We start from the raw sequence: 115,343 nt of genomic DNA on the forward strand, positions 1-115,343 counted from the left end.
GGTGACCGTCTGCTCTCATTCCTTCTCACTTTATAATGCAAATCTATTTGCTTATATTTTGACAACAAACATAGGAGGGTGGCGGGCGGAGCCTCGCCAGGTGAGTCTTCTACGTTACGCACAATTCCTCAGCCCGTAACAAACATACAGCCAAATACCTTAAACATTTGGTTACCGGTTACAATAGCCTTCAATTGTAACAATCATCAAGGCAAAGCGTACTTAACATATTTTAACTATAATTCGTTTGGTGGTTTGTGTTTGCATTCCTTAATTTAGAAGCTTAATGTTAGCATTGTTATACCCATCCAAAATTCAAAAGCTGTTATATATCGGCTTGTTATTTTTCTTCCTTCCGCGGGTGTCATCGGCACAAAATCTCTTTTTACAAAAAATTGAGATTTGCGACACCGCAACCTTTTGTGTTGACTGTGGTAGCCCTAAAGCAACCTGCGATCCGTTTACGCTCGACCAGATTTCTGACCGCATCAATCGTAAATATATTTTAAAGGACGCCAATGGCACATTAAACTTCCAGGTGTTGGTTGAACCTTCGGGCTTTAGCTGCGTATTGAGTTATGACGATGCTACCAACAGCCCGCTAACCGCCGATTTAATCAGGTACCTTAACGGCTGTATCTGGAAACCGGCAATAGTTGATGGCCGGGAGGTATCGTCATCGGTAAATGTGGCTTTTAAATTCGCGCATGGTGCTATATCGGGCAGAATGGCAAGGCTTGATCTGAGCCAGATGAAACCGGCCGGCGCGCCTGTTATTTACAATACCACCAGCACTTACACCAATCCATCTTTAAAAAATTACGATTTTAAGGTGTGGACCAAATACAATTCGCCACTCCCCGATAATATTAGCCAAACCAGCGCTATTGATAAACTGGATGTGCTATGGTACGCCACATCAAAAGGGCTTACCCGCTTTAACGGCCGTACATTTAACCCGGTTAATGAGTACAACTCCCCTTTTAATGCCGAAACAGCGGTACAGGATATTGCCGTAGATAAGGAGAACGACAAATGGATTTATATTAATAACCGCATCTACAAATTCCACGATGAATCGGGCTGGCAAATTTTCGACTTTAAAAAGTTCCTGGCACCGGGCGTTACCCATATTTTAAACAGCCGCAACGGCGAACTTTTATTTACCACCAAAAGCGGCCTGGTGGTTGTGCGTAAAGAAAAGGTTGTGGTGCTTAATAAAAAGAATCTGCCCGAACTACCATCCGGTGATATCATTTACGCGTTTGACGATAGCCAGAAACGAATTTGGATAGGTACTACTAAAGGCACTATCGTGATTGATAAAAACGCCAGGGTAACCACATTTAATACATCCGAAACACCTTTAAAAAACTTATGTATCTCCGGCTCGGCCGAGGATGAGAATGGCAATATCTATTTCTCGTTACAGGATTATGGGAATAAAACCTTAGCCGACGATGAAAAGGAAGGCATAGCCGTACTTAGGCCCGATGGTAGCTGGGTGCATTATAACGATAAAAACTCGGGTATGCCGTCGAACAACGTAACCAACATGCTTTATGATAAGTTTGACCATGTTTTATGGATGGGAACAGATCAATCGGGCCTGGTGAGGTTTGATTTAAAAGATGGCTGGGAAAATTACCATAACACCAATTCGCCGATGCCCGGTCATAAAATATTTCAGTTGATGCAGGATTCAAAAGGTACCATTTACGCCACCACTGCCAACGGTTTACTGCAAATGACCAGGAAATAACAGGCAAGCCCTTTAAACAGATTAGTTATAGAAAGCTAAGCGCATATTACTTTACGGGTAAATAATTACCCGCTATTTAATTATTACATAAAATTAAAAGCGTCCCTATTCCCCAAAACATACACGCCTACAGCGGATTATAGTTTGGTGTAGATTTTGATTTGCGCTAAACATGTATAAATTTAACCTGGCTTGTATAGTTGACGACGATAGCATTGTGCGCCTTACGTCGGAAGTGATGATCTTTAACTATAAGATCGCTAAAAAAACCATCACTTTTGAACACGGCAAAGCCGCGCTTGACTATTTTAAGCAATTTAAAAACCAACCTGAAATGTTGCCCGAACTCATTCTGCTGGATATTAACATGCCAGTGATGAATGGCTGGGGTTTTATACAGCGTTTTGCCAAATTGCAGCCAACACTTTCAAGAAAAGTAGTTATTTACCTGGTAAGCTCATCAATAGATCCGGCAGACCATAGTCGTGCTACTGAATTAGAATTGATATCGGGTTTTGTTATAAAACCGGTTTCAAAAAAGGCCCTTGAAGAAATGGTAAGGGTTAATATCGATAGCATGGATGACATCACCATGAAAAACTAAAGCAACAAAATCCCCTTTAATGCTTTGGGAAAATAAAAGTATACTCCTATTTAAGCAGCAAGCCTATTCCCCACTTTTTGCACCAGGGTGTTAATATCAAATGGTTTATGGATAAATCCATCGGGAGCTCCTAAACCCTCATCGGGCAGGTTGAGCTCATGCGAACCGGAAATAAGGATTACCGGGATGTGATTGGTATCGGCGCTTTCCTTTAGCTTTCTGCAAAGTTCGCGCCCGTCCAAATCGGCCAGCATTACGTCCATCAATATCAGGTCGGGTTTAAAGGTTTGCATGGTTTTTTCAATTACCTCACCACTGGTTAAAGTCCAGGTATTGTAACCTTCTTCTTCCAATATCAGGCAAATTAACTCTACCATATCAGAGTCATCGTCAACAATTAGTATATTTTTATTCATTTTCATGGGTTGTTGTTAGGTATAATATCAAAATCATGCCAATTTACTATAACTCGATACAATGACTCAATTTGCCTTACCCTGTACTTTTTCCCTGAATTTTTTGTCCTCTTTGTCCTTATTTTTCTTCGCTTTTTTCATCGCTTTATCCTGTTCTTTTTGCTCCTTTGGAGTTATGGGCTGGCCGGGCTGTTTTTCATCGGCTTTGCCAACCCCCACTCCTGCTTTTAAACCACTCAACAGCGTAAACCACACCGTTTTAAAGAAAGGAAAATTAGCCGGGCGAATAAACGCCACATCAGCTATCCGCGGCAGCGCTTTGCCATTATCGGGGTTATCTTTTTTAAGGATAAAGGTATTTGCCAATAGTGAGATAAGTCCTTTTTTGGAGTACCCTTTTTCATCATCACGCTTTAACACATCCACTTTTAAATTGTTATATAAAAAGGTTACTTTCCCTTTTGATATTTTTTGCGTGCTGTTGATATTAAAATCCAGGCTTTTCAACTGCCCGGATGTTATTTTAACCATACCTAAAGGCATCACAGCGGAATTAACATCAACTAAATTTATTGGCCCTAAATGTCCTTTATAACTATAGCTGTAAGCCTTATCAACAAGGTTAAACGTAAAGCCAAGCTCCAATTTGGCTTCCCCCATGAAACGGGTGTTTAGGTTTACCCGGCACAAAGGATTCTTTGCCAGGAGTTCTTTTTTATTGCTGATGTTAAAAAACCGGCCGCTTGTATGCATAAACTTTACGGTGCCTGTTTTACCCGATTCCTCCTTATGCTCGCTGTAATTAACATCTAAATCTTTAATATCCAGGGTATCAATTTCCAGGTCGGTTTTTAACTGGCGGATTGCCCAGTTGGGGAAGGTTACCAGCCTATCGGCAGTTTTTAGTTTACCGTGAGGATTGGTAAAAATATTGAAAAAGCCTTTTCCTAAAGTAATTTTTGCCGCATTGATCCCCTGCCGGCGGCGAAAAGTGCGGTAGTCAAAATGATCGGCTATTATATCATCAAAATGCAGTGTAAACCTATCGTCCTGGCTTTTCTCAAAATAGGTAGCCGCGTTCAAGGGCATGATATCAACACCTGTTACCGTTAACCGTTCGGTTTTTGTACTTAGTTTGATAGACCTTATTTTATATGTATAAAGCCCACCGGCAGATTTACCGGTGTAATTCATCAGCTGGGTAACAATATCACGGCAATATAAAGTGCGGGAGGTATCTGCCTGCGTGGCCGAATCAATAAGCAGGTCATTGGCCTGCACATCCATCTGCTTTAAAACGGAAACCGTTGGTTTTGAGGTAGATTTATTACGATAGGTAAAGCTAATGCCATCCAACCTAATATCCTTTACATGTACAAACTTAAAACTTTTAGAGATTTTTTGATAAAGCGTTCGTTTATCTTTCGGGGCAGATTTATGCGGCTTGTTGCCATACCTGCTGATATAGATTTCGGGATCTTTAAGCGATACCAGATCAACCTCCATTTCTTTTTTGAGCCAGATATCCAACGCGTGTACGCCCGATACTTCCAGCCGTTTTACCCTTAATTCGTATAAGCTATTTGGTGCTTTATCATCCTTTTGCAACTGATGATAAACAGCGGTATCGGGCATGTAACTGATATTGTATAAAACTACCGTACCGCTAAAAACATGTAATTCGGCATTGCTAAAATTTACGTGATACAGGCTGTCAGTACCTTTAAGCACCGCCTCTTTAAGTTTTACCGAAAGTTTGCCGGTTAAAAAACTATCCAAAAATAACGCGACGGCAACTACCAAAATGGCAAGTACCGCGATTACCCACAACACAATCTTTTGCCACCGATGCTTAAGAAATGAAACCACCATACTGTTACCGTTTTGCTTTTAAGCAACCAACGCGGCAGCTTGTGTACAGGTAACAACAACGCGTTTAAATTGTTAAGCTTTTTGAGTAACAAAAAAGGGACAGGGTGAAAATAATGGCGACGTAATTACCGACTTATAACTTGCCATGGGTTTGAACGCTGGCGACGGCTCACCCCGGCTGAAGCCCAATGTCATTAGGTTAAGCTTTTTTCTCCGTAGGGGATGAAGCTTTGTAGAAAAAACAAGAAATAGCGCTCCGTGCCGTAGGTACGGAACCTGAGTAGCGTACCTACGGCACGCAAAAAATCTTAATTCCCGTGTACTACAAAGCTTTTGCTCCCATGGAGCAACTTGTCAATCTCTTAACTAAATGACATTGGGCTAAAGCCACATAGAGGGTGAACCCTATTTTATTTTATTTCCCACCCCTCTATGCGACGCAGTCGGAGAGAGGGGAAGACGGGCGTAGCCTCGTCGGGGTGAGTCGTCTGCGCCATGCAATTTCTGAGGCCCTCGGTTTTATAACAACCTCTTAGCCTCAAATAAATGCTTTTATAGCGTCAATCACTTCCCTGGGCGCGCTAATGTGTGGAAAATGCCCGGTAGCGTTTAAAAATTTCAATTTACTGTGCTTAATATGCTGGTGCAGGTAATCGGCTACAACGCCGGGTACGGCAATATCATGTTTGGCTTGCAGCAGCAATACTTCTTTATCAAGCTTAGCCAATTCGCAGCGCACGTCCGATTCAAAAATTACCCGGGCCACAGCCAAGGCAATATCGGGCCTGATGGCCGATAACGTGTAGGCAAAATGTTCACTTAGTTCGGGCCTTTCTATATTCTCCATAGCGTAGGTTGAAAAACCATCTACCCAGGCGTTGTAATTGCCCGTCATGGCCTCGTACATGCTATCTAACGCCGGCTGGGTAAAGCCGCCTGTATAATTCGCGCTTTCGTCATTAAGGTACCTGGGCGATGCGCCGATAAAAACCATTTTATTGAAATACCGGGGGGCTTTATTGGCCGCCAGCATAGCAATCATTGAACTTACCGAGTGGGCAATAATTGTGGCATCATCAAGTTGCAGATGGACCAATATATCCAGCATGTCATCGGCATAGGTGTTAAGTTGGCTATATCTTTCGGGATTGTATACTTCGGGGTCGGCACCGCCCGCGCCAACGTTATCATATAATACCAGGCGGTAATCGACTTTAAAGGCATCTTTTACCCAGTTCCAGGCGGTTTGGTCGGTTCCGAAACCATGAGCAAAAACTAAAGCACGCGGCGATTGCAGGTTTCCTTCGATAGAAACATTGTTCTTTTGTTTAATAGCGGTAGTCATATCAGGTTTAAACAGAAAAAGTGTTAGGGCACTTAATACGCAGTAAATGTAATGCCTGATTTTAAGCATAGCAAGAGTAATTGCTATTCATTTTATGACCGCATATGAACAGCCTGTGTATCAATAATGAACGGGCGAACAGTTAGACACAAAACAAACAACTGATAATCAATACAATACAACAATGGCATTTACTTTGCGCTGTACTTTTTATTAAGGGGGATAGCACCATGAAGCACCGAAAACAGCTGGAACGGCGTACTTTTTTACAAGACCGTTTTGATATTTTAATTAAACGCCAAAGAAACGGCACTGCCTCCTTTAACGAGCTTACCGAACTGGACGATATTGTAAACCGCGACCCCGCCATACGCGAGAGTATCCTTGTAGAAATGCAGGAAGGCGATAACCCAAAAGATGATCAACTAACCGAGGAAGTAACCGTAATAGCACCTGTCAAACAACCCAACTGGCTGGAAGGGATTAAAGGTTTTATAGGGAGATGGTTTATGGAGATGAATGCTGCGCCCCATGTTATTGCACAGTGATATACCGGGGCTTTTAAGCATCTTCTCCACCCTGTCATCCTGAGGAACGAAGGATCTTCTTCGCCCTGTATGTAGCCTACTTTTCTAATGAAGAAGATCCTTCACTGCGTTCAGGATGACAACGTTTTTTTATAACACCCCATGGGCAACTTGTTTCAGCCTCCATATGCCCGATATACAGCACGCAGGCCGCCCGTCCCGTGGGGTGCCGAAATAAATCCGACATGACTGTTTTTTATCCGGCGTTCATCATCCACATACCACCAATGAACTACTGAACAAATGAACCAATCACTCGCTCCTCAAACTTTTTACTGGGTTTGTGAGCGCCGCTTTAACCGCCTGGAAACTGATAGTAGCAAAAGCAATAAACATCGCTAATAAACCCGCAAGCGCAAACACCTGCCAGCTTACGTTTATCTTGTAGGCAAAATCCTGCAGCCATTTGTACATGGCATACCAGGCTAACGGCGACGCGATCAGGATGGCGATGAATACCAGTTTTATAAAATCTTTAGCTAATAAACCAACAATACCGCTTACGCTGGCCCCTAATACTTTGCGTACGCCAATTTCGCGGGTACGTACCTGGGCAGTGTAGGCTGCCAGGCCCAACAAACCAAGGCAGGATATAAAAATAGCTATGCTTGCAAAATAGGTAAACAGTTTACCTTGCTGCTGCTCATTTTGATACATGTTGTTAAACACTTCATCTAAAAAACTATAGGTAAAAGGATACTCGCCATTATATTGTTTAAACAGTTTTTGAGCTGCGGCAATAGCTTTTTGCGCGTCGCGCCCGGTTGTTTTAATGTAGATGGTGCCAAAATTTTGAGGCGAATACCAAAACATGGCAGGGGCTATTTTCTCCTTCATGGAGGCATAATGAAAATCCTTTACCACGCCCGATATTACGCCCTTATTGCCCTGCATCCTGAAGCGTTTGCCTATTGGATTGGTGATACCCATTTCTTTAATAGCCGCCTCGTTCAAAATGAAATGAGCGGTATCAGATGTTGAGCTGGTGAATGGCCCACCCTCTTTAAACTTCATCTTGAAAAACGAGGGCAAATCTTTATCGGCCACTATGGTGTGGATCATCATGTTTTGCTTAGGGTCTTTACCGTCCCAATCCAGATCGCCGCTAAAACCCCGGAACCTGATCACGTTTTGATTGGATCGGGTTACATCCAGCACACCCGGCTGTTTCAATAGTTCAGCCTTTACGGCATCGTAATGGGAAGCCATATCGCGCATCCAAAAACTGAGTATGTTGGTTTTATCGTACCCTAAATCTTTCTGGCGGATGTAGTTAAGCTGCGCTGTGATAATCATGGTACCAATAATCAGCACTATAGAAAACACAAACTGCGTAACCACCAATATTTTGCGGAACAATACATCGCCAATCCCTGCGGAGATTTTTCCTTTTAAAGCCTTCAATGGCTCAAATGATGATAGCAACAAGGCGGGGTATATGCTCGACGCGGCGAGTGTACCCATTATGGCACCCAGCAATATCAACCAGATATGATAATCGCCCAGGTTTAAATTCATTTCTTTATTTACCAGGTGATTAAAAGCTGGCATCAACAAAAACACCAACCCAATAGCCAGCAAGGCGGCTAATGAAAACAGCAAAGCAGTTTCTACAATAAACTGCATAAACAGTTGAATTTTGGCCGCGCCAATAATTTTACGCATGCTGATCTCTTTTGAGCGCAACATCGATCGAGCGGTGGATAAATTTACGTAATTGATACAGGCTATCACCAAAATCAATACTGCGATGATGATAAAAATGCGCACTGTGCCAATGCCATTATCCGTCATATCTGCATTGTACAAACGCATTTTGCTGAGCGGTAACAGCAGGTATTCGGCATCGGTATCATCAGCTTTGTGGTTAAGGTGAATCTGCCTTATTTTGGTGGTAAGCCCTGTGATAGAAGCACCCGGCTTCATTTGCAAAAAGGTGATGTAGTTTAAAACGCTAAAGTTGGCGTTAACATCATTTTTATCGGCCAGCATTCTTTTTACATGCAAACTAAAAGGCATCAGCATATCAAAATTAAGACTGGAATTTTTAGGAAAATCAGCAATTACGCCGCTCACCACGAAGCTGGCCTTGTTAACATCGGCAACAATCACTTTGCCTATCGGGTCTTGGTCGCCAAAGAATTTCCGCGCCGTTTTTTGCGTGATGACCACCGAATGATCGTCGGTAAACGGTCGCGCCTGGTTACCACGGATCAAATGAAAATCAAACATCGAAAAAAACGCGGGGTCGGTGTAGGCATTCTGCTGATCGGCAAACACCTTATCCTGGTATTTGTATAACGAAAAATCATAATTGCCGGTAATGCGCACCGCTTCCTTTACCTCGGGCAGCTGTTGTTTGGCCATCACTCCTATCGGCGCTACTCCCCAGCTATAAATTTGCCGGCTATTGCCCGTGCCGCCAAATAGCTCTAACCGGTAGATATCTTTGGCATTTTTATGGAAGCCATCAAAACTCAATTCATCCTGTACCCAAACCAATATCAGGATACCAATGGCCAAACCCACGGTTAAGCCAAAAATGTTGATCACCGAATAAAACTTATTCTTGACCAGGTTGCGCCAGGCAGTTTTTATGTAGTTTTTAAACATGATGTTTTGGATGTGCAGATATGCAGATTTCAGATGTGCAGATTATATTTCTGAACCCCGATTAAGCGGACTCATCAGATTTTTTGGATTTTTACTTGCAATTCAAATCCTTTTAATCCAATAAATCTGCTTAATCCTGGTTCAGACTGTTATTTCGCCTTCCTGATGTAAACTCCGCCAAAGGTAGTTTTCATCATAATTTCGGGGCCGCCGCCGGCTATTTTGCCGTAAACCCAGTCGTCAATTTTTAGGCTGTGCATGCCGTTTTCGTTGGTGCGGGTTACGGTTGGCTTATGCGCATCGGTTACCACGTCAAAATCGGTAAAAATATCACCACGATCCGATTTTAGCTTTACGTTGGCTTTTAAACCTGCCGGGAAGGTTACATCAATTTTTCCATTGAGGGTCGAAAAAGCCATCGGCGCCTTTGGGTCGATAGATTTGAAAACTACAATAACAGGTCCGTTCACCGTATTGGCCACCACCGATCCGGATATATCGGTTAGTTTAATGCTGCCATTTACGTTTGATACCTCCAGTTCGCCATCCAAATTGCTGCCGTTGATATCGCCTCCATTTACGGTTGATATTTTATAGCTGCCACCAGATTTTGGCACTTTAATAATGAGGTTAATTGGGCGGCCCATACTGCTGTGAATAGTTACCTGGTTATCCTTTTCATCGGCATTAATATCCATGCCGCCGCTATTCAAACGGTGCATGCCGGTTTGTTTTTCTTTGTCCTTTTCCTTTTCTTTTCTTCTTTCGTCCTGTTGTCCTTCTACCAAAATGGTTTTACCCTCGTAACCACTTATGGTAATGGAGCCATCTATTAAACCAACATTAAGTTTATAGGGCTTACCCGGGTCACTTAGGGGAACAGCCAATTGCTCCTGCGCCAGCAAGCGGCCGGTAAGTAATAGTACTATAGTGAATACACCTAAAATTTTCATCGCTTTCATTTTATCGTTCTGTTATTGTTGTTTTTTGATATAGATATTCCCGTTAAGGGTTTCAAATTTAAAGAGTTTACCACCCGAGCCGATGCGCACATCAGAGTTTGAGCTAAGCTTATACGTGGTACCAGCGCCGCTTTTAGCTTCTGTTTTTACTATTTTGCTTGGCATAATTTCAGCATCGTCAAAATCGGTGAAAAACTTTCCGTTCATGCTTTTAAATGATAGATCGGCCGATAGACTTGCCGGGTAAGTAATATTCATTTGCCCGTTGATGGTGTGATAGGATGATTCGCCGGGAGGCGTTGAAAGATAGTTTACAGTAACCGGGCCGTTCACGGTATGCGCAATGGTAGTGCCTTTGGCATTAACAATTTCGATAGCGCCATTCACGTTATTAACTTTTAGCGAGCCATAAACATCTTTAACGCTGATATGCCCATCGTTAACGGTGGATACCGCGATACTCATGTTAGCAGGCACCTTAATTGTGTACTCTAATTTTACCGTATAATCCCGGTGATGGTCTTCATCGCGGTGGTTCCAGTTGTGGGGTTTGGTGCTGTAGGGCTCGGCGGTGTAGGCTATCAGGCTGTCGGCATTTTGATCAAAGCCTAATTTAAATTCCTTTTTGGCCAAATCCACATCGGCATCTGTTTTGCCTTTAATGGTTTCACCAATTTCTACCAAAACTTTATCGCCGGCGTAGCCTTCCACATTAATGCTGCCCCAAATGTTGTATACCGCTACCACGCCCTGCCCCATGGTAAATTGTTTGGTAACGTGCTCTTTATATTCCTGCGCATTGGCAAGGTTTTGGGCAAAGCAAAGGCCCAACGCCGCGAAAACGGTGAGTAATGTTGTTTTCATAAAATTGTTTCGTGTTGTTAAATGAGTTGTGTTATGGTTTGCCTGATCTTGTCTTTTACGCCCGGATTCAGGTTCTTTTGTTTCAATAATTGTTTAAACGAGTTAACTGATCGTTTTTCCTGCAGCTTCAACATCACATCTGCAATGGCCGATTGCATCAATGGCGAATCCTGCTGAACGATTGACTGGATGAGTCCCTGCCTTACTTCGGGGTGAGATGCCAGGTGGGTTAATGCATCCAGTGTGCTTAAGCGTACGTTTACATTCGGGTCGTTATTCAGCGTTGCAAATAAGGCATCAATCACCTCCTTATCGGCGTGCTTAATCTCGCTGGTGTAACTTACCCCCCTTATTCTTTCAGATGCGCTGGGGTTCTCTAACAGGGCCAGCATCATGGTTTGCTTTAGCTCATGTACCTGCGCGCTCAAGGCCTTCATCTGTTCGTCCTGTTTACCGCCGCTACCGGTACGGAAAGCAAAATAGCCGCAGGTAAAACTAATTAACACAATAACCAGGCTGTAAGCCAGCGGCCACCGTGGCTGCCACTGCCAAAGGCGGGCAAGCTGCTCTTTTAATGACGTCCCCTTCTTTTCCGCTTCCGATTCCTTAAAGGTTTCAAGCATGGCATTAAACTTTACCTGCACATTGGCCGATGGCTGCGGTGTTTCCATCTCCCCCATCAAATCCCAAACCTGTTGCATAGCGGTAAACTCCTGCATACAGCCCTCGCAGCCGGCCAGGTGTTTTTCAAATTCGGCGCGTTCGCTGGGGCCAAGTTCATTATTTACCCATGCGCTAAATTTTTCCTCGTATTGTCCGCAATTCATCTTCATCCTTTTAACGTTCCATTTTGGCATAAATATCTTTCAGTTCCTGCATCGCCCTAAAGGCGCGTACTTTAACAGCCCCCTCGCTGATGCCCAGAATCTGGCCTATCTCCTGGTACTTCAACTCCTGGAACCGGCTTAACGTCAGGATTTCCCGATTATCATCACTTAGTTTAGCCATAGCACGGTGCAGGCCCGCGTTTGCCTGTTTTTTTTCAAACCCCTCATCGGCACTGGTGCCTCCCGGCAGCCTGTCGGCTATTTCGCCGGCATCGTAATATGTATTGCCTGGCTTGTTCTTTTTAACATTGTCCTTAATCACGTTGCGGGCTATCTGGTACATCCAGGCAACAAACTCACCATCGCCGGTAAAGCTATTACGGTAACGCAGCATTTTGTAAAACACGGTTTGTACCATATCCTCGCTGGCCTCACGCTGATAGGTCATGTGGAACAAAAAGCCATACAACGCCCGGTAGTGCCGTTCAAACAGCAAGCCCATCCTATCCAAATCCCCGGCTTTTACCCGGAGCATGATCGTATTATCACTAAGTGCGTTCAAAAAGGCTCGGTTGTTTGTTAATTTATATACTGGAGACTGCCGTAAATTTAAATGGTTACAAAAAAATCAAAGATTTTTTGGATGAAGGATTTTTGGAGCAAGGAACAAGGATTTTTGGAATAATGATTTTCAGAACAAAGAATAAGGACGGGTAGAAGATTAAACTCGCCCGATGTTATTTTAAATAAACCCTTACCTCAAAAATCCTTGTTCCTTACTCCAAAAATCTTTACTCTATAAAAAATCCTTGTTCCTTGCTCCAAAAATCCTTACTCTTACCAAATGCAAATTCACCAACAAGCCATTCGCCTTAGGGAACGTAAACGCGGGTTTCATTTAATTACTGCCGAGGTGTTGCAGGCTATTCCTCAAATTGCGGGGATACGGGTTGGGATGATGCAGGTTTTTATTCAGCATACCTCGGCATCGCTCACCATTAATGAAAATGCCGACCCTACCGTACGGATGGATTTTGAGATGTATTTTAACAAGGCTGTACCCGAGAATGACCCGGATTACCGCCACGATGATGAAGGCAGCGATGATATGCCGGCGCATTTAAAAGCCGCTATGCTGGGAAATTCGGTAACGGTACCTATCCGCAATGGTCGCCCGGCTTTTGGTACCTGGCAGGGCATTTACCTTTGCGAACACCGTAACTATGGCGGCAACCGCGATCTGGTGATTACCATTTGGGGCGAATAAGGGTTTAGCAAAATTGCGCTTCCTGTCACAATCATAACACTATAAGCGCTTTAATTATCAGTTTCACAAATTAAATGCCTTTATTTGCGCCTTTATTATTGACTGATCAATGCGCTATTTAAAACTGAACTACATTTTATGTGCTGTGGGATTGCTTGCACTGGCAAATCCATCATCGGCACAAAACGATTCGATCAAATATGATCACCAGGACCTTTTTGGCCCTATCACCTGGCCGGTTACCGGGCAGGGCACCCGCTCAAACGCCGGCAAACCTTCGCCAACCTACTGGCAAAACCGTGCCGACTACCAGATTAAAGCGGCCCTTAACGAAGGTAAAGATACCACCATTACCGGTGAGGTAAACATTACTTATACCAACAACAGCCCCGATCAATTAGATTACCTTTGGTTACAGCTGGATCAAAACCTTTTTCGCCCCGATTCACGCGGAGCTGCGGTTACCCCTTACAGCGGTGATCGTTTTGATGTTCGTGGCTTTAGCCGTGGTGGTTACCATATTGGTTCGGTTGAGGTTACTTACAAAGGCGAAACTTATAAAGTTACCCCGGTAATTACCGATGCCCGCATGCAATTGCGCCTTAACACGCCCATGGATGGCAAAGGCGAAAAGATATCTGTAAAGATCAACTACGATTTCGCGATTCCTTTTTATGGTGCCGACCGTATGGGGCGTAAAAAATTTAAACAAGGTTACGTATATGAAATTGCCCAGTGGTACCCCCGCATGTGCGTTTATGACGATGTAGAAGGCTGGAACACCCTACCCTACATGGGCCTTGGTGAGTTTTATTGCGAGTATGGCGATTTTGATTACTACATAACCGCCCCTGCCAACATGATTGTGGTAGGCAGTGGTGATTTACAAAACCCCGAAGAGGTTTTAACCCCTGCCCAGCTTGCCCGCCTGGCCGAAGCAAAAGCCAGCGATAAAACCGTTACCATTATTACAGAACGCGAAGTTGGCAAAGCTGCTACCCGTCCGTTTAAAGGTACTTTAACCTGGCACTACAAAATGCAAAACACCCGCGATATTGCCTGGGGCGCTTCAAACGCGTTTATTTGGGATGCCGCTAAGGTAAACTTCCCATCGGGCCGTAAAGGCATCGCTATGTCGGCTTACCCGGTTGAAAGTTCGGGCGTTGATAGCTGGGGCCGCTCAACCGAGTATCTGAAAAACAGCATGGAAATTTACTCTAAAGCTTATTTTGAATACCCATGGAACTCGGCGGTAAACGTATCTGGTGTGGCTTTGGGTATGGAATATCCTGGTGCTATATTCTGCTTAAACAACCTTAAAAAAGGTCAGCTTTGGGGCGATGTAACGCATGAGATTGGCCACAACTGGTTCCCGATGATTGTTGGCTCAAACGAGCGTAAATACATGTGGATGGATGAAGGTTTCAATACATTTATCAATGAATACGCGTCGCAACAGTTTAATAATGGTGAGTACAGCGATACCGCCAAACACGCGCAACGCATTTTAGGCAGCTACCGCCATAGTAAAGACCCTTTGATGACAGCGCCGGAAGCTATCGGCCTGAATGATTACGGTCAGTATTATGATAAAACCGCTCTGGGCATGAACATGCTGCGCAATGTAGTTTTAGGCCCCGAGCGTTTTGATTACGCTTTTCACGAGTACATCAAAAACTGGGCATTTAAACACCCATTGCCTTATGATTTGTTCCGCGCCATGAACGATGCCAGTGGCGAAGACCTTAACTGGTTTTGGAAAGCATGGTTCACCACCACCTGGAAACTTGACCAGGGCATTACCAACGTAAAATACATTGATGATAATGCAGCCCATGGCTCATTGATAACCATTACCAATTACGAAAAAATGGCTATGCCTGTTGATATGAAAATAACCCAGGCCAACGGCAAAACCGAAGTGCTGCACCTGCCGGTTAACGTATGGCAACGCGGCGGCATCTGGACGTTTAAATACCCATCAACAGCAACCATCAAATCAATAGTGATTGATCCGGAGCATGAGCTACCGGATGTTAATCTGAAAAACAACGTTTACTACGGAGAGTAGGTTTAATTAGTGAATTACTGATTTAGTGAATTAGTGATTTCTCTTCTCGTATTATAATTCAAAGCGATGAGTTTAGGCTCGTCGCTTTTTTTAGTTTATAGTCAGGGAAATCGCTTTTAACATTTGGGTATAAGGTAACATCATTCAATGAGCACAATAGGTAGCCGCGACGCGGCATTGAACAATTTAACAAGTCAAAGAATGCTGCATAGCGGCTACCTGTTTGTAGAAGAAAGATATATGCTTTTTTGCTCCATAGGAGCTACCTTGTGCTATACAAATCTTTAAAAGCGATTTCCCTGGTTTTATGCCCCCTTAGATTGCCAATTGTTTACAAAAGCTTATCATTTAAATAACAAACTCAAACTCGTTTTGCCCGACATTGGTGCCATGATGATTGAAATTACCAATCCGGCTTTTAACTATGATGAGTTTGGGCAGGAATACTCAGGCCAAAGAAAAACCGATCCAAGGATAGCGGCCTATGTTTATGAAGCACTTGCATCTGCTAAAACCATATTAAACGTAGGTGCCGGTGCCGGCTCTTACGAACCTGTCGATAAATATGTTGTTGCTGTTGAACCATCAGTTGCTATGCGTTTGCAACGGTTGGCTACCGGCAAAACTCCGGCTATTATAGGCAAAGCCGATGCTTTGCCCTTTGATGATGATTCGTTTGATGCCGTTATGGCTATGGTTACGGTACACCATTGGCCCGATATAAAAAAAGGCTTGCAGGAACTAAAGCGCGTGAGCAGTAACCAGGTGCTGATTATGACATTTGATCCCGAAGCTTTGGACAACTTCTGGAACGCCGGCTATTTCCCCGAATTGATAGCGGTTGAAAAAGCGCGTTACCCTACTGTAGATTTTATTACAGAAGCCCTGGGTGGAATTTCTGAAGTGATAGAAATTCCCATCCCGCTTGATTGTGTTGATGGTTTCCAGGAGGCTTTTTATGGCAGACCGGAAGCATTTTTACGCAAAGAAGTACGCCAGGCACAATCGGCATGGGGCTTTCTGCCTGCCGGGATGGAAGATGAATTGGTTAAACGCCTGGCCGATGACCTGCAATCGGGCGAGTGGGACAAACAATATGCCCATTACAGGCAACAACCCACTTTTAACTGTGCTTTAAGGCTTATTGTAAATAAACCGGGAAATTAAGCTGTACTATTTATTTAGCTAAAACGCAAAAGGCCTGCATGAATTTACACGCAGGCCTTTTGTATTTAATATTGGTACTATTTAAAAAGTATATCCTAAAGTTAAGAAAGCATTGTTATTGGTTTTCTGAAGCGCTGCAGATGGACTCGCGGCACCTATTTCGTAAGGGTAAACGGTTTGATTGCCGCTAATGTGCGCATAAGTGGCATCAACATAATAGCTGCCAAATCTTACACCTATACCACCGGTAACGGTTTTAATATCGCTGCCATTCTCTTTGAGCGGGCTGCCTTGCAAGCTATAACCACCGCGCAGATAAAACATATTGGTTACACGGGCTTCGGCACCTACGTGCGCGTTTATAGTTGAGCGGTACAGCGCTTTGATATTGTTGTTATCAAAAGTAGCGTCGTAGCTATCGTTTGTACTCAGGTGTGTTGTTTTATAATCTATGTAATCAATATCGCCAGATATAAAACCGTATTTACCTATAAATATGGCCGCGCCTCCTGTTAATTTTAAAGGTGTACGCAGGTTGTATGATAACTGGTAATCTTGCGGACCGTTGGCGTAATTGCTGCCATTGTTAAATTTGGTACCCAGGCTTTCCTGGTACAAATCATCTATACTATAAAAAGTTGGCGAAGTAAAGGTAAAGCCTAAACGAACCGCGTTAACCGGTTTGTAAATTACGCCTAACTTAATGTTACCGCCCGAACCTTTGGTAACCTGGTTTTGAATATAGCCCGAGTTGAAGCCCACATTAGCATCATTGTTATTAACCAAAATACTTGCAGTACCTGTTTCGTTGAATACGCTGTAGGAGTTGTAACGAAGATCGGACAGGGAAACGCCCACGCCGATGTATAATTTATTGCTATAGTTAGCACCAAAGGCCAGGTTAACTTCCGATTGGCCACCGGTACGTATAGCGTTGCTCTGCTGATCTACCGTGCCAAAAGCGTTTCGGCGGTATTCTGATCCGCCACCGGTTGTGGAGTAGCTGTCTATCAAATTATGCTGATAGGCCCATGATTCAAGGCTACCATCGGGAATAGTGCCACCATCGCCATTGGCAAGCTTGGCATAATAATCACCTATGGAGTTTGAAGCGTTTTTGCCGCCGTAATTAATATTTTCATAAAAATTATTGGTGCGGGCGTAAGCCGCGCCGTAGTTTATACTTAACCATCCTTTACTTTTATCACGACCTTTTGCAGTGCTGAGCTGCTGGTAAATAACTACCCCGGCATTATTAAAGTTGATGTTGTTTTTGCTGGCCGTACCAAACTGCCCAAGGTAAGTTGAGTTTACTTTTGAGCCATCGTACTCGGGCGTAATACTTATCTCCGAGTGGGTAAAAAAGCCCAGTCCTGCCGGGTTACCACTTATTGAACTCAGGTCGCCGCCAACGGCTGTACCCGCATTACCAATGCCTTTTATGCGCGATGTAGATCCGGTTTGAAAAGTACTGAAGCGGATAGCATCCTGCGAATATTGCGCAAAACTATCTTTGGTAATTGCTACTATAGCAATTACGGTTAGTAAATATTTAATCTTCATAGATTTAGATTTAAGCTTAGATAAAATTATGGTCTAACTGGTCGGCCGCCACCACCGCCTCCGCTGCTTGAGCCACCGCCGCCTCCCGAACTTGATGAAGAACTTGGTGCGGGTGATGAAGATTGCGTACGTTCAACAGGTTGAAATACTGGCCTGGTATCGGCTTGCCTAACCGGACGGTTATCACGCGAGTAGCTTGCGTTGTTGTTATTGTTGCCACGTGTTATATTATCCGTATTGGTGCGGTTTCCGCGACCGCCCGGCACATAGCCAATGCCTGTTCTGGCAGGTGTACCGGTGGCTACCCCAGGCCTTACCGAGCGGGTGTAAGCCGCTGCCTGGCCAGTGCCGCTAAACGGACTGCCTGTACCACGCACCGGGCGAGGCGTACCAACAGTTACATAGCCTACACGGCCACCGCCACCATAGTATCCGCCACCATAATAACCACCGTAGCCATAGCCAGAACCCCAGCCGTTATAATAGCCTAAGCCCCAGCCGCCGTAGCCATAACCAAGCCCCCAGCTGCCTAAACCCCAGCCGCCGTAACCGTATGGCGAATAACCATATCCGTAAGGGCCGTAATTAAAATCTAAACCAAAACCACTGTTGTAGTATGGATTGCTATAGCCGTAATATAAATTATCGTAATAACTAAAGGGCGAGTAGTAGCTGAAACGGTTTATGCGCGAGGCATAATCATCATAATAAAAATAGTCGTCATCATCTTCTTCCTGCTGCGCCGCGTAGTTTGCATCACTTTGGTTGTAAACGGGTTGCGTAGCGTAAACCGGCTCATCACCAGCTTTGGCGTTTGAAAAATAAACGTCATCGTTACTGGCAACGGTGGCAAGCTTTTGGGTTGAGCAGGAACTCATGGCGAGGGCGCCGACGAGAAAAATTCCTATTGTGATAGTCCGTTTCATATGCAGGTTATATAAAAGTTCAGATACGATTAAGTTTTAAATTTATAAATTTGGGCGCAATATACAATAATTGCAGGGTCATAAATTCTATTCCAATCAATATGAGCAAAGGTGTTATTAGTAAAGACGAAGATTATTCGCAATGGTTTAACGACTTAGTAATTAAATCTGACATGGCCGAATATTCGCCGGTTAGGGGCTGTATGATCATCAAACCGTACGGCTATTCTATATGGGAAAAGATACAGGCTGTGCTTGATGGCATGTTTAAAGATACAGGCCACAGCAACGCTTATTTTCCGCTTTTAATACCCAAAAGCTTTTTTAGTAAAGAAGCCAGCCACGTTGATGGTTTTGCCAAGGAGTGCGCTGTGGTTACCCACTATCGCCTAAAAAACGATGGCGATGGTAATATCATTGTTGATGAGGAAGCTAAGTTAGAAGAAGAACTCATCATTCGCCCTACATCAGAAACCATTATCTGGAACACTTACAAAGGCTGGATACAATCATACCGCGATTTGCCTATTTTGGTTAACCAATGGGCCAACGTAATGCGCTGGGAAATGCGTACCCGTTTATTTTTACGTACCAGCGAGTTTTTATGGCAAGAGGGGCACACAGCCCACGCTACGTCTGACGAGGCCATTGCCGAAACTGAGCAAATGCTGAATGTATATGCCGATTTTGCCGAAAACTGGATGGCGTTGCCGGTAGTTAAAGGCCGTAAAACCGCCAATGAGCGCTTTGCAGGTGCTTTGGATACCTACTGCATTGAGGCGTTAATGCAGGATGGTAAAGCCTTACAGGCAGGTACATCGCACTTCCTGGGCCAAAACTTTGCAAAGGCTTTCGATGTAAAATTTACCACCCGCGATAACAAACAGGATTTTGTTTGGGCTACCTCTTGGGGCGTATCAACCCGTTTAATCGGTGCCTTAATTATGGCGCACAGCGATGACGCAGGCCTGGTGTTGCCACCCAAACTGGCCCCTATACAGGTTGTTGTTGTGCCGATATACAAGCACCAGGAAGAACTGGATAACATAACCGCCTATGTAGACGGCTTGAAAAAAGAACTGAAAGCCAAAGGCATTTCGGTTAAGTTTGACAACCGCGATACTCACCGCCCGGGAGCAAAGTTTGCTGAGTACGAATTGAAAGGCGTACCATTGCGCGTTGCCATTGGCAGCCGCGATATGACCAACGGAACTGTTGAACTGGCCCGCCGCGATACCAAAACCAAAGAAACCGTTAACCAGGAAGGTTTAGCCCAGCATATTGAAGCCTTGTTAGAAGAAATTCAAAACAACATCTACAAAAAGGCCTTTGATTTCCGTGCCGAAAACACCACCGAGGTAGACACTTACGATGAGTTTAAACGCATGCTGGATGAGCAGCCAGGCTTCCTGAGCGCCCATTGGGACGGCACACCAGAAACTGAACAAAAAATAAAAGAGGAAACTAAAGCGACAATCCGTTGCATACCTTTGGATAACAAACAGGAAGAAGGTAAATGTATTTTGACAGGAGCACCTTCTAAACAAAGGGTGTTATTTGCGCGAGCTTATTAGATTTGGTGAGTGGTTGACTAGGTTGATTAAATTAATATGCATTTAACTGTAGATAATCATTACATTATCAGCCTCGATTTTAAATTTTACCAGTTATACATTGTTTGGATCGGAGATGAAACAGATTGTGTATTGGTTGATGATAATTGTAAAATAATTGCATTTAAAACGGAGGCTGCTTTATTAAGATATTGGCATCTGCACATAAAAGAATCAATTACAGAGGTTACCATTTATCATGTAAATAAGGCACAACAATGGATAGGTAACCCAGATACTGAGTTTGATTGTAATGAGTTTTTGAATTTATGGAACTTGTTTACTGATATATCAACATCAACAAAAATCCCGTTTACCGGGGACGTAAAAGACGATATTAGAAATACAGTATATGACAAGTTGTTTAACGCGAGCGACGGTTATTGGGCAGACGAACTTAATCCGATTTTTAACGCGCCTGAACTTGATATGCTAAAGATGGTAATGCAAAATGGTATCGAGATTTTGTTAAATAATATTTCTGTTATAGAAAATGAAATAATCCTTCCCTAAAGGATAATAAAGCAAACGGCTTCCTTTTAGGGAATGAAGCCAATCAAAAATTCCTCCGTTGGCTAACGGAGATTAGGGGGCTTATGAAATTCGCAACTAAAGCAATACACGCCGGGCAGGAGCCCGATCCAACTACAGGCGCTATCATGACGCCGATATACCAGACATCTACTTACTGGCAAAAATCGCCGGGTGATAATAAGGGTTATGAGTACTCGCGTGGCACCAACCCTACCCGTAAGGCGCTGGAGGATTGTTTAGCAGCTTTGGAAAACGCCAAATTCGGACTGGCATTTTCAAGCGGCATGGGTGCGACTGATGCCGTAATGAAATTGCTTGCCCCTGGCGACGAAGTGATTACCGGCAATGACCTATACGGTGGCTCCTACCGTATTTTCACTAAGATCTACGCTAATTACGGTATCAAGTTTCATTTTTTGGATCTTTCAAACCCCGAGATCATCCGTGAGTATACCAACGATAAAACCAAACTGGTTTGGATAGAAACGCCTACCAATCCCACCATGCAAATTGTGGATATTGAAGCCATTGGTAAAATAGCTAAAGAGAAAAATTTACTTTTTGTGGTTGATAATACTTTTGCTTCGCCATACCTGCAAAACCCAATTGATTTGGGTGCGGATGTAGTGATGCATTCGGTAACCAAATACATTGGCGGCCATAGCGACGTAGTGATGGGCGCGCTGATGTTAAATGACGAAGAGCTGTACAAAAGGCTTTGGTTTATTTACAATGCCTGTGGTGCCACACCCGGCCCTATGGATAGCTTTTTGGTATTAAGAGGCATAAAAACCCTGCACTTGCGCATGAAAGCCCATTGCGAGAATGGCAGGCAGATAGCGGAGTTTTTAAAAACTCACCCCAAGGTTGAAAAAATTTACTGGCCGGGTTTTACAGATCACCCTAATCACGACGTTGCCAAAAAGCAAATGCTTGATTTTGGTGGCATGATCAGTATCGTGTTAAAAGGCGCTGATTTGCAGGAAACATTCCGCATCGCGTCATCTTTCAAAGTATTTGCCCTGGCCGAATCATTGGGCGGTGTAGAATCATTGATCAATCATCCCGTAAGCATGACCCACGGATCGATCCCCAAAGCCGAGCGCGAAAAAGCCGGTGTAGTTGATAACCTGCTGCGTTTAAGTGTTGGTGTAGAAGACATTGAGGATTTGTTGGAAGACCTTCGTCAGGCTTTAAGCTAAAAAAATATCCGTCATTGCGAGGAACGAAGCAATCCCTAACTATACAGGGCGAATTTGCAAATTGCTCTGCCTATCGGGGATTGCTTCGTTCCTCGCAATGACGTTTTTTATATGTAATGGTAGAGAACATAAAAGCCTTCCTCGACGCTAAAGTTGCCCAATACAATCGTCCAGAATTTATTGAGAATGATCCTGTTGTAATTCCGCATTTGTTTAGCAAAAAGCAGGATATCGAGATTATGGGCTTTTGGGCGGCCACACTGGCCTGGGGGCAAAGGGTTACCATTATTAAAAAATGTAAGGAACTCATAACCCTGATGGACGGCGCGCCTTATGATTTTATCATCAACCACCAGGAGCCCGATCTTAAAAAACTCCTCAATTTTAAACACCGCACTTTTAATGATATTGACACGCTGTACTTCATCAGCTTTTTCAGGTATCATTATGAGAGTTTCGACTCTTTGGAGGACGCGTTTTTACCTACCACCCTTTTAAAGACACACCAGTCAATTAACGCCGAAATCGCGCTGAATCATTTCCGATCTTATTTCTTTTCGTTGCCTGATTATCCGCATCGCACCAAAAAACACGTGTCCTCTCCCTCACAAAAATCTACCTGTAAACGGTTAAATATGTTTTTGCGCTGGATGGTGCGCAAGGATGACGCAGGGGTTGACTTTGGCATCTGGAACCGTATTAAACCTGCCGATCTGATTTGCCCGTTGGATTTACATGTAGATCGGGTTTCACGTAAACTACTCCTCATCAACCGTAAACAAACTGATTGGCAAACCGCGGTTGAACTTACCGAACGCCTGCGCCAGTTTGATCCGCTCGATCCTGTTAAATATGATTTCGCCTTGTTTGGGTTGGGGATTGAAGAGCGTTGGGGCGTGCAGTTTTAATCGTCATTAATTAAAATTCTCTTGCAGATTCCCAGACTTGCGAAGTTTTAAAAACTCCGTAAGTATTTCGCCTTACTCCCTTCTTCGTGTACAACAAATTACTTCGTTATGCTTATTTACGCCCGATTGGAAGGGATATATGCGCGTCCCAATTTTACTATCATTATGATAAAACCTATCAAAATGATAGGTTTTTGAATATCTGAAAAAAGCAAACGAATAAATACAAATGTTTAATAAACAACGCATTAAATAATAAATTTCGTTTTTGGAGCATGTTTTGCCTACAGCGTTTCGTTATTAAAATTAGTTTATGTTGATACTATTTCCTGTTGCCGCAGCTCAAAATTCAATAAAGCTGTTAAACACCTCCGGAGCAACGCTACCAGCACCTACTAATCCCCTAATTTTTTTTAAATAATCAATGACTCACTCTAAGCAACTCACTTTTGCGGGTATAATTGTTACCCTAGGTATCATTTTTGGCGATATCGGTACTTCCCCTCTTTATGTTTTTCAAACCCTGCTTGTTGAAGGCGGTAAGGTTAACACCGCTTTGGTGCTGGGTTCCATATCCTGCATCTTTTGGACACTTACCCTGCAAACCACTTTCAAGTACATTGTAATTACCCTGCAAGCCGATAACAAGGGCGAGGGCGGTATCTTTTCCCTTTATGCCCTGGTAAGGCGTTACGGCAAATGGCTGGCCATCCCGGCTATTATTGGCGCGGGTACGCTACTGGCCGATGGGATCATCACTCCTCCTATTTCGGTAACCTCGGCTATTGAGGGCTTAAACCTGGTGCCTTATTTTTCAAACATCATTATTCCGGGCAATAACCTTATCCTCCTTATTGTAATCCTCATTATTATTTTGCTGTTCTTTTTTCAGCAATTTGGCACCAAGGTGGTTGGCGCGGCATTTGGGCCGGTAATGTTAATGTGGTTTATTATGCTGGGCATTTTGGGTACTATGCAAGTGATGCATTATCCGGCCATTTTTAAAGCGCTGAACCCATACTACGGCGCGCGCTTATTGATGGATCACCCTAAAGGTTTCTGGCTGTTAGGCGCAGTATTTTTGTGTACCACGGGGGCCGAAGCGTTATACTCAGACCTGGGTCATTGCGGACGTAAAAACATACAGATAAGCTGGATTTTTGTTAAAACCACTTTAGTATTAAATTACCTGGGACAAGGCGCATGGGTGTTATCTCAATCGCCATCAAAAAACTTTACCGGCGTTAACCCGTTTTTTGAAATAGTACCTCATCAATTTTTAGTGCCGAGTGTGGCTTTGGCTACCCTGGCCACCATTATTGCCAGCCAGGCCTTAATCAGCGGATCATTTACTTTGATCAGCGAGGCCGTGAGCATGAACTTTTGGCCACGCATCACCATTAAATACCCATCAAACATTCGCGGGCAAATCTATATCCCCAGCATTAACTGGATTCTTTGCATAGGCTGCATCCTGGTATCGTTATACTTCCGCACCTCAAGCGCTATGACGGCTGCGTACGGCTTTAGTATCACCATAGCCATGCTAAGTACCACCATTTTAATGTATTACTTTATGCGTTACGTAAAGCACTGGCCGGTGTGGTTGGTTACCATTATTCTTTGCGTGTTTTTAACAGTCGAGTTTTCGTTTTTTGTAGCCAACGCTGTTAAAATCCTGAAAAGGTTATTCTTTGTAGGGTTTGAGGTTGGTTTGATATTTACCATGTATATCTGGTTCAGGGCCAGGAAAATCAACAACCGTTTCCTGCATTTTATTGATATCAAAGACAAACTGCCACTGCTTAATGCCATCAGCGCCGATACCACGGTAAATAAATACGCCACACACCTGATTTATTTAACCAAAGCCAACAACAGCAGGCAAATTGAGGAAAAGATCATGTATTCTATCATGAGCCGCAGACCCAAACGTGCCGATACCTATTGGTTTGTACACATCGAAACCACGGCCGAGCCTTATACTATGGAGTACAGTGTCGACCAGATAGAACCTGGCAAGGTAATCCGCATTGAATACCGCTTAGGCTTCAGGATACAACCGAGAGTGAACATATTGTTCCGCAATGTGGTGGAAGATATGGTAAAACGCGGGGAGATAGATATCACCAGCAAATACCCATCGCTACAGGAACACAACGTACCTGCCGACTTCCGTTTTGTGATTATGGAAAAATTCCTGAGTTACAACAACTCATTTAGCGTAAGCGAAGGTTTTATTTTGAACAGCTACTTCGCCATCAAAAAACTGGCCCAGTCAGAAGCCAAAGCCTTCGGCCTGGATACCAGCGAAACCCGGATAGAAAAAATACCACTGGTGGTTAAGCCGGTAAATAATATGCACCTGAAACGGGTTGAAGCGGTTTAGATTTTAGTCATTGGGTCATTTGCTTCGCGTCATTAGGTCATTGATTTGCAGGTTGAGCATGCAAATCAATGACTTAATGACCAAATGACTCAATGATTTTAACCTACGCCTCCTCCTTGAAATATACCTTATAAAAATTCATAGCCTTACCATCGTCAAAGCCTTTTTCAATCAGCTCTTTATCGCCATGGATATAGATGTGAAAGTTTTTATCAAGCTTTAATACACTCTTATAATCGCGGGCCTGTTTTTTCACGGCGTTGCCGGATATTTCGAAAGTGTTGGCAATGGGGGTGTCAAATTCCTCCTCGTATTGGTTTTTGAAGTTTTTGAACGATTCTATTGCCTCGGGATTACCAATTACCTCATCTGCAAATTCATCCATATCAAAAGTTTCCTTTTCTTTAAAGTACTTCATTGATCGGTTTAGCAGATCTATCTTATCTGCCTTGCTCATTTCAAACTGATCGTCCAGCTTTTCGGTTACAAAGTTTTTGTAGATGCCCAGGGTATTACTGGTTTGGTTATAACTATCGTTACGAATTTTTAATTGCAAAAACTGATCTTTCCAGTAAACAGCCGCTTCCTGGCCGCCATTGGTTTTATCAACCACAACCACTTTATAGCCGTTTTCCTTTTCGATGTTAAATATCAATACGCCTTTATCCAGTTTATTGATATTGATGGCATCCTGCTCATAATCAACCTGGAAACCGCCCTGATCCGGGTAAACCTTTAAATAAGTCTCTTTATTTTCCGACTTAAATATGCCAATAGCATCCAGCGGATTACCCTCAATTTGTACCTTATCAAAATACACCACATATAGCTCGCCGCCCTTAATATTGGGGTGGGTAGTAACCTTAAACAGGTGCTTGGCTATCTTTTCAGATGCCTCGTGAAATTTCTCGGGATCATCAAAAGCCATAGTAGCAAAATGATGGATTTCATTGAGCGCCAGATCGCTGCTGTGCATCAGGTGGTAAACCTCGTTCACTTTTTCAAAGGGCTTTAAAAAATACTGCATCAACAGGTTGGGGATGATCTCATCCTTCAATTCCAGCGGAGCGTCAGACAAAGCATACATTTCATCCTGCAGCGGATTGCCCACATGATGTACCGAAATAGTGTTAAGCGAGGCTTCAAAAAAACTTACCATAATTACTGCAAAGGTAATTTTTTTAGTCATTGGTCACCGGTCATTAGTCATTTGTTGCAATCGTCATTAGTCATCAAAAAGTAGTTCATAGTTGCTATTGGGTGTTGTTAATCGTATTTGTGCTACTTTTGCCTTTAGATCATTGAGCCGACATAAAACCAATGACTAATGACCAATGACTAATGACCATGATACCATCGTCGCCCTTGCTACTCCTAACGGGATTGGCGCTATAGCCGTGATCCGCCTTTCGGGATTGGATGCTATTGCCATTGCCAACAGTGTTTGGCGGGGAAAAGATTTAAGCAAACAGGCTTCACATACCATCCACTTCGGTCATATAGTAGATGGCGACCTGGTGCTCGATGAAGTGTTGGCGTCATTATTTGTTGCCCCGCGGTCATACACCCGCGAAAACGTGGTAGAGATCTCCTGTCACGCGTCGGGCTACATTATTGAGTCGATTATTAAGCTGTTTATCAAAAAAGGCGCCAGGAGCGCCAAACCGGGTGAATTTACCCTACGCGCGTTCCTCAACGGCCAGCTCGACTTGTCGCAAGCCGAAGCCGTTGCCGATTTGATAGCCTCCAACTCCAAAGCATCGCAACAAGTTGCCTTACAGCAGCTGCGCGGCGGTTTTAGCACCCAGTTGCAGTTACTGCGCGAACAACTGGTAAACTTTGCCTCGTTAATTGAGTTGGAACTCGACTTTGCCGAAGAGGATGTAGAGTTTGCCAACCGCGATCAGCTGAAAAACCTCATCCATGAGATCACCAAAATAGTAGGCCGGTTGATCCAGTCGTTCGAGTTGGGTAACGCCATCAAAAATGGTGTCAACACCGTAATAGCCGGCCGGCCCAATGCCGGTAAATCAACGCTGCTGAACGCCCTGCTGAATGAAGAGCGTGCCATTGTAAGCCACATACCCGGCACCACCCGCGATACCATTGAAGAAGTATTAAACATACAAGGCATTAACTTCAGGCTGATAGATACCGCCGGCATCCGCGAAGCTACCGATGCTATTGAGCAGATAGGCGTGCAGCGCACGATGGAAAAGATTAGCCAGTCGGCATTGTTGGTTTATGTGTTTGATGCAGCTACGATTAGCCTTGAAGAATTAAAAAGTGACATAGAAAGCTTAGAAAAACCTGGACTTACTATGCTGCTGGTAGCCAATAAAATAGATCTGTTGAAGTCCGGAAGCCCGGAAGTTGGAAAGTCGGAAAGTTTAGAGGCCGGCAAACTACAAAATATAAAAGATTTCTTCCGGTCTTCCGGTCTTCCGGCCTTCCGGACAATTTCTATCTCTGCCAAAGAAAAACAATATATAGACGAACTCAAACAAAACATCTACACCTCGGCCATTAAAGATCAGCTCAGCGGCGACGAAACCCTGGTAACCAACATCCGCCATCTGGAAGCCCTCCAAAAAACAGAGGAAGCATTGATCAGGGTATTAGGCGGCATAGATGGAAGCATTACGTCTGATTTTCTGTCGATGGATATTAAACAATCGCTTCACTATCTTGGCGAGATTACCGGGGTGGTTACTACGGATGATTTGCTGGAGAATATATTTAGTAAGTTTTGCATTGGAAAATAGCCAATATAATTAATTGACAATTAATTATTAAATAAAACAGAAAGTAAAAATCTTCATTTTAATTTCTTAAATTTTATATTATCAAGGAATTATATATAAAGCCAGTCGGTATATTTTTGCTTTTTGTTACTATTAGAAAGTAATTTCGGTGCTTTTTTGGTTCCCAAAGTACCTTTTGTTCCTCATTTTTCAGTGTCATGTAAATCGCTGTAACTATCGATCCGCAAAATTGCGGAGAAAAACATTTTCCCCGCAATTTTCGACAACATGCATATTTATTTATCGATAGTTTTACCCTAATTCTGTGCCAAATACAATTGAATATTACCCTAATTTTGTGCCATAAAATTAAAATATTTACCCTAATTTTGTGACATGTTCAAAAGAAGTATCGTAGCAGAATTAGAAAAATGGTTGACTAAACATGACCGTAAGCCGCTGATAATTAGAGGTGCAAGGCAAGTTGGTAAAACAACAATGATTAATCAATTCGCAAAGCGATTTGAGCAATACATTTATCTCAACTTGGAACTAGCTAACGATAGGTTACCCTTTGAGCATTTCAATAACATCGAGGTGTTAGTACAAACCTTATTTTTTATAAAAGATAAAGCGCTATCAAAAAAGGGAAAAACCCTTATTTTTATTGATGAGATACAAGAGGTGCCGGAAGCATTGAATATTTTACGCTATTTCTATGAGTCGGAACCTGGTATAGCAATAATCGCTGCTGGTAGTATGCTCGAAACTTTATTCAACAAAAACATAAGTTTTCCTGTTGGACGGGTGGAATACAAAGTATTGCGACCTGCCTCATTTCCTGAATTTTTGGATGCCATTGGTGAAAGTGCTGCGTTGGAGTATTTAGAAACTACGCCAGCCCCGCAATTTACACATACTAAATTGTTGCAGCTTTTTCACACTTATGCATTGATTGGTGGAATGCCCGAAATCGTGAATAATTATAGCTTAAGCAAGGATTTAACTGCATTACAAACTATTTACGAATCTCTCATTGTAGCTTATATAGATGATGTAGAGAAGTATGCAGCAACAAGTTCGCAGGTACAATACATTCGGCATTCTATCAAAGCATCGTTTTCACAAGCTGGAAAACGTATAAAGTTTGAAGGTTTCGGTAACTCTTATTACCGTTCCCGGGATATGAGCGAAGCTTTGCGCACTTTGGAGAATGCGTTGCTTATACAGTTGCTTTACCCATCTACTGATACAAAACTCCCATTACTACCCGATCATAAAAAATCACCACGATTACAAATTCTGGATACTGGGATGCTCAATTACTTTGCAGGTATTCAAAAAGAGATATTAGGTACCACTGATTTAAATAAAGTATATCAGGGTACAATGATCGAACATCTGGTTGGACAAGAGCTGCTGGCTTCACAATACAACGCTTTAAGCAGTCTTAACTTTTGGGTAAGGGAAAAAGCGACTTCTTCTGCTGAAGTGGATTTTATTTGGCCGTTTGAAGGCAAACTCATTCCAATTGAAGTAAAATCCGGGGCTGAGGGAAAACTTAAATCCCTGCATTTATACATGGATTTAGTTTCGCATCAAATGGCTGTACGGTTCTACGCCGGGGAAATATTGATTACAGAAGCTATAACTCCTGAGGGAAAAAAATATCATTTGCTTAATTTGCCCTACTATCTGGCTTCTCAGACAGAACGCTATCTACATTGGTTTCAAAACAAAATTGAGAATAGTTAAATATTTTAAACCCATCATTCTGCCTTAGCCATTTTTTTGAAAAAAATTACAAGTGTCAAAAAGTAATGCTTACTTTCACAAAGTTATCCACCCTATCGGGTAACAAGACAGTATCAAAAACGACCTAAACTTAGGTCAAAATGTTTATTTCTAAGATGGCGCTGAAATTCCGTAACTTATTTATAATCAACGACTAATAGCTTTCTGTATCGGCAAATAATCCCAACATTTCTGTCACTACCTAATTATTCACACAACCTGGGTTTCGTACAAATATATCTGTACATCGTTGCTGGTGGGTGCCAGTATTTTCCGGTCGGCGGCACATTGTTGGCCAATTTCGCTGGCAAAGGCTTGTTTTAGGGTGTCCATACTTTCAAAATAAAGATTGCCTATCAGATAGACGTCGTTGTGGCCTGTGGTTGATATCAACGGTCCTTGACTTACTTCATATTTGATAAGCCCGGGCAATTGCTTAGCCAACGGAATGTGTACATTCCAATAATGCTGGTCAAATAATGCAGGGTTGGACGGGGTTTGGTAAATGACGGTCATTTTTGTCATGATGGAGTGATTTAAGCTGCGTCTTTATTATATCGGTTTCGGTACTCTAACGGCGATAGGCCGGTAACCCGGCGAAAAACTTCGCGGAAAGCTTTCTGATCGGCGTAACCAACCTCGTACATCACCTCACTAATAGACTTCCGACTGCTTTCAAAAGATCGTTTAGCAGCCTCTATTTTTACGCGCTGCGCGTATTCGGTTGGTGTATTGCCGGTGGCCTTTATAAAACGACGATCGAAGTTACGGCGGCCTATAGCCAGGCTGGCGGCCAGGTGTTCGGTAGCAATCTTTTCGTCCAACCGGCTTTCAATGTAATCCTGCGCTTTTTTAACCAGATCATCATTATGCATACGCTGGCCTTTAAAAATGATAAAATCGGCCTGGCTGTGCCGGTCAATCTCAATCTGAAAAACCTTGGCGCAAAAGATAGCCGTTTCCCGCCCGTAATATTTTTCTACCAGGTACAGGATAAGGTTCAAAAATGAATAAGCACCGCCGTTGGTATATATGCCGTTTTCATCGGTGATCAACAAATCGGTTTTGATGTTTACTTTAGGATAAAGCTGTTTAAGCTCATCAGCTGCCGACCAATGTGTTGAACAGCTTTTGCCATCTAACAAACCTGCTGCTGCCAGTAAATACGCACCGGTACAAATACTGGCAACTTCGGCCCCTTGCCTGTATTGCCAGCCAATCCAGTCAATCAGTTCGGCATTATCGGCAGTACTTTGATGGTAATTATGATTTAGCGAAGGAACGATGATAAGATCGCTATGTTTAATTTCCGAGATGTTTTTATGCGGTTTGGCGGTAAATAAACCGCCATGAAAGCTTACCTCCTCAGCAATACCGGCAAGCTCTATCTTAAATAACTCTTTACGGTAACCATTAGCCCTACTAAGAATTTTATAGGCGCCTACAATGCTGCTGAGGTTGTTTTCGCCATTGGGCACCAGGATGGTTAAATGTTTCATGCTATAAAGATAAGGTATTTAACATGTCTAAATCAACCCGTCACAATGTCTAAATTACACCTCATAATGTATAAATATTGCGGTAGCTTTGTTTTATGACTTCTTATGAAACATTCTATCAGCTACACCAACGGCCGGGATCGTTTTTGTTAGCTAATGCATGGAACGCCAAGAGTGCCAGGCTAATACAAGCAGCCGGCTTCGCTGCCATAGGCACTTCAAGCGGTGCAATTGCCGATTCATTAGGGTATGCAGATGGGGAGCAAATTCCCTTTAAAGAGCTTTTTTATATTGTTCAAAGAATAAAGGCGTCAACAACTATTCCCTTGTCGGTTGATTTTGAACGAGGGTATAGTAGTAACCTATCTGTTATCAATGATCATGTACAACAACTGCTTGATATTGGTGTGGCAGGCATCAATTTGGAGGATGTCGAGGGGGAGACAGTTTATTTACAAAAACTGGAAAGCGTTAAAAATTATCTCGTTAAAACCAACCAGCGGCTTTTCATTAATGCCCGTACCGATGTTTTTTTGCAAAAATTGCCCTCACCATTGGTAACAGTCATCAGCAGAGCAAAGCGTTACCGCGAAGCCGGCGCAGACGGCCTTTTTGTTACCGGACTCGGCGATCCGGCTACAATCAAAGAAATTACCTCGGGCGTTTCGTTGCCCGTCAATATAGTAGGTAATGCCGGTCTTGCATCGGTAGCTGCATTGGAAAATATAGGTATAAAACGAATCAGTATGGCAGTACTACCGTACCGCTCCACCTATAACCACCTTGATCGGCTTGTTAATAACCTAATCACAACACAATCACTATCACCCTTATTTTGACAAAGTTTTATGAAATTAATTATCATCCTGGCATTCTCTATCTTAACTGTATATCAATGCCCAGCACAACAAAAAACAACTCATGGGATTACTCCTCAAGAACGTGAAAAAGAGTTCCAATTATTAAAGCAAACCGAGGCCGGTGTTTTTGCTGCTGTTAAAGGCTTAAGCGACGCACAATTGAACTTTAAGCCGGCGGCTGATAAATGGAGCATAGCCGAGTGTATTAAACACATTGCCGCGGCAGAAAAAGAGCTTTGGGCAATGGCTACGCCGACCCTGTCACAGCCGCCCAACCCCGAAAAAAAAGTTGATATCAAATTTAACGACGATGAACTTGTAAAGGCGGTTGAAGACAGGGCGCATAAATCCAAAACCTTTGCCGCATTGGAGCCGGCCAATTCTCCGTACAGCACTGTACCCGAAGCGCTGGCTGCTTTCAAAGCCGATCGTGAAAAACTGATAGCTTTTGTAAAAAGTACCGACACCGACTTGCGCAATCATATAGTGGTACTACCTGTTGGTACTTATGATACTTACCAGTACATTTTGCTCATAGCAGCACATAGCAACCGGCATACCCAACAGATTGAAGAAGTAAAAACGAACGCTAATTTTCCTAAATAGTATGCAAAGCCTTACAATTTCTTTCAACTGCAGCCAAACACCAATGGCCCTGTACGAGGCAATCAATAATGTAGCAGCCTGGTGGGGCCCCGTAAACGGCGCTTCAGAAAAAGTTGGCGATGAGTTTATTTACCGTCATGCCGATATACATTACAGTAAACACAGAGTAACCGAAATGGTACCAGGTAAAAAAGTGGTTTGGCTTACCGTAGATAGTCAATTGAATTTTGTGGAGCAAAAGGATGAATGGACCGGAAACACAATTACTTTCAACATCGACGAACAAAACGGCTTCACTACACTAACCTTTACTCAGCAAAATTTAACCCCGGCAATGGAGTGTTATGAAGCCTGCTCGGGCGCGTGGAATTTTTACGTGGGCGAAAGCCTTCGTAACCTGGCAGCATTGGGCCAGGGCAGCCCGGATAAATGATAATTTACAAACCGGAATTATAATAAAACAAGGCCCTTTACCGGCCTTGTTTTATTGGCGCATCTCTATTAAAATGGTCTTGCTGACTTGTACTACCTTTAAATCCCTTAACCATGAGCACAAAAAGCGCCCCTACCCCTTAACATAAAAGTTAAACGTCCCCGAATCCGATATATTCCCATTTGAATCAATCGTAACTACCCGCCAGTAATAAGTGGTATTTGCGCCTACGGTTACGTTGTTCACAAAACTATCGGTGGTGTGGTTTCTAAAAAGGGCCGGATTGGCCGATGGACCAAAATATACATCATAAGCCACAATGTTTGAACTTACCGAGCTTCCTTTCCAGGCAAGGTTTACCGTTGTAGTGCCCGATGGCAGGATGGTTCCAAATGCAGGCCCGGTAATTTCGGCAGGGAAAGGGGCATAAGTTACCACACCCGGACCGGCATTATAAAATTTCCACACATCGCTTTTGGTCGTTGTACTTACTTTACTTGATTTTGAGGTTACATACCAGGAGTATGGCGTATTACGCAGCAGTTTAACTGTAGCCGTGTTGGTGCTTACCGTTTGTGTAGCATCGGTTTGGGTTAACAGGTTGCGTACGGTAATATCATAACTTGTTGTATTTTGTGCCGCGCTCCAGTTAAAAACTACCGAACTTTCTGTAGCTGATAGCACCGTACCGGTAAGGCAGGGCTGATCCTTTAAAGGAGCCAAAAGGTCTGCTTTATCGGGAACAGCGGGCGCGTTCTTTTTGCCACCGCAGGCGGTGATGAACAGGATAACTATCAAACCTAAAATTCGCTTGCTCATTTCTTTATTATTTTATACCCCGATTTATTGTTATCCAGGTTTAAGTTAAGGTAATAAACGCCACCGGGCAATGCCGACATATCAAACTGCATTACGCCCGATTGATTGGTGTACTTGTTATTATATACCGTTTTACCGCTTAGCGTATTGATAATGTTTACGCTTATGTTGTTTACATTCTGGTTCCCGATGTTTACATTCAATACGTTTTGGAATGGGTTAGGGAACGGGGTAATATCATCATTGGTAACAATCACTTTTTCTACAAGGCCCTGGCATAGGTTATCGGTAGTTACCAAAAGTTTGTTATATCCTTTGGCTAATGGAATAGTTACTGATTGCTCAGTAGTATTCATGGTAACATTGTTCAGCGTAATTTTATAGGAGGTGCCACCATCTAACTGTAAATTCAAATTATTCAAATCTTTGTTGATGGTTGAATACACCGAAAGGTCTTTAGGCTCGGTAACATTTACCTGGAAGCATTGGTTAAATATTTCGCCATCAACAGAAAAACATAAAGTATAATTGCCTGGCGATAAACCGCCCTTGGTGAGTGTATCTGTAAACGCGTAAGAATCATTTAAGCCATTGCCAGAAAATGTAAGTGTATATTTTAACTTCTGTTTGGTTGTAACGTGAATAGAGCCGTTATTGCTACCCTTGCAGGTTGCGCTGGTAACTTGCAGGTTGAAATTATCGGGAGGCAATTGAAGCTGTGCTAATACACTTGTATATAATGAATATGAAGTGTAATCATTCGCGGTAATAGCCACGGTGTAGCCCCCTGTTTTAGTGGCTGTATAAGTATTGCTGGTGGCCCCCGGAATAACATTACCATCAACCGACCATTGATAGGCATACCCTGTAGCAGGCGTTGCAGAAAGCAACACACTACCGCCGGCGACGATAGTAGTTGAACCTGTCGCGGCAATAACCGGCACCGGGAATACGGTTAATTTACCTGCTACGTAATTAAATGAATAGTTTTTGGCAACAGCCCCGGTAGCTGTAATGGGATATGTACCAACAGCAGAACTGGTAACCGCCGTTGTACTACCCACTGCCCTTGTGGTCACTACGGTAGTATCCTCTTTATTTACAAAACCTTTATAAGTAACCGTAAAGGGTGGGTTATCTTTTAATACTAATCTGGTTTTATCATCGGCGGTAACCGTTAATACTGCTTTGTTTACTGTTAACAGCTGGCTTACCGGCAAGGCCGCGGTATAATTTGCATTACCTGCCTGGCTGGCGGTTATGGTAGTGGTACCGGCACCTACAACCACAATACTATCCTTAACAATTTTAGCAACAGTTAAATCGCTGCTGGTATAATGAATTTTAATAACGGTATCCGTACTGGTAGCCAGCGGATCAAACTTAATAGCCCCATAGGTAACCGCAGGTAACTTTTTAAAAGTAATGGTTTGCGAGCCAATACCTACCGCGATATTAACTTTGGCACTTGATGATCCTGTATTGTTGTAAGCCGTAACCGTATAATCTGCAGCGGGCGCTACCACTAAAGGTAAACCGCCAATAACGCCGGTACTATCAATGCTTAAGCCCAGTGGTAAACGCGGGTGTACCGTGTAACCATTCACCGCCACTTTGCGGATACGGTCGTTACCGGCATCCGCAACAATAATATTATCCTTGCCGTCAAAAGTTAAGCCCATGCTACCGCGGTAGCTGCTTAGCGTATCTGTAGCATCGTTATAGGTTTTATATGAACCGCCCGAAAATGGCGTGGTGCCAATTTGTTTGCCGCTGGCATCAAACTGAATAATACCATAAGATTCTACTGTTGACAGGTATACCCGATTGGATTTATCTACCGCGATACCGTAAGGGGATGTGTAAGTCGTATCAGAAAATGTGCTTACAAAAGCATTAGAACCTATAGGTACTATTTGCCGAATACAATTATTCCCCTGATCGGCTACATACATAAAGCCTATTTGATCAATTGCAACACTATAAGGTATTCTGAATGTTGCCGATGGCCCAAAGCCATTATTACGTCCGGGCGCGCCGGTACCTGCTATTGTTGTAACATCACCCGTTAGCGTAATTTGCCTTATCATATTATTATATGTATCTGCAACTACGATATTACCGGTAACCGGGTTAAAAACTAAGCTATAAGGATGATTAAAACTGGCTAAAACACCATTCCCGTTTTTGTGCCCATCATTTACGCTTCCTGCAAAAGTGCTTACCTGGCCCGTTGGCGTAATTTTACGAATCATGTTATTGCTAAAATCAGCTACATAAACGTTATCATTATTATCCACCGTAACTCCTGTTGGGTAATTGAATCGTGCGGCAGTATCTTGTCCGTTCTTCGCGCCCTTTTTGGGGTTGCCGGCAAACGTACTTACGACACCCGCCTTAGAGATCTTACGGATCATATTTAAATTGGCATCGGCAACATACATATTGCCCTTGCTGTCATACGCTACGCTAACCGGGTTTTCAAACCGGGCAAGTTGAGCAATGGTATCTTTATAGCCATAATAACCACTGCCAGCAAGCGTGCTCACTTTTGAATAAACTTCTGTTGGAATGGCGCCTCCTGTATTTTTAGGTGCAGCAAGAGTTGCTTTTTGATTTACTGTAAACTTTACAGCGCCGCTATAGGCAATGGCAGGTGCCTGGGCATTGGTGTATTTTGAAAAAAGCAGCAGGATTAAACAAAATACCGAGAAGTAAATTTTCCGCATATTTTCGGATAAGGATTTTAGATAAAGTTTGAGATAAAAAATTTACCCGAAAAATATCAAAATTTATTGTAACCGTCAAAACATTTATCACAACTAATACTATTAAGATATTGTCAATAGTTATACCATATGTTGCCATATTAATTGAGTTATGCGTGCACGCTTAATGGCACCATGTGTTATTATAACTTTAAAACATACCTCAACTTTTGTAAACGGCTTGCCGTTTTTAGCTCCTACTAAAAATTAAAATCCCTAAATTGCTTCCTCTATTATCATAACCTATGAAAAGCAAATTTCAAATTACAAAGTGTTTAACATTGCTGATAGCCATTATAGCATTTGGCAAAATAAGCCATGCCCAGGAAGCTTTCACAAGCAAAACAGCCCATAAATGGGTAAAGGAAGGAGCCTGGAAAAACGGACTGAAATTAAACCTGCACCCCTCAACCAACAATCTTGAATTTGCCAAACAATACCAGGCCAATAAAGCTGTATGGGACAAGGCCTTTACTTTTTTAAAAGAGCAGGATCTGGAAAAACTAGCACCCGGCAAATATGTTATTGATGGAGATAATGCATACGCTATGATTACCGAAACCCCCTCTAAGGAGTTTGAACAATCGGGCTGGGAATCGCACAAAAACTATATTGATCTGCAATATCTGATACGTGGCGAAGAAAAGATTGGCGTTACGCCTATTGAAAACGCCACCGTTACATCACCTTATGATGCAGCTAAAGATGGCGCTAAATATAGCGGAGACGGGAAATATTACATCGCCACCCCAAAAGAATTTTTCCTGTTTTTTCCTACGGATGTGCATCGCCCCAACATTAAGGTTGATGGGTATGATGTAGTTAAAAAACTGGTGATTAAAATAAGAGTAGCCGCCAATTAAATTACAAAGCTCCATGGCGTTTGTTCACCATGGAGCTTTTTTTATATCAGCGAAAAATCGCCAATCTGTTCGGTTTTTTCCAGTTTGCGCACATCAAAACCCTTGTTTGCGGCGCGTACCACCAATTGGTTATACGTTTGATCGTCAAGCGTTGGTCGCCTGCTCAATATCCACAGGTACCTGCGATTGGGGTGACCTACCACAGCGTAACTGTAATCTTTAGCTAAATCGATGATCCAGTATTTACCTTTAAAAGGCCAAAAAAACTGTACAGCCAGTTTTGAATTGGTTCCTTTATCGGTAACCCAGGCTTTGCCTTCGGTTACTTTTAGTTTATTATCTTTAATACAACGGTTTTTAACAATCACCGAGCCATCTGCATTTAAGCCATAGGTGGCCGAGGTACATGAACAGCCTTTTTCAAATGGCTGTGGAAAGGCGGCTATCTCAAACCATGTGCCCAAATATTTTTTGATATCAACGAAGTTTACGGTTTTTAGCGGCTTTTCTGTAGCGGCGTGTAATGCCAGCGCAGTTAAACCTAAAGCAACCGAGGTGGCTAAAATTTCTTTCTTCATACAACAACAACGATTGGCCTAAGTAAAAAGTTTAAGCTTTAAACACATATTTTAAGCGCCAGGCGCGGTAAATTATTTAATTACCTTTGCGCCAAAGCATTAAAATTGAACAACGCATCAACATTTAACCCCAAAACTACGGTAAGTATTTTAGGCTGTGGATGGTACGGCCTGGCATTGGCTAAAGCCCTTATCAGCGATGGCATCCATGTTAAGGGATCTACAACATCGGCCGAAAAAATGGAAACTCTTAAAACCGATGGCATAGACCCCTATCTGCTGAATTTTGGCGCTGACGAAGAAGTTTACAGTCCGGCTTTTTTTGATTGCGATGTACTTTTTATAGCTATTCCGCCTAAAGCCCGATCAGGAGAAGGCGCACTTTTTATTTATAAGATCAGGAGCATTATAGATTGTATTAAACTCAATAAGGTACAAAATGTGGTTTTCATCAGCTCGACGGGTGTTTATGCCGATCTGAATACCGAAGTAAATGAGCTAACAGATCCCCAACCCAACACCGAAGCAGGGAAGGTGCTCTTTGCGGCCGAAGAACTTTTCAGGGCAGAAACAGGCTTTAAAACCACCATCGTCCGCTTTGCGGGATTAATTGGCCCCGGTAGAAACCCGGGCAGATTTTTTGCTGGCAAATCGAATATACCGAATGGCAATGCGCCGGTTAACCTCATTCAATTAAATGATTGCATTGGCTTAAGCAAAGCAATTTTAACCAGGCAGGCTTTTGGACATCTATTTAACGGCTGTTCACCGGAGCATCCTAAAAGATCTGAGTTTTACACCAAGGCTGCTCTTGAATCGGGACTGGAAGCACCGCTGTTTATTGATGAGTTGAAAGAGTGGAAAATTGTGACGAGTATTAATGTAGAGCAGGTTTTGGGATATGAGGTTAGTGGGATTTAATTTTAAAATACAGCTGTCGCGAGTTTAGTGCAACGTAACTCGTGACTTATTAATTTAAGTTTTCAACTTAAATTATGTGCATTGTTTTGCCAAGAAGTATAATTTAAGTTGAAAACTTAAATTATACTTACCACGAGTTACGCTATGCTAAACTCGCGGTAGCTTAAATGACCTTCGCCGGCTTATCCCCCATTACAAAAACCAGCTTCCCACCCTTGGTAATATCCCTGTGGCTGATATAATTTTTCAAATAAGGTTTACCATTCAGGCTGATACTTTGCACATATTTATGGGTAAGCGAAAGTCCTTCCGCTTCAATCACAAAGCTTTTGTTACCGGATAGCGCCAGCGTGATTTTTCTCAGTTGTGGTGCGCCAAACACGTATCGCCCATCGGCGGGGTTAACCGGGTAAAAGCCCATGGCAGTGAAAATATACCAGGCCGACATTTGTCCGCAATCATCATTGCCCGATAAGCCATCGGGCTTGTTCTGATAAAACTGATCGGAAATTTGTCGCACTAATCGCTGCGTTTTAGCGGCATCACCGGCAAGGGTGTATAAATAAGCAATGTGGTGATTAGGTTCGTTGCCATGCGCGTATTGCCCTATCAAACCGGTAACATCAAGTGTTGAACCTTTTCCAAATACCTTGGAATCCATGGTGAACAGGGAATCGAGTTTGGCTAAAAATGGCTTCTTCCCTCCCATTAGTTTAATCAAGCCCGGAATATCCTGCTGTACTTGCCAGGTGTATTGCCAGGCGTTACCTTCGGTATAGTCGCCGCCAATGGCTAACTGGCCGCTATCTAAATTGGCAAAGGGCTGCACCCAATCACCATCGGCAAGTTTGCCCCGCATCAGGTTAGTTGATTTATCAAACAGGTTGTTGTAAAAGCCAGACCGCTTGATGAAGTAGTTATAATCGGCAGTTTTATGGAGCGATTTAGCCAGTTGGGCGGCACACCAATCGTCATAAGCGGCTTCCAGCGTGCGGGAAACGGCTTCGCGTTTAACACTGTCGGACGGCAGGTAGCCGTATCTCATATACAAATCCCAATTATACTTTGGATTTTTGTTTATGGTTAAGGTCGATTTGATAGCTGCGAAAGCCTGCTCCTTATCAAAGCCTTTAATCCTTTTTAAAGCAGCATCAACAATAACCGGTATAGCGTGGTTACCTATCATGGCGTAGCTTTCCTTGCCAAATAAAGTCCACACCGGCAGTAATTGGGTTACGCCGAAATGCTGCAACATGGTTTCAACCATTTGTCCGTCCTTATCGGGGCAAATGAGCGTGTACAGCGGATGCGCCGCCCGGTAAGTATCCCAAAGTGATAGCGTTGAGTAATATACCTTATCTGCCGATTGATGCACCTGGCCATCGGCACCGCGGTATTTACCATCCACATCGGCAATATTATTGGGTTGGATAAGGGCATGGTAAACACTGGTATAAAAAGCTATCTTTTGCTCCTGGCCGCCATCCGCTTTGAGTTTAGCAAAATAGCTTTCCCATATTTTTGCAGCTCCAGACTTAACCTGGGTGAATGTTTTACCGGTTGTTTCGGCGGCGAGGTTTTTACGAGCACCATCAACACTTACGGTAGAAATACCAACTTTGGCTTCTATCGTTTCGCCGGGACTGGTGTCAAAATCAACAATCAATCGGCGATGGTTTTCGCCATCTATAAAATGCGAACCGGTGAATGCCTTGCTGAACGTGGCGGCGAAAAATACTTTTTTCTCTACCCATTGGCTGGTAAACGCGTAACCACTCAGGCTGGTTTTACTGTCGATTTTGATGCTGCCTTCGGATACGTGCTCTTTTAATTGTTCGGCATCTTCCACCAGGCCACTTTGCATATCTATCAGGATGTGCGATTTACCCGCCTTAGTAAAAGTATACCGATGCAAACCCGCATGCGCGGTTGCGGTTAGCTCAACTTTGATCTTATTATCGCTTAAATCAACTTTGTAATAGCCTGGCGAAGCTTTTTCTGTTTGATGCGAGAATTTACTCACAAACTTCGCGGGAGTATTTCCCTGAAAAGGAAAAAATAATACATCGCCCAAATCAACACCGCCGGTGCCGCTCAGGTGGGTATGGGCAAAGCCGGTGATCACGGCATCCTCGTAACGATAGCCCGAGCAGTAGTTCCAGCCAAAGTTACCGGTTTCGGGACTTAGCTGCACTAATCCGAAGGGAACAGCAGCGCCGGGAAAGGTATGCCCGGTTGCCGATGTACCAATGAAAGGGTTAACATACCTGCCCAGATTTTGCGCGCCAGCTCTGAAAACTATAACAGCAAAAAGTAACGCTAAACCGTTTTTTACGAGTCCCTTCCATTTCATAAGCAATATTTTATTGATGGAACATGTAAGCCTGCGGATCGATCACCTTACCATCGGCCGCCTTGATGACCACTAAATCCTCTAAACGATTCATGTTATCGGCAATATAATGACCGGTTATAGCGTAAGCCCCCTTTTTCAAATGCAGCATCCCTTTTTGAGGCTGGGCATACTTATCCTTACCCCGGTATATGATTTGCTCGCCGTTGATAAACAAGGCCGGGCTAACCAAAAAACCCGAGGTAATTTGATAGTCACCCTCTGTATTAATCCTGATAAAGCCATTCAGCTTTACCCAGGTTAGGTTGCCATCTGTAACCGGCAACACCATTGGCGCTGCAGAATTAATGATAGCCGTGGTAACCAATTGCGTGGTATCTACCTTATCAATATTATATTCCTTGCTTTTGATAAGCTTATAGCTAAAGCCGGGGGTAAGCGCGGCCTGGTCAATTACCACCGGACTGATATCCACATGGCGTATGGTAGCTTCCTGTAAAATATGCTGTTTGTTTAATGTCCAGGTAGTATAGGTTTTAATATCGAGAGTATCTTTCAGCATGGTATTGATCTTGATGGGAAACAACTGCGGCTTTGCCGAACTATCGGGCATTTTGCCGTTAAGCGAGTAGCGTACCTGTGCTCCCAGCAATGGATATTTCAATACCAGGCCAAATTGGTTACTGTTGGTTACAATGTTGTTCATGCCTACAATATCGGGCAGGCGGGCGTTCCAGTTCCATAGTTTGAAATAGCCATATTGCTGCTTCATTTTATAATCAAACCTATCCAGATTTTTATTTTCCTTTGCCGACCAGGTTAACTCGGCCACGGCTAAAGCCCTTGGGTAAACCATGTATTGCAGGTGCGATGCCGTAGGGATCTTCTCGGCCCAGATATTCCCCTGCGCGCCTAATACATACTCCGCTTCTTCGGGACTTAACTCTTTCGACATCGGTTCATAGTTGTACACCATTTGCCAGGTTACCGTTGGGTTCCATCCTATCGGTTCCAGGTCTTCGCTGGCTTGCGGGGCATCAAAGTACATGTAAGGTAGCGGTGTCATCACCACATGATGGTGCATTTTGGCAGCAGCTATACCACCGGCCTCACCCTGCCAGCTCATTACCGTTGCCGATTCGGCCAAACCACCTTGCAGTATCTCGTCCCAGCCGACAAGTTTCTTATTTTTAGAGATCAGGAACTTTTCTATCCGTTTAATAAAATAGCTTTGCACTTCTTTCTCACTTTTCAGCCCTTCTTTTTTCATCAGGGCTACCGCGGTGGGGCTTTTAAGCCAGTCCACCATTTCGGCCTCGTCGCCGCCAACGTGGATGTATTGATTAGGGAACAACGCTATCACTTCGGTAAGCACATCCTCCATAAAATTGAAAGTATGCTCGCTTGGGTCTAACATGCGCACACGGTGTTTAGCCCCGGTCGAATCCTGGCAACCTAATTCGGGATAGGCAAAAATAGCGGCCTCGCTATGGCCGGGCATTTCAATTTCGGGTAAAATGGTTATAAATCTGTCCTGCGCGTATTTGATCACGTCCTTAATTTCGGCCTGGGTATAAAAACCATCCTTGCCGCCGCCATCAATCAGGTTATCTAACTTGCGAAATTTGCCTTGCTTTTCGTAATAAGTAATGCGCGCACCAAGTTCGGTCAGTTTTGGATATTTATTGATCTGGATACGCCAGCCCTCATCATCCGTTAAGTGCCAGTGAAATACATTGAGTTTATAATGCGCCATTACATCAATATATTGCTTTACCTCCGCTACCGTAAAAAAATGACGGCATACATCAAGGCTTAGTCCGCGCCATTGAAAACGCGGTTCATCGGCCACGGTACATACGGCAAGTTTTAGCGGGGTAATCGCTTTTTCGGGCAATAACTGAATTAAAGACTGCACGCCATAAAATACGCCGGCGCCTTTGCCATAAATCCTGACAGCGGCGGTACTTACATGCAAAGCATATGAGCCCTCTTTATCGCCGGCGGTGGTAATAAGTTGTATAGCGGCTGTTGCAGGCACTTTGGGATATACCTTGAGTTGTAAGTTGAGCCTATAGTATTTAGCAAGATAATTTTGCAGGTATTTACCCACAGCTTCGCTTTCTTTATCAACCCCGATCATGGCTTTGCTGCTCAGCAAAAAATCGCCTTTACCTTCCGTCAGATGCAGGGGTTGCGGGATAATGTGCAACTGCGCTTTTGCGGATACCGACAGACAGATAGCCAATACTAATACAATAGCCGATTTTACTTTTTGAATATGATAGTTGTTCATGCTGACTTGGGGATGTTAAATTTTAACAGTGATCTTTTTGATATACAATATCCAAACTGGAATAAAAATAATAATAACAGTCATGATTGCCGAAATAAGCGAGGCATTCTCCGGCGAAAAATTTGGCGTTAACATATGAAAATACATATAACTCCATATATTGGTTTTATGCCCGTTATCTGTTACCGGGATAAGCGACAGTACCTCGGGGATCACATCAGCCAAAACATACGCTGCAATCGCGTTACGCCCAAAAGCGAGAAATGGCGGAATTAATTTTTTGTAGCCTTTTATATCAATAACCCAATAGGATAAAGACAGGATGATAACGGCCAAGCCCGCGGTGAGTAGTACAAATGAGCTTGTCCATAATTGTTTGTTGATTGGGAAAAATGTATTCCATATCAGCCCTAAAACAACCAGCAGCAAGCCAGCACCGGTGAGTTTAAATATCTCATTGCCGTTTTTAACCTTACCGCTTTTAAGCCAGGTGCCGGTAAATACACCAAGCAAACAGGTACCAATGGCGGGGATAGTACCTAAAAGCCCTTCAGGGTCCCAGGTTTTGGAGGCTTGCCAGAGGTGGTTGGTGGTAAAAACCATTCTATCGATGTAAGCACCCAAATTGGTTTCTTTTTCGAGGTTGGGATGTGCCACACCGGGTACGGGTACAAAAGTCATGATGAGGTAGTAACCAACCAAACAGCTTACCGCGATGATGATTTGCGTACGGATATTGGTTTTCATGTACAATATAGCTGTAATACCAAACACCAAGCCTATGCGCTGCAACACACCCGGAAAGCGCAGGTGAGCAAACTGAAAATCGCTGATTAAAGGTAAACAGATACCCAGGGCAATAATAATTACGGTACGGCGCAAAATGGACAGGATAACCTTACTGTGGTTAGCCCCGTCGGCTTTTTTGCCTTGCATAGCGTATACGATGGATACACCTACCATAAAAAGAAAAAAGGGAAACACCAGGTCGGTTGGGGTGCAGCCATTCCATTTGGAATGTTCCAGCGGCCAGTAAATATGTCCCCAATCGCCGGGGTCATTAACCAGGATCATGGCCGCGACGGTAAAGCCACGAAAAAAATCGAGTGAAAGTAACCTTGGTTTGCTGGTGCTGGTGGCTTTATCGCCAACTACGGTATCTGTCATGGATGATGTTTTCTATTTATATTTTTCTGTAGAGATGCAACATTTTGCGTCTCCCGTGTGCAAATCGGATATGCAATTTCGCCCTGTATAGCTGGAGACGCAAAATATTGCGTCTCTACATTATCGTAAAAATCGAAATTCTCACCAAATACCAGGAAAACTCCACCCCTTCAATTACTATACATCTTTAAAAAAGCCCACTTTTCAAATCCACTCTTTGAGAGGGGGCGCGATGGATTTGAGCGATAGCAGGGGTGTGTTTTACAGCGTTCAATTGCCGCACGTACAAAACACACCCCTCCGCCCCTCTCAAGAGGGGAATCGCGCAAACCCCGCTTTTTGTCCTTGCTCTTTTATCCAAAAATCCTTAACTCCTTAAAATCGCAAAAGGCCGCCCCTTGTCCTTGCTCCTTTGTCCAAAAATCCTTTATCCAAAAAATTAATTCTTTTTTCCCTGCACTTTCAGGGTATACACAAAATGATAGCTGCCAGATACAACGGCAAACTGCTCGTCGTTTCCAATCTTTTTTATGTCGGTAATCTCTTTTACTGTGTTAATATCGAGGCCATTCTCAGTTATCGCGTCGGTTACGTATGGTAAAATAACCTGGGCGGTGGTGTTGGGTGGTACTACAATATCTAAGGTAAATATTCCCTGGTCAATCGTCCACGCCGATTTAACTTTTCCGTACAGGGTTTCCAATTCGGCCTGTGCCATGGTAAGCTTACCGCCCGGGTGCGGGGCGATGACTATTTTGTGGAAACCGGGGTCGTCTTCATCAGTATTGATACCGGCAACTACCCGGTATAACCAATCGCCAATGGCACCATAGGCGTAGTGGTTAAAGGAGTTCATTTCGGGGTCTTCAAAACTACCATCAGGTTTAATACCATCCCAGCGCTCCCAAATGGTGGTAGCACCGTTTTTAACGGGATACAGCCACGATGGGTACGATTCCTTCATTAGTAAGTCATAAGCAATATCGGTACGCCCAAAACGGCTTAAAACGTGGCAGATGTATGGTGTACCCAAAAAACCGGTGGTGATGTGTTCATCATAGTCTTCAATGTTGCCCACCAGTCTTTTAGCGGCGCTCGCCCTTAGGTTTTCTGGCAGCATATCAAAGTTAAGGGCAAGCACATAGGATGTTTGCGTGCCTGATATCATGCGCCCGTTCGGTGTTACATATTCGCTATTGAACGCTTGTTTAATATTGTATAACAGTTTTGTATAAGTCTGTACATCATCGCTATGCCCCAAAATACGGGCGGCGTTAATGAGCAATTGGGTTGAATGCGCGTAAAAGGCCTGTGCTATGAGGTTTTTATCGGTAAGGGCAGCACCATCTTCGTAATTGGTGCCGGCGTAAAACAGCCAGTCGCCAAAGTGATTGCCGGTATCCCATAAATAATTGCGGCTATGGCGCTGTATATAGCCTACCCATGCTTTCATGCTGTTGTATTGCTGCTGCAATACTTGCTTATCATTATAGGCCAGGTAAATATTCCAGGGCGCTATGGTGGCAACATCGCTCCAGCCAGATGCCGCCGATAATGTACTGTCCAGCATATTGGGAATTACATAAGGTACGGCTCCATCTTTATGCTGATCGGCCTGAAGATCTTTTAACCATTTGGTAAAAAAGCCGGCCACATCCATATTGAAGGTAGCTGTACGGCAAAAGGCCTGGGCATCCCCCGTCCAGCCCATACGCTCGTCGCGCTGTGGGCAATCGGTAGGCACGTCAATAAAATTACCTTTTTGTCCCCATTGAATGTTATGCTGTAGCTGGTTTACGAGTTTGTTTGAGGTAGAAAAACTGCCGGTTTGCGCCATATCTGAATACAGCGCGTAAGCAGCCACATTTGTGGAATCAAGCGGACCATCATATCCTACTATTTTCATAAATCTGAAACCCTGGAAGGTAAAATGGGGCTCGTAGGTCTCTACACTATCACTTTTAAAAACATAGGTAATTTCCTGTTTGGCGGTACGCAGGTTTTTAGTGTAAAAATTTCCTTTTTGATCAAGCACTTCGGCATGGAACAGCCTTATGGTATCGCCGGCTTTAGCCTTTAACTTAAACTGAACCCAGCCTACCAGGTTTTGACCAAAATCGACCACCCGTTCGCCCGCCGGTGTGGTGAGTACTTTAAGCGGATTAAACTTTTCATGTTTTTTAACCGTAGGTCCCGATGTAGCTATCAGGTTGGCTTTTATGGTAGTATCTGTTTTAACCGTATCCCAAGTGGCATCTTTGTACGTGCCGGTTGCCCAACCCGGTTTCTCCTTGCGGGCGTCGTACTCCTCACCATCAAAAAAGGAGGAAGAACGAATTGGCCCATAGGCTACCTTCCAGGTTTTATCAGAGTTGATTATTTCGCGCTGCCCGTTGGTGTAAACAATTTCTAACTGGCAAAGCAGGGCCAATTTTTTGCCGTATACATCTTTTTTTCGGTTATAAGTATACCCACGATACCAGCCATCGCCAATAGTTACGCCAATGGCGTTAAAGCCTTTTAAAATGCTGGTGGTAACGTCATACACATTGTATTGCAGGCGCTTGTTGTAGCTTGTCCAACCGGGTGCAAAATAATCTTCGCCGACGCGTTTGCCATTAATCTGGGCTTCAAAAACACCGTGAGCTGTTATGTACAGGTGCGCGGCACGAATCTTTCTATCTAACTTAAATGATTTGCGGAACATGGGCGTGGGTCCGCCGGTGGTATCTGATTGATAGGTATCCTGAATCCATTGCGCTGTCCAGTCGCTTTGCTTCAACAAACCCATTTTCCAAAAGTTGACCATGCTCCAGGGACTTACCTGGTTTTTGTTGTTCCAAACCCGCACCTGCCAGTAAACCTTTTGGCGCGAAGTAAGCATAGGACCACCGTAGTAAATTTGTATGGATTGAGCCGAGTAAATGCGCCCTGTACCCCAAATGATGCCCTTACCTTTGGTTAATGATACGGCGTTATTACCTACCCTGATCTCGTAGGATGTTTGTTGGATGCCCCTATCCTGGGTAACCAGTTTCCAGCTAAGACGCGGGTTGGCGGCATCAACCGATATGGGATTGGTTTTATATTCGCAGATGAGATTTTCGACCCTGAGCGGAACGGGCAAAGGCTGAACCTGCGCCGGGCTTATATTATTTAAAAGAAACAGTAAAACGATACTTAAGCCTGCCTTTTTGAGCACACCCGTTAATTGAATATAATTCATGCCATTAAATATAGCTTAAGAACGATTTTTGTTTTAGTTACCCCATATATTTTAGCTATAAAACAGGTAAAAATGATGTGGTAATTATATATAAACGCAATACCACCCCGTAACGATTTTAAAAAGCGTGTAATTGTTTTAAAATTTAAAGGAGAAGACTTTAATAACCATAACAGGTAGCCGCCATGCGGCATCTCCATCCGCCGTTATTATTTTCTACAAACCGTTAGCCGCGATGCGGCATAAGATTTTTTGAAAACCACCTTGTTCAAAACCAATCATCAATACAAAATGATATTGCGCGTACAAGATGCCGCATAGCGGCTACGATCATCAAAGCTTTTTTTGTTCCATAGGAGCTACCTGTTTTTTGCTTTGAATATTAAAACCAGCTTTATCAATGTTCCAGGTTAGCTTCATTTAACGGATACGGATAAAGCAGGCGGATGTTGGTGTAGGCTGCGGGATTTATCGTCCATGAATCTTTTTTAAATGCCCTTTCCCTAACGGCATGCGCTGTCATAACCGAAACAGCTTTGCCGGTACGCAGCAAATCAAACCAGCGGTGATTTTCAAAAGCAAGCTCAATCTGCCGCTCATGTGCAATGGCATCACGAAAAGCATCCTGGCTTGCTACGTTAAGTGCTTCATCGGCATTACCCATTGTTTTAGGTGCAAGCCCGGCACGCTGGCGAACCAGATTTAAATACTTAAAAGCATCACCACCGCCGGCAAAGCCCTGCTCATTTAAACACTCGGCCAACATAAGATAAACATCGGCATACCGGTAAACCGGGAAATCATTAGCGGTGATACCCTGAACAGCGCCTATGCTCTGGTATTTTTTGATAAATGGCAAATCTATGCCATACTCATTTGAGGTAAAATCAGTTACTGATGCCTCCCTTCTGTTATCGCCGTCTTCATAGGCATTTAAAAGATCCTGCGTAGGGATGTTCCAGCCGTTAACCTGGCCGTTGTTAATCTCAAAGCCGGTTATATCGGTATCATAATAATCCCAGGGAATAAATGTATCAACAAAATCGCTACCTAAACCATTGGGGCCTTCCTGGTATTGAATTTCAAAAATAGATTCGGGGCCGTTTTTCTTATGGATGTCAAAATTATCGGCATAATTGGCATTCAGCTGATATTGATTAGACGCTATAACCGCGCGTAACAAAGGTATGGCCAAATCAAATTTATGCTGGGTCATGTAAACCTCGGCCAGCATGGTTTCGGCGGTGCCTTTGGTTACTCTTCCCTTATCGGCTGGCGATGGATAGTTTACCGGTAATTTTTTAATGGCGTCCTGTGCATCGGCTATTATTTGCGTGTATATATTTGCTGCCGATGTTCTTTTGGCAACATTAAACGCATCGCTTATGGAAGTTATATCTGTTAACACCAATGGCACATCGCCATATAAACGCACCATGTTAAAATAATTAAAGGCCCGTAAAAAACTGGCCTGCCCGGCTATGGTATCGGCAACGGCAGCATTCAGTTTAGCCGCAGGTAAATTCAACAATATTAAGTTACACCTACCAATATCCGTATAGCTTAAGCCAAAAAACTGCTCGATTATTTCATTGCTATTCAACTCCCTAAATTCATCAACCTCTTCTTTAAAGGTTACCGAGGTTGAACGGTCATTAGGGTCATACTCATAGGAGGTATTATCTGAGCGCATTTCTGCCATCGACCAAAAATAGCCGTTATATAGTGTTTGCAGCGGGGCATAAGCGCCATTGATGGCTTGTACAAACTGCTTTTGGGTTTTAAAAAAATTATCCTTGTTTTGGGTATCCTCATTATGAAGATTTAAAAAATCTTTTTTACAGCCCGAGATGGCAAGTACTGTAAGGATAAAAATATATAAATACTTTTTCATGTCTTTCTTTTGTTGTGGTTTAACTATCAATCAACCGGTAATTCTATGGCTTTGTTAAAATGTAACATTACAGCCAACCGTGTACACCGCGGAAACCGGGTAGCCGGTAAAGTTTACATTGGGCGAAAGCGACCTGTTGCCTTGCTGTCCGTCTATACCAACTTCGGGGTTGCCGCCTTTGTAACCGGTAATTAAAATGGCGTTTTGGGCGCTCACATATACCCTGAAGTTTTTGCTAAACTTTGTTTTGAAATTGTACCCCAGATCGATATTCTTAACCATGAGGTATGAATTGTTCTCGACCCAATACGAAGGGTAAAAATCACGGGCGAAGTTAGTGTTGGACGTGGTAGTTGGCAATTGCCCCGAGCCCGGGTTGCTGGCCGACCGCCACCTGTTCATCACACTTTCTTCCACATTGAAAACCCCGTCCAAATTGGTGGTGAATTGCTTGTACAAGTCAAACACATGTCCACCTACAGAGCCGGCCGTAATGATGCTCATATCAAAGTTTTTGTACGACAGGTGGTTGTTAAAACCGAAAGTAAACTTAGGGAAAGGGTTACCTACAATGGTTTGATCGTAGCCATCAAGCTTGCCATCGGGTTTACCGTCCGGTCCGCTTACGTCCTTATACCTGATGTTGCCCACCTGTTCGCCATCAAAATGAGGGTATTTATCAAGCTCGGCCTGGTTTTGAAAAATACCCTGGTATATGTAACCATAAAACTGCCCTAAAGGATAACCTGCTTTGGTAATGCTTGCCGGGTTATCATTTGCTGGGGCATCATAAATTTGCGGTGTTTGCCCCAGGCTAATCACTTTGTTGCGATTAAAGGATATATTAAAATCAGATGTCCAGTTAAAGCCCTTGCCTACAATGTTTTTTGTGGTTACCGTAAACTCCCAGCCCCGGTTACGCACATTACCAATATTGGTTAACGCGCCATCATAACCAGATGCAGGTGGTACACCTAAGTATTGCAGCATTCTTTGGGTGTAACGGTTATAATATTCGGCAATTAAATAAACGCGCCCTTTAATCAGGGAAATATCTACGCCAATATCAAGCTGTTTTGTAGTTTCCCAGCCTAACTCCGAATTACCTAATTGGGTTAAAGAGCCACCGGGTGCCAGTGTGCCGTTAAAGGTGTAATTGGTTTGATCAACCGATGGGATCGATCCGTAATTATCTACGTCGTTATTACCAGCAAGGCCGTAGCTGCCGGTAAACTTAACCTGGTCGATAAGCCCTATTTTAGGAAAAAATGATTCATCAGAAATACGCCAGCCGCCGGATACCGAAGGGAAAGTTCCCCATTGATGCCCCGGCGCAAACCTTGATGAACCATCGCGCCGGATAGATGCGCTTAACAGGTACTTATCTTTAAACGCGTAATTAACACGGCTCAACAGCGATAACAAACGCCACTTATAATCGCCGGCGGTTGCGGTAACAATAGTGGCCGCGTTAACAGATTGTATCACGTCATCCGGGAAACCCGTACCAAAAGTAAGGCGATTATGGCCGGTTTCCTGCTGTATGGTATAACCTGCCAATACGGTTAAGGTATGATCGCCCCAGCTTTTTTTGTAGTTGATGGTATTTTCGTTAAGCCAGTTTAAACTGTTTGATGATGTGAAAGAACCTATAGCCTTTTGCTGCGTACCATCTTTATTGGGCACATTAAAACCGCCAAGGTATGATGGCCTGAAATAGTCCTGCGTATTGGTTTGAAAATCAACGCCGAAGGTTGTTTTGATGTTCAAACCTTTAATTATTTCCCAGTTAAGAAAGGTATTGGCCAACGTACGGAACTGCGTACGATCATTCCGGGTATTTACCAGTTCGCTTACCGGGTTAGCATTTTGAAAGGTACCGGGCGAGCCAACAACATTGGTATACGAGCCATCTGGTTGCTTTACCGGTACAAGCGGGCTTTCCAAATAGGCCTGGCTCAGTACACCACTGTTAAAGTGCCCATCAGTTTCCTGCAAATTGCGTAAGCTATAGGTAGGCGCAACGCTAAGGCCGATACTTACATTTTTAAAAATATCGGCATCCATGTTGGCTTTAAGCGAGTACCTTTTAAAACCGGTATTTAATAAAGTGCCCTCCTGGTCAAAGTATCCTAATGAAAATAATGATCTTACCTTATCGGTACCATTGGCAACTGTAACATCGTAATTTTGCATTGGCGCGTTACGGGTAATGGCATCAAACCAGTCGGTACCTTTACCAAGCGATTTTGGATTTTTATAGGCATCTGGTATTGGTGTGTTGGTACCATTTATCGCATTTGCATCCTGTATGGCTTCGGTACGCCATTGTGCAAACTCCTGCGCCGTCATCATTTTTAGTTTGCTTTGCGATAAAATAGTTTGAACACCGGTAGAGGTATTTACCGTAACCGTTGATTCGCCTTTTTTAGCTCTTTTGGTGTTTACCAAAATAACGCCATTTGCACCACGGGAGCCATATATGGCTGTTGATGCCGCGTCTTTTAATACGCTGATAGTTTCAATATCATCGGGGTTAATGGTACTTAACGGGTTTGAATATTGATCGAAGCCCGGCGAGATAGGAAACCCATCAATAACATATAATGGATTATCGCCCGCGCCTACAGAACCCGCACCACGAATGTTTATGGCAACGCCGCCACCGGGTGTACCTGTAACCTGGTTTACAGTAACGCCGGCAAGCTGACCCGCAAGTTTCAGATCAAGACTGGCGGCTTTAATTTCTTTAATATTTGCCATTTTAACGGTTCCAACCGCGCCGGTAACATCCTTGCGTTCAAGGTTACCATAACCAACTACCACAACTTCGCTTAACTCCTTGTTGTCTTCATTAAGTACCATATTAATGTTAGCGCGCTTGTTAACCGGCTCTTCTTTGGTTTTGAAGCCAATAAATCTGAAAACCAGTACAGCGTTATCATCAACCTCTATGGTATATTTACCGGCTGGGTCGCTTATAACACCGGTGCTGGTTCCCTTTATGGTAACGCTTACACCGGGCAAAGGCTGGTTGTTAGCATCAAGTACCTGGCCGCTAACGGTTATTTTATCAGCTACAATTACCTTCTCCTCCTTTTTATTTACAATAATGGTTTTGTTATCCATTGTGTACGTAAGAGGTTCATCCTGAAAACAGGCGCGTAATGCCTCTTCAAGGCTGGCGTTTTTAAGCGATACGGTAACAGGTTTGGCCTGTTTAATTTCTTTATACTTATAAAAAAAGCTGTAGCCACTTTGCTTTTCAATCGCTGTAAATACTTTCTCGATAGCCGTATTGTTGGCGTTTAACGTAATAGTTTGAGAAAAACTCTTAGCACTAAGTTGTAAACAGGCAGTAGTAATCAGGAGTGCCGTTAATTTCATTGTCAGAAACAGTTTTGAGGTTGCGTTTTTGGGCACATAAAATACTTTAGCCCTAAAGTTTATTTGCATAACTTCGTTGTGTTTGGGTTAACGTTCTGTTAAGAAATTCAGGAAAAAACCTTACCCATACATTTGGGCCGGAAGTATTGCAGTACTTCCGGCTTTTTTATGGGCAAGGTTGCAGGATGGTATTATAGGAGATGTAGGGTTTCTTTCATAGGTAAATGCTTATCCGGTTAATTATTAATTGTTAAACTGGGATATGGTTAAGGCGAAACGGTTATCTTTTTATCTTCAACTTTAAAATGCACATGGCTAAGTTCAAGTATGTGCAGCACCCGCGATAGCTTGGCGCTCCGTTCAATACGGCCCACAAACTCATCATCGGCTATTTTGCCCTCGTAAACAACCTGCATATCATACCAACGCGAAAGTTGTTTCATAATATCCAGAATGCTGGAACGGTTAAATTCAAAATAGCCATTTTTCCAGGCTACAAACTTTTCGGCCTCCACATCCATAACGCTGATGCGATTCCCTTTAACAATGCCCTGCTGATCTGGCTTTAGTATACTGCTGTTACCACCACTGCTTAATTGTATCGACCCTTCCAATAAGGTGGTTTTGATGGCATCCTCATCATTATAGGCCATGATATTGAAATGGGTGCCCAGCACTTTTACATTTAAACCATCAACACTCACTTTAAAGGGCTTTGCAGCGTTTTTAGTTACCTCAAAATAAGCTTCGCCGGTTAATTGAACGTTACGCTCGTTAGCGGCAAAGGCAGTAGGGAATTTGATTGATGATGCCGCGTTTAGCCAAACCTTGCTGCCATCGGGCAATATTACCTGGTATTGGCCTCCGCGTGGTGTGCTGATGGTATTGTAAGTATAGGCTGCCTGGCTATCAGATGATTTTGCATCTTCAACGGTATATACCAACTGCCCGTCCCGGGCTTTGGTTACGCTTACATTTCCGTTTTTGGCAAGGGTGCCGATTCTTGCGGAATCGAGCACCACTTTTTCACCATTATTTAAGGTTAGGATTGCTTTGTTTTTGCCGGGATCAGCATCATGCATAACCGGAGTTTTGTTAACGGCTGTAACCGGAAACTTAACAGGATACATAAGACTGTAATAAAGTCCGGCACCAATAATTGCCATAATAACGGCAGCCGCGGCGGTAACCCTGTATATAATACCGTAAAGAGCTTTAGGATCTGGCTGTTGTTGTGATTGCCTGATCCCTAAATGTAAACGCTGCAACATCCTTTCTTCCAACTGTTGCTTTATCCCCATCGTCTCTTCATCCCAGGTGTCGCTTTCCTGCAAACTATCAAAAAGTTCCAACAACAGTTGTTCTTCCTCTACAGAAGCCTCTCCGTTTAGATACTTATTGATTAATTGTTTGAATTTTTGCCTTTGCACAGCCTGGTTTTTAAGTGAGAGTAAAAAAATGTGGGTATCCCCTATTAGCGATGTTAAAAAAATATCACTTTTTTATCAAGGGCGAATATAAATACTTGATTTATACTACCACAGCAGTAAAATCGCCATGAGCAATGAAAAGAAACTACCTAATGAGGTGCGTAACTGCCTGAGGGCCTTGGTGAGGTGATTTTCGACAGTTTTGGTGGAGATATTTAAACGCGAAGCTATTTGTTTGTGGCTCAAATAGTCTTCGCGGCTTAGTTTATAAACTTCGCGACATTTATCGGGCAGGGTGTTTACCACCAGGCTTACCCGGGTCATTAATTCTTTGTATTCTATATTTTCGTACTCAACCGGGGTTTGCAGTGATTCAAACAGCCTGTCAAAAACATCGGAGGTTACTTTGCCGTTTTTTACCTGCCGGTAAACTTCGTAACGGGTTGCGGCATATAAATAGGCCTTCAGGGAAACATTTATTTCGATGCTGTGCCTGTTGTTCCACAGTTTGATAAAAAGTTCCTGGATAATATCCTCGCAGGCCAGTTTATCCTTTAACACATTGTAAGCCGATAGATAAAGCTGCTGCCAGTATTTCCGATAAATAGCGGCCAGAGCAAGCTCGTTGCCCAATTGTAATTGCGCAACCAATTCTGTATCACTTTGGGCGATTTTTTCGGTCATATTAAAAGCAGGCTTAACATACCATTGGCTAAATTTAGGTATTATTAACTAAATGTTTAAATATTAATTCACAATTGCCTGAATTACTGATATTACCACCTGCCCGAACACCATCGGTTATTTATTATTGAGCAATAATTATCATTTGGCATCATGAAAAATAATACCCATGCTGCGCCTCCTGCCTTCGATAATTTCACCAATGCCGTGCTTCATATTTACCCGGTGATATCCCTTACTCCCCTGCGCTGGTCTAAAGCTGGTTGTAAATAGTACCATATCGCCCTTGGCCGGTTTTAGCACCATAGCCCGCGACTGCTCCCTTGGTTTTTGTTCTATCAAAATAAACTCTCCGCCTTCATAATCAAGCCCCGGCTCATCCAAAATAAACACCGATTGGATAGGGAAAAACACCTCGCCATATAAATCCTGGTGCATGGCGTTATACCCTCCTTTTGCATATTGTAGTATCAAAGGTGTGGGACGCAATTGCTCATGATTGTGGCAATGTTGTAACAACTCATCCAACGTTGCTGCAAAACGGGTTTCCTTATTTAGCAGTTCCATCCAGTTATTAGCTACAGGTGCCAGGTGCGGATATATGCTTTCCCGCAATTGCTGAATGAGCTCCGGTAGCGGGTACTTGAAATATTTGTATTCGCCGCGGCCGTAGTTGTGGCGTTCCATCACTACGGTTTTGCGGTATAGCTGCTCTTCGGGGTACTGTGCGGTTAAACTATCGCACTCATCCGCCGTTAAAACTTTTTTTACTATTGTGTAGCCTTTGTTATCCAGATCTGTTTTAACAGCTGCCCAATTTAAATTTTCAATTCTTTCCTTCATCGCCATAAATTATATTGAAACAGAGTGATTAACTAACGCCGCTTCCCAACCTATAATGGCCGATTTACGGGTTGATCCCCAATGGTATTGCCCCGATTCGCCGGTAGACCTGATTACCCTGTGACAAGGGATCAAAAACGCTACCGGGTTGGCCCCTATCGCGCTGCCCACAGCTCTGCTGGCGTTAGGCGACTGGATATTTTGAGAAATATCGCCATAACTGCACAAACCGCCCATCGGTATTTTTAGCAAAGCTTCCCAAACCTTCAACTGAAAACTACTCCCCTTCAAGTGTAATTTAATAGCCGGCAATTGCGACCAATCCTTTTTAAAAATATGCAAAACATCCTGTTGCAACATATCAACCACCTGGGTATAGGCCGCGTTTGGAAAGTGTAATTTAAGCTGATCCAGCGCATCGGCATGGTCATCGGCAAAAGCCATATAGCAAATGCCTTTAGGGGTTGATGCCACAATGATATTCCCAAAGGGGCTTTGGGCAAAACTGTAATTGATGCTCAGTTCCTTGCCGCCGTTCTTATATTCGGCGGGCGTCATCCCTTCAATATTGATAAACAGATCATGCAGCCTGCCAGTACCCGAAAGCCCCGTTTCAAAAGCGGTATCAAACAAGGTTGCCTGCTTATCTTTAAGTATCCCCTTGGCATAATCCAGGCTTAAGTATTGTAAAAACTTTTTAGGGCTGATGCCTACCCAATCGGTAAATAAACGTTGAAAATGGAACGGACTTAAATTTACCTTCTCGGCTACTTCATCTAAATTGGGTTGTGTTTTAAAATTGAGTTTTATATAATTTATCGCCTCGGCAATACGCTCATAATTGATATTTTCCTGTGTGTTCATAACCTTGTTAATTATTTATAAACAAAAGTACCTTGATAGTCCCTGTCGTAAAACCCGGAACTTGCGCACTTGCCGTATTATTTTCATCAGCAACTTAAACATTATTTTATATAAACTACCAACTACATGGTATTTGAATTGCAAGCCTGTATCTGTTATATTTACTTATCCAATTAAAACCACTTCATGGACCCTGTACAACTTTACAGCTTTAAAGTATGGCTTACCATGCTCATATTTGCGCCCCTGTTGCAAACATCGGCAGGACAAATACTTTTTCATCAGGGCGATATTTTGTCATTTGAGTTTATAAAAAATTATCCCATAAATGTAGGTGTGCTGTTGGTAGTAACCGCGCCGCTGGGGGCATTGCTTACGTTTAGCATTAGTCGGCTAAGTCGTTATACCGAAGTGCCGCAGCTTAAACAAAAGGTAACCATAGCAATTGCCATTACAACGGTGCTGGTATTTGTGGGGGCTGTTATCCCTAACGGAAACTCACCTTTAACGTTATCTGTAATGATATTACCCTATACCCTATCACTTACCATAGGCGTTTGGCTTTGTAACCTTGATTTGGGGCAATACGATGATGAAGAGGGAGAAGAACTGGATGAACCAACGTCTTGATATCGGATTTCGGATTTTCGATTCCGGATTTTTGTCTGAACCTCTATTCGTTGGATTATAAGATTATCAGGATTTTAATTAATTTGATGGGCATTTTTCCTCACACCTCACACCTCACACCTCACACCTCACACCTCACACCTCACACCTCACACCTCACACCTAACACCTAACACCTCACACCTAACACCTAACACCTAACATCAAACATCAAATAAACTTTACAAAACATTGAAGGTACAACCAATGTTAGTCACCATATTTGCATCAAACACTTAACTATGGCACATCTTTTTTCGCCCCTTAAAATAAAAAACATCGAACTTAAAAACCGCATTGTGGTATCGCCCATGTGCGAGTACTCAAGTGAAGACGGCTTCGCTAACGATTGGCACCTGGTGCACCTGGGTGGCATGGCCGTTGGCGGCGCGGCTTTAATTATAACCGAAGCCATCGCGGTATCTCCCGAAGGCCGTATCAGTCCGGCAGATTTGGGTATTTATAAAGATGAGCACATTGAAAAACTAAAACAGATCACCGATTTTATGCACGCGCATGGCGCTTACGCGGGTACGCAGCTGGCGCATGCCGGTCGTAAGGCAAGTCACCAGCAGCCTTGGCTTGGTGGCAAGCAAATCCCGTCAACTGAACCTACCGGCTGGAAAACTTTTGCACCAAGCGCGGTTGCCTTTACCGAGAGCGAGGAGGCCCCTATTGAACTGGATAAAGCAGGCATTGAACAAATAAAAGCCGATTTTAAAGCTGCTGCTGCAAGAGCAGTTAAAGCAGGGTTTGACGTGATAGAATTGCACGGCGCGCACGGTTATTTACTGCATGAATTTTTATCGCCGGCAAGCAATAAACGTACTGATGAATATGGCGGCCCTTTTGAAAACCGCATCCGTTTCCTGTTAGAGGTTATTGATAGCGTACACGAAACATGGCCAAAAGAAAACCCGCTGTTTGTACGCTTGTCAACAACTGAATGGACCGAAGGTGCATGGACGGCAGACGATTCTGTGGCTTTAGCCAAAATACTAAAAGAAAAAGGTGTTGATGTAATTGACTGCTCAACCGGCGGAAACATAGCCGGTGTTAAAATACCGTTAAAACCAGGTTATCAGGTTGAATTTGCAGAGAAAATTAAAAAAGAAAGCGGTATACTTACCGGTGCGGTTGGTTTAATAACCAAAAGCCACCAGGCCGACGAAATTATACAGGAAGGCGAAGCCGACCTGATATTTATGGCCCGCGAGATGCTGCGCGATCCCCATTTTGCACTGCGTGCCGCGCATGAGCTTGGCCACGAAGTAAAATGGCCGCTTCAGTACGAACGGGCGAAATGGAGTTGAGGAGAGTAAGGATTTAGGGACAAAGGAGCAAGGACTTTCTGAGGCTATGAACTATGAACCATTAACCATTAACTTTTAAATACAAAAACCACAAACTATGAAACGTACAGCAAACGCCCATTGGAATGGCACTTTACAAACCGGTACCGGAGAGATCACTACTCAAAGCACCGTGCTTAACAAAACACAATATTCATTTAAAACCCGCTTTGCCGATGGTATTGGTACCAACCCGGAAGAACTGATTGCTGCCGCCCATGCTGGTTGCTTTACCATGGCCGTTGGTGCTGCTTTAACTCAAGCTGGTTTTACTCCCGGCGATTTAACTACCGACGCTATCCTTGATCTGGATATGCAGGCATTAAGCATCACCGGCATTCACCTGGAGCTTAAAGCAACTGTTATTGACGGTGTTGACGAAGCTAAATTTAAAGCCATTGCCGAAGACGCTAAAGCTAATTGCATCATTTCAAAAGCGCTTAGCGTACCGTTTACTTTAAACGTTACTTATGCGTAAATAAATCTTTTCTGTTTCCGTAATTGGTTGCAGATACCAGACTTACGAAGTTTTAAAAACTTCGTAAGTCTTACTTTCCGCTTTGCAAATCACTTTAACTCTTCCTATTTCTGTATCAAGGCCAACAACGCTTGTGGCGTTTCATAAGTAGTACCCTTATAATCCAACACCTTTACACCTACACAAACCGTATCTACAGCGTTATTTGCATGGGTAATGTAGATTTTTCCCCTTACATCAGGCTGAGTGCCCTGTTCTGCTAATTTCATGGCTGTGAGTAGCTGCATCACACTATCAATCCCCTGTATTTTGGTAAAGTTTTTAACCTTCCCTTCAGGGAAATAAAAATCAAACTTATCGCAGGTTATCCTGAACTGCGTTTCGCGACCTAATTCTGTAAATTTAAATTGAATTGATTTTACAGCCTCGGCCGGGTTGGATTTGGGTTTGCAGGCTGATAGGCTAATCGAAACAACTAATAATAAAATTATATTAAAAAATAGTTTACTCATAACGATAGTTGACTTGTAGGTTAATAACATTCAATAATAGAAAATTATTAAGTTTGATACATCATAGTTCCAAAATTATGTGATGAATATCTAAATGAACCTAAAACATTATTCTTATTTAAACAGTAACGATTATCACAATTATGAATTTTACAGTGACGGACCGAAGGGCAGAATAAGAAAACTGGTGATTTTCACAAGAATTTCTGAAGAGGAGCCGCATGTGTACAACTTAGCATTCGGCGATGCCCATCCGCTCTCGGGCCAATTAGATGATAGCGTAGTTAGTAATAATGAAGACAGAGATACGGTCTTAGTTACAGTTGCCCAAACAATAGTTGATTTTTGCAATCATCATGGAAATCACTACATATACGCAGAAGGAAGTACCGCATCACGAACCAGGTTATATCAAATAAGTATATCAAATTTATGGCAATATATTAGCGCTGATTTTGAGGTATATGGTCTAAAGAACGATCAATGGTATAATTTTAGACCTAACACCATCAATTATGAGGCGTTTTTGGTACAAAGAAAGTAATTGATTACATTTGAGTATAAATTTTAAGAAAGAAGTTAATATGTCTGCTATTGCAAAAAATACATCAACCCAAATGCCGTCAGCTTCCGGTATAATTAGCAATGAGATTAAAAGTTATGAAAATGACCCTTTTGTTGTTAAAAAGGTAAATAAAGCAAAGGAAACTTTAAAACGTGTTGGTTTACCAAAATCAAAATAAACTTAGCCATAAAAAAAGAGGCCGAATTAATATCCAACCTCTTTTTTAGTTATGGTTTTACATGTTATTTGTGACACCTTACATTCCCCCTTTAAGAGTTTAGGCCTTACTACTTCAACACATCAAGCACCCTAAACATCTTCTCCTTAATCCCCCTGCTCGATCCACTAAAATTATTCACCATAATGGAAAAGCACAATTCGCGGCCATTGTGGTTTTGGTAACCGGCATAGCACAGCACGCTGTTAATGCTGCCGCTTTTCATTTTTATATCATTGTATACAGGTAAGCTTTCGTAGAAACCGGGAAACCAGGATTCTTTTTTAGCCGATTGCAGGATGCGGGCAAGTGTGTTGGTAGTTACCCTATCTCCAGGTGACAGGCCACTGCCGTCATAGACATTGATACTGTTTGGATCGATACCGCGGGCCTGCCAAAATTTCTGAACTTCTTCTACGCCGTTACCCGTAGTTGGCTTACGCCCCTGTTTCCAGGCTATGGTTTTGAGCAATTGCTCGGCATACAGGTTAATACTTTTTTGATTGAGCCAGTAGATGATCTTACTCAAAGCCGGCGATTGGATGGTGGTGAGCGTTTTACCGATCACCGGTGTTTGTACCCCTTTGGCGGTTAAAGTAGCCACCGATTCGGGATCATTGCTTACTGTAATACCTAAACGTTTCAAGGTATCTTCCAGGCGCAGAGCGGCATCGTAAGCCGCATCGGGCAAGGCGGCCGAAATACTTTTTTTGTCTTTATCAATGGCATAGCTGCCACGCAGGTACATCACCTTACTGCCAATGGGTAAAAGGGCATAAGCATTATCGCCGCTACCGGATGGGCCATTAACAAGCTCGCTTTTAAAAGTGAGGTAAGGTACATTAGGGACGGTGTAAGAAACGCCGATAGGGTTGCCAACCGCCCCGGTACGCAGCTTGATATCAAACTGATTTTCGCGCCAGCAAAGGCCCGATGTACCGGCACCATAATAGTTACCTGTATCCTGCCATATCCAGCCCTCTGGGATAGATTGTGTGCCGAAAATACTGTCATCACCAATAACCCTTCCGTTTATTTTTTTGATGCCTGCGGTTTTAAGCGCGTCGGCCATCAGGGCCAGAATATGGGCTTCTTTGGTTTGCTCATAGCGCCAGCTGCCCAGGGTTGGGTCGCCAGCCCCCTTAATGATGACATCGCCGTTGAGCGTACCATCGGCAGTAATTTCGCCGCTATAACCTAATTGGGTTTGATACCTAAAATCGGCCCCCAATACGTAAAAGGCGGTAATACTGGTTATTGTTTTTAAGGTTGATGCCGTAGCCAAACCCATATCCGGACTGGCGGCAAATACCCGCTCGCCGGTTTTGGCATCCAATACCGTTAGCGATAGCGAGGCGTAACGGCACTGGCTATCGGCCTGTAACCGGCTAAATGCTGCTGATAATTTTGATTGAAAATCCTGGGCTTGCAGCCGCCCTGCTAATAAAAATAAACTAACTGTTATTAATCGCTTCATCCTCATTCTTGGCATTGCCCTTGGTGACGTAATAAATCGGGATACCTATCAATACAATTCCCAGGCCAAATATCGAATAGTCGCTTTTGTACATCAGCAATAAAATACAAAAAGCTATACCCATTAAAATGTAAATAGCAGGTAGTACCGGGTAGCCAAATGCTTTGTAAGGGCGTTCGGCATTTGGCATTTTAGCTCTTAAAATATAAATACCAATAATGGTGAGCACATAAAAAATTACCACCACCAAGGAGATCATATCCAGCAAATCGCCATACTTACCGCTTAAGCAAAGTACTGAGGCCAATAAAGCCTGAATCCATAAACCAAACTCCGGTACCGATGCTTTGTTAAGCTCACCTGTTCTTTTGAAAAACAGGCCGTCTTTAGCCATAGTATAATAAACCCTTGCGCCGGCCAATATCAAACCATTATTACAGCCAAAGGTAGAGATCATGATCATCACCGCGATTACATAGGTACCTATGTTGCCAAAAATGACGTGAGATGCAGCTACGGCAACACGGTCTTTTTCGGCGGTAGCTATTTCATGTAGGGGTAGCACACCGGTGTAAACAATATTTGCCGATACGTAAATGATGGTTACAATCATGGTGCCCAGGAAAAGGCTCATGGCTACATCGCGTTTAGGGTTACGCATTTCGCCGGCTATAAAGGTAACGTTATTCCATGAATCGCTGCTGAATATAGAGCCTACCATTGCCGCTGCAATGGCCCCCAACGCTGCGCCCAGGCCTATTTCTTTGAAGCTGCCGTCTTTATTCAGATTATGTAAATGCCATGCGTCGGTCCAGTTGGCATGCCATACATCGCCTCTAAAAGCCATGAAACCAAATGCAATCAATCCGAATAAACTTAACAACTTGGTTAAGGTAAAAGTGGTTTGAATGATTTTGCCACTTTTTACGCCTTTGGTATTGATATAAGTTAATATTAAAATTATACCGATAGATACCAGCTGTGCGGCACTGATTTTAATAAAGCCCGTTTGGAAAAGGATATTATCCTCGCTAACAGCGGGTATCAAATAAGCTGTAAACTTTGAAAACGCCACGCCAACCGCCGCTATGGTACCGGTTTGGATTACGGCGAAAAAGCTCCAGCCATATAAAAACGCGATAAGTTTATTGTAAGCTTCTTTAAGGTAAACGTATTGCCCGCCTGCTTTGGGGAACATGCCGCTGAGTTCGCCGTAACTAAGAGCGGCGGTTAAGGTCATGAAACCGGTGATCAACCAAATGGCTATCAGCCATCCAGCCGAGCCTACGTTGCGCACAATATCTGCAGCAACTATAAATATACCTGAGCCTATCATGGAGCCTGCTACCAGCATGGTGCCATCAAGCAGGCCAAGCTCATGTTTCATTTTTGATTGTCCGGGGTCGTTAGTCATATACTTAAAAAGGGTTTAAACCCCTAAACTATTCAAAAACTTTAATATTGACAGGCTATTGTAAAGAAAATAAATTTACTATTTTGCAACCACCAATTATACCGTGTTACACTTTAACACTAACAGTACTTTACTTTATAAACCAAATTTGCGACTATGGATTTTTTGAACAATTACTTAATCTATTTAATTCCGGTTTTTGGCTTGATAGGCATTGCCTTTATGGCTGTTAAAGCCGCCTGGGTTACCAAACAAGATGCAGGCGATGGCGACATGGCCACATTGGCCGGCTACATTGCCGATGGCGCGATGGCCTTTTTACGTGCCGAGTGGAAAGTACTGAGCTACTTTGTAATAGTTGCCGGCATCTTATTAGCCTGGAGCGGTACCACCGTAGCCACTTCAAGCCCGGTTATTGCCGTTTCATTTATTATTGGCGCGTTTTTATCAGCCTTTGCCGGTTACCTGGGTATGCGTATTGCTACCAAGGCTAACGTGCGCACCACACAGGCTGCCCGTACTAGTTTGGCACAAGCTTTAAAAGTATCTTTTACAGGAGGAACCGTAATGGGCCTGGGTGTTGCCGGTTTGGCCATCATCGGTTTAGGTTCATTATTCATTGTATTTTATACCATGTATGTTAAAAATACAGGCGGAAGCGTAAACGGCGAAGCCATGGCGAAAGCATTGGATGTTTTAGCCGGCTTTTCATTAGGTGCCGAATCCATAGCGCTGTTTGCCCGTGTTGGCGGCGGTATTTATACCAAAGCTGCCGACGTAGGTGCCGACCTTGTAGGTAAAGTTGAAGCTGGTATCCCCGAGGATGACGTGCGTAACCCTGCTACCATTGCCGATAATGTTGGCGATAACGTAGGCGACGTAGCCGGTATGGGTGCCGATTTATTCGGATCGTACGTAGCTACCATGTTAGCTACCATGGTATTAGGTCGTGAAATTGTATCACATGACGCGTTTGGCGGTATTGCCCCCATCCTGTTGCCTATGGTAATTGCAGGCTTGGGTTTAATATTTTCTATTGTAGGTGCAGCCCTGGTACGCATTAAAAGCGAAACCGACAGCGTTCAAAAGGCTTTAAATATAGGCAACTGGGCCTCTATCATATTTACAGCCATTGCCACTTATTTTGTAGTACAATGGATGCTGCCAAATGATAGCTTCCACATGGTACGTGATGAGGTAAATGGCGTTGTTAAGGCCGGTGTTGTTCCGTTTACTAAAGATGGTGTGTTCATGTCGATAGTGGTTGGCCTTGTGGTAGGTACCTTAATGTCTATCATCACAGAATATTATACAGCTATGGGTAAACGCCCGGTATTGAGCATTATCCGCCAGTCGTCAACCGGTCATGCAACCAATATTATTGGTGGTTTATCGGTAGGTATGGAATCAACCGTGTTGCCTATCCTGGTATTGGCATCGGGTATTTACGGATCTTATCACTTTGCCGGTTTATATGGCGTGGCTATTGCAGCTGCCGGTATGATGGCAACTACAGCTATGCAGTTAGCTATCGACGCGTTTGGCCCTATTGCTGATAACGCCGGTGGCATTGCCGAAATGAGCCGTCTACCCGAGGAAGTACGTCACCGTACAGACAATTTAGATGCTGTAGGTAACACTACCGCTGCTACAGGCAAGGGTTTTGCTATCGCGTCTGCCGCGTTGACCTCACTGGCTTTATTCGCGGCTTTTGTGGGTGTTGCCGGTATCGAACATATTGATATTTATAAAGCCGATGTTTTGGCCGGTTTATTTGTAGGCGGCATGATCCCGTTCATCTTTTCGGCCTTGTGTATCTCGGCTGTAGGTCGCGCCGCCATGGCCATGGTTGAGGAAGTACGCCGTCAGTTCCGCGAAATTCCGGGTATTATGGAGTACAAAGCCAAGCCCGAGTACGAAAAATGCGTGGCTATCTCTACTAAAGCTTCCATCCGCGAAATGGTTGCTCCTGGCCTGATCGCGCTAATTACCCCTATCATTATCGGTTTCGCTTTCGGACCAGAAGTATTGGGTGGTTTATTAGCCGGTGTTACCGTATCGGGCGTGTTGATGGGTATTTTTCAAAGCAACGCCGGCGGCGCATGGGATAACGCCAAAAAATCGTTCGAAAAAGGTTGCATGATCAATGGCGAAATGCACTACAAAAAATCAGAACCACACAAAGCATCAGTAACCGGCGATACCGTAGGCGATCCGTTCAAAGACACTTCGGGCCCGTCAATGAATATTTTGATTAAGCTGATGTCTATTGTTTCATTGGTTATCGCGCCGCATTTAAATTCAAAACCAACGCCCGCGCCAACTGCCATGAAACACGAGGTTAAAAAACAGGTGATTGTGCAGGCTTATGTGTCGCCTATTACTAAAAATGAGAAGAAAGGATGATTATTCTTTTTGGATATTGATAAAAGCCGCCTGTTGAAGGCGGCTTTTTTTGTTTCGAGCGGAATATTTACATTAGTAACCATGAAATCAGCTCAGGGCATTAGCCTTAAATACATCGTGATCCTCTTTTTTGCTTTGTTGGGTAATTTTTATATTTTCTTCCTGTCGTCATTCGATATCCCCGAAAAGATTCCGTTTACCCCGGTAAAAACCAACGGGCTTATTGTGTTCAGCATATTTATGGTAGCAATTATTTTTTTAATTAAAGAACTGATCAAGCTGCGACCGGATTTTACCGTTAGTCATTTAACGCTTTATGGAGTTACAGTTTGTTTAATCACCGAAGTATTTTTCCAAGGATTTTTATGGCGTATTTTTCCTGAAAATACATTTCATACCTTCATCGTCGCAGTAGCCAAAACCTCCATTACATTCTCCATACTCACGTTTTTTACGGCATTTCAATTAAAAACACATAATACACCCAAGTTGGTGATGTTTATAGTTATTTTAATTGCCGTGACTAATATATTAGGATATATCTTCCCCACACTTTTGCCAAATAAATAATGCAAAAGACAGCTTATTATCTGCTCATCCTATTTCCGTTAACCGCCTGCAACTTCAAAAGCAAACGCGATTACAAATACACCATCGCCAAAGACAACCATCTGTACATTGAAATTTACCGTACAAGCGTTCTCAATAGTTCGGTAGCAGCCTACCTGACAGATTCTTTAACTTTTAGCCAAAACTTAGGGCAATATGACGATGAGAAAGGATATATCGACTGCATATTTCGTAATGATAGCGTAATTGCACAACGCAAAGAATACGTGGTCGAAAATGGCAAGCAATTGGATACTATGAAAACCATTAATTTTAAGGCTTATAGTTTAAAGAAACTTAAACAGCTTAATAATTTTTAAATGATGTTTATAGGTTAAGAATTATAGATATCTTTTCTATGCCCTAATGAAACAACTTCGATCACCAAAACATCGTCGAATATTTCATAAATTACACGATAATCCCCAACTCTTATTCTGAAACCCTCTCTACCTTTTAATTTTTTACACCCACTTGGTCTTGGGTCATCTACAGCGTGTAAATAGCATCAATTATACGGTCAGCTATATTGTCAGGCAATTTATCGAGTTGTTTTTGCGCAGGTTTAGCAATGGTAATTTTATAAGAAGCCATTACTTAGCCCTTCGTTGTTTTACATAATCATCAAATGACATCGACGGCTCATTATTTTTTTTTGCTTCATCAAATAACCGCACGTCATCAATATCCTCCAATTCTTCTATCATCCGCTCGTATTCACTTACGGGTATAATCACAGAAACCTTTTCGCCATCTTCGTTTGTAATATATTGGGGTTTTACTAAAGTAAGCATAGCTCTAAATTATTTATTAAGTAAATTTAGCAATAAAATATTGTTTCCTAAATCAGATAATGGTCGCAACTTATCGTACAAAAATAACTCCTCAAAATAACCTTTGGCAAAACATTAAACACAAGTTGTGTAACTATAAAACCTGCATTTTTATTATCGCATCCGGACCAAGCAGCTCCTCCCCAATAAAATACTTTTCATTTTTTGATGAGCAAGCGCTCAAATTAACCCATCGTTAACAAATCATGAGCTTATGACTTCGTTACAACCCAAAAACACGCTTAATGTAAGCCATTGATTTTCAAACTTTAATTTGGGAAGTTTCAAAGCGTCCATTGTTACATTTGGCTCTTTATGTTTTCAATAAATTTAAGTACGTTTGGGGAAATGTGAATTTATATTTTTTTACGACTGATCTTAAAAATTAAACATGAAGTTATTTATTAAAAAACCTATCGCACAACTACTGGCGGCGTCAAAGGAAGGGGAAAAAACCCTGAAGCGAACGCTTGGCTTGAGTTCGCTTATTGCACTGGGTATTGGCGCTATTATTGGCGCGGGTATTTTTGTGCGTACCGCGGCTGCAGCCGGTGAACACGCGGGTCCTGCCGTTACTATTTCATTCATTATAGCTGCATCTGGTTGCGCATTGGCCGGTTTGTGTTATTCTGAATTTGCCAGTATGATACCAATCGCCGGTTCGGCCTACACCTACTCTTACGCTACCATGGGCGAGCTTATTGCCTGGATCATTGGCTGGGATTTGGTGTTGGAGTATGCATTAGGTGCCGCAACGGTAGCCATTGGCTGGTCGCAATACTTTAACGAGTTTTTGAACACCTTTTTTGGTTTCCATATACCCTTTCAGTGGTGTCACTCGCCATGGGAAACCAATATTTCAACAACAGGCATGTATACCGATCAGATGGGCGTACACGGCCTGGTTAACCTTCCGGCTATCCTGATCATCTTCCTGTTAACCCTGCTGCTAATCCGTGGTACCGCCGAATCTGCTTCGGTAAATAACTTCATCGTTATTGTTAAGGTTGCCATCGTATTGTTGATCATTGGCCTGGGCTGGCACTTTATTAACCCTGCCAACCACATCCCATACATGATTCCGGCCGATGCGAAACCGGTAGTAACAAGTACAGGTACCATCAATTACTCTGATACCTTTAACCACGGATGGCTTGGTGTATTACGTGGCGCAAGTGTGGTATTCTTTGCCTTTATTGGTTTTGATGCCGTATCAACTGCCGCGCAGGAAGCTAAAAATCCGCAAAAAGATATGCCGAAGGGTATCCTTATCTCTTTGGTATTTTGTACTGTTTTGTACATCCTGTTCTCGCACGTATTAACTGGTATCGCTCCTTACCGCGATTTCCTTATAGCAGGTAAAGAGGCTTCTGTGACTTACGCTATTAACACTTTCATGCATGGTTATGGCTGGTTGGCTAAATTAGTAACAATAGCTATCCTTGCAGGCTTTTCATCAGTTATCCTGGTGATGCTTTTAGGCCAAACCCGTGTATTTTATACAATGAGTACAGATGGCTTAATACCAAAAGTGTTTTCACAACTGCACCCTAAATACAGTACGCCATATAAATCGCAATGGTTGTTTTTTGGCTTCGTATCTATATTCGCGGGCTTTATTCCCGATCGTATTGTGGGCGACATGGTGAGTATTGGCACCCTGTTCGCCTTCGTGCTGGTTTGTTTAGGTATTTTTATCTTGCGCCGTACCGATCCAAACATCGTGCGTCCGTTTAAAACACCTGCTTACATGATTGTTTGTCCGCTGGGCGCGTTAATCTGCCTGGGTATGATTGCCAGCGAAGGCCTTGAAAACTGGTTACGTTTAATTGGCTGGTTGCTTATTGGCTTTGTTATTTACTTTGGTTATAGCGTTAAACGCTCGCATGTAAGACATGGTAAAGTTGATGGTGCAAATGATCCTATCAATCCTAAATTTGTTGAATAATATAAACTGATCTACACAAACAAAAAAGGTTCTGAAAATTCAGAACCTTTTTTGTTATCTTATCTTTTTGATACCTGTAGATAACATCAATTCATGAAACAGGATAAAAACCTTTGGATATTAGTATTTATTTGCGTTATCAACTCGCTGGGCTTTGGCATTATTGTACCTGTACTTTATACCTACGGCAAGCAATACGGTGTTACCGGTGAAACACTGGGTGTACTCACCGCGTCTTTTTCCATTGCGCAATTTTTTGCCACACCGGTTTTAGGTTCGTTATCTGATAAATGGGGACGTAAACCTATCCTGGTGATCAGCCTTGCAGGTACTTGTCTTTCCTTTCTGTTATTTGCCTGGGCAAGTAGTATTTACATGCTGTTTGCTGCCCGAATTTTAGATGGTTTAACCGGCGGCAATGTCTCGGTAGCGCAAGCCATGGTATCTGATACGGCTACACCGCAAAACAGGGCTAAAAAGTTTGGCATCATTGGTTCGGCTTTCGGTTTTGGATTTGTGATAGGACCTGCAATTGGTGGTTTGCTCAATAAATTCGGACCAACCGTTCCCTTCTTCTTCGCGGCGGGTATTTCGCTCATTGGTACGCTTTGCACCGCCTTCCTGTTAAAAGAAACCAATCCGCCCGAAACTCAAAACCGCGATAGCAAAGTAAACTTTAAACTATCAGCGTTAGTTACTACGCTAAAGCGCCCGGTTATAGGCACCGCTGTATTCACAGGCTTTTTGCTCACCATGGCGCAGTTTACCATGATCATCGGTTTTCAAACCTTTAGCGTTGATGTACTTAAAATCAACCCTACACAAATAGGCATCCTGTACGCCGGCTTTGGTATTAGTGGTATTGTAATGCAGCTATCGGTACCAGTGCTAACCAAATGGTTATCCTCCAAATCAACCATCCTGTTGTTATCAACCGTTTTATGTATGGTGGCTATGTTTATTACGGGCCTTACCAATGAATTTATCACCTTTGTAATCGGCATTTGCATTTACGGTTTGTTTAATGGCTTGCGCAACCCAATGATCAACGCCATCATTTCCGATCATATAGACCACAATGAACAGGGGAAGATTTTGGGCATCAACCAGTCGTACGCATCCATAGGGCAAACATTGGGCCCGGTAACCGCCGGGTTTGCCGCACTGATATCAGTACATAGTGTTTTCTTTTTATCGTCTTGCTATATTTTATTCGCACTTTTGTTAAGTTTCCGGTTAAAGTCAAAAGAATGAAAACCCTAAAGCCATGCATCCACTAATTTTCAGGGAGGTACTATCTGTTACCATGATCCTTTTTGCCATTATTGATATCCTGGGCGCTATACCCGTAATTATACAGGTAAGGCAGCGTGTGGGGCATATCGAATCGGAAAAAGCCAGCATCGCGGTGCTGGTATTAATGGTTGTATTTTTATTTGTGGGCGATGAGCTGCTGGCCATTATAGGGCTGGATATATCTTCCTTTGCCATAGCCGGTTCGCTGGTAATCTTCATCATCGCCATGGAAATGGTTTTAGGTGTCGATTTTTTTAAAGAAGAAGTGCCGCTTTCGGCTTCAATAGTCCCAATCGCTTTCCCGCTCATAGCCGGCGCAGGTACCATGACTACGTTGCTTTCCTTAAAATCGCAATATCAAACGCAAAATATCATAGTAGGTATTGTGCTTAATACCGTTGTGGTCTACCTGGTACTTAAAAACGTAAAGTGGTTAGAAAAACTGCTTGGCCCCGTGGGGTTAAGCATTTTACGTAAATCGTTTGGTATTATTCTGCTGGCAATTGCTATAAAACTTTTCAGGAGTAATACGCACCTTTAGTGGATGTGCAGGTGTGGAATAATTTGAGGATTTGGATGCTGTTTTGTCTGAACCGGGATTTTTCGGATTATTCTGATTTATAGGTTTTTTGTGAACGTAGATAATTGTACACTTCGTGCTTTCTACCCTTGATATGGCACTTGTTTGAACGCCGGAGAAGACTCACCCGGCGAGGCTACGCCCGCCACCCTCTCTTCACCTGCGGTGGAAAGAGGGGTTTGAACGCTGATTATTAACTAATTAATTATTAATCGATCATCACAATAAAGGCAAACTTTTCAAACCCCTCTTTCCGGCGAAGCCGAAGAGAGGGTGCCGCGCAAAGCGCTGGCGGGTGAGTCTTCTGCGTTATGCAATCCTACTTCGTACTCAGCTTATTAAACTTATACGTAAACGTGAGCAAAAAGTACCGCTTTAGCGTGTTGTTCTGCACATCATAAATAATGTTATCCCCGGCGTACCTGAACACGCTTGTGTTTTGGTTAAACAGATCGTACCCGGTTACCTTGATCTCACCCCTATCCTTTTTTAACATTTGTAACGCTATTGAACTGCTTATCACGTTAATCCCCTTTTGGAAACCGGGACTTACCTGCGGGTTGTATGAATACTCCTGTTTAGTCTCCCAAATAATTTTTTTGGGCCAGCGCACCACCAGGTTGTTGTTTAGGTTAAAGTTGTTGGTACGTATTTTTTTATGGTCGCCATAATCATAATTGGTATTCGTAAAACGATAGCCGGTATTGGTATTTAGCTCCACCTTATCATCATAATTAAGGTTGATGCCCTGGTTAATACCGGTTGAATACGTTTTTTGCCAGCCCTCCACCTCATTAATAATATTGAGGTTGCGTATAAGATACTCGCTTAATGAAGTGTTGGTATTAATGGTAAACTTACCCATCTTTTTAAACTGTTTATAAAGCCCCATTGATCCGTTGAGGTTGTATTGCCCATCGCGGTTTACAAAAGATGTGCTTTGCGCGCCGTTACCGGCAATGGTTTGTACATTGATGGTAGCATTGTGTTGCATGCTCAAACTGCTGTACATGTAAATATTTACCTGTGAGGCCTGGAAGTATTTGTTAAGATTAAAGCCGAAATTATCGTCGGTAGATGGTTTTAGCAAAGGATTGCCCGTAAACGAATATAACTGGTTGTAAACAATGGTTTGCGGCTGCAGTGAGTTGATAGACGGCTGATTGGCCGAGCGATTATAGCTTAAGGTAACCGGCCCCAGCTCTGTACGGATAGAGGGCAGCAGGAACAGGTAGTTATGGTACTGGTTAACGGTTACAAACTTATCCTGCACCTGTTGCCAGTCGAAACCCAGGTTTGCCACTATAGATATGCTTTTGGTTACATCATAGGTAATGCCGGGCCGCAGGTTCTCGGTAAACTGGTTGCGCTTTAAATTTACGCTTTGGCTGGCCAGGAAAATATCATAATTGCCCGTGGCCTTATTCCTGTCAAACACGTTGCTTTCATTGCCGCTTTGGGCATAAGTACCATTCACGGATATATCGGCCTTTATTTTTTTAGTGAAGGGATATATGATGCTTCCGTTTAAATTGGCCGAAATATTATTGTTTTTACCGGCACTGTAGCGTCGCATGGTATCTGATGGCGGTGCCGGAGTAAACGACTGCAGATCATTATTTTGATAACTATCGCTTTTGCTTGGGTTTACCTGCAAACTGTGGCCAATATTGAACGACGCCCCTTTTTTGTGTTTAAAACGCTTATTGTAATAAAACTCCTGCGAAAACTGGGTACTGTTACTTGTATTACTGCTGCTGCTATTAACCGTATTTAGATGATTGCCAAAATTATTGTAGGTGTCAGAAAAACTATCATAACTATTGTTTTCGCGGTTAAACATCAGCTTGGGCGCATAATGTATCGTATGAAGCGTATCGGGATTCCAGTCAACAAGGCCACTTAGGGAGTGCGCGTATTTATCTGATTGCTGCTTTGATTTTGAGTTGCTAAGCAAGGTTGTATCCTTCAAAAAACGTTGAATATAAGCCGAGTTTTCTACGGAGTTATTTTTCTGACTATAAAAATAAAGCAGGTTGACTTTCAGTTTTTTGCCATAATCGGTATTGAGGTTAAAACCTCCGGATGTTATTTTCTCTATGCCACCACCCCAGTTTTGGCCGCCGGTATTTACCGTACCATTGTAGAGGCTATTGCCGCCCGATCTGTCAAAACCGCCCTGGGAATACAGGTCGTCATTAGAGAAGGCCGTTTTATTAAGATTATTGCTGAGGCCGATGATGCTTAATTGCAGCGTATCCCTGAAAAGGTTAAACAGTCCGCCGCTTTCATACCTGTCCCGGGTGCCGCCGCCGGCAAATACTTTGCCGAAGATGCTGCGCTTAATGGCCTTTTTAAGCTTAAGGTTGATTACCTTTTGTACTTTGTTATCGCTAATCAGGTGGTCGGGGTCGTTCTCTCTGTCGTCATAAACCTGTATGGAGCCTACAATGGCGGCATCAAGGTTTTTGGTAGCTATTTTAAGGTCGCCACCAAAAAATTGCTTCCCGTCTATCAGTACTTTGCTTACACTTTTGCCATTTACGGTAATGGAGCCATCGCCATTTACCTGTAGGCCGGGCAACTTTTTAAGCAATTCTTCAACCACCGCGTTTGGGCGGGTTTTAAAGGCGTCGGCACTAAATTCAATAGTATCTTTTTTTATGCTGATGGGCACACGTTCGGCCCGTATCACCACTTCATTAAGCATTTTGTTGCTGAGGGCTATATCGCCCAAATCAAGCACATCGTTTTTATTAAAGGTGAATATTTTAATATAGCTTTTATAAGCTGTAAAGGATACAACCAGCTTTATCTTTTTGCCATAGGGCAGGCTGCGCAATTCAAAATCGCCATTCTTTTTACTCAAGGTGTAGGCAATAAGGGAGGTATCTTTTACATCAACAATGGCTATGGTACTTAGTTCCAAAGGCTTTTTATCAAGTGAATCGGTTACGCGGCCTTTAATAGTTACGTGGTTTTGGGCATAGCCCACGGTAAAACAGGTTAAAAAAAGCAGTAATACAGGAATAAATTTCATGCAGGTGGCAGGTGTAATTGTGTGGTATAAGGTTGTACGGGGTATTGGGGAACCGGCGTTAAGTTATAACAGGCAGCATCACGATGGTTTTGTAAAAGGTAAAAGTTTAGATGGTATTAAAAAATGAGATCAGTTAACAACTCAAAAATATAAGCAATAATTAAGTAAAGCAATGGACTATTAGTATATGATAATGGATTATATAACTAACACCTTGCATTAATTTACTTGCTGAATACATAATAGTTTTGGATAAGGCTTTTTCATAAACGCGATTGCGACATTAACGCAGATAAATTAAAAGTATTATCCATCAAACTTTAGTTTTTATCCATTTTAATAACGTTTGCTTCATGATAGATTTACGTAACCATTATAAGTGTTACCAAACACAGCTTAATATCCGTTGGACTTTACCGCCTTTTGCCCGGTATGAGATTATATTTTCTACTGGTTTTCATATGCTTATTTGCATTTGATGCTTTTGATGTAAAAGCGCAGGTGGGCGATGCTATTTTTTCTATTGATTTTGGAGCGGGCGCAAACAGAATAGGTCCGCAGATTGACAATTCGGATTTTAAAACCACTTACAGCTATTATCCTGGTACACCACAGGATGGTTCTTATACCATTGCAAACTCAACGCAGGGCATGTATACCGGGGCCTGGCTGGTTACCGGCGACCATACCGGCAACCCTGGTGGTTATATGATGGTAGTTGGTGCAAATGAAATACCCGATGAATTTTTTAACCAGCGGATAAGGGGGCTATGCCCAAACACCAAATACCAGTTTAGCGCCTACCTGCTTAACCTGATGCAGTTTGATGGTATTAAACCCGATATTACATTTTCGGTAACAACTACAGGAGGAACTATTACTAATCCAACCGGACCAATTAACAATGGCTTGGGCTGGCGGCAATATAGCATCACTTTTACCACTCCCTCAACCGGCGGTGATATCATCTTAAAAATGACTAACAACGCAGGCGGGGGCTATGGTAACGATATCGCGCTGGATGATATCACGTTTAGCCCATACGGCCCTACCCTCACTCCTGTTTTCGATAATAATACAACCAGTTTCACGGCGTGTGCGGGCGACAGTAAAACGTTCAGTTTAAATGCGCAGCTTGCTTCGGATTACCGTTATACCAATCCGGCGTACCAATGGCAAATAAACGATGGCAGTGGCTGGGCAGATATTCCCGGCGCTACAACACAATCATACCTGGCTACACAACCCGTTGCGGCAGGCATTTATCAATACAGGCTTACCAGTGCGGAAGCAATTAATATAGGTTCCGGCCCTTGCAGGGTGGTATCTCAACCTTTAACGTTAACCGTAAAGCAACCACCACAGGCTATTGCAACAGCAACTACGCCGGTTTGCTATGGTGAAAAACTCAACCTGTTTGCATCTGCCGGAGATAGCTATATTTGGACAGGCCCGGGTGGCTATACATCCAACCAGCAAAACCCCGTGATAGAGGCGGGGAGTGTACTCTCCGGAACTTACCAGGTTGCTATCACTACAGGCGGGTGCACGTCAACCAGCAACGTTGATGTTGAACTGAACCCAAAACTAAATCCCAATGCCGGCGAAAACGTATCTATATGCCCCGGCGGAGGCATTACTTTACACGCAACAGGTGGCACAAAGTTTTTATGGTCGCCGGCAACAGGTTTATCTGATGTTAACACTGCAACTCCTTTTGCCATGCCGGATACCACAACAACGTATACCGTTATGGTAACATCAAATGGTTGTATAGCCCGGGCCAGCGTAACCGTTACTGTGATTAAAGACCCGATAGCAGACGCTGGTCCCGATAAACAGATCACCCTTGGACAAAGCACCCGCCTTGACGGCACAGCGAGCGGCAGTAACGTTGCCTATTACTGGACACCGGCAGACTACCTGGATGATCCCACCAAAATCAATCCCATAGCATCGCCAACCGGCGATATAACTTACACTTTACATATTACATCGGGCGCTCCCTGCGTAGTAACAAAAACCGACCAGGTGTTTGTGAGTGTTTACAAAAAAGTAATTGTACCAAACAGCTTTAGCCCTAATAATGATGGCTTTAACGATACCTGGAATATTGAAGCGCTTTACACCTTCCCCGAATCTACAATACAGGTATTTAGCCGTTATGGTAATATTGTTTATCAGAGCAAAGGCTATGCGAAACCATGGGATGGCAACACGGCAAAAGGTAAACTACCTGCCGGGACTTATTACTACCGCATCGACTTAAAAAATGGGACCACGTTATCGGGCTGGGTAGAAATACTTTTATGAAATGCTATATTAACCTATTGACTGCCATTCACCATTACATTGGCCTGTTTTCTCACTGAACAAATCGCACAGCCCGCTAAAACATGAATAAAAGTACACGGATGGTTTATATTATTTTTATGAATTAAAACACAAAACTATTAACACATTACTATGAGGTCATTTTTTTTGGTGATATGGTTTAGGGACATCCCCATTGCAAAAAAACTGCATTTTACCATTGGCACCATGGCCTTTTTAATAATTATAGAGCTACTTACCCTCAATTTTGCAGTAAATACCCTATCGGCCATCCGTACCCTCATTGGTGCCGAGGGATTGTGGTCAAAAGCCCAGAAAGATGGTTTATCGCACCTGCGTATTTATGCCTATTCGCACAACGAAAAAGATTACCAGGCCTTTTTGCAGTATATGAAAGTGCCCCTGGGCGATGGCATAGCCCGCAGAGCTATTGAGCAACCAAATCCCGATTATGAAACGGCACGCAAAGGCTTTTTAGCCGGCCGCATGCACCCCGATGATGTAGACGATGCTATTAAATTATTGCATCGCTTTAGCAGCATCAAATACATTCAAACAACGGTACAATACTGGAAAGAAGCCGAACACATCCTGATGAAAATTATCCCGGTGAGCCAGCAATTGCATGAAAGGGTAACATCGGGCACCATGTCGGCCGAGGAAACTAAGTTTTATTTGGATTATATTGAAAAGATCAATACGCAGCTAACACCAATTGCTGATAGCTTTTCTTTTAGCCTTGGGGAGGGCTCCCGCTGGTTTGAAAACCGCATACTTACACTGCTGGTATTTTTGGCGCTGTCAATTGAACTAACCGGCATTTTGATAGCCATTTCCATAAGCAAGGGAATCCAAAACGGGATTAAGGCTATCATGACGGGTGCCAGGATGGTTGAAAAAGAACGCTTTGTAAGGGTAAAAGTATTCTCGCACGATGAAATTGGCCAGCTGGCTACTTCCTTTAACCAAATGACCGATAAGCTGGAACTAACCATCACCAACCTTAAAGCCGAAGAAATTAAAGCCAAGAAAGAGAAAGAGCGCGCCGAAGCTTCTGAAAAAATAAAGCGGGTATTTATTGCCAACATGAGCCATGAAATACTTACGCCCATGAACGCCATATTAGGCTTTGCGTTGCTCATGGAAGAATCTGAAATGAATGATGAGCAAAAGCAGTATATGGCTGCCATTCGGAGGTCGGGCGAGTTTTTGCAGATACTGATCAACAACATCCTTGATATCTCAAAAATAGAGGCGGGCAAGGTTGTGCTTGAACATAAGCCCATTGATATTCATGACCTTGTAAAAACGGCAGTATCATTACTTAAGCCCGAAGCGGTAAAAAAAGCGCTGTCCCTTAACTATAAAATAGACAGGATGATTCCCAAATTAGTTTTGGGTGATGGGATAAGGTTGAGCCAGATTTTGCTTAACCTGATAAACAATGCCATAAAATACACTGCCTGTGGTTCTGTTTTTACCGATGCCTATGTGGTTAATAATATCGGCGATATAGTTTGGATAGAGTTTAGTGTACAGGATACCGGTATGGGCATCCCTGCCGATAAACAGGAAAAAATATTTGAAAGCTTTGATCAAATTAAACAAAACAACCAATTAGGGGGTATTGGATTAGGGCTGAGTATGGCCAAGCACCTGGTTGATTTGCACGGCGGCAAAATATTTATAAAAGCAAGCAACAGCAAAGGATCTGATTTTAGGGTGATACTCCCCTTCCAGAAACAAGATGTTAAACCAGAGCAAAAATCGCCACAAATAAATATTGGTCAACCTTCGATTGGATTGCCCCGTGCAAAAGGTATCCGGATTTTGGTGGCCGACGACAACCACCTAAACCAACTGCTGATACGAAAAGTGCTCGAAAAACGCAATTACGATGTGGACGTAGTTGAAAATGGCCAGCTGGCCGTTGATAAACTAAGTGAAAGCTATTACGACATGATACTGATGGACCTTGATATGCCCGAGCTAAACGGCTATGAAGCCACAACCGCCATTCGCAATTTTGAGGGCGAAAAAAGCGGTATCCCCATCATAGCGATAACCGCGCATGCCACCGCCGATGTAATGGAAAAATGCTACGCCTGTGGCATGAATGATTTTATAGCCAAACCATTTGACGCCGAAGTATTAAACCAAAAAATACTGGCCTTTACCAATCAATTTGCAGATGTAAGCGGCAAGTAAAAAACCAACAAACTACACCGGCCCCCAAACAACGCAAAAAGCCATTCATTAATGAATAGCTTTTTTCCACCCCACTCTCTCCCATCACATTACCTGCTTTTCAAACAACTCAATAACGGCACCTTCAATAATGAGGCGGGTATGCTCATAGTGTAGCTGTTTGTAAAACTGGGCGTATTCCATCATGGCTGTTATATCACTCTTTTTGAGCAGCAGGGTAACTATGTAAAGCTTAATTAGTTTATACTTATGGCTATGTGCTATATCATCAAAGTATTTATATTCTATCACTATCTGCTCATAATGGTTATCAATTAAGGCCATTTCTATTTTATAAGCGTGTAAAAGCACCTGCATAAACGGAGTAAAAGCATGATCCTGATGATTAGAGAGCCTGGCGATAGATCTGTAACATGCAACAAAACCGCTTTTATCATTACGCATAAAACAGGCATCCGCGCTAACTATATTTAAAAAGAAGGTGTATTCGGCGGCGTACTTTGAAAAGTTTTTGTAATTGTATCTTAACGTATTTATAAAACGCAATTGCTTACCTGGGCTACGGCTAAACTGCACGGTAAATGCTGCAAGTATAAACATGATATCGTTGGCTACGTGATCATTAAACCATTCGCCCTGGCCCGGAGGGTTAAAGCAAAATTTAGTAATTTCAACAAAAGCTTCTTTTTTGATGATACCGTATTTTAAATAATGAAAAACGGTGTCGATACATTTCAGCGGACTGATTGGAAATCTAAAAAGCTCTACCTGGGAAATCTTTTTAAACTGTAGCAAATAAGTTTCCAGGGCTTTCAAATCAAGCCGGAACATGGCCGTGATAGCCAGGCTGCTTAACACCAACAGCCGCTTATCATCCGGCAAATCAAACCTTAATAACGCGTGGAGCGTTTTTTCATAGCCCGAGTCGATATTTTCTAATCCAAAAAAGTAATAAAAGAATTGATTATCGATGTTTAGTTTAAAAAATTGCCGGTTTATTACCTGCAGGCCATTACCTAATAACTCGCGCTCAAAAAAATCGCCCATAAAGCACAATAAAACTATGCGCTGATTTAATGACAGATCAGCCTTAGTAATATAATTAAGGCTGTGATGTTGTTCGGTTTTAACGGCGTAAATAATGATCCATTTTATTACGTTTAGCTTTACATCGCTGTTCATTACCAGGTTCACCTGCACTATCAGCTCGGCATTTAAACGGTTATTATTGTCGGTTAGCAGCTTTTGGGCTACAACATACTCCAATAACTCATCGCCACCAAATTCAATAAATGTGTGATAAACCATTTCCTGGCTCTTGTTTATTTCGCGCAAAAAACCCTGACTTATAAGTTCCTGGTAAATATTTTGGTGTTTAGCTATGATAGGGCTGGCATTTAGCTTATTAACATAGTACTCCCCGTTTTTGTGATTCATAATTTGCACAAGCTCAAAAAGCAGTACCATCCTTTCGGCCGAGTGTTTATCAAGAAATATTTTCTCCAGCATATAGGCCGATACCAGGTCGTACTTTAAAAGGGAGTCTGCATAATTTAAAAAAAAGTCGTCTTTCCGCAACCGGTAGTAAAGTTGCAGGTATAAGGGATTGCACACCAGCTCAATTATTGCCGGATGCACAAATGCTTTTGCCTGGTGATTAATTTTAAGACCTATTTCTTTTATTTCGGGCAGGTTAAATTGGGGCACATTTATATAATTACTCTCGCCGGTAAAGCCGGTATACCATTTTCCACCTTTATCAAGCATGTGCCTGTTATTAAGCCAGGTACTTGTACGCATGGTAACCAATAACCTGAAAGCGCTACGCAGATCATACAGGGATAAGATATCTGTAATATGATTAACAATTAATGAAAACTGGTCGTTTTTAAGCGTGTGCTCATCAAAGCCATCAATAATGAGGTAAAACTTACCGCTCTCGCTGCCCCTGTTGTTCAGCAAGGCTACCATGTTGTCGGCACGGTTAAAACCCAGTAAGGATAACAGCCAGATGTGAATATCCTGCCCGCTCATCAATGCCGATTGCAGCGTTGAAGTGCTGAAAAACAAAATAATGTCGTTTACACCGTTTACCTCTCCAATTTCCTGCTTTTCTTCTATCCAGTGCAGCACAGCTATAGTTTTGCCATAACCCGCCGGCGCTACCAATGCTGTTGCTACAGCGCCCGAAAGGGCAAAATCATCCAGGTGGTCGCTGATAAATTTGCGGCTAACTGTTTTAACATACGGAATGCCCGATCGTCCTTTTAAAGCACGCAATGTGAACCCGGTTATTTTATCCGCCTGTTCGGTAAGGGTAAGCCAGTTCAGGCTTTTGTCCGATTCGTCTTTTTGATCGTGATCTTTTAAAAAGCTTGTCCAGGTATGATAGCCGCAATATTGCAGCAAAGTATCAATAGTAAATTGCGAGGGCTTAAATTCGCTGTTGGCAAATCCGTAAACCCGCTTCAACGTTGTTTCGCTGAGTTTCAGCCTGGTTTTTTGAAAAATGAGTTCACTCAGCTTTTTGCAGTCTGACGGCGCAACGTGGCTTAAATTAGAAACAGTAAGTACAAGTTTCTTGAGCAACTGGAAATGATGTGACAGCATTTGTATAATAAAATTTTACAGGTTTCAGATCAAATTCGCAGGGGGATCAATAAAACTTTATAAGGTTTATTTTTTGCGCATTGGTTTATTATTAAATTTATAATATACATAGCAAATAATATCACTGTGAACAAAAGTGAACAAAACCTATGGTTGTGAACAAAGCATTTATTGGGCTTTTTATACTTAAAATTCGCAATTGTGATCAGTTTAAAATCGCAACCATTATATTCAAAGACCATAGTTTAAACCATTTTGTTCTTAATGCAGGCCTTATTATGATTTATTAATAAATAAGCATCCTGATTTTTTACAGATTTTCTGCGGGAAAACCAATTTTTTTGACCGATAATTGTACACCAATATTCTTCACCTATTTAAATGATCCTTACCGACATTGAGCTTTGCGAGCGCATTAAACGCGGCGACATAGATGCTTACCGGCAAATCTATGATAGGTATCATAGCCAATTGTACTACTATGCTTTAAGGTTTTTAAAAATGCCCGAGCTGGCCGAAGATGTTATACACGATGTTTTTTTGAAGTTGTGGGAAATTAGGGAACAGCTAAAGCCCGAGTACAGCATAGTTGGTTACCTTTATAAAATAAGCCGTAACCAGGTTTTTAAACTTATCAAGAAAATCTCCGTAGAGACCGAATTACGCCATAAAGTGATAGGCATTATTGAGGAACAATGCATTGAGGCGGAAGCTAACCTGCAATGGAATGAATACGCCCAACTGCTTGGCGGTGCCATTGACCAATTGCCCCCGCAATGTAAAAAGGTTTTTAACCTGTGCCGCCAGGAAGGTAAAACTTATGATGAGGCAGCCCTTATATTAGGAATATCAAAACATACGGTAAAAGAACACATGATGGCTGCCATGAAAAACATTAAAAACTATTTCAGGCAAAATGCCGATATTGTATTTAGCCTGTTGCTTATCGAGTTGTTGAAGTAGTGTTGATCCGTTTAAGCAGGTTATTAAATTGGCGTTTACTATCCTCTTCTTGTTGTTGCTCCCCCTCATCCCACCAATCAAATAATAGCTTTAATGAATTATGAAAGTGTGGATTTTGCTTAACCGCGTTATCCAACTCGGCCAATTCCTCTTCCGAGGCCTCATTGGCTAATTTGCGGGTAACAAGCATCCAGATGTGATCGTTCATGTTATTTCACGTTTAGGTAAATAGTGCTACCAATAGGCAAAACAGGGTACACCCCCTCGCTGCAAAACATAAGGTAGACGTCTATGAGACGTAACCTCAAAGAAAAAGGTTGCATCTTTTTTAATCTTTACTTAATAAAAAAATATTTTCATCCCTACCCCCCCGACCTTTAAACTTTAGGATATATACAAATGATTATGAATCCTAAAGAGCATTATCAGCGCCTGCTGAGCAAATATTTATTGAATGAATGTACGCCCGAAGAGGCCGAAGAACTGTTCAATCACCTTGAAAAAGATGAAGCCGGCAGGCTGTTGCTTAAAAATTTGCAAGCGGGTTTTAACGAACAAATTGATAAGCCTAAGCCTATCAATCCCGAAATAAGTGAAGCTGTTTGGCAAAAACTGGAAGCCAACATCCAACAGCAACCCGTTGCCAAAGTTTATCCATTTAAAAGGTGGATTTCTGTTGCCGCGGCTGCTATCATCCTTATTACCGCCGGTTTATTTTTTTTTAAGCCCAAACCACACAGCGATCAGTTACTATCCCGCAAGGAAAGATATAAAAACGATATAGCCCCTGGCAGTAACAAAGCTATACTTACACTTGCCAACGGAACGGTAATTGTACTTAACCAGGCCAAAAATGGGCTGGTTACCAAACAGGGACAAACCATTATTAGTAAAGTTAATAATGGCCTGTTATCATACAAAGCCCTGGCATCGGCAAACAGTGCTGTACAATATAATACCATAACAACGCCCAAAGGCGGCGAATACCAGGTAGTATTGCCCGATGGTACCGCGGTTTGGTTAAACGCCGCATCCTCATTAAAATTCCCTACGGCCTTTATCGGTACCGAACGCGATGTAGAACTTACCGGCGAAGCGTATTTTGAAGTAGCCAAAAATAAAGCAAAACCATTTAAGGTAACGGCCAACAATGTAAAGGTTGAGGTATTGGGTACACACTTTAATGTGAATGCCTATAACGATGAACCCGATTTAAAAACTACCCTGCTTGAAGGTTCGGTGAAATTAAGCAGCGGCAATGAACTGGCTATGTTAGTACCCGGCCAGCAAGGCACCCTTGGTAAACAAGGCGGCAGCTTTAAAGTGGCCACAGTTGATACCGACGATGCCGTAGCCTGGAAAAACGGCAATTTCAATTTTGCCAAAGAGGATGTTCAAAGCATTTTAAGAAAAGTAAGCCGCTGGTATAATGTAGATATTGTGTACCTGGATAACGCGCCCAAAAAACAAATATGGGGTACGGTATCAAAATTCGACAACGTATCTGAAGTGCTTAAAATGATTGAGTTAACCGGAGTTGCACACTTTGAGATTGAAGGAAGGAGGATCACTGTGATGAAATAGTTATACATACCTCCGGGGCCCTGCCTTGCTATGATCACAGTGCATAAAAAAATCCGAAAGTGGTTGCAACACTCCCGGATAGTATACATGCCTGTTGGCAATAGCCTGGGTTGCCCGTCATATAATTTTTCGACAAACCAATATTCTGTTATAAACCCAAACTATTCAAACATATGAATTTTTTTCCTCATTATTTATGCCGGAAACCAACCGGCGTACATAAAAAGATCTTGTTAATAATGAAGCTCACTTTGGTTATCATGATAGGTTTTTTACTGCAGGTTAGCGCAAAAAGCTATGGCCAGCGGGTAAGCCTGTCGCAAAAAAACATCTCGCTTGAAGAGGTATTCAAAGAGATCCATAAACAAACCAAATTCAATATTCTTTGCGATGCCGAAATTTTACAGCAAACATCGGCCGTAAACTTAAACTTAAGGAACGTCACCATACAGGATGCGCTAAGCACCTGCTTTGCAGGCAAACGTTTAACCTATGTTATTGATGGCAATACCATTGTGGTAAAACGTAAAACCCAGGAAGAAACATCGGCAAAAGAAAGCCAGGCTATTTTGGTTACCGGTGTGGTAACCGATGAGAAGGGAGTGCCCTTACCAGGCGTTACCATTACCATAAAGGGAACCTACTCGGCTACATCAACAGATGTAAATGGTAAATACACCATATCGGTGCCATCATCAGAGTCGGTTTTAATATTCACTTTTGTTGGCTTTGAAAACACCGAGGTTCCTGTTGGCACACAAACATCTATCAACATAAAAATGAAAGATGCCGGCAACATCCTTAACGAGGTTGCGGTAGTGGGCTACGGTGTACAGAAAAAAGTAAGCCTTATTGGCGCGCAATCAACAGTAAATGTGGAGGAATTAAAGCTGCCAACCTCTAACATTACTTCGGCTTTGGCCGGCCGTATTTCGGGCGTGGTAGGTGTACAACGTTCTGGCGAACCAGGTAAAGATGTTGCCGATATCTGGATTCGTGGTATTGCTACCTTTGGCGGCGGCTCATCAAGCCCGCTGGTATTAGTTGATGGTGTTGAACGCAGCATCAGCAACATCGATCCGCAGGATATTTCCTCTTTTACCATTTTGAAAGATGCGTCAAGCACCGCGGTATACGGTGTGCGTGGTGCCAATGGCGTAGTGCTGGTACAGACCAAACGCGGCAAAGTAGGTAAGGCGCAAATCTATTTAGATTATAACGAAGGCGTAACCACCTTTACCCGCAGGCCGCAACTGGCCGATGGCGTAACCTACATGAACCTGGTGAATGAGGCGCTTACCACACGTGGCGGCCAACCCAAATACACACAGGATTATATTGACAAAACCGCCAATAAATCAGATCCTTTGTTATACCCTAACGTAAACTGGCTTGATGCTACTTTTAATAAATTAGGCTATAACAGGCGTGCTAACTTTAACGCCAGCGGCGGTGTTGATAATGCCCAATACTATGTTTCTGTTGGTTATTACAACGAAGGCGGCTTTTTAAAAACCGACGACCTTGCGCAGTACAATTCTGATGTTACTTACACCCGCTATAACTTTACCACCAACTTAAACCTAAAATTAAGCAGTACAACCAAGCTTGATTTGGGCGTGCAAGGTTTTGCGGCCCAATCAAACGGACCGGCCCTTTCAACGCAGGATATTTTTGTGAACGCGTTATCGGTTCCGCCGGTTGAGTACCCTATCTCCTATCCGGGTGGTTTTATACCGGGCAAATCTGCCAATGGTGGTTTTAGGAATCCTTATGCCGATTTAACCCGTCGCGGCTACAACACCGATTTTAACAACACCGTGCAGACCAACCTGCGCGTTACCCAAGATTTGAAATTTATAACCCCGGGCCTAAGCGCTACCGCTATGTTTTCTTTTGATAACTACAGCGATCATAGCATTAACCGTTCAAAACGCGAGGATACTTATTTCCCTGACACCAATAACCCTTACAACGCCGATGGCACTTTAAACCTGGTGCGCACCTACACCGGCAACGGTAATTACCTAAGCTACAGTAGGAGCAACGGCGGCAGAAGGCAATCGTACACAGAGGCTGCTGTAAATTATGATAGAAGCTTTGGTAAGCACCATGTTACCGGTCTTTTATTAGGTAATGCCCAGGATGGTGTAGATGCCTTTGCAGGTGATTTTACTTCGTCAATACCGCACCGCTACCTGAGTTTAGCAGGCAGGGGCACCTACTCATACGCCGACCGTTACTTTTTTGAAGCCAACTTTGGTTACAACGGATCGGAAAACTTTGATCCTAAAAGGCGCTACGGCTTTTTCCCTTCATTTGGTGCAGGCTGGGTAATATCAAACGAGCACTTTTTTGAACCGCTTAAAAACACCCTTACCTTTTTAAAATTCCGCTACTCTGATGGATTTGTAGGTAGCGATGATTTGGGCGCCGGCCGCAGGTTTGGTTACCTCACTATAGTATCAGAATTAACCGACGTGAACAACGGAGGCTACACTTTTGGTAAAGGCTTTGAAAACTCAAACGGCATTAATGTTACCGACTACGGCGTAAGTGTAAGCTGGGCAAAATCGCACAAACAGGATTTAGGTATGGAAGTAAGAACCCTTAACGACAACCTATCTTTAATTGTTGATTTATTTAAAGAACACCGTACAGGTATCTTTTTACAAAGACAGTCGGTACCGGGCTTTGTGGGTTTGGTTAACCAGCCAGAGGGTAACCTTGGTATAGCCAATAACAAAGGCATCGATGCCACGCTTGATTACAATGCCCATTTTGGCAAAGTGAACGTTGGTTTCCGCGGCACATTTACCTACAATAAAGCTGTTGTTGTTGAAGATGACCGCCCTACCCAGGCCTATCCATGGCTTGATCACCGCGGCCAGCCTATTTTGGCGCGGTATGGCTACCAGGCATTAGGCTTATTTAAAGACCAGGCCGAAATTGACGCCAGCGCTGTACCCGGCGATAAATCAAAAGTATTACCCGGCGATATCAAGTATAAAGATATTAACGGCGACGGCCTGATAAATGCTTATGACCAGGTTAAAATTGGTAATGGCGATGTGCCATCAACCGTTTATGGTTTTGGTGTTAATGTGGAGTATAAGGGCTTTTATGTGGGCGCCTTTTTCCAGGGCATTGCTCATGCCGATATTGAATTAGGTGGTGCCGGCATTATTCCGTTTAACGGCGATGGCGGCGAAACCAATATTTACAGTAACGCGGTTAACAGGTGGACACCACAAAACCCAAGTCAGAATGTATTTTACCCACGCCTGGCTTATGGCGATAGCGAAAACTTCAATAACTCGCAGGCCAGCTCATGGTGGGTTAAAGATGTAGGCTTTATCCGCCTTAAAACTGCCGAATTGGGTTATAATCTGCCCAACGATTTGTTTAGCAAATTTCATATCAAAGGATCGCGCATTTACCTGATAGGTTACAACTTACTAACCTTCAGCAGCTTTAAATTGTGGGACCCGGAGTTAAATACCGACCAGAACGGCCGCGCCGATGGTGCCAAATATCCAAGTGTTAAAACCATTTCAATTGGCCTTAACCTTAAATTTTAACCAATAGCAAGACATAATCATGAAAAAGATATTTTTATTCGCAACCATATTGGTCTTAACAGCTGCTACATCCTGTAAAAAGTATTTAGACCAGGTACCTAACGATAGGTTATCATTAGATGAAACCTTTAACAGCCGCACCAGTGCCGAAAAGTTTTTGGCCAACGTTTACAGCTATATTCCAGATGAATTTGGGCAGCGTAACCCAGGCGGTCCGCGCAACGCCGGCTTATGGACCGGCGGAAGTGACGAGGCCGACTATGACTGGAGCTTTGTACAATCAAACAACGTAAACATTGGCAACTGGGATGCAAACTCGGGCTTTGTATCTGATTACTGGACCAATTTTTATAAAGGCATTCGTTCTGCCAGTTTCTTTATTGCCAATGTTGATAAAGTACAGGATATGACGCCACAACTTAAAGTACAATACAAGGCCGAAGCACAAGCCATACGTGCCATGTATTACTATTATTTGATGCGTATTTACGGGCCTGTTGTACTACTGGGGGATGTAGCGATAGCGCCCGACGCATCTTTTGCCGACGTGCAGCTACCCCGCAGCTCATTTGATGAGTGTACTAACTATGTTGCTACCGAATTAAAAACCGCTTCTGATAATTTACCCATAGTACCATCAAACGATAGCAATTATGGCCGTATCACCAAAGGCATAGCGCTTGCTTTTAGGGCCATGGCGTATTTGATGGACGCAAGTCCGCTTTATAACGGTAACACAGATGAATCTGCTTTAAAAAACTCCGACGGCAAGCAACTCATCAGTCAAACCGCCGATGTAGGCAAATGGAAAACCGCCGCTGATGCTTATAAAGATTTCATTACCCAGTTTGTTCCGGGCACATATGATCTGTTCCGCAAAAACGATGCATCGGGTAACTATGATCCGTACCTGTCATGCCGTGATATCTGGTTAACAGATTGGAACAAGGAAGTAATCCTGGCCCGCGCCAATAATTCTTTAAACTCACGTCAATACGAAATGACACCATACCATAATGGTTATGCGTCTGAAGTGCGTGGTTCTGGCGGTTTGGGTGCTACTCAAAACATGGTTGATGCTTTTTTTACAGCCAACGGTAAAAGTATAGATGATCCAACTTCGGGCTATATTAAAACCGGCAACTCTACTACCGATACCAAATATACCAAAGCAGGTATCTATAACCAATGGGTAAATCGCGAGCCTCGTTTTTATGTAGATATTACCTACAACGGCAGTATTTGGCTGGATACCAACACAGGCCTCATCACTACACAACTTTATAACCATGGCAACTCTGGTAAAGCAACCGGTGGTAACGATTATTCGCCTACCGGTTATATTGTACGTAAAATGCAGGGCCTTGGAAACTGGAATGTTGGCGGCCGTACTTTAATGCTGCTACGCCTGGCTAATATTTATATGGATTATGTGGAGGCCCTTAATGAGGCTGCTCCCGGCGATCCGGATATTTTGAAATATTTAAACCTCATTCGCGACAGGGCCGGCGTGCCGGTTTATGGCTCAACAGATTTGCCTATCCCTGCCGGCCAGGATGCCATGCGTACCGCTATCCGCAAGGAGCGCCGCGTTGAACTGGCGTTTGAAAACGTAAGGTTCTTTGACGTTCGCCGCTGGAAAATTGCCGAACAAACCGATAACGGCCCCATCTACGGCTTAAATATCAACGCCGATTTACCCGACTTTTTAAACGTTGTTCCGTTTGAAACCAGGGTATTCAGCAAAAGGCACTACTTTTTCCCAATCCCTCAAAAAGATGTGGATACCGATAAAAAGTTAGTCCAAAACCCAGGCTGGTAATTCGGCCTTATCACAACAGCGGCAGGAGGTTTCCTGCTGCTGTTTTTTAATCAATGCCAATACTACCATTGGGATAATGTTTCATTTCAAAACATCTGCTATGAAAAAATCATCTTGTTTTTTAGTACTGAGTATGTTTATCGCGTTGGTAAGCTGCGGCAAAAGTAGCAGCACTACCCCCACTCCCGACAAAACATCGGTAGTAAAACCCGTTAACCAAAACTTTACCGCCGGCGATGCCGACCTGGCTTACACCGCCTTTAACAATTACTTTTATAACCCCACCGCCAAACTGTATTACAGCACCACCAAAAAGGATGGCGTGGCCGCCATATGGACCCAGGCTATTTACTGGGATATGGCCATGAACGTTTATCAGCGCACCAAATCATCGTCGCAATTAAACATGATTGGCGATATTTACCAAGGTAACTATAACCAGTACGATGGTTATAAATGGAACAACACTGCCGTTTGGTTTATTTATGACGATATGATGTGGTGGGTAATGGCCCTGGCCCGTGCCAACCAGGTTACCGGCAATGCCGTTTACCTTCAAAAAGCCAAAGACGGTTTCGCCCACGTATGGGCAGGATCATATGACCCGGTTAACGGGGGCATGTTTTGGGATTTTCAGCACAGTGGCAAAAACTCATGCATCAACTACCCTACTGTTATTGCAGCCATGCGTTTGTACACCATAACCGGCGATACCAGCTACTTTAATAAAGCTAAATCAATTTACGCCTGGAGCAAAACCAATTTAGCAGATGCATCGGGCAAAATCAATGATAATAAAATAGGTAACAACCCTCCCGGCGGGCAGGATTATACCTACAACTCCGGCACTGCCATCGGCGCGGCAATGGCCTTATATAAGGCGACAAGTGATACAACCTATTTAAACGATGCCAAGCTGTATGCCGACTATGTAAAAAACAACCTTTGCACCAGCAGCATTTTACCTGCCGAAGGTGACTTTAATGAGCAGGGGGTACTCAAGGCCATTTTTGCCCAGTACATTATGCAGCTGATACAGGACGGCGGCCAAAGCCAGTACCTAACCTGGATACAAAACAATGTAAACACCGGCTGGATAAACAGAGACGCGACACGCAACCTTACCTATCGTAATTACGCGGTTAGCTGCCCCACCGGCGATATCCAATCATACGAGGCCAGCAGCATAGTAACCTTTATGCAGTTATGCCCTCCATCAAACTAAAATACCCTACTTGTACCTATGATAAAGCCTGTTGTTGTAATGATGGCAGGCTTTTTTAGTTTAATAGTATGTGATTTTTTGTAATATATCAGTTTGTAATACACCATTTAAAAGCTGTCTGGTTTCAATCAGGTTATCTTTGTCGTCATAAACAAAAATCTTTTCGTATTGAATTGGCAACACCGTTATCAAGCTTGTACCCCAAACAATGTTGTGTTTATAAAACTTATTCCTGGCATTGGTTTTTACGGTTATACGGTTTAGATGTTTTGCATCAAACTCATAGTTTACGAGTTGATATAAAGTGTCCTGCTTAACCAAGACTGTGCGCAATCTATTATTGGCATCGTAAGTATAACTGGCGTTAATTTCAACTCCGGGTTTTGAAGAATCTGAATATGTTTCAGCAACAAGCGTTTTCCCATCGTACACATAACGATCAAAACCAGAGGGTTCAATTACATTATTGCGCACATATAATTCTCTTCTTTCAAGCGGCAAATGCATTGCATTATAAGTAAATTCAACCAAGCTATAAAAACCAGGGCTGTAAGGGTTCCTGATTTCTGCCTGAATCATATCAATATCTTTGTATCTATAGATTTTATATTGCGATGTTTTACCGTTTACAAACTGCAATCTTTTTAAAAGATTCCCTCTCTCATTATATAAAAACCGGGTGCTATCCCAACCTAAAACCTCTCCCTTGAAATTGAGATCAATATTTTTAAAAAATAACATTTTCCCTTTAGCATCATAAACACTATGATCAACAGTCACATTCTTCCTGCCAGTTAACTCTTTACTTTGCCATTCCCGGGTTAACGAATCTGCAGATATTTTATAGGTGACTACATTGGTTCTCTTTCCACCATAATACCTGACATAAGTTGCCAGGTTACCAGCAAGGTCATAATTTTCTACCGACATCGTATCTTTGAAATTCCTGGCTTCGATATTAAAGTCCCTGAAATATACGATTTGCTTAATGTGGGTTCCTGGCTTGTTTTTCAGATATATCGCAATATCATATGGTCGCGGTTCAACAGAAACATCCAATGCTGATTGCCCGTAACACAAGCCGCAACACAATATTAAAAAAGATATAATAAGGTATTTCATTATATGACCACATCTATTTAAATACCGTAAAGTTACGATCAATCGGTATCCCTTTAAACATTATTTCGATAAACCTAAATTACCTTTCTATAAACACAAAAAGCCTCCCGAAACACCGGGAGGCTTTTACTACACTGTATTACAGCTTAGCAATTATTAATATAATGTGAACTCAACCCTGCGGTTAGCCTGACGGCCTGCTGCGGTTTTGTTGGTTGCAATTGGCTGTGTTTGGCCATAACCTGTTGCTTCAATACGTGATGCATTTGCACCTTTGCTTACCAGGTATGATTTGATTGACTCGGCACGATCTTTTGATAAACGCATGTTCAATTCGCTTGAACCGGTATTATCTGTATGGCCTGCCAATTTAAGGCTGAAGTTTTTATCAACCAATAATTGGGCAACCCTATCAAGGCTTGGCAATGAGTGATCGCGGATGGTTGATTTACCTAAATCAAATTCCAGGTTTTTAATAGCGTCTTTAACCACTTTCCTGTCTTCTTCGGTTACATAAATAACCGGTTTAGCAAGCGGACAGCCAGAACCATCTACCTTGGTACCGGCAGGTGTATTAGGGCATTTGTCGTTTACATCTACAACGCCATCGCCGTCGCTATCAGTAGTTAATTTGGCAAGATTAGCGTTAGTAGTGTTCAGGTCATTTCTTAACTCATCGTTTTTAGCTTTCTCTGCATCAATTTCTCTCTGCAAAGCGGTTTTAGTTTGTTCGTTTTCCCATAAGTATTCGGTACGCATTGATGATACCGGGTTATGAGTTGCCATTTGCGGCTTTTTGCTGCTACCCAAGGCAAATTCTAAACCAATGTGGGCATATGAAAACCTATCGTTAGATGTTCCGTATTTGTAACCGTCAAAATTATCAGAGTTAACAAAATTAACCTGGTAACCTAAATCGAGGTTGATACCCGGTGCCAGATCAAATTTAAAACCTAAACCAATTGGGATAAATACTTCATTGATTGATCCGTTACCTGTAGTTTTATAATTGGAGGTTTGGCCTGCCGCATTAGTAATTTTAGGTGTATAGTTCATTGTACCTGCACCCAATGTTAAATACGGTTGAATAAACGGCTTGTCATGGCGCCAGTTAATGTTGGCTAATGTAATGTTGGCACTTAAACTTGCCGACCAGTTGATGTTGGTTTCATAACTGGTGTAAGGCGATGCGCCTAAATTGTCGGGCTGACTGTTTGTACCTTTAACTTTGCCACGCAGGAAATCGGCCTGTAAACCAAAGGATGGCAAAATTTGCTTTTTAATGTAAGCGCCATAACCTATTGCTTCTTGCGGGTGAGAAAAATCTTGTCTGTTGTTGCTTCCAAAAATGGTAAACGGCGTTAATAAACCACCATTTACACCTACCGACCATGTGCGCAGCTGACCGCCACCCGAAAATGGTTTTACATAGTCTTTTGCTGCTGCCGAGGTATCAGGAGTTTGTGCGAATAATTTACTACCTACCATTAATCCGCTAAGGAGCATGGTGGCTTTTTTTAAATTTGTTTTCATATTATTATTTTAATTATTAGGCAAGCTCTGAAGCAAACCATAACTACATTTGCAATAGTAATGCCTTTGATAACGCCTACTCAGAGCCTAAAGCTATAATTGGTTCATAAACAGCAACCAATCAAAGGGTTGAATTATGCCACTAAGGCGGTTTATACTTTTTGACCAAATAACAAATTGGGTCAAAAACAGTACAATATTGTACGCTTGTTAATACTAAATTTTATTTTTTACGCCGATATAATTAAACGTTTAAGTAACTAATTGTTAATATTACCGTATACCATGGTATATATAAACCCCTGTTTCCAACAGCCTTTACCTTGGTAGCAGTAATAAATAAATCACGCTGAATGTTTAAGTGCTATAATAGCTGTAAAGCCATTTTTCATAGTTTACTTTGGAGTTGCCTTTTGGTACCTCTTAGCAGCTATGCGCAAAATGAAAGCCTTAAATTTTTACATGTTGGTACGGCCGAAGGGTTATCACAAATTAATGTTAACTGCATTTTTCAGGATAGCCGGGGATTTATGTGGATAGCCACCCGTAACGGTTTAAACAGCTACGATGGCTATAAATTTACCACCTACCATTACGATTCAAAAGACAGTACTTCCCTAAGCAATAACATGGTTACTGATATTGCCGAAGATACCAACGGCAACATGTGGCTATCAACCCAGGGCGGCTTAAACATGTACCAGCGCAGTACGGGCAGGTTTGTTAGATACTTACATGACGATAGTAAGCCCAAAAGCCTTGTTGACAATTTGATAAACAGGTTATTTTTTGAAAATGGTATACTGTGGATAGGTACCCAAAACGGTGGTATCGATCGTTACGATTTAAAAAAAGGCACGTTTGAGCACCATAAGCATTTGGCCAGCGATACTAATAGCTTAAGCGACAATAACGTGCGCACGGTTTATATAGACACATACCACAATCTTTGGGTTGGCACAGGTGGCGGCGGGTTAAACTTATATAACCGCAAAACAAACACCTTTACCCACTATCCGTATTACGATGCTGCTACCAAAACCGTAACCGGCAAAAACATAGTATCTATTTTTGAGGACAACTCAAAACAGCTATGGTTGGGTAGCCAGGGCGATGGCTTGTTTTTGTTTAATAGAGGCACCAAAACTTTTAAACAATTTTTGCACGATAAAAACGCTCCCGGCAGTATATCTGCAAATACCGTATATGCTTTAAATACCGACGACCAGGGCAATTTATGGGTAGGCACCGAAAATGGTGGCTTGTGCGTACAGGAAAAACAGACCGGAAAATTTAGCGTTTACCAACATGACGAGATTGACAATAATAGCATAAACGGCAATTCGGTATATGGTATTTGCCGGGATAGGTACGGCAATATGTGGGTGGGCGCGTTTGGCGGCGGTATTAACCTATCTAAAAAATCGACAGCCAGCTTTGGCCTGTACAGGCACAACAGCAAGCCCGAAAGTTTATCAAATAACTATGTACTTGATTTTGCCGAGGATAAAGAAAACCAGATTTGGATAGGTACCGATGGTGGCGGCTTAAACAAGTTTGACCCTGTAAATAAAACCTTTAAAGCCTACAAGCAACAACCAGATGGTAAAAACGGGATAACCGGCAATTATGTACTTACCGTAAAACCTCACAGCGACGGCAAGTTATGGATAGGTACCTGGGGCGATGGCTTAAGCGTTTTTGACCCTAAAACCAATATTTTCACCAATTATAAGCATGATGCTGCCAAACCCAATGGTATAGGCGGCAATAACATATATTACCTGTTGCATACCAGCGATAAAAAGACCTGGTTAAGTACTTTTAACGACGGTTTAGATTGTTACGATCCAAACACCAGGGTGTTTAAACATTACAGGTTTAATGCAAGCGATAACAAAAGCATTAGCAGCGATAGGCCTTATGTAATGTATGAAGATAAGATACACCGCTTATGGGTTGGCACCTCAGATGGTGGCTTAAATTTGTTTGAACCTAAAACCGGCACTTTTAAACGCTACACACATAGCGAAAAAATAAACAGCATCAGCAACAATGGTGTAACCGATATTTTTGAGGATGGTAACGGCAAACTATGGTTGGCAACGCTATCTGGCCTTGATATACTTGACCCCGAAACCGGACACTTTGAAATTTTCACCAAAAAGGATGGCTTACCCAGCGATATTATTTATGCCCTGCGGCAGGATGATCATGGTAAACTATGGGTTAGCAGTAACGGCGGTATCTCGAAATTTGACACGGCCACTAAAACTTTTTTTAACTACACCGTTGAAGACGGCTTACAGGGTGATGAATATAAACCCCATTCGGCCTTAAATGCAAGCGACAAAAAGATCTATTTTGGTGGTATAAACGGGTTTAATGTTTTTGATCCGGATAAAGTATTGCGGCAGGATGGCTTTGCACCGCTGGTTATCACTTCTTTTCAGCTGTTTAATAAACCTTTGGCTATTGCTACCAGCGCTAATGATCCATCGCCATTAAAAAACAACATTACCGATACGCGTAACCTTACCTTATCCTACAAGCAATCGGTATTTTCTTTTGAATTTGCAGCGCTTGATTATTCATCGGTCGACAGAAAACAATACGCCTATTATTTAGATGGCTTCGATACCGAGTGGAATTACATTGGCAGCCATAATTCAGCTTCCTATACCAACCTATCGCCGGGCACCTACCACGTAAAATTAAAATACCGTAACAGCCAGGGCTTATGGTCGCCGGTAGCTACGCCATTAACCATAACTATTGTGCCGCCATTCTGGCTCACCTGGTGGTTTGATGTATTGACCTTTTTGGCAATTGTAGGTGCTATTTACGGCCTTTTTAAATACAGGATGCGTACCATAAGGCTGCAAAAAGAAAATCTGGAAAAATTGGTAAAGGAACGCACCGAGAATATAACGCAGCTCACGATAGAAGAAAGAAGATCGCGCGAGGCTGCAGAAAAAGCCCGCGAAGAAGCCGAAAATGCCAACAAGGCCAAAAGTATATTCCTGGCTACCATGAGCCATGAAATACGCACCCCTATGAACGGCGTTATTGGTATGGCCACGCTTTTAACCAATACCGAACTTACTGCCGAACAAGCCGAGTATACCGAAACCATCAAACAATCGGGTGATGCCCTTTTAACCGTAATTAACGATATTCTTGATTTTTCGAAGATAGAGTCGGGCAATATGGAGTTAGAGGAGCACGATTTTAACCTAAGGGATTGTGTAGAAAGCGTATTAGACCTTTTTGCCGATAAGGCCTCTCAACTCAAAATAGATCTTATTTATCAGATAGAAGAAGAGCTGCCAGAACACATTATTGCCGATGCCATGCGTTTAAGGCAAGTATTGATAAACCTGGTTGGTAACGCTATAAAGTTTACCAGCGAAGGTGAGATTTTTATTGGTGTAAACGGCATAGCTGTTGATAACAACGAGTTTGAACTCTCATTTACCGTGCGCGATACCGGTATTGGTATCCCCGAGGATAAATTATCTCGCCTTTTTAAAGCGTTTTCACAGGTTGATTCCAGCACAACCCGTAAGTATGGCGGCACAGGCTTGGGTTTAGTGATCAGCGAAAAGCTGATTCATTTAATGGGGGGCGAAATCAATATAAAAAGTGAATTGGGCATAGGCACCATATTTAGCTTCAGTATTAAAACCAGGGCAGGCGTAAAAACCGCTCCCGTTTATCAAAACCTGAATACCAAGGGGTTGGAAAATAAACAGGTACTGGTTGTTGATGATAATGCCACCAACCGAAACATTATGGAAACGCTGTTACGGCACTGGAAATTTACGCCATTAGTCGCAAAATCGGGCCCCGAAGCCTTAACCATATTATCACAAAACGAGCAGATTGACTTAGTACTAACTGATATGCACATGCCCGGGATGGACGGTGCCGAACTGGCCCGCAAAATAAAAGAGTTATATCCAGCCATACCCCTTATTTTGCTTAGTTCTGTTGATAAACAAAGTAAACGTGAAGTAAACCTCTTTAATGTGGTGCTAACCAAGCCCGCCAAACATAACCTGCTGCTTAAACATATCATTGATCTGTTAAAGAACGATAACAGAATTGTGGTTGAGCAAAAAACAAAAAAAAGCGTTTTATCCACAGAGCTTGGCGCTCAATATCCGCTTCATATTTTAATTGCCGAGGATAACCTCATCAACCAAAAAGTAGCCCGGCAAATTTTGCAGAAAATGGGTTACCAGGCAGATATTGCCGTTAATGGCCTGGAAGCACTGGAAGCGGCCATTGCCAAACCATATGATATTATACTGATGGATGTGCAAATGCCCGAAATGGATGGGCTGGAAGCCACCCGCCAGATAAGAAAAACACTTGCCTTGCAGCCTGTTATTATAGCCATGACCGCCAATGCCATGGTTGAAGACAAGGAAGCCTGCCTGCAAGCCGGCATGAATGATTACCTGAGCAAGCCTATGAAAATTGCCGAAATTGTAAGCGTGCTGGAAAAATATGGCAAACAGGTTAAGGAGCAGGCAAATCCATAACAGCGCATTACCCAAAAGTTATCTTTCAGTTAAATCATCCTCAACAACCAATCAACCGGCATATTCCTTAATATTTTCGGCAAAAAAATGTCATGAAAGTTTTATCGCGTTGCCTTATTGGGATTGTTCTTTTATCAACCTTTAATGCTGTTAATGCCCAAAATAGGGCTGATCAATTTAACGGCGGCAAAAGAGTGGTTATCATTATGTTTGATGGTTTTGGCATGAGCTATTTTAAAAACGCGCCTATGCCCTATCTAAAATCTATGATTAACAGTAACGGATTTTTCAAACAGGTAAGCGCGCTGATGCCAACCGTTACCAATGCCAATAATACATCCATATGTACCAGTACCTTTCCCGAGGTTAATGGCATTAGCGGCAATTTCTTTTTAAATGAACAAGATCAGGAAGAATTTATGGAGGATAAACACCTGGTGCTTGCTCCTACCATTTTCCAAAAGCTAAAAAACTATGGCGTAAAATCGGCATTGATATCAAGCAAAAAGAAAAGTACTACCCTGCTTTGCGAGGGTACCGATATTGTAGTATCGCCAGAGACAGCAGATACTTCATGGACCAATAAACTGGGTAAACCGGCCGAAATTTATAGCAAAGAGATTAATTACTGGTCGATGAGAGCCGGCATTTACCTCCTCAAAAACCGCAAGGATATTGGCTGCGTTTACATCCACACCACAGATTATCCAATGCATACCTGGGCACCCACGGATAGCAACTCTATCAGCCACTTAAAAAACATAGATAACTATATCCGGCAGATTCACGAGGCAGCGCCGGACGCGACGATACTGATCACTGCCGATCATGATGTAAACCATAAAAGCAGGTGCATTGATCTACAAAAAGCATTAAAGCTGCAAAACATAGCTATTAAGCTGGCGCTGAGCCCCGAAAAGGATAAGTATTTTAAACACCACCGTGGCTTTGGCGGCGCCTCATACGTATACCTAAAAAACGCGAGTGATGTAACCGCCGTTGAAACCGCCTTGCATCAAATACAGGGTGTAGAAAATGTATTGACACGTGCCGAAGCCGCCCAAAAATACCACCTGCCACCTAACCGCATTGGCGATCTGATAGTTTTAGGCGATTCAACAACCGTTTTTGGCGACCTGGAAAAAGAGGCCACCGAGCAACTACCGGATACCTATCGTAGTCATGGCTCGGTTTATGAGATCAATGTACCGTTAATCATTCTTAACTCGAAAAAGCACCCGCCGGCATCGTTTTTTAATTATAATAAAGATATAGCCGCATGGTTAATGGATAAGAAATATTGGTAAACAATAAAAATAACCTATCTTTTGTCGCATATTGATTTGGATGATCCCGACGGCAAAAACAATCAATAAATCACTCAGAAAAAAACCTTATGGCTTTACCAAACATTTTTACCGCACCTGTTGCCAACGGCGTAATTGAACGTATTAACACCCTTACCCCTCAAACCCAGCCACAATGGGGTAAAATGAATGTAGCGCAAATGCTCGCCCATTGCAACGTAAGTTATGAAATGACCTACGAGGATAAGCACCCCAAACCCAATCCTTTTATGAAACTGATTATTAAACTGCTGGTAAAAAAAGTAGTAGTTAGCGAAACTCCTTACAAACGCAACAATCCAACAGCCCCGGCATTTTTAATAACTACCGAAAAAGATTTTGAGGCCGAAAAAAGTCGGTTGATAGCCTACATCCAAAAAACACAACAATTAGGCGAAAAGGCTCTTGACGGCAGAGAGTCACTTTCCTTCGGCCCGTTGAGCATTACGGAGTGGAACAACATGTATTATAAACATTTGGATCATCACCTTACACAGTTTGGGAGTTAGCAGGTTTTGAAACTTTTCACATTATGCCAGGTATTATTATATAAAAAATCAAAACCTGCAAAGCTTTATGCAGACAGGTTTTGATCATTAAATAACATATTCAACCACATGCGCCTCCCATAAGGCCGGTACTTCTAATTTATCTATTAGTTTTTCCAACACCGCATCGGGTACAGCTGCTTCCCGGTTTTTATTTTGGCGATGCAGATGCGCGTAGGGCGCTTCAACGTAAACTATTTTTACCCGGGCTTTATAGGTGATAAACAGATCTGTTAATTGCTGCCTCATTTGTCTGGTTGTGTTGGTGGCGTTCCAGACAAAGCCGATTTGTTTGCGTAAAAATATACGCGCGCGCTCTTTAGCCTCCTGAATCACCCGTCCGTTGCCGGTTTTATCTGTGGGCGAAATCCCCCACTCGTTCCTGATATCATCTAACGATACAACAGGCAAATCTGCATAATGCTTTTGAATAAAAGTATTTTTACCTGCCCCAGGCAAGCCACTCATCAATATTACCTCAAAGGTCGCTTGGTCAAATGGCACATAATCGGGATAGGCATCATCATGTTGCATGTAGTACATCAATGCGTCGTCCGTTTCAAAGCCGCGCGGCGTACCCCAGCAGTTTTGTTCGCGGCAAAAGGCTTCAAAGCAATCTATTTTAAAAAGCATCTCTTCCTTATCCACACAAATGCGCCCTAATACATCGGCCCTGGCCAATAAGGCCAGCCACATGGTATTCACTTCCATGCTGGCCATAATGAGGGCTTTTGCAGGATCGGGTTTTTCAAATATCCAAAGCGGCAAACCATGATAACGCACCAGGCCAACAACCTGCTCCCTAATGCTCAACGGCGCAGGCACATCCCTGTATAAAATTTGCCGGGCGGCCATGGCCCCTTTACGTGCATGGCCGTTTGAAGTAATCCGCCCATCATCTTCCAATACCGTTGTGTTATACTTCTCCACATCGTGCAGTAAAGCAGCGGCCCATAAAATTTCCTGTTCCTGCGTGTCCAATAACAGAAAAGCAGGTTCGGCAGTTAATGCAACCAGCACCATTTGCGTATAAATGGCTACATTGCCTTCGGCGTGGTAAATTGCATCCTGGGGTACATCCTTCATCCGGCTTACCCACTCAAACCCGCTTTCCAGTTGGTTCCAATCTTTATTTTCGCTAATAGTCCACATAGCTACCTCCTTCGTTTTTTAATGCGGCCCGTTTCCAGTTGCGGGTCCAGTGCTCATCTGTTTTAACATGCCCTTTTCGCACGTATTTAAAAACATTGTGTGCAAAATCATTTACAGCGTACCCGTTTGCGTTACGCGTCACTATTCTCTCAATGGTGATGGGTAAACCGGTTATAATATCATGAGGCTCCAATTGGCCTCGTCCCGAAGTTAAGTTTAACACCCCATTTTCAAATACCAGCCTATCAGCTGGTTGCTCAATAACAGCCAGTTGCGGCACTACAGGCAAACCTATCATAGCTGCATAAAATTGGGTTTCTTCCCAACTTAGCCACCTGTCATGTTCCCTGATGCCAAACACGTAAAAATGGCTGTCCAGGTTTCGGTATTCTATAGAATGGACGGCGTATAAATTTTCGAGGAAGATTTCCAAATCGCCCAGGTCATTTTTAATAAGTTGCCAAAACCGCCGGATACTTTCCGTCCACGGTGAAATGGTAGGTGCCGCGTGCGAACGGGCAAATACGCCATATTTAGACAGGCAATTGTTTTCGCCATCCAGTTTTTCGGTATGTATTAATTGGGGAATCTGCTGCAGATGCGCCCAATAGTCGTGCTGTATCCTATCGTCGCTGGTAGTGCCCGGCGAGAACGGATAATGATACGTACGACCATATTTTCGTGATATAGCCATGTTGTAAAAAATTAAATAAAAGGAAATATTTATTCTATCCCTCCCCGTAGTATGTAGGGAAAGTCATTAAACATTTGTTATGCTAATGAAATTACATGGCTCAAAGTGTTGCAGACGTTTTTAGGTCTGGCGCAAAAGTAGAAAGTTTTTTGAGATTTTAGAGCGTTAAACATTTGTCATTCTCTTCAAAAACCATAAGAATATGCTATCAAAAACAAGGATGTCCTTATTTTAATTTTTCAACCTTCCCTTATCTTTTCCCTATGCGCAAGGCCCCATTCTATCATGGCAATAATAACCGGACTAAAGGTGCGACAATACTCAGTGGATTCATACTCAACTAATACAGGGCTTGTTGGCGTTACTTTACGGATTATCAGTTTATTCATTTCCATTTCCTTTAACTCGCGCGATAGCATGCGGGTAGTGATACCCGGTATGCTGCGTTCTATCTCCCTAAAGCGTTTGTTGCCATTACAAATAGAGTTAATGATGGGCAACTTCCATTTGCCGCCAATTACATAAATAGTATCCTGTAAAGCCTGAATCTCGCGGGCGGCGTCTCGGTTTTGTAAGTCTATTTTCATTTCTTGAACTGGTATACTCTGTGATACTGGTAACAAAGTTATACCAAATTGGCTTTACATTTGCATCCTAACAAAAAATATATTCATTATGAACAATTTGAAGGATAAAATAGCCGTAGTTACAGGCGGTAACAGCGGCATTGGTTACGCTACCGCTAAAGAATTAAAAGCGCAAGGTGCCAAAGTGATCATTACCGGCAGACGCGAAGAGGCAGTACAGCAAGCGGCGAAAGCATTAGGCGTAACAGGCATCGTTGCCGATCAATCACGCTTAGCTGATACCGAAAACCTGGTTGCACAGGTAAAGCAGGATTTTGGCAAGGTTGATATCCTTTTTATCAATGCAGGCATAGTAGGCATTACCCCTATTGAGCACGCTACCGAGCAGATGTTTGATGATATCATCAACATTAACTTTAGAGGTGCTTATTTTACGCTAAGCAGGTTTATACCATTATTGGCCGATGGCGGTTCGGTAGTGTTCCTGTCGTCAAACGTGGCCAGCTTTAATATGGCTAATTCGTCAATATATTCATCCAGCAAGGCGGCTTTAAACTCCATCATGAAAATAGCGGCATTGGAGCTGGCCTCTCGTAATATCACGGTAAACGCGGTAAGTCCCGGCCCTACCGAGACAGAAATTCTTAACAAAATGGGCATGGATGACGACACCCTAAAAGCGGCCAAAGCCAATATATTAAGCAAAATACCGCTAAACCGCATGGGTACAGCACAAGACGTTGCCAGCATGGTAGCGTATTTTTGTGGCGATGCCGCTCGCTTTATCACCGGTGCCGAAATTTTGATGGATGGCGGTATGGCCCTTTAATAATTGAGGTAAAATGCCATTAACTTTCCCCCACAAGCAACCTCTTTAACCGTACATCCGTTTTCTTATAAAACCCTCCTGATAAACACGAGGTTATTATATCAATATTAAAAAAAATAGTTGTATGAAAAAGACCCTATTTCCCCTGTTGCTGTTGTTTGTGGCCAGCATTTCGGCATTTGCTTTGGCACTCAATACGTATAAAGTAAAAAGCCCCTATGAGGTTAAATTTGCCGGCGGGCGTATTAACGGCGTTTTTGAAGAGCTAAAGGCAAATATCCAGTTTGATAAAGAAAATCCTGAAGCCTCAAAAATTTCGGCAACTATTACTGTCGAGAGTATTGCCACCGGTTTCTTCATCAAAAACAACCATGCGAAAGACGCTTTGGATGCTGATAAATATCCAACTATAACTTTTGTATCAACCAGCGTTAGCAAAAGTGGCAATGCTTATCAGGCGGCAGGTAAACTTACCATGAAAGGCGTTACCAAACCGGTTACCATTCATTTTACTTTTGATGATAAAGGCAGCGAAGGCGTTTTTAAAGGCGACTTTAAAGTAGTACCTAAAGACTATGGTATCACACGCAACGGTTCGCCGGATGAACTTACTATCAGTCTTACGGTGCCGGTTACCAAAGCTTAACAAGAAAAATACTTCCAACAAAAAAGTCCGGCGATCAAATGATCGCCGGACTTTTTTATTAATTTGAAACTTAGTTGAATTATAACCCGAAGCCGTAAGCTAAGCGCAGTGCTACCAGGCCAGAGTGATAATCTTTCATATAAAAGTCTTCGTAACGCACGCCAAGGTCCCAGTGCTTATCGGCATAACCAATGCCACCGGCCAAATCGCGCCTGTGGAATGGTGCCCAGCCATGGGGCGACTCTAATTTTTCCCAGGCCAATCCGCCTTCGGCAGCTACATAAAAGTTAGGGATTACAAACTCCTTTACACCTATTTTAACCGGAATTTCACCGTAGCTGCCATATTTTTTTCCGGTAGATGGGTCTGTTTTTGGGAAAAAATGGTAGCCACCTGCCGCGAAAGTTACCGCGAAGCTATTGGTAACACCATATTGAAATTTGCCGCTTGCACCAAGTACAAAGGTAGTACCCAAACGGGATACACCTGTAGGAATACCCGTTTCGGCACCCAGGCTAAAGGTAAATTTATTGGCGGCTACTGTTTGCGCTTTTACCGTGGTTGTGAAAAATATAGCAGAGGCAGCGAATGATACGGCTATTAATTTTGATAAAACTTTCATTTGTGTTGGTTTTAGTAAATGATCTTTAACAGTATTACTGTAACTTTTACCAATACGTTGCCTGAAGGGGTAATTTTTATGGGGGACTCTTACACTTTTGTAGCGTACAGATATCAGTAAAGATTAATTCTTCAATTCAACACACCTAAAGTCTCCATAAAAATACTTTTTAAACGTTTTTAATAAGTGTTGCGTTCGCAACAGGTGAAACAGCCAAAAAACTATATACAATTAATAATCAATACATTATAAATATTCCTATTTTACAAACCACAACAAAAACCGCAACAGCGATTCAATTTTGTCTTGACTCTTGACTCTTCTTTACATGAATTAAAAATTAACATCATAATAAGCTAATGATTAGGCAACATTGGAGCAGTACTTTTGGGTAAACAAAAAAATTATCGATGCCAACAGCAATCTTTTGCCCTAAGCACCCTAAATTCTTGTTATCCCTCACATTACTGATCTTTCTCGGTTACACCGCCCACCCCCAAAATTTAACGCTTAATAATGGCTTTGCCCATAATGATTACTGGCATAAAAGACCTTTGTATGATGCCCTGGATAATGGCTTTACGCACATTGAAGCAGATATTTACCTAAGAGGCAATAAGTTGATTGTTGCCCATATGTTCCCCATATTTAAAAAGCAGCACACTTTAGAAAAATTGTATCTAAAGCCCATAGCGGAATGTATTGCCGGCACTAACAAAGAAATTAAATGCCCGCAATATCCGCTTACATTAATGATCGACATCAAATCAGACGCCGATAAAACTTACGAGGCGCTGGAATTATTGCTGGATAAATACAAATCAATATTATCGGGATACAATGATGGTGCTTTTACACAACGCCAGGTAACTGTAGTAATAACCGGACACAGACCTTATGAATTGATCAGGGCGCAAAAAAACAGGCTTGCCTTTATTGATGAGGATTTGATGCAGGTAAAACAGGATACTCTTTCAAAAAACCTGTATCAAACTGCCAGCTGCAAATACTCGCACCTGTTAAAATGGGATGGTAAAGGCAATTGCTCGGCATTTGAAAAACAGCGCCTGCGTACGTACGTGATCATGGCGCATCGCTTTGGCAAAAAAGTACGCCTTTGGGCATCGCCAGAAAATGAAACCGTATGGCGCGAGCTGCTGAACTGCGGTGTAGACCTTATCAATACCGACAAATTAGTGGAACTGAAAAACTTTTTGCAAGCCGACCCAAAAAGCTATGCTAAAGTGGATTAACTGTCATTTGTTAACAAATATACCTCCCAAAACACCCGCTTAATAATTTGATAACACTGGCTTCGCTTTATTTAAAAGTTGCGCGTTTACTTTTAACAAAATATTAAACAAGCGATAGCAAGCGGGTATAGTTTCAACAAGGAATTAAGTTATCTAAGTCTTGAATTTATTACACACCTCTAATTGAAAATGGGAAAAATGAAGAAAATATTATTCATTACAGGTTCAATTAACCAAACCACGCAAATGCATCAGATAGCCAACGAGCTACCTGATTTTGATTGCTGGTTTAGTCAGCTGTTTACTGATAATAAATCGCTCAATTATATATTAAACAAAACCCCGCTATTCAACGGCACCGTGCTATCCCGCAAATTCAGGCTAAAGTCTGAAAGATATCTTAATCAGCATGGGCTCCAGATTGATTTCCAGGCAAAAAAGAACCAATACGATCTGGTGGTTTATTGCACCGATATGATCATCCCCCACCGGATGCGCCAATGCAAAACCATTTGGGTACAGGAGGGCATGGTAGATAGGTATACCACCTGGAGCAAAATAGTAAAAGCTTTGGGGTTGCCGTCTACCCTATGTGGCAATACCTCTTTAAATGGGGCTTCTGATATTTGCGATATCTACTGTGCTGCATCTGACGGGTATAAGCAATACTTTGCAAACAAAGGCACTCACCCTGATAAAATTATAGTAACAGGGATGCCGAACTACGATAATCAGCAACAGCATTTAAACAATGATTTTCCGCACCGCAATTATGTAATGGTAGCCACTACAGATATGCGGGAAACTTTTAGGGTAGAAAACCGTGCGGCTTTTATCAAAAAAGCGGTAAAAATAGCCAACGGCCGACAGCTGCTTTTTAAACTGCATCCTAACGAAAACTTTACCCGGGCCGAAAAAGAAATTCGCAAATACACCCCGGCCCAAACTCTTATTTATAAACAGGGCAATACGGCGCATATGATAGCCAATTGCTGCGAACTTATAACCCAGTATTCAACCGTAGTTTATACCGGCATTGCGCTGGGTAAAAAAGTACACTCCTGGTTTAATATTAACGAACTGATGCAACTGGCACCAATTCAAAACCAGGGTGTATCGGCAAATACTATTGCCACACTTTGCAGGCGGTATTTAAATCATAAAGGCGGTAAAAATAGCTTTGATGTACAAAATGTTCTGCAAAAACTAATGATTGGTGAATCGGAATTGGAGCAAAGTGGGGAACTGATTGTAAACTGGTAAAACTAACCACCATGACAGAAAAAATTGTAATTATAGTACAAGCCCGTATGGCATCAAGCCGTTTACCGGGCAAAGTAATGCTGCCCATATTAGGCAAAAGCCTGTTGGCACGCATGATAGAGCGTTTACAAATGATACAGCACAAGGCCGATATCATTATAGCTACATCAGAAAATGAAGAAGATGATGTTATTGTAAAAGAGGCTATAAATTTGCAAATTCCGTATTACCGCGGTAGCCTTGGCAATTTGCTTGACAGGCATTACCAGGCGGCTAAGCTTTTTAAAGCAGATGTAGTGCTTAAAATCCCATCTGACTGCCCGCTGATTGATCCGCGGATTGTAGACCAGGTACTGGAGTATTTTTTTGCCAACCGTGGTAAATACGATTATGTAAGCAACCTGCACCCGGCTACCTGGCCCGATGGCAACGACGTGGAAGTAATGACCATGGCCTGCTTAAGGCAAGCCTGGGAAAATGCCGGCCGCCCGATGGAGCTGGAGCATACCACCCCCTATATATGGGAAAATCCGCTGATTTTTAGTGTTGGTAACGTAACCTGGAAAACAGGACTGGATTATTCCATGTCGCACAGGTTTACGATTGACTACCCCGAGGATTACTATTTTATTGAACGGGTTTTTAAGGAATTGTACCCTGTTTGCCACCAATTTACCTGTCGCGATATTTTGAACCTGATAGAGCGCAAGCCCGAGATATACCAGATCAACTCGCAATATGCAGGCGTAAACTGGTACCGCCATCACCTTGATGAATTGCAAACCGTTTTGCCCGATCAAACTAAAAAAGCACCAAACGAACTTTTACACCAAAACGAGGCCTAAGGCATGAATACTTTTAATGAGCAGGAATTGAGGGCTACGGCTTTAAATGTAAGGGAGCATATTGTGCGCATGTCAACAGATGGCGGCTGTTTTACCGGCGCGTCGTTATCCGCCGTGGATTTGATTGTATACCTGTACAGCGAATTTTTAAATGTTAATGCCGATAACCTGACTGACCCTAACCGCGATTACCTGTTCCTTTCCAAGGGACATGATGTACCGGCTTTGTACGGCACCTTTGCCGAACTGGGCTTATTAGATAAAACCAGGTTAAACAACCACCTATCTATAACAGATCATATTTACTGGCACCCTAATACCCATATTCCGGGTATCGAATTTCATTCGGGTTCTTTAGGGCATTTACCCTCGGTAGCCATTGGCGTTGCCATGGATATTAAAATAAGCGGCGGCAGCAATAAAGTGGTTTGCATTTTGGGCGATGGCGAGCTGAATGAAGGCACCTGCTGGGAAGCTATGCTGGTAGCCAATGCCTACAAATTAGATAACCTGATTTTTGTGGTTGATAGGAACCATTTCCAGGCCAATGTACGCACCGAAGACCTGATTCCGCTTGAACCTCTTGCCGATAAGTTTGCAGCCTTTGGCGCGGCTGTTAAACGCATTAACGGACATGACTTTACCGCTTTGCATGAAACCTTTAACGCTTACCCTTTTGAAGAAGGCAAAGTAAACGTAGTAATTGCCGATACCGTGCGCGGCAAAGGTCTGCCAAGCATCCAGGAGCGCGCCGACCGCTGGTTTTGCAATTTTAACGCGGATGAAATTGAGCAGTTATTGCTCGAACTGCACAGTCAGCAGGCAACCCAACTAACATCAGAAACTTTAGTGGTACGATAACCAATGACTTACGAACAACTATTGACAGAAACGGCACTCGCCAACGAGCAGGTTATTGTAATGACTGCCGAAAACCGCGCCCTGGTACGCAACCTGCCCGGCATATTAGGCAAGCGATTTATTGATACCGGCATCACCGAACAAACCATGATAGGCGCTGCAGCCGGTCTGGCCCTGCGTGGCCGCATCCCGGTAGTACACGCGCTGGCAGCTTTTTTAACTATGCGCGCCTTTGAATTTGTACGTACCGATTTAGGCATCTCCGGTTTACCGGCCAAGCTAAGCGGCTTTATCCCCGGCTTATTATCTGATGGTAACGGCCCTACCCACCAGGCTATTGAGGATGTAGCCATTATGCGCGGCATCCCCAACGTAACTGTTTTTGCCCCTGCGGATGAGGACGACCTGGTAAAAATGCTGCCGCAGATCTGGCAATCAGCCCAACCAGCGTACACCCGCATTAATACCCGCCAAACGGGATATACGCATGCCCCCTTTGTTTTAGGCAAAGCCGAAGTAATAGCCGAAGGTACCGATGTTACTATTTTAACCTATGGCTTACTGTTTGAGCAGGCATTGGTAGCCCTTGAGATACTACAAAGTGAAGGCTTATCTGTAGGCCTTATTAATATGCGCAGCCTTAAACCGGTTGATGAACAGGCGATATTAACGGCATCGGCACAAAGCAAACTTGTGGTTACGTTAGAGGATCATTTTGTTACCGGTGGCTTATACACCATTGTGGCCGAAGTATTACTAAAACACCAAACTACGGCCAACGTATTACCCATAGCCTTAAACAATAAATGGTTTAAACCGGCCTTGCTACCCCACGTATTGCAGCATGAAGGTTTTACCGGCAAACAAATAGCAGAACGGATACTGGGTTATAAAACCGCCCACCATCAACCCGAAATATTAACTCCCGAATTTTCAGAATAAACAACATTGATTATGGCTAACAAAATAGCACTTGATAACAATTTTCCGGTTATCACCGAATCAGACAAAATATACGCCCGCGCACTACAGGTTCAAAAACCGGTTACGCAAACTTTGGCTAAAGGACCGGGTCAGTTTAGCAATGGGGTGGCACCAAAATATATTGTAAAAGGCAAAGGATCGCACGTATGGGATGCCGATGGCAACGAATATATCGACCTAAATTCGGCCATTGGCCCTATTTCTTTAGGTTACGCCTACCCTGCTGTTGATAACGCCATTCGTCGGCAATTAGAGGATGGCATTACCTTTTCATTGATGCACCCGTTGGAGGTTGAACTGGCCGAGCTGGTGCAACAGGTGGTACCTAATGCCGAAGCCGTGAAGATTAGTAAAACGGGTGCCGATGTGTGTTCGGCGGCTGTACGCGTTGCGCGTGCTTTTACCGGCCGCGATAAAATATTTTGCTGTGGTTACCATGGCTGGCATGATTGGTATATTGGTATTACCAGCAGAAACGCCGGTGTACCTGAGCCTATCCAGGATCTTACTTATACGTTTGAATATAATGATATTGAATCTGTAAAAGCAGCTTTAGATGAAACCGTTGCCGCGGTGATCCTGGAGCCGTTCATTTTTGAAGCCCCTAAACCCGGTTATCTGCAGCAACTGGCCGAAGTTTGCAAAGCCAATAGCACCCTGTTGATTTTTGATGAAATGTGGACCGGTTTCCGCGTAGCGGTAGGCGGCGCGCAGGAGTATTTTGATGTAAAGGCCGATTTGGCCGTGTTTTCAAAAGCCTGTGCCAACGGTATGCCTATAGCATTGTTAACCGGCCGTGCCGATGTAATGGAGCTTTTTAACTCCGAAGTGTTTAGCTACACCACCTTTGGCGGCGAGGCATTATCATTGGCGGCCTGTATAGCCACCATTAATGAGCTGCGCGATAAAAAGGTGCCGCAATACCTTGATGAGCATGGCGCTTTGTTAAAAGGAGGTTACAACCTTTTGGCTATTGAAACCGGCATGGATAAATACACCCGCTGCGTAGGTTATAACTGCCGCAGCATGGTAACCTTTACACCCGATGCCGGTAACGCTTTAGAGGTTAAAACTTTGATGCAGCAGGAAATGATTAAACGCGGTGTGCTTTGGGCCGGCTTCCATAATATGTGTTACAGCCATAGTACCGAAGATATCAGCTACATTCTATCGGCTTACCGCGAGGTATTGCCATTGGTAAAAAAAGCCATTGAGAGCGGCGATGTTAAAAGTTATTTAAAAGGTGATGTATTGGAAGCTGTTTTCCGTAAGGTGAGCAACTACAACATAAAACCTAAAAGCGTTATAGCCGGCTAATGAACAACATGTTTTCATTAAATCAAAAAACGGCGGTAGTAACCGGTGCCCTTGGCTTAATAGGCCGAAAACATTGCGAAGCCCTGGCCACAGCCGGCGCCAATGTTATCGTTGCCGACGTTAATGCCGATGAAGCTGTAAAATTCGCGCGGTCCTTAGGTGATAATCATTTAGGCCTGGGTGTTGATGTTACCAGCAAGCAATCACTAATTGACGCGCTTAACATTATCCTGGATAAATACGAATCGATAGATGTGCTGGTAAACAATGCCGCCATCAATGATAAGTTTGAAGATCCGGCTATGGCTAAGGAGCTTTCGGCTTTTGAAAACTACCCTTTGGAGGCTTTTCAAAGTTCATTGAACGTGAACATTACCGGGGTATTTTTATGCTCACAGATACTGGGCACGCATATGGCCTTACAGGGCAGCGGCAGCATTATCAACATCGCATCTACCTATGGCATGGTTGGGCCCGATCAAAGCATTTACCGTAACGCCAAAGGCGAACAAACTTTTTATAAATCGGCAGCTTACCCGGTTACCAAAGGGGCTATCATCAACTTCACCCGCTTTTTGGCAGCTTACTGGGGGCATACCGGTGTAAGAGTAAACACGCTTTCGCCAGGTGGCGTCGAGAACGGGCAAACCGAAGATTTTATAGGTAATTATTCAGCAAAAACTTTATTAGGCCGTATGGCTACGGCATCTGATTACCAGGGCGCGCTTGTATTCCTGGCCAGTGAGGCTTCGGCGTACATGACCGGCGCAAACCTGGTGGTTGATGGCGGATGGACAGCAATTTAATTCACACAACATAATGAATGAAATTTTAAAACAAAAAGCGGCAGGCATTAAATTATTGCTGACCGACAACGACGGCGTATTAACCGATGCAGGTGTTTATTATAACACCGATGGCGAGCTGCTAAAAAAATTCAACATGCGCGATGGCATGGGTGTGGAACGCCTGCGCAAATTTGCGGGGATTGAAACAGGCATTGTTACCGGCGAACTTTCTCCTTCACTGGTAAAAAGGGCCGCCAAACTAAACATTACCGAACTGCACTTAGGCATTAAGGATAAGGTAGCCGCGGTAAAGGAAATTTGCACCCGCTTAAACCTGTCATTAAACGAAGTCGCCTTTATTGGCGATGATTATAACGACCTGGAGATAATGAAACTGGCTGGCCTTACCGCCTGCCCTGCAGATGCTTTACCGCTCATAAAATCACACGCCAACTTTATAAGCACTTTAAATGGTGGCCATGGCTGTTTCCGTGAGTTTGCTGAGTTTATTATCGAGGCAAAAGGCACTGCTCAATTAGTCGGCAATCGCAATGGTACTATCACTTTGCAAAACGGTCGCGTGATCGGTAAAGGCCACCCCGCTTATATTATTGCCGAAATTGGCATAAACCACAATGGCGATTTGGAAATATGCAAAAAGCTGATTGACGAAGCCGTAGCCGCTAAAGCCGACGCGGTTAAATTTCAGAAAAGAACACCGGAAATTTGCGTACCTAAAGATCAATGGGAACTCATGCGCGATACCCCTTGGGGCCGCATCACCTATATTGATTACAAACGTAAGACCGAATTTGGTATTGCAGAGTACGCTACTATAGATCAATATTGCAAAAAACTGGGTATCGATTGGTTTGTATCTGCCTGGGATGCGCCTTCTGTTGATTTTATGGAGCGTTTTGATACCATTTTATACAAACTGGCTTCGGCATCGCTAACGGATTTCGCGTTGATTCAACGCATATTGGAAACCGGCAAGCCTTTAATGCTGTCAACCGGCATGTCTACCATGAAAGAGATTGAGACTACTATGGATTACGTTAACGCTTTTGATCCAAACTATCCGTTGTTTATAGCTCACTCTACATCGGCCTACCCTTGCGCGCCGCAGGAATTGAATCTTAAAATGATCCAAACCTTAGAGGCCAAATATCCGGGCATTGCCATTGGCTACTCTGGTCATGAAACCGGTTTGGCTACAACTGTTGCCGCCGTTACCATGGGGGCTACTTTTGTGGAACGTCATTTTACGCTTGATAGGGCCATGTGGGGATCAGACCATGCCGCATCTGTTGAACCGCAAGGTTTACAACGCCTGGTGCGCGACATCCGCGATGTGGAAACCGCAACCGGCGATGGCTTGAAACGTGTTTACGATTCAGAACTGGCCCCAATGAAACGCCTTAGGGTAAACATCAGCGACGAGTATAAAACAAAACCACTGGTATAATAATGCCGCAGCAACACGTATTAACCATAACTTCCATTATCCTGGCCTGCTGGGTGGTGTTTATCATTGCCTGGGAAAGGATTTCGCCCTACCGCAAGGGGCTGGCTTTTTTCAGGGAAGGTTTTTGGATTGATTTGGTTTGGTATACGCTGATCCAGAGCTTTTTTTTAAAGATCCTGATATTTGATTATATCATAGCGCCGCTGCAAGCGCGCTTTGATTTGTCGCATTTTCATTTAATCAGCAACTGGCCGGTAGCTTTGCAGGTAGTGCTGTTTTTTGTAACGCACGATTTGTATATCTACCTCTTTCATCGTTTTCAGCACTCCAATAAAGTGTTCTGGCGTATTCATGAGGCACACCACTCGGGCAAGGAGGTTGATTTTTTGGCCGGCTCGCGGTCGCATATTGTAGAGATCATTATTAATCAAACTATAGAGTTTGCGCCCATTATATTGTTGGGCGCAAACCCAATGGTTATACCTATCAAAGCTTTGTTAGATGCCATGTTTGGCATGTTCATTCACGCCAACGTTAAGGTAAACCTGGGTAAATTCAAATATTTCATCAATTCGCCCCAGTTACATTTGTGGCACCATGCCAATTACCAGGAGGTTTTTCACGCTAATTTTGCCACTAAATTATCTGTTTGGGATTACCTGTTTGGTACCGTTTATGATCCAGGCCACGCCCCCGGCGATAAGCCAGAAAACTGGGGCTTGTATTATGATTACCCCAAAGATTATTTTTTGCAGCACGCTTTTTCGGTAAAACGCTTTGATGAAAAAGCCTTACTCAAATACCCCTGGTTTAAGTGGTATTATACTTTAAGAAGCAGGATTATGAATAGGATTCAGGAACTGGTGCCCATAAACAACCCGGAGCGCGAAATTCATTTTGAGCCCCCTGTGATTGAGCCTGCCGTAATTAAACAAGAAGATAACGTACTACAACAAAACTAACATTGGCCTGGATTTACCTCATTATAGCTGCCGCTTTTGAAGCCGCCTGGACATTTTCATTAAAATGGATGAAATTCAGTGACCTTAAAGCTTTACGCTGGAACTCGGTTTTAAGCATCCAACATGGCCTGCCAGCCTGGCTACCATTTGCCGGCTATATCCTTTTTGGCATCGGTAATATTTACTTTTTTTCGCTGGCCATAAAACTGGTACCAACAGCGGTGGCCTACGCCGTTTGGACGGCCGTTACCCTGGTGCTCATCAAACTGACCGAAATGCTGCTATTTCACCAAAAAATTTCCTGGACGGAACTATTTTTCATGACGTTGATTATGACCGGGATTTTGGGGTTGAAGTATTTTGGGATAGAGGCGAAATAGCGTCGGTCACACTCCTGACGCCCTTGCAGGTCTAAGAAACTGTTTAAATCTTAAGAATTATAACTGGCTACGGGTGAACAACCTACACATTTGCTATCCAAATATTCGTATCCGCTACGGCGGGGATATTTAGTTTTTTCCTGATCCGTCGTTTTTTACCTTCAACAGAGCGTACCGTGCTGTTGGTGTAACGGGCAATTTCTTTAGTATCAAAGTTTATCCGCAGTAAAATACATACCTCAATTTCGGTAGCTATCAGGTTTGGCGCGATAGCTAATAGTTTTGGGGTAAAGCAGGGAAACAACTCATTAAACTTCGCCAAAAAGAGCGGGTTGTTATCCATTGCAAG

Annotated in this window: 93 protein-coding genes and 1 pseudogene (1 of these 94 running past the window's edge); 53 read left to right on the top strand and 41 right to left on the bottom strand. The window is 43.0% G+C overall.

Annotated elements, in window-relative coordinates; all coding sequences use genetic code 11:
* The first annotated feature begins 286 nt into the window (after window positions 1-286).
* Window positions 287-1,762: a ligand-binding sensor domain-containing protein gene (locus QWZ17_RS18645; protein WP_290306806.1), complete on the top strand. Its 1,476-nt coding sequence runs from the start codon at window positions 287-289 to the stop codon at window positions 1,760-1,762.
* A gap of 172 nt (window positions 1,763-1,934) precedes the next feature.
* On the top strand, window positions 1,935-2,366 hold the full coding sequence (locus QWZ17_RS18650; protein WP_290306807.1) for a response regulator: 432 nt from the start codon (window positions 1,935-1,937) through the stop codon (window positions 2,364-2,366).
* Between the two features lie 50 nt (window positions 2,367-2,416).
* On the opposite strand, the gene QWZ17_RS18655 is transcribed toward QWZ17_RS18650, so the two are convergent.
* The 3 genes from QWZ17_RS18655 to QWZ17_RS18665 all read right to left on the bottom strand — a co-directional run bounded on the left by QWZ17_RS18655 (window position 2,417) and on the right by QWZ17_RS18665 (window position 5,999).
* Window positions 2,417-2,788, bottom strand: coding sequence for a response regulator (locus QWZ17_RS18655; protein ID WP_290306808.1), 372 nt, complete (start codon window positions 2,786-2,788; stop codon window positions 2,417-2,419).
* A 60-nt stretch (window positions 2,789-2,848) separates the two neighbouring features.
* The gene (locus QWZ17_RS18660) at window positions 2,849-4,654 is read right to left on the bottom strand and encodes a hypothetical protein (protein WP_290306809.1); all 1,806 of its coding nucleotides are present in this window, start codon (window positions 4,652-4,654) and stop codon (window positions 2,849-2,851) included.
* 538 nt (window positions 4,655-5,192) lie between these two features.
* Window positions 5,193-5,999 carry an alpha/beta fold hydrolase gene (locus QWZ17_RS18665; protein ID WP_290306811.1) on the bottom strand — a complete coding sequence of 269 codons (807 nt, stop codon included), beginning with the start codon at window positions 5,997-5,999 and terminating at the stop codon, window positions 5,193-5,195.
* A gap of 230 nt (window positions 6,000-6,229) precedes the next feature.
* Here QWZ17_RS18665 and QWZ17_RS18670 point away from each other — a divergent pair, with 230 nt between their 5' ends.
* Window positions 6,230-6,547 (top strand): hypothetical protein, encoded by a 318-nt coding sequence (locus QWZ17_RS18670; protein ID WP_290306812.1) that lies wholly within the window; start codon window positions 6,230-6,232, stop codon window positions 6,545-6,547.
* 291 nt (window positions 6,548-6,838) lie between these two features.
* On the opposite strand, the gene QWZ17_RS18675 is transcribed toward QWZ17_RS18670, so the two are convergent.
* From QWZ17_RS18675 to QWZ17_RS18695, 5 genes are all read right to left on the bottom strand, one after another.
* Window positions 6,839-9,199 (bottom strand): ABC transporter permease, encoded by a 2,361-nt coding sequence (locus QWZ17_RS18675; RefSeq protein ID WP_290306813.1) that lies wholly within the window; start codon window positions 9,197-9,199, stop codon window positions 6,839-6,841.
* A gap of 149 nt (window positions 9,200-9,348) precedes the next feature.
* On the bottom strand, window positions 9,349-10,161 hold the full coding sequence (locus tag QWZ17_RS18680; protein ID WP_290306814.1) for a DUF4097 family beta strand repeat-containing protein: 813 nt from the start codon (window positions 10,159-10,161) through the stop codon (window positions 9,349-9,351).
* Between the two features lie 12 nt (window positions 10,162-10,173).
* Window positions 10,174-11,025 carry a DUF4097 family beta strand repeat-containing protein gene (locus QWZ17_RS18685; protein WP_290306815.1) on the bottom strand — a complete coding sequence of 284 codons (852 nt, stop codon included), beginning with the start codon at window positions 11,023-11,025 and terminating at the stop codon, window positions 10,174-10,176.
* 17 nt (window positions 11,026-11,042) lie between these two features.
* Complete coding sequence (locus QWZ17_RS18690) at window positions 11,043-11,858, bottom strand: zf-HC2 domain-containing protein (protein ID WP_290306816.1); 816 nt, start codon at window positions 11,856-11,858, stop codon at window positions 11,043-11,045.
* Window positions 11,859-11,862: 4 nt separating this feature from the next.
* Entirely contained in the window at window positions 11,863-12,414 is a 552-nt protein-coding gene (locus QWZ17_RS18695) for an RNA polymerase sigma factor (RefSeq protein ID WP_290306817.1), read from the bottom strand.
* A 282-nt stretch (window positions 12,415-12,696) separates the two neighbouring features.
* On the opposite strand from QWZ17_RS18695, the gene QWZ17_RS18700 reads away from it, so the two are divergent.
* The 4 genes from QWZ17_RS18700 (at window position 12,697) to QWZ17_RS18715 (ending at window position 16,357) form a co-directional block, all read left to right on the top strand.
* On the top strand, window positions 12,697-13,119 hold the full coding sequence (locus QWZ17_RS18700; RefSeq protein ID WP_290306818.1) for a secondary thiamine-phosphate synthase enzyme YjbQ: 423 nt from the start codon (window positions 12,697-12,699) through the stop codon (window positions 13,117-13,119).
* Window positions 13,120-13,228: 109 nt separating this feature from the next.
* Window positions 13,229-15,190 carry a M1 family metallopeptidase gene (locus QWZ17_RS18705; protein ID WP_290306819.1) on the top strand — a complete coding sequence of 654 codons (1,962 nt, stop codon included), beginning with the start codon at window positions 13,229-13,231 and terminating at the stop codon, window positions 15,188-15,190.
* Window positions 15,191-15,337: 147 nt separating this feature from the next.
* A complete protein-coding gene (locus tag QWZ17_RS18710) occupies window positions 15,338-15,478 on the top strand; it encodes a hypothetical protein (RefSeq protein WP_290306820.1) in 141 nt (46 codons plus the stop codon).
* A gap of 84 nt (window positions 15,479-15,562) precedes the next feature.
* Window positions 15,563-16,357, top strand: coding sequence for a class I SAM-dependent methyltransferase (locus QWZ17_RS18715; protein WP_290306821.1), 795 nt, complete (start codon window positions 15,563-15,565; stop codon window positions 16,355-16,357).
* An 81-nt stretch (window positions 16,358-16,438) separates the two neighbouring features.
* On the opposite strand, the gene QWZ17_RS18720 is transcribed toward QWZ17_RS18715, so the two are convergent.
* Together QWZ17_RS18720 and QWZ17_RS18725 are read right to left on the bottom strand one after the other, a co-directional pair.
* Complete coding sequence (locus tag QWZ17_RS18720) at window positions 16,439-17,920, bottom strand: OmpP1/FadL family transporter (protein ID WP_290306822.1); 1,482 nt, start codon at window positions 17,918-17,920, stop codon at window positions 16,439-16,441.
* A gap of 26 nt (window positions 17,921-17,946) precedes the next feature.
* Window positions 17,947-18,846 carry a hypothetical protein gene (locus QWZ17_RS18725; protein WP_290306823.1) on the bottom strand — a complete coding sequence of 300 codons (900 nt, stop codon included), beginning with the start codon at window positions 18,844-18,846 and terminating at the stop codon, window positions 17,947-17,949.
* Between the two features lie 101 nt (window positions 18,847-18,947).
* Here QWZ17_RS18725 and proS point away from each other — a divergent pair, with 101 nt between their 5' ends.
* The 5 genes from proS to QWZ17_RS18750 all read left to right on the top strand — a co-directional run bounded on the left by proS (window position 18,948) and on the right by QWZ17_RS18750 (window position 25,492).
* Window positions 18,948-20,420 (top strand): proline--tRNA ligase, encoded by a 1,473-nt coding sequence (gene proS, locus QWZ17_RS18730; RefSeq protein WP_290306824.1) that lies wholly within the window; start codon window positions 18,948-18,950, stop codon window positions 20,418-20,420.
* Between the two features lie 36 nt (window positions 20,421-20,456).
* Window positions 20,457-20,972, top strand: coding sequence for a hypothetical protein (locus tag QWZ17_RS18735; protein WP_290306825.1), 516 nt, complete (start codon window positions 20,457-20,459; stop codon window positions 20,970-20,972).
* Between the two features lie 83 nt (window positions 20,973-21,055).
* Window positions 21,056-22,195, top strand: a complete 1,140-nt coding sequence (locus tag QWZ17_RS18740) for a cystathionine gamma-synthase (RefSeq protein ID WP_290306826.1) — start codon at window positions 21,056-21,058, stop codon at window positions 22,193-22,195.
* A gap of 116 nt (window positions 22,196-22,311) precedes the next feature.
* Window positions 22,312-23,103 carry a TIGR02757 family protein gene (locus tag QWZ17_RS18745; protein WP_290306827.1) on the top strand — a complete coding sequence of 264 codons (792 nt, stop codon included), beginning with the start codon at window positions 22,312-22,314 and terminating at the stop codon, window positions 23,101-23,103.
* A 424-nt stretch (window positions 23,104-23,527) separates the two neighbouring features.
* Complete coding sequence (locus QWZ17_RS18750) at window positions 23,528-25,492, top strand: KUP/HAK/KT family potassium transporter (RefSeq protein WP_290306828.1); 1,965 nt, start codon at window positions 23,528-23,530, stop codon at window positions 25,490-25,492.
* A 103-nt stretch (window positions 25,493-25,595) separates the two neighbouring features.
* Here the strand turns inward: QWZ17_RS18750 and QWZ17_RS18755 are convergent, their stop codons facing one another.
* Window positions 25,596-26,651 carry a nucleoid-associated protein gene (locus QWZ17_RS18755; protein WP_290306960.1) on the bottom strand — a complete coding sequence of 352 codons (1,056 nt, stop codon included), beginning with the start codon at window positions 26,649-26,651 and terminating at the stop codon, window positions 25,596-25,598.
* A 175-nt stretch (window positions 26,652-26,826) separates the two neighbouring features.
* Here QWZ17_RS18755 and mnmE point away from each other — a divergent pair, with 175 nt between their 5' ends.
* Together mnmE and QWZ17_RS18765 are read left to right on the top strand one after the other, a co-directional pair.
* Entirely contained in the window at window positions 26,827-28,257 is a 1,431-nt protein-coding gene (gene mnmE / locus QWZ17_RS18760; protein ID WP_290306829.1) for a tRNA uridine-5-carboxymethylaminomethyl(34) synthesis GTPase MnmE, read from the top strand.
* Between the two features lie 375 nt (window positions 28,258-28,632).
* A complete protein-coding gene (locus QWZ17_RS18765) occupies window positions 28,633-29,991 on the top strand; it encodes an ATP-binding protein (RefSeq protein WP_290306830.1) in 1,359 nt (452 codons plus the stop codon).
* A gap of 249 nt (window positions 29,992-30,240) precedes the next feature.
* Here QWZ17_RS18765 and QWZ17_RS18770 read toward each other — a convergent pair whose 3' ends face one another.
* Window positions 30,241-30,555, bottom strand: coding sequence for an EthD family reductase (locus QWZ17_RS18770; RefSeq protein WP_290306831.1), 315 nt, complete (start codon window positions 30,553-30,555; stop codon window positions 30,241-30,243).
* 11 nt (window positions 30,556-30,566) lie between these two features.
* Window positions 30,567-31,529, bottom strand: coding sequence for a GlxA family transcriptional regulator (locus tag QWZ17_RS18775; RefSeq protein WP_290306832.1), 963 nt, complete (start codon window positions 31,527-31,529; stop codon window positions 30,567-30,569).
* A gap of 95 nt (window positions 31,530-31,624) precedes the next feature.
* Between QWZ17_RS18775 and QWZ17_RS18780 the strand changes: the two genes are divergently transcribed.
* From QWZ17_RS18780 to QWZ17_RS18790, 3 genes are read left to right on the top strand one after another with little or no spacing between them, the layout of a single operon-like run.
* Window positions 31,625-32,368, top strand: a complete 744-nt coding sequence (locus tag QWZ17_RS18780) for an isocitrate lyase/PEP mutase family protein (RefSeq protein WP_290306833.1) — start codon at window positions 31,625-31,627, stop codon at window positions 32,366-32,368.
* Window positions 32,369-32,377: 9 nt separating this feature from the next.
* Window positions 32,378-32,995: a DinB family protein gene (locus QWZ17_RS18785; protein ID WP_290306834.1), complete on the top strand. Its 618-nt coding sequence runs from the start codon at window positions 32,378-32,380 to the stop codon at window positions 32,993-32,995.
* A gap of 43 nt (window positions 32,996-33,038) precedes the next feature.
* Window positions 33,039-33,428, top strand: a complete 390-nt coding sequence (locus tag QWZ17_RS18790; RefSeq protein WP_290306835.1) for an SRPBCC family protein — start codon at window positions 33,039-33,041, stop codon at window positions 33,426-33,428.
* A 132-nt stretch (window positions 33,429-33,560) separates the two neighbouring features.
* Here QWZ17_RS18790 and QWZ17_RS18795 read toward each other — a convergent pair whose 3' ends face one another.
* Window positions 33,561-34,247, bottom strand: a complete 687-nt coding sequence (locus tag QWZ17_RS18795) for a hypothetical protein (RefSeq protein ID WP_290306836.1) — start codon at window positions 34,245-34,247, stop codon at window positions 33,561-33,563.
* A complete protein-coding gene (locus QWZ17_RS18800) occupies window positions 34,244-36,976 on the bottom strand; it encodes an MBG domain-containing protein (protein WP_290306837.1) in 2,733 nt (910 codons plus the stop codon). The genes QWZ17_RS18795 and QWZ17_RS18800 overlap by 4 nt, the downstream gene beginning before the upstream one ends.
* Window positions 36,977-37,260: 284 nt before the next feature.
* On the opposite strand from QWZ17_RS18800, the gene QWZ17_RS18805 reads away from it, so the two are divergent.
* Window positions 37,261-37,878 carry a NanQ anomerase/TabA/YiaL family protein gene (locus QWZ17_RS18805; RefSeq protein WP_290306838.1) on the top strand — a complete coding sequence of 206 codons (618 nt, stop codon included), beginning with the start codon at window positions 37,261-37,263 and terminating at the stop codon, window positions 37,876-37,878.
* 41 nt (window positions 37,879-37,919) lie between these two features.
* On the opposite strand, the gene QWZ17_RS18810 is transcribed toward QWZ17_RS18805, so the two are convergent.
* Window positions 37,920-38,456 (bottom strand): lipocalin family protein, encoded by a 537-nt coding sequence (locus QWZ17_RS18810; protein ID WP_290306839.1) that lies wholly within the window; start codon window positions 38,454-38,456, stop codon window positions 37,920-37,922.
* Between the two features lie 105 nt (window positions 38,457-38,561).
* Between QWZ17_RS18810 and QWZ17_RS18815 the strand changes: the two genes are divergently transcribed.
* Window positions 38,562-39,377 (top strand): SDR family oxidoreductase, encoded by an 816-nt coding sequence (locus QWZ17_RS18815; RefSeq protein WP_290306840.1) that lies wholly within the window; start codon window positions 38,562-38,564, stop codon window positions 39,375-39,377.
* Between the two features lie 163 nt (window positions 39,378-39,540).
* Here QWZ17_RS18815 and QWZ17_RS18820 read toward each other — a convergent pair whose 3' ends face one another.
* The 10 genes from QWZ17_RS18820 to QWZ17_RS18865 all read right to left on the bottom strand — a co-directional run bounded on the left by QWZ17_RS18820 (window position 39,541) and on the right by QWZ17_RS18865 (window position 57,521).
* Window positions 39,541-41,730, bottom strand: coding sequence for a GH92 family glycosyl hydrolase (locus tag QWZ17_RS18820; RefSeq protein ID WP_290306841.1), 2,190 nt, complete (start codon window positions 41,728-41,730; stop codon window positions 39,541-39,543).
* A gap of 10 nt (window positions 41,731-41,740) precedes the next feature.
* Window positions 41,741-44,026 (bottom strand): beta-N-acetylhexosaminidase, encoded by a 2,286-nt coding sequence (locus tag QWZ17_RS18825; protein ID WP_290306842.1) that lies wholly within the window; start codon window positions 44,024-44,026, stop codon window positions 41,741-41,743.
* Between the two features lie 15 nt (window positions 44,027-44,041).
* Window positions 44,042-45,193, bottom strand: coding sequence for an acyltransferase family protein (locus QWZ17_RS18830; protein ID WP_290306843.1), 1,152 nt, complete (start codon window positions 45,191-45,193; stop codon window positions 44,042-44,044).
* A gap of 439 nt (window positions 45,194-45,632) precedes the next feature.
* Window positions 45,633-48,419: an alpha-L-rhamnosidase gene (locus tag QWZ17_RS18835; RefSeq protein WP_290306844.1), complete on the bottom strand. Its 2,787-nt coding sequence runs from the start codon at window positions 48,417-48,419 to the stop codon at window positions 45,633-45,635.
* 397 nt (window positions 48,420-48,816) lie between these two features.
* Window positions 48,817-50,313 (bottom strand): RagB/SusD family nutrient uptake outer membrane protein, encoded by a 1,497-nt coding sequence (locus QWZ17_RS18840; protein ID WP_290306845.1) that lies wholly within the window; start codon window positions 50,311-50,313, stop codon window positions 48,817-48,819.
* Between the two features lie 54 nt (window positions 50,314-50,367).
* On the bottom strand, window positions 50,368-53,769 hold the full coding sequence (locus QWZ17_RS18845) for a TonB-dependent receptor (RefSeq protein ID WP_290306846.1): 3,402 nt from the start codon (window positions 53,767-53,769) through the stop codon (window positions 50,368-50,370).
* Between the two features lie 197 nt (window positions 53,770-53,966).
* On the bottom strand, window positions 53,967-55,130 hold the full coding sequence (locus tag QWZ17_RS18850; protein ID WP_290306847.1) for a FecR family protein: 1,164 nt from the start codon (window positions 55,128-55,130) through the stop codon (window positions 53,967-53,969).
* 105 nt (window positions 55,131-55,235) lie between these two features.
* Entirely contained in the window at window positions 55,236-55,814 is a 579-nt protein-coding gene (locus QWZ17_RS18855) for an RNA polymerase sigma-70 factor (protein ID WP_290306848.1), read from the bottom strand.
* Window positions 55,815-55,955: 141 nt separating this feature from the next.
* Entirely contained in the window at window positions 55,956-56,657 is a 702-nt protein-coding gene (locus QWZ17_RS18860; protein WP_290306849.1) for a 2OG-Fe(II) oxygenase, read from the bottom strand.
* Window positions 56,658-56,666: 9 nt separating this feature from the next.
* Window positions 56,667-57,521, bottom strand: a complete 855-nt coding sequence (locus tag QWZ17_RS18865; protein ID WP_290306850.1) for a bifunctional helix-turn-helix domain-containing protein/methylated-DNA--[protein]-cysteine S-methyltransferase — start codon at window positions 57,519-57,521, stop codon at window positions 56,667-56,669.
* 186 nt (window positions 57,522-57,707) lie between these two features.
* Here QWZ17_RS18865 and QWZ17_RS18870 point away from each other — a divergent pair, with 186 nt between their 5' ends.
* The 3 genes from QWZ17_RS18870 (at window position 57,708) to QWZ17_RS18880 (ending at window position 60,020) form a co-directional block, all read left to right on the top strand.
* Window positions 57,708-58,151, top strand: coding sequence for a hypothetical protein (locus QWZ17_RS18870; RefSeq protein ID WP_290306851.1), 444 nt, complete (start codon window positions 57,708-57,710; stop codon window positions 58,149-58,151).
* A gap of 281 nt (window positions 58,152-58,432) precedes the next feature.
* Window positions 58,433-59,503 carry an NADPH dehydrogenase NamA gene (namA, locus tag QWZ17_RS18875; protein WP_290306852.1) on the top strand — a complete coding sequence of 357 codons (1,071 nt, stop codon included), beginning with the start codon at window positions 58,433-58,435 and terminating at the stop codon, window positions 59,501-59,503.
* A gap of 97 nt (window positions 59,504-59,600) precedes the next feature.
* Complete coding sequence (locus QWZ17_RS18880; protein ID WP_290306853.1) at window positions 59,601-60,020, top strand: OsmC family protein; 420 nt, start codon at window positions 59,601-59,603, stop codon at window positions 60,018-60,020.
* A gap of 104 nt (window positions 60,021-60,124) precedes the next feature.
* Here the strand turns inward: QWZ17_RS18880 and QWZ17_RS18885 are convergent, their stop codons facing one another.
* Complete coding sequence (locus QWZ17_RS18885) at window positions 60,125-60,532, bottom strand: hypothetical protein (RefSeq protein ID WP_290306854.1); 408 nt, start codon at window positions 60,530-60,532, stop codon at window positions 60,125-60,127.
* 94 nt (window positions 60,533-60,626) lie between these two features.
* On the opposite strand from QWZ17_RS18885, the gene QWZ17_RS29730 reads away from it, so the two are divergent.
* Entirely contained in the window at window positions 60,627-61,076 is a 450-nt protein-coding gene (locus QWZ17_RS29730; protein WP_435404586.1) for a DUF6934 family protein, read from the top strand.
* Window positions 61,077-61,116: 40 nt separating this feature from the next.
* Entirely contained in the window at window positions 61,117-61,275 is a 159-nt protein-coding gene (locus QWZ17_RS18890; RefSeq protein WP_290306855.1) for a hypothetical protein, read from the top strand.
* A gap of 109 nt (window positions 61,276-61,384) precedes the next feature.
* Here QWZ17_RS18890 and dacB read toward each other — a convergent pair whose 3' ends face one another.
* Window positions 61,385-62,791 (bottom strand): D-alanyl-D-alanine carboxypeptidase/D-alanyl-D-alanine endopeptidase, encoded by a 1,407-nt coding sequence (gene dacB, locus QWZ17_RS18895; protein ID WP_290306856.1) that lies wholly within the window; start codon window positions 62,789-62,791, stop codon window positions 61,385-61,387.
* The gene (locus tag QWZ17_RS18900) at window positions 62,769-64,205 is read right to left on the bottom strand and encodes an APC family permease (RefSeq protein ID WP_290306857.1); all 1,437 of its coding nucleotides are present in this window, start codon (window positions 64,203-64,205) and stop codon (window positions 62,769-62,771) included. Before QWZ17_RS18900 ends, dacB begins: the two co-directional genes overlap by 23 nt.
* 156 nt (window positions 64,206-64,361) lie before the next feature.
* Here QWZ17_RS18900 and QWZ17_RS18905 point away from each other — a divergent pair, with 156 nt between their 5' ends.
* The 3 genes from QWZ17_RS18905 (at window position 64,362) to QWZ17_RS18915 (ending at window position 67,540) form a co-directional block, all read left to right on the top strand.
* Complete coding sequence (locus tag QWZ17_RS18905) at window positions 64,362-66,611, top strand: sodium-translocating pyrophosphatase (RefSeq protein ID WP_290306858.1); 2,250 nt, start codon at window positions 64,362-64,364, stop codon at window positions 66,609-66,611.
* Window positions 66,612-66,692: 81 nt separating this feature from the next.
* Entirely contained in the window at window positions 66,693-67,181 is a 489-nt protein-coding gene (locus QWZ17_RS18910; RefSeq protein WP_290306859.1) for a hypothetical protein, read from the top strand.
* Window positions 67,181-67,540: a hypothetical protein gene (locus QWZ17_RS18915; protein WP_290306860.1), complete on the top strand. Its 360-nt coding sequence runs from the start codon at window positions 67,181-67,183 to the stop codon at window positions 67,538-67,540. The genes QWZ17_RS18910 and QWZ17_RS18915 overlap by 1 nt, the downstream gene beginning before the upstream one ends.
* A gap of 14 nt (window positions 67,541-67,554) precedes the next feature.
* Here the strand turns inward: QWZ17_RS18915 and QWZ17_RS29685 are convergent.
* Together QWZ17_RS29685 and QWZ17_RS18920 are read right to left on the bottom strand one after the other, a co-directional pair.
* A pseudogene (locus QWZ17_RS29685) lies at window positions 67,555-67,683 on the bottom strand (type II toxin-antitoxin system RelE family toxin); the annotation flags it as partial.
* Between the two features lie 130 nt (window positions 67,684-67,813).
* On the bottom strand, window positions 67,814-68,014 hold the full coding sequence (locus QWZ17_RS18920) for a RelB antitoxin-like protein (RefSeq protein ID WP_290306861.1): 201 nt from the start codon (window positions 68,012-68,014) through the stop codon (window positions 67,814-67,816).
* Between the two features lie 430 nt (window positions 68,015-68,444).
* Between QWZ17_RS18920 and QWZ17_RS18925 the strand changes: the two genes are divergently transcribed.
* The 3 genes from QWZ17_RS18925 (at window position 68,445) to QWZ17_RS18935 (ending at window position 71,838) form a co-directional block, all read left to right on the top strand.
* On the top strand, window positions 68,445-70,001 hold the full coding sequence (locus tag QWZ17_RS18925; RefSeq protein ID WP_290306862.1) for an amino acid permease: 1,557 nt from the start codon (window positions 68,445-68,447) through the stop codon (window positions 69,999-70,001).
* 93 nt (window positions 70,002-70,094) lie between these two features.
* A complete protein-coding gene (locus tag QWZ17_RS18930; protein WP_290306863.1) occupies window positions 70,095-71,255 on the top strand; it encodes an MFS transporter in 1,161 nt (386 codons plus the stop codon).
* Between the two features lie 13 nt (window positions 71,256-71,268).
* Window positions 71,269-71,838, top strand: a complete 570-nt coding sequence (locus tag QWZ17_RS18935; protein WP_290306864.1) for a MarC family protein — start codon at window positions 71,269-71,271, stop codon at window positions 71,836-71,838.
* Between the two features lie 358 nt (window positions 71,839-72,196).
* On the opposite strand, the gene QWZ17_RS18940 is transcribed toward QWZ17_RS18935, so the two are convergent.
* A complete protein-coding gene (locus tag QWZ17_RS18940; protein WP_290306865.1) occupies window positions 72,197-74,917 on the bottom strand; it encodes an outer membrane beta-barrel protein in 2,721 nt (906 codons plus the stop codon).
* Between QWZ17_RS18940 and QWZ17_RS18945 the strand changes: the two genes are divergently transcribed.
* From QWZ17_RS18945 to QWZ17_RS18955, 3 genes are all read left to right on the top strand, one after another.
* Window positions 74,916-75,044, top strand: coding sequence for a hypothetical protein (locus QWZ17_RS18945; RefSeq protein WP_290306866.1), 129 nt, complete (start codon window positions 74,916-74,918; stop codon window positions 75,042-75,044). The two genes, QWZ17_RS18940 and QWZ17_RS18945, sit on opposite strands and share 2 nt — an antisense overlap.
* A gap of 305 nt (window positions 75,045-75,349) precedes the next feature.
* The gene (locus QWZ17_RS18950; protein WP_290306867.1) at window positions 75,350-77,230 is read left to right on the top strand and encodes a T9SS type B sorting domain-containing protein; all 1,881 of its coding nucleotides are present in this window, start codon (window positions 75,350-75,352) and stop codon (window positions 77,228-77,230) included.
* A 153-nt stretch (window positions 77,231-77,383) separates the two neighbouring features.
* Window positions 77,384-79,459: a response regulator gene (locus tag QWZ17_RS18955; protein ID WP_290306868.1), complete on the top strand. Its 2,076-nt coding sequence runs from the start codon at window positions 77,384-77,386 to the stop codon at window positions 79,457-79,459.
* A gap of 84 nt (window positions 79,460-79,543) precedes the next feature.
* On the opposite strand, the gene QWZ17_RS18960 is transcribed toward QWZ17_RS18955, so the two are convergent.
* Window positions 79,544-82,069 carry an NACHT domain-containing protein gene (locus tag QWZ17_RS18960; RefSeq protein ID WP_290306869.1) on the bottom strand — a complete coding sequence of 842 codons (2,526 nt, stop codon included), beginning with the start codon at window positions 82,067-82,069 and terminating at the stop codon, window positions 79,544-79,546.
* A gap of 381 nt (window positions 82,070-82,450) precedes the next feature.
* On the opposite strand from QWZ17_RS18960, the gene QWZ17_RS18965 reads away from it, so the two are divergent.
* Window positions 82,451-83,032, top strand: a complete 582-nt coding sequence (locus QWZ17_RS18965; RefSeq protein ID WP_290306870.1) for an RNA polymerase sigma factor — start codon at window positions 82,451-82,453, stop codon at window positions 83,030-83,032.
* On the opposite strand, the gene QWZ17_RS18970 is transcribed toward QWZ17_RS18965, so the two are convergent.
* Complete coding sequence (locus QWZ17_RS18970; protein ID WP_290306871.1) at window positions 83,013-83,240, bottom strand: hypothetical protein; 228 nt, start codon at window positions 83,238-83,240, stop codon at window positions 83,013-83,015. The genes QWZ17_RS18965 and QWZ17_RS18970 overlap by 20 nt on opposite strands.
* Before the next feature lie 197 nt (window positions 83,241-83,437).
* Between QWZ17_RS18970 and QWZ17_RS18975 the strand changes: the two genes are divergently transcribed.
* The 4 genes from QWZ17_RS18975 (at window position 83,438) to QWZ17_RS18990 (ending at window position 91,244) form a co-directional block, all read left to right on the top strand.
* Window positions 83,438-84,616, top strand: coding sequence for a FecR domain-containing protein (locus tag QWZ17_RS18975; RefSeq protein WP_290306872.1), 1,179 nt, complete (start codon window positions 83,438-83,440; stop codon window positions 84,614-84,616).
* A gap of 173 nt (window positions 84,617-84,789) precedes the next feature.
* Window positions 84,790-88,197: a TonB-dependent receptor gene (locus tag QWZ17_RS18980; RefSeq protein ID WP_290306873.1), complete on the top strand. Its 3,408-nt coding sequence runs from the start codon at window positions 84,790-84,792 to the stop codon at window positions 88,195-88,197.
* Window positions 88,198-88,216: 19 nt separating this feature from the next.
* Window positions 88,217-90,019 (top strand): RagB/SusD family nutrient uptake outer membrane protein, encoded by a 1,803-nt coding sequence (locus QWZ17_RS18985; protein ID WP_290306874.1) that lies wholly within the window; start codon window positions 88,217-88,219, stop codon window positions 90,017-90,019.
* Between the two features lie 100 nt (window positions 90,020-90,119).
* On the top strand, window positions 90,120-91,244 hold the full coding sequence (locus tag QWZ17_RS18990; protein WP_290306875.1) for a glycoside hydrolase family 76 protein: 1,125 nt from the start codon (window positions 90,120-90,122) through the stop codon (window positions 91,242-91,244).
* Between the two features lie 60 nt (window positions 91,245-91,304).
* Here the strand turns inward: QWZ17_RS18990 and QWZ17_RS18995 are convergent, their stop codons facing one another.
* Window positions 91,305-92,174, bottom strand: coding sequence for a hypothetical protein (locus QWZ17_RS18995; RefSeq protein ID WP_290306876.1), 870 nt, complete (start codon window positions 92,172-92,174; stop codon window positions 91,305-91,307).
* A 348-nt stretch (window positions 92,175-92,522) separates the two neighbouring features.
* Window positions 92,523-93,899 (bottom strand): OmpA family protein, encoded by a 1,377-nt coding sequence (locus tag QWZ17_RS19000; RefSeq protein ID WP_290306877.1) that lies wholly within the window; start codon window positions 93,897-93,899, stop codon window positions 92,523-92,525.
* Window positions 93,900-94,252: 353 nt separating this feature from the next.
* On the opposite strand from QWZ17_RS19000, the gene QWZ17_RS19005 reads away from it, so the two are divergent.
* The 3 genes from QWZ17_RS19005 to QWZ17_RS19015 all read left to right on the top strand — a co-directional run bounded on the left by QWZ17_RS19005 (window position 94,253) and on the right by QWZ17_RS19015 (window position 100,304).
* The gene (locus QWZ17_RS19005) at window positions 94,253-98,449 is read left to right on the top strand and encodes a hybrid sensor histidine kinase/response regulator (RefSeq protein ID WP_290306878.1); all 4,197 of its coding nucleotides are present in this window, start codon (window positions 94,253-94,255) and stop codon (window positions 98,447-98,449) included.
* Between the two features lie 92 nt (window positions 98,450-98,541).
* Window positions 98,542-99,756, top strand: coding sequence for an alkaline phosphatase family protein (locus QWZ17_RS19010; RefSeq protein WP_290306879.1), 1,215 nt, complete (start codon window positions 98,542-98,544; stop codon window positions 99,754-99,756).
* An 89-nt stretch (window positions 99,757-99,845) separates the two neighbouring features.
* Entirely contained in the window at window positions 99,846-100,304 is a 459-nt protein-coding gene (locus QWZ17_RS19015) for a DUF1569 domain-containing protein (protein ID WP_290306880.1), read from the top strand.
* Between the two features lie 87 nt (window positions 100,305-100,391).
* Here the strand turns inward: QWZ17_RS19015 and QWZ17_RS19020 are convergent, their stop codons facing one another.
* The 3 genes from QWZ17_RS19020 to QWZ17_RS19030 all read right to left on the bottom strand — a co-directional run bounded on the left by QWZ17_RS19020 (window position 100,392) and on the right by QWZ17_RS19030 (window position 102,776).
* The gene (locus tag QWZ17_RS19020; protein WP_290306881.1) at window positions 100,392-101,495 is read right to left on the bottom strand and encodes an AAA family ATPase; all 1,104 of its coding nucleotides are present in this window, start codon (window positions 101,493-101,495) and stop codon (window positions 100,392-100,394) included.
* Entirely contained in the window at window positions 101,482-102,189 is a 708-nt protein-coding gene (locus QWZ17_RS19025; protein ID WP_290306882.1) for an RNA ligase family protein, read from the bottom strand. Before QWZ17_RS19025 ends, QWZ17_RS19020 begins: the two co-directional genes overlap by 14 nt.
* A 239-nt stretch (window positions 102,190-102,428) precedes the next feature.
* A complete protein-coding gene (locus tag QWZ17_RS19030; protein ID WP_290306883.1) occupies window positions 102,429-102,776 on the bottom strand; it encodes a winged helix-turn-helix transcriptional regulator in 348 nt (115 codons plus the stop codon).
* Between the two features lie 88 nt (window positions 102,777-102,864).
* Here QWZ17_RS19030 and QWZ17_RS19035 point away from each other — a divergent pair, with 88 nt between their 5' ends.
* Together QWZ17_RS19035 and QWZ17_RS19040 are read left to right on the top strand one after the other, a co-directional pair.
* Window positions 102,865-103,605, top strand: a complete 741-nt coding sequence (locus tag QWZ17_RS19035) for an SDR family oxidoreductase (protein WP_290306884.1) — start codon at window positions 102,865-102,867, stop codon at window positions 103,603-103,605.
* Between the two features lie 124 nt (window positions 103,606-103,729).
* Complete coding sequence (locus tag QWZ17_RS19040) at window positions 103,730-104,251, top strand: YceI family protein (protein ID WP_290306885.1); 522 nt, start codon at window positions 103,730-103,732, stop codon at window positions 104,249-104,251.
* A gap of 79 nt (window positions 104,252-104,330) precedes the next feature.
* Here QWZ17_RS19040 and QWZ17_RS19045 read toward each other — a convergent pair whose 3' ends face one another.
* Window positions 104,331-104,873 (bottom strand): hypothetical protein, encoded by a 543-nt coding sequence (locus tag QWZ17_RS19045; protein ID WP_290306886.1) that lies wholly within the window; start codon window positions 104,871-104,873, stop codon window positions 104,331-104,333.
* A gap of 410 nt (window positions 104,874-105,283) precedes the next feature.
* On the opposite strand from QWZ17_RS19045, the gene QWZ17_RS19050 reads away from it, so the two are divergent.
* The 10 genes from QWZ17_RS19050 to QWZ17_RS19095 all read left to right on the top strand — a co-directional run bounded on the left by QWZ17_RS19050 (window position 105,284) and on the right by QWZ17_RS19095 (window position 114,994).
* Window positions 105,284-106,126 carry a phosphatidylinositol-specific phospholipase C/glycerophosphodiester phosphodiesterase family protein gene (locus QWZ17_RS19050; protein ID WP_290306887.1) on the top strand — a complete coding sequence of 281 codons (843 nt, stop codon included), beginning with the start codon at window positions 105,284-105,286 and terminating at the stop codon, window positions 106,124-106,126.
* A gap of 198 nt (window positions 106,127-106,324) precedes the next feature.
* On the top strand, window positions 106,325-107,389 hold the full coding sequence (locus QWZ17_RS19055) for a glycosyltransferase family protein (protein WP_290306888.1): 1,065 nt from the start codon (window positions 106,325-106,327) through the stop codon (window positions 107,387-107,389).
* A gap of 11 nt (window positions 107,390-107,400) precedes the next feature.
* On the top strand, window positions 107,401-108,234 hold the full coding sequence (locus tag QWZ17_RS19060; RefSeq protein WP_290306889.1) for a glycosyltransferase family protein: 834 nt from the start codon (window positions 107,401-107,403) through the stop codon (window positions 108,232-108,234).
* Between the two features lie 3 nt (window positions 108,235-108,237).
* On the top strand, window positions 108,238-109,095 hold the full coding sequence (locus QWZ17_RS19065) for a transketolase (protein ID WP_290306890.1): 858 nt from the start codon (window positions 108,238-108,240) through the stop codon (window positions 109,093-109,095).
* A 3-nt stretch (window positions 109,096-109,098) separates the two neighbouring features.
* Complete coding sequence (locus QWZ17_RS19070) at window positions 109,099-110,037, top strand: transketolase family protein (RefSeq protein WP_290306891.1); 939 nt, start codon at window positions 109,099-109,101, stop codon at window positions 110,035-110,037.
* A gap of 12 nt (window positions 110,038-110,049) precedes the next feature.
* Window positions 110,050-111,396 carry an aminotransferase class III-fold pyridoxal phosphate-dependent enzyme gene (locus QWZ17_RS19075; RefSeq protein WP_290306892.1) on the top strand — a complete coding sequence of 449 codons (1,347 nt, stop codon included), beginning with the start codon at window positions 110,050-110,052 and terminating at the stop codon, window positions 111,394-111,396.
* On the top strand, window positions 111,396-112,202 hold the full coding sequence (locus tag QWZ17_RS19080; protein ID WP_290306893.1) for an SDR family oxidoreductase: 807 nt from the start codon (window positions 111,396-111,398) through the stop codon (window positions 112,200-112,202). Before QWZ17_RS19075 ends, QWZ17_RS19080 begins: the two co-directional genes overlap by 1 nt.
* Window positions 112,203-112,215: 13 nt before the next feature.
* Window positions 112,216-113,652, top strand: coding sequence for an N-acetylneuraminate synthase family protein (locus QWZ17_RS19085; protein ID WP_290306894.1), 1,437 nt, complete (start codon window positions 112,216-112,218; stop codon window positions 113,650-113,652).
* A 2-nt stretch (window positions 113,653-113,654) separates the two neighbouring features.
* Window positions 113,655-114,614 carry a sterol desaturase family protein gene (locus tag QWZ17_RS19090; protein WP_290306895.1) on the top strand — a complete coding sequence of 320 codons (960 nt, stop codon included), beginning with the start codon at window positions 113,655-113,657 and terminating at the stop codon, window positions 114,612-114,614.
* Between the two features lie 2 nt (window positions 114,615-114,616).
* Window positions 114,617-114,994 carry a DMT family transporter gene (locus tag QWZ17_RS19095; RefSeq protein WP_290306896.1) on the top strand — a complete coding sequence of 126 codons (378 nt, stop codon included), beginning with the start codon at window positions 114,617-114,619 and terminating at the stop codon, window positions 114,992-114,994.
* A gap of 82 nt (window positions 114,995-115,076) precedes the next feature.
* Here QWZ17_RS19095 and QWZ17_RS19100 read toward each other — a convergent pair whose 3' ends face one another.
* Window positions 115,077-115,343, bottom strand: partial view of a tetratricopeptide repeat protein gene (locus QWZ17_RS19100; RefSeq protein ID WP_290306897.1) — the 3' portion only. Its footprint extends 1,197 nt past the window's final position; only the last 267 of its 1,464 coding nucleotides appear in the window; the start codon falls outside the window, past its right edge — the gene reads right to left on this strand; its stop codon occupies window positions 115,077-115,079.

It is taken from the genome of Mucilaginibacter flavus, assembly GCF_030409315.1.
Classification (GTDB): Bacteria; Bacteroidota; Bacteroidia; order Sphingobacteriales; family Sphingobacteriaceae; genus Mucilaginibacter; species Mucilaginibacter flavus.

What these genes read in the sequence shown, in the direction of transcription:
- QWZ17_RS19045 (WP_290306886.1), bottom strand. Translation starts at nt 104,873, where the DNA reads ATGAAAGTTTTATCAAAATTAATAGCCGTATCATTCGCTGCCTCTGCT.
- QWZ17_RS18710 (WP_290306820.1), top strand. Translation starts at nt 15,338, where the DNA reads ATGAGCACAATAGGTAGCCGCGACGCGGCATTGAACAATTTAACAAGT.
- QWZ17_RS18950 (WP_290306867.1), top strand. Translation starts at nt 75,350, where the DNA reads ATGAGATTATATTTTCTACTGGTTTTCATATGCTTATTTGCATTTGAT.
- QWZ17_RS19040 (WP_290306885.1), top strand. Translation starts at nt 103,730, where the DNA reads ATGAAAAAGACCCTATTTCCCCTGTTGCTGTTGTTTGTGGCCAGCATT.
- QWZ17_RS19010 (WP_290306879.1), top strand. Translation starts at nt 98,542, where the DNA reads ATGAAAGTTTTATCGCGTTGCCTTATTGGGATTGTTCTTTTATCAACC.
- QWZ17_RS18900 (WP_290306857.1), bottom strand. Translation starts at nt 64,205, where the DNA reads ATGACTAACGACCCCGGACAATCAAAAATGAAACATGAGCTTGGCCTG.
- QWZ17_RS18915 (WP_290306860.1), top strand. Translation starts at nt 67,181, where the DNA reads ATGCAAAAGACAGCTTATTATCTGCTCATCCTATTTCCGTTAACCGCC.
- QWZ17_RS18925 (WP_290306862.1), top strand. Translation starts at nt 68,445, where the DNA reads ATGAAGTTATTTATTAAAAAACCTATCGCACAACTACTGGCGGCGTCA.
- dacB (WP_290306856.1), bottom strand. Translation starts at nt 62,791, where the DNA reads ATGAAGCGATTAATAACAGTTAGTTTATTTTTATTAGCAGGGCGGCTG.
- QWZ17_RS19030 (WP_290306883.1), bottom strand. Translation starts at nt 102,776, where the DNA reads ATGAAAATAGACTTACAAAACCGAGACGCCGCCCGCGAGATTCAGGCT.
- QWZ17_RS18805 (WP_290306838.1), top strand. Translation starts at nt 37,261, where the DNA reads ATGAAAAGCAAATTTCAAATTACAAAGTGTTTAACATTGCTGATAGCC.
- QWZ17_RS18890 (WP_290306855.1), top strand. Translation starts at nt 61,117, where the DNA reads ATGTCTGCTATTGCAAAAAATACATCAACCCAAATGCCGTCAGCTTCC.
- QWZ17_RS18660 (WP_290306809.1), bottom strand. Translation starts at nt 4,654, where the DNA reads ATGGTGGTTTCATTTCTTAAGCATCGGTGGCAAAAGATTGTGTTGTGG.
- QWZ17_RS18940 (WP_290306865.1), bottom strand. Translation starts at nt 74,917, where the DNA reads ATGAAATTTATTCCTGTATTACTGCTTTTTTTAACCTGTTTTACCGTG.
- QWZ17_RS18675 (WP_290306813.1), bottom strand. Translation starts at nt 9,199, where the DNA reads ATGTTTAAAAACTACATAAAAACTGCCTGGCGCAACCTGGTCAAGAAT.
- QWZ17_RS18840 (WP_290306845.1), bottom strand. Translation starts at nt 50,313, where the DNA reads ATGAAAAAGTATTTATATATTTTTATCCTTACAGTACTTGCCATCTCG.
- QWZ17_RS18935 (WP_290306864.1), top strand. Translation starts at nt 71,269, where the DNA reads ATGCATCCACTAATTTTCAGGGAGGTACTATCTGTTACCATGATCCTT.
- QWZ17_RS18830 (WP_290306843.1), bottom strand. Translation starts at nt 45,193, where the DNA reads ATGACAGATACCGTAGTTGGCGATAAAGCCACCAGCACCAGCAAACCA.
- QWZ17_RS19015 (WP_290306880.1), top strand. Translation starts at nt 99,846, where the DNA reads ATGGCTTTACCAAACATTTTTACCGCACCTGTTGCCAACGGCGTAATT.
- QWZ17_RS18775 (WP_290306832.1), bottom strand. Translation starts at nt 31,529, where the DNA reads ATGAAACATTTAACCATCCTGGTGCCCAATGGCGAAAACAACCTCAGC.
- QWZ17_RS18870 (WP_290306851.1), top strand. Translation starts at nt 57,708, where the DNA reads ATGGACCCTGTACAACTTTACAGCTTTAAAGTATGGCTTACCATGCTC.
- QWZ17_RS19065 (WP_290306890.1), top strand. Translation starts at nt 108,238, where the DNA reads ATGAATACTTTTAATGAGCAGGAATTGAGGGCTACGGCTTTAAATGTA.
- QWZ17_RS18980 (WP_290306873.1), top strand. Translation starts at nt 84,790, where the DNA reads ATGAATTTTTTTCCTCATTATTTATGCCGGAAACCAACCGGCGTACAT.
- QWZ17_RS18975 (WP_290306872.1), top strand. Translation starts at nt 83,438, where the DNA reads ATGAATCCTAAAGAGCATTATCAGCGCCTGCTGAGCAAATATTTATTG.
- QWZ17_RS18740 (WP_290306826.1), top strand. Translation starts at nt 21,056, where the DNA reads ATGAAATTCGCAACTAAAGCAATACACGCCGGGCAGGAGCCCGATCCA.
- QWZ17_RS19055 (WP_290306888.1), top strand. Translation starts at nt 106,325, where the DNA reads ATGAAGAAAATATTATTCATTACAGGTTCAATTAACCAAACCACGCAA.
- QWZ17_RS18865 (WP_290306850.1), bottom strand. Translation starts at nt 57,521, where the DNA reads ATGAACACACAGGAAAATATCAATTATGAGCGTATTGCCGAGGCGATA.
- QWZ17_RS18745 (WP_290306827.1), top strand. Translation starts at nt 22,312, where the DNA reads ATGGTAGAGAACATAAAAGCCTTCCTCGACGCTAAAGTTGCCCAATAC.
- QWZ17_RS18795 (WP_290306836.1), bottom strand. Translation starts at nt 34,247, where the DNA reads ATGAGCAAGCGAATTTTAGGTTTGATAGTTATCCTGTTCATCACCGCC.
- QWZ17_RS18700 (WP_290306818.1), top strand. Translation starts at nt 12,697, where the DNA reads ATGCAAATTCACCAACAAGCCATTCGCCTTAGGGAACGTAAACGCGGG.
- QWZ17_RS18835 (WP_290306844.1), bottom strand. Translation starts at nt 48,419, where the DNA reads ATGAATTATATTCAATTAACGGGTGTGCTCAAAAAGGCAGGCTTAAGT.
- QWZ17_RS18855 (WP_290306848.1), bottom strand. Translation starts at nt 55,814, where the DNA reads ATGACCGAAAAAATCGCCCAAAGTGATACAGAATTGGTTGCGCAATTA.
- QWZ17_RS19035 (WP_290306884.1), top strand. Translation starts at nt 102,865, where the DNA reads ATGAACAATTTGAAGGATAAAATAGCCGTAGTTACAGGCGGTAACAGC.
- QWZ17_RS19020 (WP_290306881.1), bottom strand. Translation starts at nt 101,495, where the DNA reads ATGTGGACTATTAGCGAAAATAAAGATTGGAACCAACTGGAAAGCGGG.
- QWZ17_RS18960 (WP_290306869.1), bottom strand. Translation starts at nt 82,069, where the DNA reads ATGCTGTCACATCATTTCCAGTTGCTCAAGAAACTTGTACTTACTGTT.
- QWZ17_RS18705 (WP_290306819.1), top strand. Translation starts at nt 13,229, where the DNA reads ATGCGCTATTTAAAACTGAACTACATTTTATGTGCTGTGGGATTGCTT.
- QWZ17_RS18860 (WP_290306849.1), bottom strand. Translation starts at nt 56,657, where the DNA reads ATGAAGGAAAGAATTGAAAATTTAAATTGGGCAGCTGTTAAAACAGAT.
- QWZ17_RS19050 (WP_290306887.1), top strand. Translation starts at nt 105,284, where the DNA reads ATGCCAACAGCAATCTTTTGCCCTAAGCACCCTAAATTCTTGTTATCC.
- QWZ17_RS18800 (WP_290306837.1), bottom strand. Translation starts at nt 36,976, where the DNA reads ATGCGGAAAATTTACTTCTCGGTATTTTGTTTAATCCTGCTGCTTTTT.
- QWZ17_RS18690 (WP_290306816.1), bottom strand. Translation starts at nt 11,858, where the DNA reads ATGAAGATGAATTGCGGACAATACGAGGAAAAATTTAGCGCATGGGTA.
- QWZ17_RS18905 (WP_290306858.1), top strand. Translation starts at nt 64,362, where the DNA reads ATGGATTTTTTGAACAATTACTTAATCTATTTAATTCCGGTTTTTGGC.
- QWZ17_RS19085 (WP_290306894.1), top strand. Translation starts at nt 112,216, where the DNA reads ATGAATGAAATTTTAAAACAAAAAGCGGCAGGCATTAAATTATTGCTG.
- QWZ17_RS18930 (WP_290306863.1), top strand. Translation starts at nt 70,095, where the DNA reads ATGAAACAGGATAAAAACCTTTGGATATTAGTATTTATTTGCGTTATC.
- QWZ17_RS18765 (WP_290306830.1), top strand. Translation starts at nt 28,633, where the DNA reads ATGTTCAAAAGAAGTATCGTAGCAGAATTAGAAAAATGGTTGACTAAA.
- QWZ17_RS18735 (WP_290306825.1), top strand. Translation starts at nt 20,457, where the DNA reads ATGCATTTAACTGTAGATAATCATTACATTATCAGCCTCGATTTTAAA.
- QWZ17_RS18885 (WP_290306854.1), bottom strand. Translation starts at nt 60,532, where the DNA reads ATGAGTAAACTATTTTTTAATATAATTTTATTATTAGTTGTTTCGATT.
- QWZ17_RS29730 (WP_435404586.1), top strand. Translation starts at nt 60,627, where the DNA reads ATGAACCTAAAACATTATTCTTATTTAAACAGTAACGATTATCACAAT.
- QWZ17_RS18785 (WP_290306834.1), top strand. Translation starts at nt 32,378, where the DNA reads ATGAAATTAATTATCATCCTGGCATTCTCTATCTTAACTGTATATCAA.
- QWZ17_RS19090 (WP_290306895.1), top strand. Translation starts at nt 113,655, where the DNA reads ATGCCGCAGCAACACGTATTAACCATAACTTCCATTATCCTGGCCTGC.
- QWZ17_RS18670 (WP_290306812.1), top strand. Translation starts at nt 6,230, where the DNA reads ATGAAGCACCGAAAACAGCTGGAACGGCGTACTTTTTTACAAGACCGT.
- QWZ17_RS19070 (WP_290306891.1), top strand. Translation starts at nt 109,099, where the DNA reads ATGACTTACGAACAACTATTGACAGAAACGGCACTCGCCAACGAGCAG.
- QWZ17_RS19075 (WP_290306892.1), top strand. Translation starts at nt 110,050, where the DNA reads ATGGCTAACAAAATAGCACTTGATAACAATTTTCCGGTTATCACCGAA.
- QWZ17_RS19080 (WP_290306893.1), top strand. Translation starts at nt 111,396, where the DNA reads ATGAACAACATGTTTTCATTAAATCAAAAAACGGCGGTAGTAACCGGT.
- QWZ17_RS18995 (WP_290306876.1), bottom strand. Translation starts at nt 92,174, where the DNA reads ATGTCGGTAGAAAATTATGACCTTGCTGGTAACCTGGCAACTTATGTC.
- QWZ17_RS18645 (WP_290306806.1), top strand. Translation starts at nt 287, where the DNA reads ATGTTAGCATTGTTATACCCATCCAAAATTCAAAAGCTGTTATATATC.
- QWZ17_RS18920 (WP_290306861.1), bottom strand. Translation starts at nt 68,014, where the DNA reads ATGCTTACTTTAGTAAAACCCCAATATATTACAAACGAAGATGGCGAA.
- QWZ17_RS18750 (WP_290306828.1), top strand. Translation starts at nt 23,528, where the DNA reads ATGACTCACTCTAAGCAACTCACTTTTGCGGGTATAATTGTTACCCTA.
- QWZ17_RS18810 (WP_290306839.1), bottom strand. Translation starts at nt 38,456, where the DNA reads ATGAAGAAAGAAATTTTAGCCACCTCGGTTGCTTTAGGTTTAACTGCG.
- QWZ17_RS18685 (WP_290306815.1), bottom strand. Translation starts at nt 11,025, where the DNA reads ATGAAAACAACATTACTCACCGTTTTCGCGGCGTTGGGCCTTTGCTTT.
- proS (WP_290306824.1), top strand. Translation starts at nt 18,948, where the DNA reads ATGAGCAAAGGTGTTATTAGTAAAGACGAAGATTATTCGCAATGGTTT.
- QWZ17_RS18755 (WP_290306960.1), bottom strand. Translation starts at nt 26,651, where the DNA reads ATGGTAAGTTTTTTTGAAGCCTCGCTTAACACTATTTCGGTACATCAT.
- QWZ17_RS18910 (WP_290306859.1), top strand. Translation starts at nt 66,693, where the DNA reads ATGAAATCAGCTCAGGGCATTAGCCTTAAATACATCGTGATCCTCTTT.
- QWZ17_RS18985 (WP_290306874.1), top strand. Translation starts at nt 88,217, where the DNA reads ATGAAAAAGATATTTTTATTCGCAACCATATTGGTCTTAACAGCTGCT.
- QWZ17_RS18655 (WP_290306808.1), bottom strand. Translation starts at nt 2,788, where the DNA reads ATGAAAATGAATAAAAATATACTAATTGTTGACGATGACTCTGATATG.
- QWZ17_RS18820 (WP_290306841.1), bottom strand. Translation starts at nt 41,730, where the DNA reads ATGAAATGGAAGGGACTCGTAAAAAACGGTTTAGCGTTACTTTTTGCT.
- QWZ17_RS18770 (WP_290306831.1), bottom strand. Translation starts at nt 30,555, where the DNA reads ATGACAAAAATGACCGTCATTTACCAAACCCCGTCCAACCCTGCATTA.
- QWZ17_RS18990 (WP_290306875.1), top strand. Translation starts at nt 90,120, where the DNA reads ATGAAAAAATCATCTTGTTTTTTAGTACTGAGTATGTTTATCGCGTTG.
- QWZ17_RS18880 (WP_290306853.1), top strand. Translation starts at nt 59,601, where the DNA reads ATGAAACGTACAGCAAACGCCCATTGGAATGGCACTTTACAAACCGGT.
- QWZ17_RS18780 (WP_290306833.1), top strand. Translation starts at nt 31,625, where the DNA reads ATGACTTCTTATGAAACATTCTATCAGCTACACCAACGGCCGGGATCG.
- QWZ17_RS18965 (WP_290306870.1), top strand. Translation starts at nt 82,451, where the DNA reads ATGATCCTTACCGACATTGAGCTTTGCGAGCGCATTAAACGCGGCGAC.
- QWZ17_RS18945 (WP_290306866.1), top strand. Translation starts at nt 74,916, where the DNA reads ATGCAGGTGGCAGGTGTAATTGTGTGGTATAAGGTTGTACGGGGTATT.
- mnmE (WP_290306829.1), top strand. Translation starts at nt 26,827, where the DNA reads ATGACTAATGACCATGATACCATCGTCGCCCTTGCTACTCCTAACGGG.
- QWZ17_RS18790 (WP_290306835.1), top strand. Translation starts at nt 33,039, where the DNA reads ATGGCCCTGTACGAGGCAATCAATAATGTAGCAGCCTGGTGGGGCCCC.
- QWZ17_RS18970 (WP_290306871.1), bottom strand. Translation starts at nt 83,240, where the DNA reads ATGAACGATCACATCTGGATGCTTGTTACCCGCAAATTAGCCAATGAG.
- QWZ17_RS18665 (WP_290306811.1), bottom strand. Translation starts at nt 5,999, where the DNA reads ATGACTACCGCTATTAAACAAAAGAACAATGTTTCTATCGAAGGAAAC.
- QWZ17_RS18955 (WP_290306868.1), top strand. Translation starts at nt 77,384, where the DNA reads ATGAGGTCATTTTTTTTGGTGATATGGTTTAGGGACATCCCCATTGCA.
- QWZ17_RS18845 (WP_290306846.1), bottom strand. Translation starts at nt 53,769, where the DNA reads ATGCAAATAAACTTTAGGGCTAAAGTATTTTATGTGCCCAAAAACGCA.
- QWZ17_RS19060 (WP_290306889.1), top strand. Translation starts at nt 107,401, where the DNA reads ATGACAGAAAAAATTGTAATTATAGTACAAGCCCGTATGGCATCAAGC.
- QWZ17_RS19000 (WP_290306877.1), bottom strand. Translation starts at nt 93,899, where the DNA reads ATGAAAACAAATTTAAAAAAAGCCACCATGCTCCTTAGCGGATTAATG.
- QWZ17_RS18720 (WP_290306822.1), bottom strand. Translation starts at nt 17,920, where the DNA reads ATGAAGATTAAATATTTACTAACCGTAATTGCTATAGTAGCAATTACC.
- QWZ17_RS18725 (WP_290306823.1), bottom strand. Translation starts at nt 18,846, where the DNA reads ATGAAACGGACTATCACAATAGGAATTTTTCTCGTCGGCGCCCTCGCC.
- QWZ17_RS18650 (WP_290306807.1), top strand. Translation starts at nt 1,935, where the DNA reads ATGTATAAATTTAACCTGGCTTGTATAGTTGACGACGATAGCATTGTG.
- QWZ17_RS19005 (WP_290306878.1), top strand. Translation starts at nt 94,253, where the DNA reads ATGTTTAAGTGCTATAATAGCTGTAAAGCCATTTTTCATAGTTTACTT.
- QWZ17_RS18680 (WP_290306814.1), bottom strand. Translation starts at nt 10,161, where the DNA reads ATGAAAGCGATGAAAATTTTAGGTGTATTCACTATAGTACTATTACTT.
- QWZ17_RS18825 (WP_290306842.1), bottom strand. Translation starts at nt 44,026, where the DNA reads ATGAACAACTATCATATTCAAAAAGTAAAATCGGCTATTGTATTAGTA.
- QWZ17_RS19025 (WP_290306882.1), bottom strand. Translation starts at nt 102,189, where the DNA reads ATGGCTATATCACGAAAATATGGTCGTACGTATCATTATCCGTTCTCG.
- namA (WP_290306852.1), top strand. Translation starts at nt 58,433, where the DNA reads ATGGCACATCTTTTTTCGCCCCTTAAAATAAAAAACATCGAACTTAAA.